The organism is Bacillus sp. FSL E2-8887 (assembly GCF_038007205.1).
GTDB classification, from domain to species: Bacteria; Bacillota; Bacilli; order Bacillales; family Bacillaceae_G; genus Bacillus_A; species Bacillus_A mycoides.
The window spans coordinates 1,384,115-1,499,457 of record NZ_JBBOWS010000001.1 but is presented as its reverse complement, the minus strand read 5'-3'; the positions used below and the strand labels follow the sequence as shown (position 1 = coordinate 1,499,457).

At 35.0% G+C, this 115,343-nt stretch carries 115 protein-coding genes, 6 pseudogenes, 1 riboswitch and 1 other annotated feature (1 of these 123 cut by a window edge); of the genes and pseudogenes, 30 read left to right on the top strand and 91 right to left on the bottom strand.

The window, feature by feature from the left end; genetic code table 11:
• Nucleotides 1–10 precede the first annotated feature (10 nt).
• The gene (locus NSQ08_RS07555) at nt 11–475 is read left to right on the top strand and encodes a hypothetical protein (RefSeq protein ID WP_002086342.1); all 465 of its coding nucleotides are present in this window, start codon (nt 11–13) and stop codon (nt 473–475) included.
• A 19-nt stretch (nt 476–494) separates the two neighbouring features.
• Here NSQ08_RS07555 and NSQ08_RS07550 read toward each other — a convergent pair whose 3' ends face one another.
• On the bottom strand, nt 495–773 hold the full coding sequence (locus NSQ08_RS07550; RefSeq protein WP_002135550.1) for a hypothetical protein: 279 nt from the start codon (nt 771–773) through the stop codon (nt 495–497).
• Between the two features lie 29 nt (nt 774–802).
• Complete coding sequence (locus tag NSQ08_RS07545; RefSeq protein ID WP_340773116.1) at nt 803–2,065, bottom strand: MFS transporter; 1,263 nt, start codon at nt 2,063–2,065, stop codon at nt 803–805.
• Nucleotides 2,066–2,202: 137 nt separating this feature from the next.
• Here NSQ08_RS07545 and NSQ08_RS07540 point away from each other — a divergent pair, with 137 nt between their 5' ends.
• Nucleotides 2,203–2,688 (top strand): 8-oxo-dGTP diphosphatase, encoded by a 486-nt coding sequence (locus tag NSQ08_RS07540; protein ID WP_340773114.1) that lies wholly within the window; start codon nt 2,203–2,205, stop codon nt 2,686–2,688.
• 27 nt (nt 2,689–2,715) lie between these two features.
• Here NSQ08_RS07540 and NSQ08_RS07535 read toward each other — a convergent pair whose 3' ends face one another.
• From NSQ08_RS07535 to NSQ08_RS07525, 3 genes are read right to left on the bottom strand one after another with little or no spacing between them, the layout of a single operon-like run.
• The gene (locus NSQ08_RS07535; protein ID WP_340773112.1) at nt 2,716–4,341 is read right to left on the bottom strand and encodes a YndJ family protein; all 1,626 of its coding nucleotides are present in this window, start codon (nt 4,339–4,341) and stop codon (nt 2,716–2,718) included.
• Nucleotides 4,342–4,346: 5 nt separating this feature from the next.
• A complete protein-coding gene (locus NSQ08_RS07530) occupies nt 4,347–4,958 on the bottom strand; it encodes a DUF4166 domain-containing protein (protein ID WP_113769384.1) in 612 nt (203 codons plus the stop codon).
• 4 nt (nt 4,959–4,962) lie between these two features.
• Entirely contained in the window at nt 4,963–5,871 is a 909-nt protein-coding gene (locus tag NSQ08_RS07525; protein ID WP_078184290.1) for a DoxX-like family protein, read from the bottom strand.
• A 182-nt stretch (nt 5,872–6,053) separates the two neighbouring features.
• Nucleotides 6,054–6,240, top strand: a riboswitch (Lysine riboswitch).
• Between the two features lie 201 nt (nt 6,241–6,441).
• On the opposite strand from NSQ08_RS07525, the gene NSQ08_RS07520 reads away from it, so the two are divergent.
• Nucleotides 6,442–7,671, top strand: coding sequence for an aspartate kinase (locus NSQ08_RS07520; RefSeq protein ID WP_002126737.1), 1,230 nt, complete (start codon nt 6,442–6,444; stop codon nt 7,669–7,671).
• 280 nt (nt 7,672–7,951) lie between these two features.
• Nucleotides 7,952–8,404 carry a VOC family protein gene (locus NSQ08_RS07515; RefSeq protein ID WP_016103110.1) on the top strand — a complete coding sequence of 151 codons (453 nt, stop codon included), beginning with the start codon at nt 7,952–7,954 and terminating at the stop codon, nt 8,402–8,404.
• Between the two features lie 289 nt (nt 8,405–8,693).
• On the opposite strand, the pseudogene NSQ08_RS07510 reads toward NSQ08_RS07515, so the two are convergent.
• The 3 genes and pseudogenes from NSQ08_RS07510 to asnA form a co-directional block, all read right to left on the bottom strand.
• A pseudogene (locus tag NSQ08_RS07510) lies at nt 8,694–9,035 on the bottom strand (helix-turn-helix domain-containing protein); the annotation flags it as partial.
• 128 nt (nt 9,036–9,163) lie between these two features.
• A complete protein-coding gene (locus NSQ08_RS07505) occupies nt 9,164–9,277 on the bottom strand; it encodes a helix-turn-helix transcriptional regulator (RefSeq protein ID WP_002031128.1) in 114 nt (37 codons plus the stop codon).
• Between the two features lie 144 nt (nt 9,278–9,421).
• Nucleotides 9,422–10,405 (bottom strand): aspartate--ammonia ligase, encoded by a 984-nt coding sequence (asnA, locus tag NSQ08_RS07500; protein ID WP_002126735.1) that lies wholly within the window; start codon nt 10,403–10,405, stop codon nt 9,422–9,424.
• Nucleotides 10,406–10,475: 70 nt separating this feature from the next.
• Nucleotides 10,476–10,735: a binding site (T-box leader), on the bottom strand.
• Nucleotides 10,736–11,143: 408 nt separating this feature from the next.
• Between asnA and NSQ08_RS07495 the strand changes: the two genes are divergently transcribed.
• The gene (locus tag NSQ08_RS07495) at nt 11,144–11,275 is read left to right on the top strand and encodes a DUF3934 family protein (RefSeq protein ID WP_000047589.1); all 132 of its coding nucleotides are present in this window, start codon (nt 11,144–11,146) and stop codon (nt 11,273–11,275) included.
• A gap of 135 nt (nt 11,276–11,410) precedes the next feature.
• On the opposite strand, the gene NSQ08_RS07490 is transcribed toward NSQ08_RS07495, so the two are convergent.
• From NSQ08_RS07490 to NSQ08_RS07465, 6 genes are all read right to left on the bottom strand, one after another.
• The gene (locus tag NSQ08_RS07490; RefSeq protein ID WP_340773098.1) at nt 11,411–14,617 is read right to left on the bottom strand and encodes a DEAD/DEAH box helicase; all 3,207 of its coding nucleotides are present in this window, start codon (nt 14,615–14,617) and stop codon (nt 11,411–11,413) included.
• 119 nt (nt 14,618–14,736) lie between these two features.
• The gene (locus NSQ08_RS07485; RefSeq protein WP_340780062.1) at nt 14,737–15,669 is read right to left on the bottom strand and encodes a response regulator; all 933 of its coding nucleotides are present in this window, start codon (nt 15,667–15,669) and stop codon (nt 14,737–14,739) included.
• A 2-nt stretch (nt 15,670–15,671) separates the two neighbouring features.
• A complete protein-coding gene (locus tag NSQ08_RS07480) occupies nt 15,672–16,970 on the bottom strand; it encodes an ATP-binding protein (protein WP_088031582.1) in 1,299 nt (432 codons plus the stop codon).
• Nucleotides 16,971–17,034: 64 nt separating this feature from the next.
• Nucleotides 17,035–18,747 (bottom strand): oxaloacetate-decarboxylating malate dehydrogenase, encoded by a 1,713-nt coding sequence (gene malS / locus NSQ08_RS07475; RefSeq protein WP_340773091.1) that lies wholly within the window; start codon nt 18,745–18,747, stop codon nt 17,035–17,037.
• 74 nt (nt 18,748–18,821) lie between these two features.
• On the bottom strand, nt 18,822–20,261 hold the full coding sequence (gene aspA, locus NSQ08_RS07470) for an aspartate ammonia-lyase (protein WP_002012229.1): 1,440 nt from the start codon (nt 20,259–20,261) through the stop codon (nt 18,822–18,824).
• A 24-nt stretch (nt 20,262–20,285) separates the two neighbouring features.
• The gene (locus NSQ08_RS07465; protein ID WP_002165995.1) at nt 20,286–21,557 is read right to left on the bottom strand and encodes a cation:dicarboxylate symporter family transporter; all 1,272 of its coding nucleotides are present in this window, start codon (nt 21,555–21,557) and stop codon (nt 20,286–20,288) included.
• 379 nt (nt 21,558–21,936) lie between these two features.
• Between NSQ08_RS07465 and pyrH the strand changes: the two genes are divergently transcribed.
• Complete coding sequence (gene pyrH / locus NSQ08_RS07460; protein WP_002012233.1) at nt 21,937–22,680, top strand: UMP kinase; 744 nt, start codon at nt 21,937–21,939, stop codon at nt 22,678–22,680.
• A gap of 53 nt (nt 22,681–22,733) precedes the next feature.
• Here the strand turns inward: pyrH and cls are convergent, their stop codons facing one another.
• From cls to NSQ08_RS07430, 6 genes are all read right to left on the bottom strand, one after another.
• A complete protein-coding gene (gene cls, locus NSQ08_RS07455) occupies nt 22,734–23,945 on the bottom strand; it encodes a cardiolipin synthase (protein WP_340773085.1) in 1,212 nt (403 codons plus the stop codon).
• 131 nt (nt 23,946–24,076) lie between these two features.
• Nucleotides 24,077–25,222: an ABC transporter permease gene (locus NSQ08_RS07450; RefSeq protein ID WP_002031112.1), complete on the bottom strand. Its 1,146-nt coding sequence runs from the start codon at nt 25,220–25,222 to the stop codon at nt 24,077–24,079.
• 1 nt (nt 25,223) lies between these two features.
• Nucleotides 25,224–26,333 carry an ABC transporter permease gene (locus NSQ08_RS07445; protein WP_002141223.1) on the bottom strand — a complete coding sequence of 370 codons (1,110 nt, stop codon included), beginning with the start codon at nt 26,331–26,333 and terminating at the stop codon, nt 25,224–25,226.
• Between the two features lie 36 nt (nt 26,334–26,369).
• Complete coding sequence (locus tag NSQ08_RS07440; RefSeq protein WP_002086377.1) at nt 26,370–27,308, bottom strand: ABC transporter ATP-binding protein; 939 nt, start codon at nt 27,306–27,308, stop codon at nt 26,370–26,372.
• 124 nt (nt 27,309–27,432) lie between these two features.
• Nucleotides 27,433–28,533 (bottom strand): sensor histidine kinase, encoded by a 1,101-nt coding sequence (locus NSQ08_RS07435; protein ID WP_340773074.1) that lies wholly within the window; start codon nt 28,531–28,533, stop codon nt 27,433–27,435.
• Between the two features lie 4 nt (nt 28,534–28,537).
• Nucleotides 28,538–29,176, bottom strand: coding sequence for a response regulator transcription factor (locus NSQ08_RS07430; protein WP_000694090.1), 639 nt, complete (start codon nt 29,174–29,176; stop codon nt 28,538–28,540).
• 219 nt (nt 29,177–29,395) lie between these two features.
• Between NSQ08_RS07430 and NSQ08_RS07425 the strand changes: the two genes are divergently transcribed.
• From NSQ08_RS07425 to exsE, 4 genes are read left to right on the top strand one after another with little or no spacing between them, the layout of a single operon-like run.
• Nucleotides 29,396–29,941, top strand: a complete 546-nt coding sequence (locus NSQ08_RS07425; RefSeq protein ID WP_307838321.1) for an RNA polymerase sigma factor — start codon at nt 29,396–29,398, stop codon at nt 29,939–29,941.
• Nucleotides 29,938–30,381, top strand: coding sequence for a hypothetical protein (locus tag NSQ08_RS07420; protein ID WP_002086380.1), 444 nt, complete (start codon nt 29,938–29,940; stop codon nt 30,379–30,381). Before NSQ08_RS07425 ends, NSQ08_RS07420 begins: the two co-directional genes overlap by 4 nt.
• Nucleotides 30,374–31,444: a hypothetical protein gene (locus tag NSQ08_RS07415; RefSeq protein WP_340773068.1), complete on the top strand. Its 1,071-nt coding sequence runs from the start codon at nt 30,374–30,376 to the stop codon at nt 31,442–31,444. Before NSQ08_RS07420 ends, NSQ08_RS07415 begins: the two co-directional genes overlap by 8 nt.
• Nucleotides 31,441–32,397, top strand: coding sequence for an exosporium protein ExsE (gene exsE, locus NSQ08_RS07410; RefSeq protein ID WP_340773066.1), 957 nt, complete (start codon nt 31,441–31,443; stop codon nt 32,395–32,397). The genes NSQ08_RS07415 and exsE overlap by 4 nt, the downstream gene beginning before the upstream one ends.
• Before the next feature lie 30 nt (nt 32,398–32,427).
• On the opposite strand, the gene NSQ08_RS07405 is transcribed toward exsE, so the two are convergent.
• Both NSQ08_RS07405 and NSQ08_RS07400 read right to left on the bottom strand, forming a co-directional pair.
• The gene (locus NSQ08_RS07405; RefSeq protein WP_340773062.1) at nt 32,428–33,675 is read right to left on the bottom strand and encodes a DUF445 domain-containing protein; all 1,248 of its coding nucleotides are present in this window, start codon (nt 33,673–33,675) and stop codon (nt 32,428–32,430) included.
• A 154-nt stretch (nt 33,676–33,829) separates the two neighbouring features.
• Nucleotides 33,830–35,167, bottom strand: a complete 1,338-nt coding sequence (locus NSQ08_RS07400; RefSeq protein WP_340773059.1) for a D-serine ammonia-lyase — start codon at nt 35,165–35,167, stop codon at nt 33,830–33,832.
• A gap of 149 nt (nt 35,168–35,316) precedes the next feature.
• Between NSQ08_RS07400 and NSQ08_RS07395 the strand changes: the two genes are divergently transcribed.
• Entirely contained in the window at nt 35,317–35,862 is a 546-nt protein-coding gene (locus NSQ08_RS07395) for a helix-turn-helix domain-containing protein (RefSeq protein ID WP_002141215.1), read from the top strand.
• A 48-nt stretch (nt 35,863–35,910) separates the two neighbouring features.
• Here the strand turns inward: NSQ08_RS07395 and NSQ08_RS07390 are convergent, their stop codons facing one another.
• From NSQ08_RS07390 to NSQ08_RS07365, 6 genes are all read right to left on the bottom strand, one after another.
• The gene (locus NSQ08_RS07390) at nt 35,911–36,591 is read right to left on the bottom strand and encodes a prolipoprotein diacylglyceryl transferase family protein (RefSeq protein ID WP_176280911.1); all 681 of its coding nucleotides are present in this window, start codon (nt 36,589–36,591) and stop codon (nt 35,911–35,913) included.
• Nucleotides 36,592–36,608: 17 nt separating this feature from the next.
• Nucleotides 36,609–37,163 (bottom strand): TlpA family protein disulfide reductase, encoded by a 555-nt coding sequence (locus NSQ08_RS07385; protein WP_002031090.1) that lies wholly within the window; start codon nt 37,161–37,163, stop codon nt 36,609–36,611.
• Nucleotides 37,164–37,181: 18 nt separating this feature from the next.
• Entirely contained in the window at nt 37,182–37,895 is a 714-nt protein-coding gene (ccdA, locus tag NSQ08_RS07380) for a cytochrome c-type biogenesis protein CcdA (RefSeq protein ID WP_002031088.1), read from the bottom strand.
• 54 nt (nt 37,896–37,949) lie between these two features.
• Entirely contained in the window at nt 37,950–38,762 is an 813-nt protein-coding gene (locus NSQ08_RS07375) for a M56 family metallopeptidase (protein WP_002012264.1), read from the bottom strand.
• Between the two features lies 1 nt (nt 38,763).
• Nucleotides 38,764–39,180: a BlaI/MecI/CopY family transcriptional regulator gene (locus NSQ08_RS07370; protein WP_002031086.1), complete on the bottom strand. Its 417-nt coding sequence runs from the start codon at nt 39,178–39,180 to the stop codon at nt 38,764–38,766.
• A gap of 125 nt (nt 39,181–39,305) precedes the next feature.
• Nucleotides 39,306–39,704 carry a DUF3942 family protein gene (locus NSQ08_RS07365; protein ID WP_002031084.1) on the bottom strand — a complete coding sequence of 133 codons (399 nt, stop codon included), beginning with the start codon at nt 39,702–39,704 and terminating at the stop codon, nt 39,306–39,308.
• 543 nt (nt 39,705–40,247) lie between these two features.
• Here NSQ08_RS07365 and NSQ08_RS07360 point away from each other — a divergent pair.
• A complete protein-coding gene (locus NSQ08_RS07360) occupies nt 40,248–40,946 on the top strand; it encodes a peptidase E (protein WP_002031081.1) in 699 nt (232 codons plus the stop codon).
• 53 nt (nt 40,947–40,999) lie between these two features.
• Here NSQ08_RS07360 and NSQ08_RS07355 read toward each other — a convergent pair whose 3' ends face one another.
• From NSQ08_RS07355 to NSQ08_RS07345, 3 genes are all read right to left on the bottom strand, one after another.
• Complete coding sequence (locus NSQ08_RS07355; RefSeq protein WP_061688931.1) at nt 41,000–42,409, bottom strand: MATE family efflux transporter; 1,410 nt, start codon at nt 42,407–42,409, stop codon at nt 41,000–41,002.
• Between the two features lie 228 nt (nt 42,410–42,637).
• Nucleotides 42,638–43,402, bottom strand: a complete 765-nt coding sequence (locus tag NSQ08_RS07350) for a DUF2087 domain-containing protein (RefSeq protein ID WP_002086396.1) — start codon at nt 43,400–43,402, stop codon at nt 42,638–42,640.
• Between the two features lie 343 nt (nt 43,403–43,745).
• The gene (locus NSQ08_RS07345) at nt 43,746–43,934 is read right to left on the bottom strand and encodes a hypothetical protein (RefSeq protein ID WP_012260704.1); all 189 of its coding nucleotides are present in this window, start codon (nt 43,932–43,934) and stop codon (nt 43,746–43,748) included.
• Nucleotides 43,935–44,066: 132 nt separating this feature from the next.
• Between NSQ08_RS07345 and NSQ08_RS07340 the strand changes: the two genes are divergently transcribed.
• A complete protein-coding gene (locus NSQ08_RS07340) occupies nt 44,067–44,489 on the top strand; it encodes a PH domain-containing protein (RefSeq protein ID WP_033708974.1) in 423 nt (140 codons plus the stop codon).
• A 230-nt stretch (nt 44,490–44,719) separates the two neighbouring features.
• Nucleotides 44,720–46,069, top strand: coding sequence for an FAD-dependent oxidoreductase (locus NSQ08_RS07335; RefSeq protein WP_340773038.1), 1,350 nt, complete (start codon nt 44,720–44,722; stop codon nt 46,067–46,069).
• 204 nt (nt 46,070–46,273) lie between these two features.
• Here the strand turns inward: NSQ08_RS07335 and fumC are convergent, their stop codons facing one another.
• From fumC to NSQ08_RS07320, 3 genes are all read right to left on the bottom strand, one after another.
• A complete protein-coding gene (gene fumC, locus NSQ08_RS07330) occupies nt 46,274–47,662 on the bottom strand; it encodes a class II fumarate hydratase (RefSeq protein WP_002035171.1) in 1,389 nt (462 codons plus the stop codon).
• 125 nt (nt 47,663–47,787) lie between these two features.
• The gene (nhaC, locus tag NSQ08_RS07325; RefSeq protein WP_002135474.1) at nt 47,788–49,191 is read right to left on the bottom strand and encodes a Na+/H+ antiporter NhaC; all 1,404 of its coding nucleotides are present in this window, start codon (nt 49,189–49,191) and stop codon (nt 47,788–47,790) included.
• A gap of 395 nt (nt 49,192–49,586) precedes the next feature.
• A complete protein-coding gene (locus NSQ08_RS07320) occupies nt 49,587–50,246 on the bottom strand; it encodes a class I SAM-dependent methyltransferase (protein WP_002030981.1) in 660 nt (219 codons plus the stop codon).
• A gap of 368 nt (nt 50,247–50,614) precedes the next feature.
• Here NSQ08_RS07320 and NSQ08_RS07315 point away from each other — a divergent pair, with 368 nt between their 5' ends.
• Both NSQ08_RS07315 and NSQ08_RS07310 read left to right on the top strand, forming a co-directional pair.
• Nucleotides 50,615–51,580, top strand: coding sequence for a DMT family transporter (locus tag NSQ08_RS07315; protein WP_016103098.1), 966 nt, complete (start codon nt 50,615–50,617; stop codon nt 51,578–51,580).
• Nucleotides 51,581–51,596: 16 nt separating this feature from the next.
• Nucleotides 51,597–52,268: a GntR family transcriptional regulator gene (locus NSQ08_RS07310; protein ID WP_002030983.1), complete on the top strand. Its 672-nt coding sequence runs from the start codon at nt 51,597–51,599 to the stop codon at nt 52,266–52,268.
• A 52-nt stretch (nt 52,269–52,320) separates the two neighbouring features.
• Here NSQ08_RS07310 and fbpA read toward each other — a convergent pair whose 3' ends face one another.
• Together fbpA and NSQ08_RS07300 are read right to left on the bottom strand one after the other, a co-directional pair.
• Nucleotides 52,321–52,491 (bottom strand): Fur-regulated basic protein FbpA, encoded by a 171-nt coding sequence (gene fbpA, locus NSQ08_RS07305; protein WP_002012091.1) that lies wholly within the window; start codon nt 52,489–52,491, stop codon nt 52,321–52,323.
• Nucleotides 52,492–52,684: 193 nt separating this feature from the next.
• A complete protein-coding gene (locus NSQ08_RS07300; RefSeq protein WP_340773023.1) occupies nt 52,685–53,584 on the bottom strand; it encodes a cation diffusion facilitator family transporter in 900 nt (299 codons plus the stop codon).
• A gap of 268 nt (nt 53,585–53,852) precedes the next feature.
• On the opposite strand from NSQ08_RS07300, the gene NSQ08_RS07295 reads away from it, so the two are divergent.
• Nucleotides 53,853–54,926, top strand: a complete 1,074-nt coding sequence (locus NSQ08_RS07295) for a WD40/YVTN/BNR-like repeat-containing protein (protein ID WP_340773019.1) — start codon at nt 53,853–53,855, stop codon at nt 54,924–54,926.
• A gap of 40 nt (nt 54,927–54,966) precedes the next feature.
• Here NSQ08_RS07295 and NSQ08_RS07290 read toward each other — a convergent pair whose 3' ends face one another.
• Both NSQ08_RS07290 and NSQ08_RS07285 read right to left on the bottom strand, forming a co-directional pair.
• Nucleotides 54,967–56,073, bottom strand: a complete 1,107-nt coding sequence (locus NSQ08_RS07290; RefSeq protein ID WP_340773016.1) for a DUF4179 domain-containing protein — start codon at nt 56,071–56,073, stop codon at nt 54,967–54,969.
• Nucleotides 56,070–56,636, bottom strand: coding sequence for a sigma-70 family RNA polymerase sigma factor (locus tag NSQ08_RS07285; protein ID WP_002193117.1), 567 nt, complete (start codon nt 56,634–56,636; stop codon nt 56,070–56,072). Before NSQ08_RS07285 ends, NSQ08_RS07290 begins: the two co-directional genes overlap by 4 nt.
• A 268-nt stretch (nt 56,637–56,904) precedes the next feature.
• On the opposite strand from NSQ08_RS07285, the gene asnB reads away from it, so the two are divergent.
• Nucleotides 56,905–58,728, top strand: a complete 1,824-nt coding sequence (asnB, locus tag NSQ08_RS07280) for an asparagine synthase (glutamine-hydrolyzing) (RefSeq protein ID WP_340773007.1) — start codon at nt 56,905–56,907, stop codon at nt 58,726–58,728.
• Between the two features lie 46 nt (nt 58,729–58,774).
• Here the strand turns inward: asnB and NSQ08_RS07275 are convergent, their stop codons facing one another.
• Nucleotides 58,775–59,602: a protein phosphatase 2C domain-containing protein gene (locus NSQ08_RS07275; RefSeq protein WP_002012083.1), complete on the bottom strand. Its 828-nt coding sequence runs from the start codon at nt 59,600–59,602 to the stop codon at nt 58,775–58,777.
• A gap of 124 nt (nt 59,603–59,726) precedes the next feature.
• Here NSQ08_RS07275 and NSQ08_RS07270 point away from each other — a divergent pair, with 124 nt between their 5' ends.
• From NSQ08_RS07270 to NSQ08_RS07260, 3 genes and pseudogenes are all read left to right on the top strand, one after another.
• Complete coding sequence (locus NSQ08_RS07270; protein WP_340773003.1) at nt 59,727–60,137, top strand: MarR family winged helix-turn-helix transcriptional regulator; 411 nt, start codon at nt 59,727–59,729, stop codon at nt 60,135–60,137.
• Entirely contained in the window at nt 60,121–60,450 is a 330-nt protein-coding gene (locus NSQ08_RS07265; protein ID WP_340773000.1) for a DUF3147 family protein, read from the top strand. The genes NSQ08_RS07270 and NSQ08_RS07265 overlap by 17 nt, the downstream gene beginning before the upstream one ends.
• A gap of 19 nt (nt 60,451–60,469) precedes the next feature.
• Nucleotides 60,470–60,682, top strand: a pseudogene (locus tag NSQ08_RS07260) (alpha/beta hydrolase); the annotation flags it as partial.
• 39 nt (nt 60,683–60,721) lie between these two features.
• On the opposite strand, the gene NSQ08_RS07255 reads toward NSQ08_RS07260, so the two are convergent.
• From NSQ08_RS07255 to NSQ08_RS07230, 6 genes are all read right to left on the bottom strand, one after another.
• Entirely contained in the window at nt 60,722–61,093 is a 372-nt protein-coding gene (locus tag NSQ08_RS07255) for a hypothetical protein (protein ID WP_000461762.1), read from the bottom strand.
• 89 nt (nt 61,094–61,182) lie between these two features.
• Nucleotides 61,183–61,758, bottom strand: a complete 576-nt coding sequence (locus NSQ08_RS07250; RefSeq protein WP_256491801.1) for a histidine phosphatase family protein — start codon at nt 61,756–61,758, stop codon at nt 61,183–61,185.
• Nucleotides 61,759–61,885: 127 nt separating this feature from the next.
• Nucleotides 61,886–62,977 carry a serine hydrolase gene (locus tag NSQ08_RS07245; protein ID WP_340772991.1) on the bottom strand — a complete coding sequence of 364 codons (1,092 nt, stop codon included), beginning with the start codon at nt 62,975–62,977 and terminating at the stop codon, nt 61,886–61,888.
• A gap of 100 nt (nt 62,978–63,077) precedes the next feature.
• Nucleotides 63,078–63,713 carry a cupin domain-containing protein gene (locus NSQ08_RS07240; protein WP_340772987.1) on the bottom strand — a complete coding sequence of 212 codons (636 nt, stop codon included), beginning with the start codon at nt 63,711–63,713 and terminating at the stop codon, nt 63,078–63,080.
• 162 nt (nt 63,714–63,875) lie between these two features.
• The gene (locus tag NSQ08_RS07235; protein ID WP_000109008.1) at nt 63,876–64,037 is read right to left on the bottom strand and encodes a hypothetical protein; all 162 of its coding nucleotides are present in this window, start codon (nt 64,035–64,037) and stop codon (nt 63,876–63,878) included.
• A gap of 65 nt (nt 64,038–64,102) precedes the next feature.
• A complete protein-coding gene (locus tag NSQ08_RS07230) occupies nt 64,103–64,219 on the bottom strand; it encodes a hypothetical protein (RefSeq protein WP_002031004.1) in 117 nt (38 codons plus the stop codon).
• A 131-nt stretch (nt 64,220–64,350) separates the two neighbouring features.
• On the opposite strand from NSQ08_RS07230, the gene NSQ08_RS07225 reads away from it, so the two are divergent.
• Nucleotides 64,351–64,773: a YfmQ family protein gene (locus NSQ08_RS07225; protein WP_002011948.1), complete on the top strand. Its 423-nt coding sequence runs from the start codon at nt 64,351–64,353 to the stop codon at nt 64,771–64,773.
• Between the two features lie 53 nt (nt 64,774–64,826).
• Here NSQ08_RS07225 and NSQ08_RS07220 read toward each other — a convergent pair whose 3' ends face one another.
• From NSQ08_RS07220 to NSQ08_RS07200, 5 genes are read right to left on the bottom strand one after another with little or no spacing between them, the layout of a single operon-like run.
• Nucleotides 64,827–65,660 (bottom strand): hypothetical protein, encoded by an 834-nt coding sequence (locus NSQ08_RS07220; protein WP_340772982.1) that lies wholly within the window; start codon nt 65,658–65,660, stop codon nt 64,827–64,829.
• Between the two features lie 20 nt (nt 65,661–65,680).
• Nucleotides 65,681–66,943, bottom strand: a complete 1,263-nt coding sequence (locus NSQ08_RS07215) for an MBL fold metallo-hydrolase (RefSeq protein ID WP_340772979.1) — start codon at nt 66,941–66,943, stop codon at nt 65,681–65,683.
• Nucleotides 66,940–68,610 carry an ABC transporter permease gene (locus NSQ08_RS07210; RefSeq protein WP_002031009.1) on the bottom strand — a complete coding sequence of 557 codons (1,671 nt, stop codon included), beginning with the start codon at nt 68,608–68,610 and terminating at the stop codon, nt 66,940–66,942. Before NSQ08_RS07210 ends, NSQ08_RS07215 begins: the two co-directional genes overlap by 4 nt.
• A gap of 12 nt (nt 68,611–68,622) precedes the next feature.
• Nucleotides 68,623–69,648, bottom strand: a complete 1,026-nt coding sequence (locus NSQ08_RS07205; protein WP_002086426.1) for an ABC transporter substrate-binding protein — start codon at nt 69,646–69,648, stop codon at nt 68,623–68,625.
• Nucleotides 69,626–70,618, bottom strand: a complete 993-nt coding sequence (locus NSQ08_RS07200; RefSeq protein WP_340772972.1) for an ABC transporter ATP-binding protein — start codon at nt 70,616–70,618, stop codon at nt 69,626–69,628. Before NSQ08_RS07200 ends, NSQ08_RS07205 begins: the two co-directional genes overlap by 23 nt.
• 161 nt (nt 70,619–70,779) lie before the next feature.
• Here NSQ08_RS07200 and NSQ08_RS07195 point away from each other — a divergent pair, with 161 nt between their 5' ends.
• Nucleotides 70,780–71,673, top strand: coding sequence for a LysR family transcriptional regulator (locus NSQ08_RS07195; RefSeq protein ID WP_002126660.1), 894 nt, complete (start codon nt 70,780–70,782; stop codon nt 71,671–71,673).
• Between the two features lie 40 nt (nt 71,674–71,713).
• Here the strand turns inward: NSQ08_RS07195 and NSQ08_RS07190 are convergent, their stop codons facing one another.
• Nucleotides 71,714–72,238 carry a hypothetical protein gene (locus NSQ08_RS07190; protein ID WP_340772968.1) on the bottom strand — a complete coding sequence of 175 codons (525 nt, stop codon included), beginning with the start codon at nt 72,236–72,238 and terminating at the stop codon, nt 71,714–71,716.
• 109 nt (nt 72,239–72,347) lie between these two features.
• Nucleotides 72,348–73,616 carry an MFS transporter gene (locus NSQ08_RS07185; protein WP_340772964.1) on the bottom strand — a complete coding sequence of 423 codons (1,269 nt, stop codon included), beginning with the start codon at nt 73,614–73,616 and terminating at the stop codon, nt 72,348–72,350.
• Nucleotides 73,617–73,733: 117 nt separating this feature from the next.
• Between NSQ08_RS07185 and NSQ08_RS07180 the strand changes: the two genes are divergently transcribed.
• The 5 genes and pseudogenes from NSQ08_RS07180 (at nt 73,734) to NSQ08_RS07160 (ending at nt 76,281) form a co-directional block, all read left to right on the top strand.
• A complete protein-coding gene (locus NSQ08_RS07180; protein WP_340772960.1) occupies nt 73,734–74,948 on the top strand; it encodes a helix-turn-helix transcriptional regulator in 1,215 nt (404 codons plus the stop codon).
• 66 nt (nt 74,949–75,014) lie between these two features.
• Nucleotides 75,015–75,194 (top strand): H-type small acid-soluble spore protein, encoded by a 180-nt coding sequence (locus NSQ08_RS07175; RefSeq protein WP_016119967.1) that lies wholly within the window; start codon nt 75,015–75,017, stop codon nt 75,192–75,194.
• A gap of 63 nt (nt 75,195–75,257) precedes the next feature.
• Nucleotides 75,258–75,527: pseudogene (locus tag NSQ08_RS07170) on the top strand (PilZ domain-containing protein); the annotation flags it as partial.
• An 83-nt stretch (nt 75,528–75,610) separates the two neighbouring features.
• Complete coding sequence (locus NSQ08_RS07165) at nt 75,611–75,946, top strand: antibiotic biosynthesis monooxygenase family protein (RefSeq protein ID WP_340772957.1); 336 nt, start codon at nt 75,611–75,613, stop codon at nt 75,944–75,946.
• Nucleotides 75,947–75,957: 11 nt separating this feature from the next.
• Nucleotides 75,958–76,281 carry a hypothetical protein gene (locus tag NSQ08_RS07160; protein ID WP_340772954.1) on the top strand — a complete coding sequence of 108 codons (324 nt, stop codon included), beginning with the start codon at nt 75,958–75,960 and terminating at the stop codon, nt 76,279–76,281.
• 209 nt (nt 76,282–76,490) lie between these two features.
• On the opposite strand, the gene NSQ08_RS07155 is transcribed toward NSQ08_RS07160, so the two are convergent.
• The 17 genes from NSQ08_RS07155 to NSQ08_RS07075 form a co-directional block, all read right to left on the bottom strand.
• Nucleotides 76,491–76,661, bottom strand: a complete 171-nt coding sequence (locus tag NSQ08_RS07155) for a DUF3951 domain-containing protein (RefSeq protein ID WP_002011981.1) — start codon at nt 76,659–76,661, stop codon at nt 76,491–76,493.
• Nucleotides 76,662–76,723: 62 nt separating this feature from the next.
• Nucleotides 76,724–77,035 carry an AzlD domain-containing protein gene (locus NSQ08_RS07150; protein WP_002086437.1) on the bottom strand — a complete coding sequence of 104 codons (312 nt, stop codon included), beginning with the start codon at nt 77,033–77,035 and terminating at the stop codon, nt 76,724–76,726.
• Nucleotides 77,026–77,754 (bottom strand): AzlC family ABC transporter permease, encoded by a 729-nt coding sequence (locus NSQ08_RS07145; protein WP_002126646.1) that lies wholly within the window; start codon nt 77,752–77,754, stop codon nt 77,026–77,028. The genes NSQ08_RS07150 and NSQ08_RS07145 overlap by 10 nt, the downstream gene beginning before the upstream one ends.
• Nucleotides 77,744–78,580, bottom strand: coding sequence for a TrmB family transcriptional regulator (locus NSQ08_RS07140; RefSeq protein WP_340772943.1), 837 nt, complete (start codon nt 78,578–78,580; stop codon nt 77,744–77,746). The genes NSQ08_RS07145 and NSQ08_RS07140 overlap by 11 nt, the downstream gene beginning before the upstream one ends.
• A 177-nt stretch (nt 78,581–78,757) precedes the next feature.
• On the bottom strand, nt 78,758–80,056 hold the full coding sequence (locus tag NSQ08_RS07135) for an NtaA/DmoA family FMN-dependent monooxygenase (protein ID WP_340772940.1): 1,299 nt from the start codon (nt 80,054–80,056) through the stop codon (nt 78,758–78,760).
• Nucleotides 80,057–80,225: 169 nt separating this feature from the next.
• The gene (locus NSQ08_RS07130) at nt 80,226–81,029 is read right to left on the bottom strand and encodes a flagellar basal-body rod protein FlgG (RefSeq protein WP_340772936.1); all 804 of its coding nucleotides are present in this window, start codon (nt 81,027–81,029) and stop codon (nt 80,226–80,228) included.
• Nucleotides 81,030–81,072: 43 nt separating this feature from the next.
• Nucleotides 81,073–82,338, bottom strand: coding sequence for a flagellar biosynthesis protein FlhF (gene flhF, locus NSQ08_RS07125; RefSeq protein ID WP_340772933.1), 1,266 nt, complete (start codon nt 82,336–82,338; stop codon nt 81,073–81,075).
• A 14-nt stretch (nt 82,339–82,352) separates the two neighbouring features.
• Entirely contained in the window at nt 82,353–84,419 is a 2,067-nt protein-coding gene (gene flhA, locus NSQ08_RS07120) for a flagellar biosynthesis protein FlhA (RefSeq protein ID WP_215591097.1), read from the bottom strand.
• A 23-nt stretch (nt 84,420–84,442) separates the two neighbouring features.
• Complete coding sequence (flhB, locus tag NSQ08_RS07115) at nt 84,443–85,489, bottom strand: flagellar type III secretion system protein FlhB (protein WP_002166036.1); 1,047 nt, start codon at nt 85,487–85,489, stop codon at nt 84,443–84,445.
• A gap of 10 nt (nt 85,490–85,499) precedes the next feature.
• Entirely contained in the window at nt 85,500–86,261 is a 762-nt protein-coding gene (locus NSQ08_RS07110) for a flagellar biosynthetic protein FliR (protein WP_001055697.1), read from the bottom strand.
• Nucleotides 86,262–86,276: 15 nt separating this feature from the next.
• Entirely contained in the window at nt 86,277–86,552 is a 276-nt protein-coding gene (locus tag NSQ08_RS07105; RefSeq protein WP_002011993.1) for a flagellar biosynthetic protein FliQ, read from the bottom strand.
• Nucleotides 86,553–86,585: 33 nt separating this feature from the next.
• Nucleotides 86,586–87,344 carry a flagellar type III secretion system pore protein FliP gene (locus tag NSQ08_RS07100; protein WP_002126633.1) on the bottom strand — a complete coding sequence of 253 codons (759 nt, stop codon included), beginning with the start codon at nt 87,342–87,344 and terminating at the stop codon, nt 86,586–86,588.
• Nucleotides 87,341–87,661 (bottom strand): hypothetical protein, encoded by a 321-nt coding sequence (locus NSQ08_RS07095; protein ID WP_000121176.1) that lies wholly within the window; start codon nt 87,659–87,661, stop codon nt 87,341–87,343. Before NSQ08_RS07095 ends, NSQ08_RS07100 begins: the two co-directional genes overlap by 4 nt.
• 12 nt (nt 87,662–87,673) lie before the next feature.
• Entirely contained in the window at nt 87,674–88,033 is a 360-nt protein-coding gene (gene fliN, locus NSQ08_RS07090; RefSeq protein WP_002064660.1) for a flagellar motor switch protein FliN, read from the bottom strand.
• Nucleotides 88,034–88,043: 10 nt separating this feature from the next.
• Nucleotides 88,044–89,030, bottom strand: coding sequence for a flagellar motor switch protein FliM (gene fliM / locus NSQ08_RS07085; RefSeq protein WP_002141147.1), 987 nt, complete (start codon nt 89,028–89,030; stop codon nt 88,044–88,046).
• A gap of 14 nt (nt 89,031–89,044) precedes the next feature.
• Nucleotides 89,045–89,269, bottom strand: coding sequence for a flagellar motor switch protein FliN (locus tag NSQ08_RS07080; protein WP_000775712.1), 225 nt, complete (start codon nt 89,267–89,269; stop codon nt 89,045–89,047).
• 62 nt (nt 89,270–89,331) lie between these two features.
• Nucleotides 89,332–90,117 (bottom strand): lytic transglycosylase domain-containing protein, encoded by a 786-nt coding sequence (locus tag NSQ08_RS07075; RefSeq protein WP_340772916.1) that lies wholly within the window; start codon nt 90,115–90,117, stop codon nt 89,332–89,334.
• A gap of 256 nt (nt 90,118–90,373) precedes the next feature.
• Here NSQ08_RS07075 and NSQ08_RS07070 point away from each other — a divergent pair, with 256 nt between their 5' ends.
• Nucleotides 90,374–91,501, top strand: a complete 1,128-nt coding sequence (locus tag NSQ08_RS07070) for a flagellin N-terminal helical domain-containing protein (RefSeq protein ID WP_340772913.1) — start codon at nt 90,374–90,376, stop codon at nt 91,499–91,501.
• 250 nt (nt 91,502–91,751) lie between these two features.
• The gene (locus NSQ08_RS07065; RefSeq protein WP_340772911.1) at nt 91,752–92,552 is read left to right on the top strand and encodes a flagellin N-terminal helical domain-containing protein; all 801 of its coding nucleotides are present in this window, start codon (nt 91,752–91,754) and stop codon (nt 92,550–92,552) included.
• An 86-nt stretch (nt 92,553–92,638) separates the two neighbouring features.
• Here the strand turns inward: NSQ08_RS07065 and NSQ08_RS07060 are convergent, their stop codons facing one another.
• The 22 genes and pseudogenes from NSQ08_RS07060 to NSQ08_RS06955 all read right to left on the bottom strand — a co-directional run.
• Nucleotides 92,639–93,691: a P-loop NTPase gene (locus NSQ08_RS07060; RefSeq protein ID WP_340772908.1), complete on the bottom strand. Its 1,053-nt coding sequence runs from the start codon at nt 93,689–93,691 to the stop codon at nt 92,639–92,641.
• 139 nt (nt 93,692–93,830) lie between these two features.
• Nucleotides 93,831–94,352, bottom strand: a complete 522-nt coding sequence (gene moaC / locus NSQ08_RS07055; RefSeq protein ID WP_340772905.1) for a cyclic pyranopterin monophosphate synthase MoaC — start codon at nt 94,350–94,352, stop codon at nt 93,831–93,833.
• A gap of 48 nt (nt 94,353–94,400) precedes the next feature.
• Complete coding sequence (gene moaD / locus NSQ08_RS07050; protein ID WP_340772902.1) at nt 94,401–94,637, bottom strand: molybdopterin converting factor subunit 1; 237 nt, start codon at nt 94,635–94,637, stop codon at nt 94,401–94,403.
• 4 nt (nt 94,638–94,641) lie between these two features.
• Nucleotides 94,642–95,106, bottom strand: coding sequence for a molybdenum cofactor biosynthesis protein MoaE (locus NSQ08_RS07045; protein ID WP_340772900.1), 465 nt, complete (start codon nt 95,104–95,106; stop codon nt 94,642–94,644).
• Entirely contained in the window at nt 95,087–96,400 is a 1,314-nt protein-coding gene (locus NSQ08_RS07040) for a molybdopterin molybdotransferase MoeA (protein WP_340780055.1), read from the bottom strand. The genes NSQ08_RS07045 and NSQ08_RS07040 overlap by 20 nt, the downstream gene beginning before the upstream one ends.
• Nucleotides 96,401–96,419: 19 nt before the next feature.
• Entirely contained in the window at nt 96,420–97,436 is a 1,017-nt protein-coding gene (locus tag NSQ08_RS07035; RefSeq protein WP_340772897.1) for a molybdopterin-synthase adenylyltransferase MoeB, read from the bottom strand.
• A 42-nt stretch (nt 97,437–97,478) separates the two neighbouring features.
• Nucleotides 97,479–98,273, bottom strand: a complete 795-nt coding sequence (locus NSQ08_RS07030) for a formate/nitrite transporter family protein (protein ID WP_340772894.1) — start codon at nt 98,271–98,273, stop codon at nt 97,479–97,481.
• 218 nt (nt 98,274–98,491) lie between these two features.
• The gene (gene moaA, locus NSQ08_RS07025) at nt 98,492–99,508 is read right to left on the bottom strand and encodes a GTP 3',8-cyclase MoaA (protein WP_340772890.1); all 1,017 of its coding nucleotides are present in this window, start codon (nt 99,506–99,508) and stop codon (nt 98,492–98,494) included.
• Between the two features lie 20 nt (nt 99,509–99,528).
• Nucleotides 99,529–100,326, bottom strand: coding sequence for a formate dehydrogenase accessory sulfurtransferase FdhD (gene fdhD, locus NSQ08_RS07020; protein WP_340772887.1), 798 nt, complete (start codon nt 100,324–100,326; stop codon nt 99,529–99,531).
• Between the two features lie 16 nt (nt 100,327–100,342).
• Nucleotides 100,343–100,687 (bottom strand): DUF2294 domain-containing protein, encoded by a 345-nt coding sequence (locus NSQ08_RS07015; protein ID WP_002064644.1) that lies wholly within the window; start codon nt 100,685–100,687, stop codon nt 100,343–100,345.
• A 175-nt stretch (nt 100,688–100,862) separates the two neighbouring features.
• Nucleotides 100,863–101,345, bottom strand: a complete 483-nt coding sequence (locus tag NSQ08_RS07010) for a DUF1641 domain-containing protein (RefSeq protein ID WP_098636164.1) — start codon at nt 101,343–101,345, stop codon at nt 100,863–100,865.
• 158 nt (nt 101,346–101,503) lie between these two features.
• On the bottom strand, nt 101,504–104,452 hold the full coding sequence (gene fdhF / locus NSQ08_RS07005; protein WP_340772881.1) for a formate dehydrogenase subunit alpha: 2,949 nt from the start codon (nt 104,450–104,452) through the stop codon (nt 101,504–101,506).
• Nucleotides 104,421–104,613 (bottom strand): annotated as a pseudogene (locus NSQ08_RS07000) (hypothetical protein). Before NSQ08_RS07000 ends, fdhF begins: the two are co-directional and overlap by 32 nt.
• Nucleotides 104,614–104,717: 104 nt before the next feature.
• Complete coding sequence (locus NSQ08_RS06995) at nt 104,718–105,494, bottom strand: TerC family protein (RefSeq protein ID WP_002086470.1); 777 nt, start codon at nt 105,492–105,494, stop codon at nt 104,718–104,720.
• 155 nt (nt 105,495–105,649) lie between these two features.
• Nucleotides 105,650–108,385 carry a sensor domain-containing protein gene (locus NSQ08_RS06990; RefSeq protein WP_340772877.1) on the bottom strand — a complete coding sequence of 912 codons (2,736 nt, stop codon included), beginning with the start codon at nt 108,383–108,385 and terminating at the stop codon, nt 105,650–105,652.
• A 547-nt stretch (nt 108,386–108,932) separates the two neighbouring features.
• Nucleotides 108,933–110,164: pseudogene (locus NSQ08_RS06985) on the bottom strand (N-acetylmuramoyl-L-alanine amidase).
• Between the two features lie 448 nt (nt 110,165–110,612).
• Nucleotides 110,613–110,854, bottom strand: a pseudogene (locus tag NSQ08_RS06980) (Ger(x)C family spore germination protein); the annotation flags it as partial.
• An 83-nt stretch (nt 110,855–110,937) separates the two neighbouring features.
• Nucleotides 110,938–111,885, bottom strand: a complete 948-nt coding sequence (locus tag NSQ08_RS06975; protein ID WP_340780053.1) for a DNA-binding domain-containing protein — start codon at nt 111,883–111,885, stop codon at nt 110,938–110,940.
• Between the two features lie 491 nt (nt 111,886–112,376).
• Nucleotides 112,377–113,285: a chemotaxis protein gene (locus NSQ08_RS06970; protein ID WP_002030950.1), complete on the bottom strand. Its 909-nt coding sequence runs from the start codon at nt 113,283–113,285 to the stop codon at nt 112,377–112,379.
• Between the two features lie 141 nt (nt 113,286–113,426).
• Nucleotides 113,427–113,912, bottom strand: coding sequence for a hypothetical protein (locus tag NSQ08_RS06965; RefSeq protein ID WP_012260675.1), 486 nt, complete (start codon nt 113,910–113,912; stop codon nt 113,427–113,429).
• A 399-nt stretch (nt 113,913–114,311) separates the two neighbouring features.
• Nucleotides 114,312–114,647 carry a DUF3964 family protein gene (locus NSQ08_RS06960; RefSeq protein WP_060748975.1) on the bottom strand — a complete coding sequence of 112 codons (336 nt, stop codon included), beginning with the start codon at nt 114,645–114,647 and terminating at the stop codon, nt 114,312–114,314.
• Nucleotides 114,648–114,696: 49 nt separating this feature from the next.
• A protein-coding gene (locus NSQ08_RS06955) for a flagellar hook protein FlgE (protein ID WP_002086478.1) crosses the window boundary here: on the bottom strand, nt 114,697–115,343 show its 3' portion. The gene runs 577 nt beyond the window's last position; 647 of the gene's 1,224 nt are visible here — the last part of the coding sequence; its start codon lies beyond the right edge, outside the window — the gene reads right to left on this strand; the stop codon is at nt 114,697–114,699.

Here is a 115,343-nt window from a genome sequence, read left to right as displayed (position 1 = left end):
CTCTCTAAAGATGAAACGAAAAATATTTTCTCTCTTTGCACTAATCTGCTTAGCACTACCAATACAAGCTAGTGCATACACATTTCAATCACTACCAATTGCGTCAAAGTCTAAACAGTGGTATATCGAAATTGACAAATCTCATAACTCAAACAAGCAAGCCGTGCAGCCAAAACAAGGTGTATATGATACGTATAGTTTACTCTTAAAAAATATTGGTAATGATGTTGCAAATGTATCGGTGGAAATACTTGATAACACACCTACATCTAAAGCTACCTTTAATCCTACTTCATCTAATAACAACGTTTCAAAAAGTCATACAAGCTTTGACTACATGGTATTCCCATTAGACTTTAATAGCCATAATTTTAAAGTTGTCATTACTTGGGAAGAAAAGAATTTCTCTTACAACGGTCATCCAGTACATGAGAGTAAAAAAATGAAGCAAACATTTGTGTTTAATGAAGAGTAAGTCCTAATTTGATTAGGGCTTACTCTTTATTTACAAAACCCGATTGAATTGCTTCTGTCACTTCTTTTGCAATATGTATTTTTGTAGCGTCTACACATATTTTTTTGTCCCAAACATGTACGGAAGGCTCTTCATTAGACAAATGCTTAATTAAGATGAATCGATTATATGTCATTTTATTTTCTATAGGAGTAGCAATATACACCGTGAAATTCCTTGCTTCAAATACCTTTTCTCCCAAAACGTATTTACATCCCAACTCATGTACTACTAAATCATGTAGATTTTCTATAGTCATATACCATCCCCCCCTTTTTGCCTACATAATCAATCGAACCGCCGAATACTTGGTACAGACAATGCCATTCCAATTGTTATGAGTACTAAAATAGCTAGCATTATAATTGTTATCTTTCCACCTATTACAGTAGCTAACCAGCCTACAACCACATATCCTAATGGCAATAAAGCAAATGAACCTAACATATCAAGGCTTGCCACTCTTCCAAATGCTTCTTCTGGTACAAGCTCTTGTAAACTTGTTTCCCAAATGAGCCCAAATATCATAATACCGAATCCTTCAATTGCCATTAATCCAATTAAGACAGGTGCCCAAGAAACGAAAGGCATAATTAATAGTGCCATTCCACTTATTAAAACACCGCCATACGCAAGTAATCCTCTCTTATGCCACTGCTGCCTCCCACCAAAAATTAGCGCTGCAATTACAGCTCCAGCACCAGAAGCAGCCATACCCAATCCATATACGTAAGCTTCAAAATGATGATGAACATTAAACAACCATGGAATTAATACAACGATAATGCCTGCATAACAAATATTAACGAAAGAAAAGACTAGAATAGTAATCCACAACCACGGATGGCTTTTTAGAACAAGAATCCCTTCCATAAAATCTTGTTTGTAATTGACTTTATTTCTTTCAAATTTCTGTATTTTATTAAACTTTATTTCTTTTAAAAATAATAAACATAAAAATGATAACAAATACGTTGCTGCATCTAGTCCGAAGCCTATCCCTGCAGATGTAACTGATACTATTAACCCACCAAGTGCTGGGCCAATTAATCGTATTCCTTGATTACTCATTTGCGTTAATGCATTAGCTGCATTTCGAATTTCCGGTACAAATACTTTCGCTCTTACAGCTGAATATGCCGGCTGAAATATCCCTTCCATAAGTCCATATAATGCAACAAGTACATATAAAAGTGGAATTGTTAAAATGTCCATAAATATAAGTGTTGCAACTAATAGCATTAATATACAGCGGATTATATCTGTAAATAACATCAATTTCACTCGGTCAATTCGATCCACGACTAATCCAGCAAACGGTAACGCAAGAATATTAGGAAGCATGTACATTGCCATAGTCATTCCCATTACAATTGTTGAACCGGTTAATGAATACACAACGACTGGCAAAATAACCATCGTTATCGAACTACCTAAAGTCGAAAGTAATTGCCCAATCCATAAAAACTTAAAGTGTGGTGACACTTTAACTGGCAATAACAATTTACCGACATAACCTAAAGCTTTCTCTGTTGGTATTTCTCCTTGCATATCTCTCTCCTCTTTTCAAATGATTATAGACTTTATAACACATAACTGAAAATTAATAATATTCCATTTTTAATTATATAAGAAACTATTATGTTATGGTAAAATTATCAAGAAAAGATAAAGGAGATTACATTATTATGCCTCAAAATTCTCATAACATCGAGCACCGCATCTATACAATGTGTATGATCCAGCGAAATAATGACGCTTTACTTATAAAACGCCCCGACCATCGAGGTTTTCCTGGCTACATAGCTCCTGGTGGAAAAGTAGATTTCCCAGAAAGCATATTGCAAGCTGCTATACGAGAATCGAAAGAGGAAACCGGACTCCACGTTTCTAATTTAATTTTCAAGGGGTTAGACGAATATGTAAATCCTAAGGAAAATGTTCGATATATGGTATTTAACTATTGGACAGATTCATTTGAAGGTGAACTCCTTTTGAATCCTCCTGAAGGCGAATTATTATGGGTATCAATTGATGAAGCACTAAATCTTCCCATGCAAGAGTGGTTTAAAGAAAGATTCCCATTATTTTTTGAAAAAAGCACTTTCGAAATTCAACGTGTTTGGGATCGTGACTTAGATAAACAAGTTGCTATGACAATTACCCATACATAAAAAGCTTGGAATCTCTCCAAGCTTCTCTTACTTCTCCTCTATTTTCTTAATCTCATAATCAATTTCTAAAAACTTGACTCCGAATATCCACATTCTATGGTGAGCTGTTAACATTTGGTTCGCGCTCTCTTTAATGATAAATGTCTCTGCTAATGGTAAACGTATTGTAAAGAAACGAGTATATAAATAAATCCCCTCATCTCCCCTGCCATTCTCTCTTAACTTACTTGTAATGATTAAAGCATTATCATCATTGCATAACTTCAAAATACCAGTCATATTCGAATATGGTAAAGGTAATGCGATATTCATATATGTATCTTTCTTGTATGTATGCTTTGAATAAAGAGCTACAAAAATTGTCTCCCCTGCTTCATTTTTTCTTAGCCAAGCCCTTACATTCTCTCTTCCATCCTTCTCATCTATTACCCCAATGATAGAGCCATGCATCGTTTCCCACTTACCGCCCATTCCTAAATGTATTTGTCCTACACGCTTACTCATTTTCTCATAGCAAAATGCAAGCGGGCGGAACCAACGATTCCATTTTATATGCGATTGTAACTCATACTCTTTTGTATTTTCATAGAAACGAGTAATACTTAAAGGAATCTTCGTCACGTCAAATGCCTCACTATGAAAATCATTCATTTTATCAACTAAACCTTTGTATTCCTTGCTATCTATTAAATTTCTATTATGTAAAAATGCTTCACCAACTGTCGCATTTCCTCTTAACCTGCTCATTGGTTTCCCGTAATATTTATAGTTCGGAGTACTCTTTTCAATCATCCAGCCGACAAATGCTGGTAACGCTACTCCAATTCCATTGACAACACCGTGAATCCAAACCATTTGAGCAATTGTAATCGTCATTACATGTTTCAAATTCCCATATGAATATATAAGTGAAAACATAATTGTTACCATGAGTGTGCTAGACGATATGATCAGGAGAACCTTTGCATGAATAGCATTAAATTTCGTGCGCCAAACATAAATCCCATAACCATAAATAGCACATAAATATATGAACACTGCAAAAAATTCAAATATCCTTGAGTATGTAATTCCTATCGCAACTGTCATAGGTGAAATGACTATGATAAACATAATAGCATCATACACTTTACTTCTCTTTTCTCTTTTCCTCCCTATTAAACCCGCTGATAATGGTAATAAAAACGCCGAATAATGAAAGTGTGCCGCTGTAAGTAAAACAATGTCAGAACTAAAGTGCATAATTGAAACCTTTGCTACTGAAGCAAAAAACCAAAAACCACCTAAAAACAAATAAATAAACGCACTATCTATAGCTACTTCTTCTAGAGGCTTCCATCCTCTTTCTAGCAATCTACTTACACCAAATAATGCAACGATTCCTGTATATACAAACCAAAGTAGTGCAAAGAAAAAGTGATTTGTTACGAAAGCTAGCATTGCACTAACTGCTGCAATTGGATATAAAAGCGATACAAATTTATAAGATAATAAATACGATCCATTTCTTGTTTTCTTATCAATAATGCAAAATGACATCGGTATAAATAACAAAATAGATAACAATATGATTGCTTCAACAGGATTTACATTCGACCACTCGTATATTAGAAATATAATATAACAAGCAAACCCAAATAGTATATTCTTCATCTCGTTTATTTCCTTTCCACAAATGTTCCCTTATATGAAAATAACGAACCAATTAACGGATTCCGTACTTGTACATGAATTCGAAAACATTGCAGTGCATCATCATAACTTTCAACAATTTTTGCCTCTCCATATAAAAATTTTGGTAACGGGAGTTTTCTACCAAACATATAAAACCATTGTTTCTTTGAGGAAATATGTATCCCGCCTTTTTCATCAATATAGAAATTCAATGTAGAAACGAGTATATGTGGCTCGCCAAAATAATCTACAATTTCATTATTCTCTTCATCCAACTTCATAACAGCGTTAAAATATCTTTTCTTATTATGAAAATAAAAAGTACGATTCCACCGTACAAATTCTTTCCCCTGTCCATCTCGCTCAGCGGTATTATGTATCACAAACGGAACTTTTTGCCCTCGCTCAGAGAAAAACATACGGAACTTCGATGTAATTTTTAATATTAATTTAACGAAAAAAGATCCTCCATAAATTTCATCCATTTCCCCTTCCCCAATAAAGCTATTTTCCTTTGTTATCGCATATCGTTCCTGCAATTTTGGATGAAGCCTTTTATAAGAATCCCCTAATAATCTTTCATAAATATTAACCATATACTTATCCCTTTCTCGTCCTCTTGCAATTTTTTGCGCTTGGCAAATTAGTGCTATTTATATAACCGACAATCGATAACCCTATTAGAAGAAAATTTAATGTAATCGGATTAAACGGTTGCGTAAAACTTGTGATATTCGTAATTCCTGCCGCAATTGTTAAGGCGATTAACATAATAATATGCCCTATAAATAATTTTCGTTTTGGAAGTGGCAATAGCCATATCACACCCAATATTATTTCTAGAAATCCAACTATTTTAAGCATAAAAATACTATTTTCATTCGATCCGATTAGTACAGAAAGCATCTTTACTTCTTCTGAATGAGTAAACATCAATTTCGGTACAATCCCTTGATATAACCATACGAAAGCAAATAAAAAGCAAACTAGCCAATACGTCATCGTTCTTCTAATTAGCAACTTAGGATGAAGTCCCTTTTCTAACCATAATTTTAAAGCATCAAAACTCCATGCTGTCGCCCAACCTAATAGTGGACGAAAAACATATAAATCTATCACATTTCCTATACGACCAAATCTCGTATCATAATCATATTGCGTTTCAAAATGAATATGTTCTTCATTCGGTGTATACTTCCAATAACCACGCCCTATTTGTATAAGTGATAATTGATTGTCTGTCCAAAATTTTAAAGAGGAAATGCGTTCTCCAGTTTCTTTTCTTATTTCACCTATCGATTCCCCTTCTCCGGCTATTTCAAGTCCAAATCCGATCTTTGTTTTATATAAAAACTTCTGTGGTTCTCCCTCTTTTTTTTCTAAATACGAAATCTCAGTAAAACGAGCATCCCACTCTGTATGTATATCAGGCTCTTGTGTATATGCCCATAGTTTCTCCATTGTTGTGTTCATTTCTGTGGCTACATAAATAGGCTTTTTCTTCCCCATCCCATGCGCTATATTTTCAATGTACATGCAATGAATCGATTTTGCTACATTTTTCACAAACTAATTTAATAAAAAGATAGAATTTCAAAAAAATACAAAAAACACTTGATTCCCTGAAAAATTTAAATTATTATAAAACAAATGTTACCAACAACTTCATAAATCATACACTCTCGCCTAAAACGTGAGATAGAGGTTGCAACGCTTATAAGTATTCTAAAGGAGACACAGAGATGTCTATGATTTTAGAGGAAAGGAAGTGTTGCCGAAATTGATAAATTTCTCTGCATTTATCAATTGGGGCTGTTTTCGAATAGAAACAGAACTGTCATATGTACAGACGTGTACGTATGAAGAGCTATCTACAAAAAAGAGATATCATTTTTATGATATTCCTTTTTTGGCGGTTTTTTTATTAGCTCCGTTTTCTGTTTCCCTTTTCCTGTAACAGCACCATCCTCACTTATTTGAGATGGTGTTTTTTGTTTTTCTCTCTGGTAACTACAGGAATATTGGGATTTGTATATGTCCTAACCTATTCTTAAAAATGGACGAAAGAAGGAATTCGTAATGGAAACGATTGTACAAAAATTTGGCGGTACTTCTGTCGGAAGCGTCGAACGCATTCAACATGTAGCAAATTTAATTATTGAAGAATATGAACGAGGACATAGTATTGTCTCTGTCGTTTCAGCAATGGGAAAAAGTACGGATAAACTTGTAGCACTTGCTAACGCTATTACTGAAAATCCAAGTAAACGTGAAATGGATATGCTCCTATCTACAGGAGAACAAGTAACCATTTCATTATTAACAATGGCACTACAAACAAAAGGTTATAACGCAATTTCATTAACAGGATGGCAAGCTGGTATTACGACAGAATCTGTACATAGTAGTGCACGGATTACTGACATTAACACTACTCGTATTCAGTCTCACCTTACTGAAGGCACGATTGTTATAGTAGCTGGTTTCCAAGGAATAAGTGAAGAAAATGAAATTACCACACTTGGTCGCGGTGGCTCCGATACGACTGCTGTCGCATTAGCTGCTGCACTAAAAGCAAAAAAATGTGATATTTATACGGATGTGACCGGCGTATATACGACTGATCCACGAGTTGTACAAGATGCTTATAAATTAGATGAAATTTCTTATGACGAAATGTTAGAGCTTGCCAACCTCGGTGCTGGCGTATTACACCCACGCGCTGTTGAATTTGCTAAAAATCATAATGTAATTTTAGAAGTTCGCTCAAGTATGGAACAAGAAAACGGAACAATTGTAAGGGGAGAATGTAACATGGAACAACAATCAATCGTTAAAGGTATTGCATTTGAGGATAATATTACACGCGTCACAATTAAAGGATTAGAACAAGGTGCACTTTCAACAGTTTTCTCTACATTAGCAGCAGCACATATTAATGTAGATATTATTATTCAAAGTATTACAAATGAAGGAACTGTTCACCTCTCCTTCTCAATCCATTCTAATGATTTAAGAGAAACATTAGAAGTATTGGAACAAAATCAAGAAGCACTTCACTACGAATCTGTAGAACATGAAAATCATTTAGCAAAAGTATCAATTGTAGGATCTGGTATGGTATCTAACCCAGGAGTTGCTGCGAATATGTTCACTACTTTAAAAGAAGAAGATATTCATATTAAAATGGTAAGTACATCAGAAATTAAAGTATCTGTCGTTATTGACCGTCTTCATTTAGTAACGGGTGTTGAAGCACTTCATCAATCATTTATGGCGAAAATTGAACCTTTAGTGCAAATGATTTAATTTCCACCAGTAAAACTTACAACAAATTATATGAATCTATTTCCTTCCTATATAAATAGAAAGCTGTTTGCATAGTGGAAAGTGAGAAAAAGGTTATTTAGTTTAAAATAAAGTCGTTTGAAGAACAATAAAATTGTTAAAAAACGGAAGCAAGTCATTCTATTCAACAATCGGGCAGTTATCTCCCACCTAACTTCCTCGCATTCGCCGAATTTTGAGGTGGGAGTCTTATTGCCCGCAAATAGCGGGATAAATTTTTACACATAAGGAGATAAAGACTATGGCAAACAACAGATTACTAAGAATGGACAATGTCAGCATCGTTGTAGAATCTCTTGATAACGCAATCTCTTTCTTCAAGGAGATTGGATTAAAACTCGAAGGGCGAGCTACTGTCGAAGGTGAATGGGCAGGTCGCGTAACTGGACTCGGTTCTCAGTGCGTAGAGATTGCTATGATGGTTACGCCAGATGGTCACAGCCGAATTGAACTTTCGCGATTTCTCACCCCACCTACTATAGCAGATCACCGGACAGCTCCTGTAAACGCCCTCGGTTATCTGCGCGTCATGTTCACCGTCGAGGACATTGACGAAATGGTATCCAGACTTACTAAGCATGGTGCTCAGCTCGTTGGAGAAGTAGTTCAGTATGAGAACTCGTATCGACTCTGCTACATTCGTGGAACCGAAGGAATTTTAATCGGTTTGGCGGAAGAACTCGATAACAAATAAGTAAGTGATGTTTTATAAAAAGCCTTTACTGAAATATTCATTACTGAATTAAAAATATTTGAAGCACATTCTTACTCCATAAAACTTAAATTTTCAGCCCCGTCCTAACTTTAGAACGGGGCTATACTCGTTTGAGCTTTTAAAATTAAATAACTTTATTATCATTTTACACATAGATTTCAAGAATCTATACAAACAGCTTTTTAACATATTACCTATATCTAAAAATCATTATAAAACAATTAGATTATTCGCAATACCTTTTCCTAGGAAATATAACGGACTCTTCTCACTTCTTATCATATATATCTTTCCCTTTAAATAACGAGCGAAATTCATTCAAAATAACTTTCTTCACGTCGGAATAAAAGACCATCATGAATAGCGCAGCCCCTAATAAAATCTCTTGAATTCCTTCGTAATCAATGAAAGCACTCATAATTAGCAAACCAAATCCAATATAAAAACCAAACTCATTCTCTTTCTCAAAATCCTCATCTTCTTCATCAATATGTATTTTCTCTTTAAAGTTTTGATTCCCTTTTATTAATTCATCGAGCGTAACGTTGTACATTTCGCTCAATAAAATTAAATTATCAATGTCAGGGTAACTTTTATCATTTTCCCACTTATCCCGCTTTAACAGGCACTAAATCCCATCGTAGCTTTTAAATACATCAAGGAAGCCAGATGGGATTAACTGCCTATAAAAGCCCGATTGGTTCAACTAATAATCAGTGGGATAAATCGCTCCACTGATTAAAGTTTCACTTTATACACCGCTTGCCTAGTTACCCCAATTTTCTTTGCAACATCCTCTTGTGAAAATCCTTTTGATTCTCGTAATTTTTTTAATTGTTCTCCCAAGTTCATAACGCCCCCTCCTTTAACAAATTATTACATAAAAGGAGATAAAAAAGAAAGAAACTATTAGTAACACTCACTGTAAACCAGCAGTTTACACAATAAAAAAGGGAGAGTAACTCTATTTTCGAGCCACTCTCCCTCTCACTTATATTAAAACAAATGAATGTTTTCTTTCTTACAAGCTTCACGTAAATCATCAGGCCATACAGAAGATTGAACTTCACCGATATGTGCTTTACGTAAGAAGTACATACACATTCTTGATTGGCCGATACCACCACCAATTGTTAATGGTAGTACGTCTTCTAAAATACCTTTATGGAAATCATACTCACGTTTGAAGTCTTCACCAGTTTTCGTTAATTGCTCATCAAGTGCTTTACTATCAACACGAATTCCCATTGATGATAATTCGAACGAAGCTTGTAGTACTGGGTGCCAGAATAAAATGTCACCGTTTAATTTCCAATCATCATAATCGGACGCGCGTCCATCGTGCTTTTCACCTGAACGGAGTGCATCACCAATTCCAATAATAAAGACTGCACCGTGTTCTTTCGCAATTGCATGTTCACGATCTTTCGGTGTTAATTCTGGATATTTATCTTCCAGTTCTTGAGAAGTAATGAAAACAATTTCTTCTGGTAAATACTTTCCAAGGAACGGATACTTTTCAAATAAGTGATCTTCCAATTCTTTGAATATTCCATAAATTGTTTGTACTGTTTTTTGTAAGTAATCGATAGTACGCCATTCTTTTTGAACGATTTTTTCCCAATCCCATTGGTCAACATAAATGGAATGCGTTGCATCAAGTTCTTCATCACGACGAATCGCGTTCATGTTTGTATATAAACCTTCACCAGCTTCATATCCGTATTCATGTAATGCGAATCTTTTCCACTTCGCTAGTGAATGTACAATTTCTAATTCTTCTCCTGAATGTAACATATCAAATTCAATTGGGCGTTCTACACCGTTTAGGTGATCGTTTAATCCTGATTTTTTCGTTACGAATAATGGTGCAGATACGCGGAATAGTTCAAGTCGTTTTGCTAATTGATCCTCGAAAAATGTTTTAACTTCCTTAATTGCGATTTGAGTCTCTCTTACTGTCATTAATGATTGATACATGGTGGTTTCCTCCTAAAATGTTTGGATGTTGTGAAAAGAAGCCAACAAAAAAAGCCCTTCTTTCCCAAAAAACTGGGACGAAAGACTTTGGTTCCGCGGTACCACCCAAATTAGCAACAGAGGTTGCTCACTTATACAGTACGGAGATTAAAAAATCTCGATACTGTTCTTCTTGTAACGGCGAAGTTCCCGGCTAAGTCTACTTTCCTATAAAGGATTTCGGTTAGCGACTCCAGGAGGTTCTTCATAATAGGCTTCGTATCAGGCTCACACCGTCCCTGACTCGCTTAAACTACATCCTACTACTACTCGTCCTTTCATAGTCGTTTTATTGTCACATCTCTGAAACATTTTATTAATGATTATTCTATACAAAAAATAGATAAAGTCAACAAAAAGTTTCAAAAAATTTTTCAATTCTTTATTTTATGCCTTTACCGATTGTTCTTAATATAACATTTTTATTTCCTTTGTCTCTTCAATCCAAAAAACATTTCACTAATTGAAACTAACATATATACAACAACTAGTGTGATTGTTCGAAATATAGAATCCGCAGTATTTCTTATTATTTTCATTTTCTTTATAATTCCTTTCAGTTTACTCGCAATTTCATGATATACTATAGCATTCAAGCAGTTTGTTTTTATTTAAAGCAAGCATAGTCATTTATCGATAGTATTTTTCTAAAACATTGGCTATTATCAAATCAGATTTTTTATATAACGGAGTGATCATATGAGTAAAACGAAAGCAAAACCGAAAAAAGGTGTAGGACAAGGTACAGGAAGTAAAGGATGGAACCGTTGGCAATCAAGTGCGAAAAAGAAAGCTGCAAAACCATACAAAAGTAAAGGTACAAAGAAATAAAATAAATAGTGGGAGACGAACAACTCCCACTATTTAAAGTTTCACTTTATCTCTTTACTTTGTACAAAACAAAATATAATTATTACAACAAAAAAGCTATGCTTTCATCTCTATGAAAGCATAGCTTTTTCCATATTAAATCATAAGAATATCGCGGATTTCTTCCTCCGTAATAGAAGATAACTTCTCTTCTCCCGGCTCGATAATTTCAGCGATTAAATTTTTCTTACTCTCTTGTAACTCGTGCATTTTTTCTTCAATTGTTCCATGTGCTACTAACTTAATCACTTGCACTGTATTTTTTTGTCCCATTCGATACGCTCTATCCGCAGCTTGTTGTTCAACAGCTGGATTCCACCACAAGTCGTACAATATAACTGTATCTGCACCTGTTAAATTTAGTCCTGTGCCACCAGCTTTTAACGAAATAAGAAATAGATCCCCTTCTCCTTCGTTAAACCGATTGCATAGCTCTACACGTTCTTGCGCTGGTGTACTCCCGTCTAAATAAAAGTATGGAACTGCTTGACGATTTAATTCACGTCCGATTATCGAAAGCATCTTCGTAAATTGGGAAAAGATAAGAATTCTCTTCCCTGTACTTCTGCATTCCTCCAAAATTTCTAGCAGCTGATCAAATTTAGCTGAACTACCTTTATAGTCATCAACAAACAAAGCAGGATGACAACAAATTTGCCGTAGTCTCGTTAAACCAGCTAAAACCCGAATTTTATTTTTACGTAACGTATCTTTATCCAAATGTTTTAACGTTTCTTCTCTTAACTTTGCTAAATAAGCTGCGTAAAGCCTCTTTTGATCTGGTAAAAGTTCTGATGATTGTAAGTGCTCTATTTTTTCTGGGAGTTCGTGTAATACATCTCCCTTTAACCTTCTTAACACGAAAGGTTTTACCCGCTTCGCAATATCTTCACGTCTTAAATCGCCGAACTCTTTTCTTCCCGGTAATAATTCTGGGAAGACGACGTGGAAGATAGACCATAGCTCTTCTAATGAATTTTCTACAGGTGTTCCTGTTAATCCAAAACGGTACTCCGCCTGCACTGTTTTTACCGCTCTTGCAGTTTGCGTCGTATGATTTTTAAATGCTTGTGCTTCATCAAGAAATAGCGTATGAAATGGCTGCGCATATAACCTTATATCTCTTCTCAGTAAAGGATATGACGTAATGACAACATCAAATTTCGTTATATCTTTTAAAATTTTTCGGCGCTCTGCTTGATTTCCATCGGCAATAACTGCTCTAATATGTGGAGCGAATTTTTTCAACTCGCTAAGCCAGTTGTAAACGAGGGACGACGGAGAAACAACTAATATAGGCAGTTTCTTCTCTCGAATTTCCGGCAAAACAGAGTCTATAAAAGCAATACTTTGCAACGTTTTCCCCAGTCCCATATCATCAGCTAAAATGCCGCCAAAACGATAATAGGCAAGTGTTTTCATCCACTGGAATCCGTATGTTTGATACTCTCTCATTATCGCATCTAAGCCACTTGGCACCGCAAACTTCAGCTTTTTAGGGTTTTGAATGTTCTCTACCAATTCTTGAACGGACTCATCTAAACTTAATACGTTTCCTTCTTGCAGTGAATTCATCCATTTCACACTACGAATAAGAGGGACATCTATTTCTTCGCCCTTTAAAAATTCTTTTCGAATACTAGATTCTTTTATAAACTGATTAATATCATTAAACTCTTTACTCTCAAGTGATAGTAGAGCACCACTTGCTAAACGATAATATTTTCGTTTCTCCTCAAGAGCGACTAATACCCCTTTAATTTCTGCCTCTGGAATACCTTTTATATCAAAGCGGAATGATAACCAATCAATTCTCTCTTTCCTTCTAACTCTTATAAGAGGAGCTGTGTCTCCCTTATGAATTCGTAATTTGATGGCTGACGTCGCATAAATATCAACTAAACCTTTTAACGTTGGAACAGCATGATATAAAAAGTTATACTCAGCTTCTTCATTATGCATAAAATAACCGCCTTCCGTTTTCGCGAAGGCACTTTCACTCATAATTTCTAAAATCTCTTTTTCCTTTTTCTCATCACGATTAAAAACAGATGGCTGCCCATCCTCTTCTAACGGATTAATCACGACGTTTCCATAATGAAATTCGAGACCTGCTAACAAACGATTTTTCACTCGATCTAAATACAATTTTGCTTTTAGCGAAGGCGTTTCCACACAATCTGATACTACCTCATCTATTCGCACAGTTCCTAGCTTCATTAACCCTGGTACAACTTTTGCTACAAAGTGCTCCATCTTATCTGCTGGAATATACAATTGGTTACTACTAGAACGATTCATCATTTTTTGTAATTCGATAAGCCGCTTACAATCCTCAGCGTTCAACTGATACAGTTTCCCTCCAAATAGAGCATAACTATACGTATCCATTACTTCTACTTGTTGTAAGCCGTCAATATAAAGTGTAAACCCACCGTTACTTCCTTTATTAAACTCAAAATGTAAAGGAAGTAGCCCTTTTGAAATTTGTAAACCGTGAAAAGATTTTCCATCTTGATTAAGTCCCACAAACTCAACTTTAGAAAGTAAAGAAAGCATATCCTTCCATAAAGCTGGCGGTATTAAAATCATACTATCATCTTGTTTTGCATGTACTTCCAGTGTATCCTCATACATTTTTTCATTATGATAAATTTTAATGAGCTGCTGAATAATCGCATCCGTTTCTTGCTTAAAGCTATGTACATCCGGTGTATATGTAAATTTATTCGAACAATTATAGGACTCTCTTTTCTCCACATTGGAAAGAAATTCTCTAATATGATTTACAAAATACATCTTGGCGAGTTTAAACTGAATACCTAGCAGTGCCCCACCATTTTTCGTAACTACTGGCGTACATATAAATTCAACATGAAGTATTTCACGTGTATCAAAACGGTGTTGTTTACTTTTTGGTCTTAATGGTTTTTCTGCAAATAAATGAAACATCCCGCTTGTTAATTGATCATTTCCACTCATATTTCCGCTACTAATAGGCACCATTCCACCGGTTTGCTGATTATAATTTATTTGTATCAATACTGCCGCAACATGTTGACAGTATGTTTGAAAAGACGCTAACGAAGGACAACTACATTTCGCAACAACATCACCTTTTTTAGCTTTTTCTACTGTAACATGAAAATCTTCGTTCCCTTTTACCGTCGCTTCGCAAATTTCTTTATTTTCATCATAATGATTTATTATTACTTTATTTGATTTATAATAAGCTTCGCCTCTTTTATATGAGGTTTCTCCGCATACTTCTTTAATAATCGATTTATTTAATGTAAAACCCATTGTTTTGACACTTCCTTACTTTAAAACCAGTTTCTCTTAACTAACATTTTACATGCTCCAAGAGAAAATATAAAATGTAGATTTAATAAAAAAAGATGCTTGTATATAAGCACCTTTTTTCACTCTATCTCCATCAACCTTTTCGCCTCAAAATACAACACTTGAATAAATTTCTTCGTATTAATTCGTATATGGCCAGAAGTTGCTACTTCATCCTTTGTCATTTCTGTCATTCGTTTTCTAACTACAGTGAAATCAAAAAATTTCGGAGCATAGCTTTCAAATTTCGGATTTGAAAAGTCTGTTAATCCAAGGGAAGCTAAGTGATTTAACGATTGATAAATCGCTCTACGTACCCTTTGTTCAGATGCTTTTCTCTCCTTATCTATATCTGCATCTGAAGCTATATTCTCTAATTTTCTTATAGTTATATGGTGAAAGATATCTTTTAGCGCAGGAAATCCAAATTCAAACGTTTGCTCTTTTTCTTGTCCATATAAATATTCCAACATACTAAGTAAATCTTTACTTCCATTCTCTCCCGCAATACCGAGTTCTGATAATAAATAGCGCCCTGAATCTGCTATTCTTTTTCCTTCCTGCATTGGCTCATTTCGAACTTGCGGCTGTTCCCACTTAAAAACGTTATTCAATGATTTTTGAATATCATGTATAGAGCGCTCTAAACGAATACGTTCCATTACTTTACGTACAACAGATATAACCTCAATTTTATTTAATGGTTTTGTAATATAATATTCAACACCAAGTGTATACGCCTCACCAATAAGCTGTTTCGATTCAACTTGAGAAATCATGATGATTTTCCCTGAAAAAGAGGATGCAATATGGCGAACTGTTTCAATCCCATCTCGCATTGGCATTAATAAATCAATAAATAAAATATCTACTTTTTTAAAATTTAGTTGATTTGCTTCAATAAAAGCTCCATCTTCCGACTCTCCAATTACTTCCCCAAGATCGCCATCTTCAATAATTTGTGAAAGCATGGAGCGGAAAACTTCATCATCATCTACGATATAATAAAACAACTTCATTCTCCTTCCCGCTTTAAACTGCACTCCGGTAAACAAACGACAAACTTACACCCTCCGCCAGTTTCTCGGTCTTCTAATCTCACTTCTCCTCCGAGCTCTGTTACCATTTCGTTTATGTAAGAAAGTCCAATTCCTGTTGATGGTGTTCCCGTTTGATCATACTTTGAAGTAAATCCAGGCTTAAATACTAATTTCTTATATTTTTGTGCAATACCAGGTCCATCATCAATTACTTCAAAGAATATATGGTTATCAAGTTTATATAACTTAATAATAATAACGCCATTATCCGCAATTGCTTCAACTGCATTTGCAACTAAATTATTAAAAATTGATAAGACCGTATACACATGATATTCTGCATGCTCACCTTCTATATGTTTAGAAAAACGTATATCTTTTCCCAACATTTCAGCGTACTTCTCATTTATTCTCACAATCATTTCCGCAAGCTCATGTCCTTCTACATACTCAGCCACATTTTTATCTAATAACAGTTTAGATAATCCTGCAAAAATTCTTTGATTATCCTTTTTTATTTCATGTACTTCTCCCGCTATTTTCAATGCTGTTTTACTACTCGAATCATCGTTCGCTTGTAAATTCCGATATAATTGATACGCTGTTTGTGTAATTAACTCCGCATTTTGTAACGTTTTTTTCAAATGAACAGATTCCACATATAAGTTAGAAAGATGCAGCAACATTTTTTCATTTTCTTTTCGCACTTGTGATTCTTTTAATTTTGTTTCATACAAGTTCATCATATTTAAAAAACCAAGCGCAAAGAAACTACGAAAAATAGCAATAATAATTAGTTTATTCACTTCAGAAACTGTTATCGTTGTCCCCAGCACTAACATATGATAAAACGCAAGTTCAGACATACTTGCGATAATTTCAATTGTAATTCCAAGACATCCTATCACAATTGGCTTCTGATGAAACTTATTCACCCTACAAAGCGAAAAAAGACTTCCATAAATAAAATAATAAAAGAACACAGGATAACGCAAATAAAATGATTCTGTCATATGGAATGAACCTTGCAATACCCAGTCAAGACATACACGAAATAAGACTACAGATATACCTACAAGAATACCTGCAGCTGCTGCTGGCACTCTTCTTAAAAATAGTAATAAAAAGAAGAAAAGCGGTGTCCCGAAACTAACACGAAACATATCATTAAAAGGATGAAAATTCAGCTCTCCAGCAATCGGAACAACAACCATTAATATAATTAAAAGATACATATCTTTCTTCCATAATTGATTCCAATTCAAAGGTGCCACTTCCTATGCTTTTTTTCAATTGTAAAAGTGAAAGCCCGCTTATAATTATAAACGGGCTTTATTTCTATATTCTAACCTTTTCTACCGCTTTTATTTGGCGATACTCCGGTTCCCATATTGCTTCTTTTACTGCAATCTTAATATCGTCATCACTTAAGTTCTCTCTAGCAACACCTTCTGCAACTGCGACTTTCGCTACTTCAATCGCAACCAGTTCAGAGATATTACGTAACTCTTCAACTTCTGGCAAAATAGGCGCTCCTGGCTGACTTGTATCTACCATACTTGCAACTGCTTCTGCTGCTGCTGCGAACATTCCATCCGTCATGACGCTTGCACGAACAACAATTGTACCAAGACCTAGTCCTGGGAAAATAAGTGCGTTATTTGACTGTCCAATCACATACGTTACACCGTTATATGTAACCGGTTCAAACGGACTTCCTGTTGCAACTAATGCTTTTCCTTCTGTCCACTCGATTAAATCTGCTGGTTTCGCTTCAGCAAGTGGCGTTGGATTCGACATTGGTAAAATGATTGGTCTTTCTACGTGAGAAGCCATTCCTTTAATAATTTCCTCTTTAAATGCGCCTGCAACAGTAGATGTACCAATTAAAATTGTCGGTTTTACATGTTTCACAACTTCAGCAAGTCCGATAGCATCATTTTGTTTCCAATCACTTACTTCAGCTTCTTTTCTTGCATATGGAATTTGGAAATCAAGAAGATCTTCCATATTATCTGTAACCAACCCATTACGGTCAATACACCAGAAACGATTATGTGATTCTTCGTCCGATAAGCCGACACGAACCATTGCATCTCTTACTTGATCTGCGATACCGATTCCAGCCGTACCAGCACCAAACACAACTACACGGTGTTCACTTAACGGTACACCAGAAGCTTTTACTGCCGATAATACAGCAGCAAGTGAAACTGCCCCTGTACCTTGAATATCATCATTAAACGTACAAACGTCATGACGATATTTATCTAAAATTTTTCGTGCATTACGAGAACTGAAGTCTTCCCAATGTAGAAGTGCTTTCGGGAATTGTTTATTTACCGCTTGAACAAACGTATCAATAAATTCATCGTAAGCTTCACCTGTTATACGAGGGTGACGATTTCCAATATAAAATGGATTGTTTAATAATTCCTCACGATTTGTACCTACATCTAAAATTACCGGTAATACACGGCTAGGATCGATTCCAACTGCGGCCGTATATACAGCCAATTTCCCGATTGCGATGTTAATTCCACCAACACCCCAATCACCAATTCCTAATATACCTTCTCCATCCGTTACAACGACTAAATCAATGTTTTCAGCTGTTGCACCGATATTTGCAAATGCATCTTCAATACCTGATGGATCGTTAATTGATAAATAAATGCCACGTGGTTTACGGTATTCATGACTATATCTTTGAATTGCTACACCTACAGTTGGTGTATATACAATCGGTAACATTTCACGTAAATGCTCTGTTAAAATACGATAAAATAACACTTCATTTCGATCATGTAACGCTGTTAAGTATACATTCTTTAATAAATCATCCGGCTGAGAACTAAATTGTTCATATGCTCGGCGTGCTTGTTCTTCTAACGTTAAAACCGCTGGCGGTAATAACCCTTTTAAACCTAACTCTTCTCTTTCCTCTTGTGTGAAAGCTACCCCTTTATTTAAAAGTGGTGTTGATAATACTTCTGCTCCCCTTAATGTTGTTTCTAATGCACCATTAGAAGCCACTGTAAACTTACTCATAACATCCCTACCTCTATTCATATATAGCATTTCTATATTGTAAACAAAAAAGAGGGGATTGTCCCCCTCTTCTTTTAATTTTTCTTTAAAAGAGTTGCTCCTGCAATCCCTGGGTGTGTCATTTCGAATGGATCTAGAATTAACTCTAATTCTTCTTGTGACAATACACCATTTTTCACACATAGTTCTCGAACGGATTGCCCTGTCGCAATTGCTTCTTTCGCAACGCGAGCTGCTGCTTCATAGCCGATATGAGGGTTCACGGCTGTAATAATTCCTACACTCTTCTCAACGTACTCTTTTAAGCGATCTTCATTCGCTTCAATTCCTTTTAAGCAATTATCTGTAAAGGCACGGAAACCGTTATTCATAATGCTAATAGATTGAAGTAAGTTGAAAACAAGTACTGGTTCCATAACATTTAATTCTAATTGTCCTGCTTCTGAAGCAAGGCAAATGGTATGGTCGTTACCAATTACTTGGAACGCAATTTGATTAATTACTTCTGGCATAACAGGGTTTACTTTCCCTGGCATAATAGATGAACCTGGTTGACGAGCTGGTAGCATAATTTCCGCTAATCCAACGCGTGGACCTGATGCCATTAGACGAAGGTCGTTCGCAATTTTAGACATGTTCATCATACATACTTTAAGTGCTGCAGATACTTCAGTGTACGCATCCGTATTTTGAGTTGCATCTACTAAATCTTCTGCACCAACAAGTGGTAGTTCACTAATTGTAGCTAAATGTTTTACAACTGCTTCAATATATTCTGGATCTGCATTTAAGCCTGTACCAACTGCAGTTGCTCCCATATTTACTTCATATAAATGTTGACGTGATTGCTTGATACGTTTCATGTCACGTTCAAGTACGCGGGAGTATGCTTTAAATTCTTGTCCAAGACGAATTGGCACAGCATCTTGTAAATGTGTACGACCCATTTTAATAACATGATCGAACTGTTCTGCTTTTAATTCAAATACATCATGCATATAACCCATTGTTTGTAATAAGCCTTCTAATGCATTTAATGTTGCAATATGAATCGCTGTTGGGAATGCATCGTTTGTTGATTGTGCCATATTTACATGACTGTTTGGACTAATATAATCATAGTCTCCCTTTTCCATTCCTAATAATTCAAGGGCACGATTGGCAATGACTTCATTTGCGTTCATATTCATTGAAGTACCTGCACCACCTTGAATTGGATCAACGATGAAATGATCATGCCATTTCCCCTCAAGGATTTCTTGTGATGCTTCTGCGATAGCACCACCCTTTTTCAATTCCAATCTTCCTACATCTGCATTAGCAAGTGCTGCCGCTTTTTTTACAATTGCTAACGCTTTAATTAAACCTTCATGGACTTTGTATCCTGTAATCGGGAAATTCTCCACTGCACGCATTGTTTGTACACCGTAGTACGCATAATTTGGTACTTCTTTTTCACCTAAAAAATCTTTTTCAATTCGTACTCCATTTTTAACTTCAGTTAATGTTGCCATGATTACTCACTCCTTAACAATCTCTTACGCTGCTTTTGTTTGTTTGACTGTTTCTACATATTGTTTTGCTTTCTCATCATCGAATTCGCCTTCCCACTTCGACATAACAATGGCAGCTAATGCATTTCCTAATACATTGACAGCTGAGCGAATCATATCTAAAATACGGTCAATTCCCGCAATTAATGCGATACCTTCTAGCGGTAAGCCCATTGATCCTAACGTTGCTAATACAACAACGAATGATGCCCCCGGAACTCCCGCCATACCTTTGGATGTTAACATGAGAACGAATAATAGCGTTATTTGCTCTGTCAGTGACATGTGTATACCGTACATTTGTGCAACAAACAATGCCGCTAACGCTTGATAAATAGCTGATCCAGTCAAGTTAAATGTATAACCTGTCGGAATTACGAAAGAGGCAACTGCCTTTGGACAACCGAACTCTTCCATTTTTCTCATTATATTAGGTAAAACAGCTTCTGAACTTGCTGTCGTAAATGAAAGAATAAGTTCTTCTTTTAAAATTTTCATTAATGTAAAAATATTTACTCCAACCATTCGCGCATTAATACCTAATACAATCACAACGAATAGTATAACAGTTACGTATACAGCTAGCACTAGTTTTCCTAAAGGAAGTAGTGTTGCTACACCAAATTTTGCAACCGTAACAGCAATTAATGCGAATACACCAAATGGTGCGAATTTCATCACTTGATTTGTAACCCAGAACATCGCTTCGAGCACACCTTCAAAAAAGTTAAAAACAGGCTTTCCTTTTTCTCCGATTGCTGCGACTCCTAAACCGAATAGTACTGAGAAGAATATAATCGGTAATAAGTCACCTTGTGTAATAGACTCAAATATATTTTTCGGTACAATATGAACAATCGTTTCTGCAAAGCCTTTCTTCTCTGTTGCATCTGCTGTTTGTTTATAAGAAGAAATATCACTTTGCTGTAAATTACTCATATCAACGCCAGTACCTGGTTGGAATATATTTGCTGCAAGTAATCCCATTAAAATAGCAATCGTCGTAATAATTTCGAAATAAAGAATTGTCTTACCGCCCAGTTTCCCAAGCTTTTTCATATCACCTACACCAGCTACCGCAACAATTAATGCTGAAATAACAATCGGTACTACAATCATTTTAATTAAATGAATAAATATATCCCCAACTGGTGTGATATAAGAAATCGCCGTTTTATTGCCATAAAAGATTGCCCCTACTACAATCCCTAAAACAAGTGCGACAAAAATTTGTGTTGCCAATCCGAATTTTTTCATTTATGTTCATCCCCTTTATGCGAACGCTTTCATTTCGTATTTATAAAAGCTTACTCACACATCATATAGGCGAACCTACAAAATCATACAAAAACCTACAAGTTCGTCACAAAAAATTCAATTTTTTTTCTTATAATATTCATTGACACTTTTTTATAAAAAAGAAATAAAATAACCTTGATAAAACATCAGATTATTTCGTATAATCTAAAAGATATACGTATTCTAAATAAATGGGGATGAAAAGGAGTGGATGTTATGAAAAATCACGCGAAGAAGTTCATCATATCTATTTCTTTTCTATTTCATTTTCTTACGAAGGAACAAAGGCATTCGCCTTTGTTCCTTTTTTATTGCAATCTATATAGGGGGAATTGTTATGAAACCATATAAACGCGTCTTAATTAAACTAAGTGGCGGCGCACTTGCTGATCAATCTGGAAATAGCTTTAACTCCAAACGATTAGAACATATCGCAAACGAAATAATATCCATTATTGACCTAGATATCGAAGTATCCATTGTCATCGGCGGCGGTAACATTTTCAGAGGTCATCTAGCTGAAGAATGGGGAATTGATCGTGTAGAAGCTGATAATATCGGTACGCTAGGTACGATTATTAACAGCTTAATGCTTCGCGGCGTTTTAACAAGTAAAACAGATAGAGAAGTACGCGTTATGACTTCCATCCCTTTTAATGCAGTAGCTGAACCATATATTCGCCTACGTGCAGTACATCATTTAGATAACGGTTATGTTGTCATATTCGGTGGTGGTAACGGGCAACCATTCGTTACAACAGATTACCCAAGTGTACAAAGAGCCATTGAAATGAATAGCGACGCCATTTTAGTCGCAAAACAAGGGGTAGACGGTGTCTTTACAAGTGATCCAAAACATAATAAATCAGCGAAAATGTACAGTAAACTGAACTATAACGATATTGTTAGGCAAAACATACAAGTAATGGATCAAGCAGCTTTATTGCTTGCTCGAGATTATAATTTACCGGCACACGTCTTTAACTTTGATGAGCCTGGTGTTATGAAAAGAATTTGTTTAGGTGAACATGTTGGGACGTTGATTAATGATGATGTTTCGATGCTTGTGCATGAAAAATAGTTATTCCCATCAAAAAAGGGTGTCCTTTATAGACACCCTTTCTTCCTTAATTATTATAAATAAAAATCAACTAATCCCGCCAACTTCTCCTTACAACGCTCCCAAAAAGATAAGTTATCAAAAAACTCTTTCGTCATTTCTTTCGAATCATGAAAATCTTGTGTTAACGCCGCATTCACTTCTGATACGATAGATCCACCATGAATATACAAATTCATCTCATCATTTATATAGAAGCTACGCGCAGTAAAGTTTGTTGTACCAATAACGGTTAATTCATTATCAATCAGCATTAACTTCCCATGAAACATCCCTTTTTTATAGCCATATACAGTAATCCCATTTTTAACAGCTTGACGTATGTAAGGATACGCCGCCTCTTTAATGAGAGGAATATCTGGTTTATATGACCATAGTATTTTCACTGTAACACCACGCTTTTGCGCCCCAATTAAAGCATTCATTAATTCTTTATTTTTCGCTATAAAATAAGGCGTTGTAATTACAATCGAATGCTTCGCTTGTTTTATTAACTCTATATATTTTTCAGCGACATAATGTCCATTGTAACTAGCCATAGTATGTAACGTGTTCCCTTTACTAGCCTTATTCTTACTCCTCTTTATATCTTCTTTCGCATCTCGTTTCCAATCTAAAGCAAACTGTTCTTCTAAATCTTTCGCTCCTTCCCCTCTTATCCGTACATGATAGTCACGCCAATATCCAAATCGCTTATCTTTCCCTAAGTACTCATCCCCCATATTAAAGCCACCCGTATAGCCAATCTCCCCATCAATCGTCGTAATACGACGATGATTACGATGATGAAGTGAATAAAATCCGAATGGCAATTCAGGTTTTCTACTATATGTAAAATGTACACCACTTTCCCGCAATTCATTTTTCATCTTTCTTTCAAATGATAAATCATTAATGCGATCAACCGATAAATATACGTTTACTCCTTCTTTCGCCTTCTCCTTTAATAAGTTTAAAAAAGTATGGCTACTTTTATCATCCGATAAAATATAAAAATAAGTGTAAATAGATCGCTTCGCTTCACTTATATCAGTAAATAACTGTTTATAAAACGACTTCCCTTCCACATATAATTGAAAGTCACTATAATGAGGTGCATACTCTGTCGGCATGTTTTTCCCGGCTTGCATTTTCCTTCCGAGCGTAACGTCAATATGCATCCAAATTAAAATAACAACGAAAATAGCAATAATAATAGAAGTAACTCGCAATATCTTTTTAATCATTTGGATTTCCTTCCGATCATATTACTTACTATTTCGTAGTGTTTCATTAAATTACTTTTTCATACGAAATGTATTCCTTACTTTTAATTACGAACAAAAAAGGCGTGGCATTTACGCCACACCTTTTTTCATTAAACAAAGTTCCTCGCATCATTATTTCTTCCAAACTTATAAATAGCAATTAAGAAGAATGCTATCGCGAAAGCGAATAAAATTAAAATATTTAAATACAACTCAGAAAATGGAATGCCTTGCTGTAGTTTTGAAATCGTATCTAGTAACCAACGCTGCGGAAGGAAATCAGCTACTTTTTGTACTGCTTTCGGCATAATGTCGTACGGGAAATAACATCCAGCAAGTAAACATGTTGGTACTATTACTATATTTTGCATTGCATTTGAAGCAGTTGAACTTTTTGAAAAAGACACAATGACTAATGATAAACCAATTGCAATTAAAGCGAATATCATAAGCACACCAATCATAACTATGAAAGGCATATTTATAGTTGTGTGAAAAACATTCGTCATAAAGAATACTGCAATTACAATTTGTACTGTTAATATCATCATATTTACTGCGACATTAGATAATATAAATTTCTTTCCGTCAATCGGCGTTGATAATAATCTAAAATACGTTCTGTTCTCTTTTTCTTTTAAAATAAATCCTGATAAGTTCACTGCTGAAAATAACATAAACATAATAAGATAACCCATCGTTTGATTTGTCATATCTTTATTTTTTGAAGTATCTTCAAGTGTCTCAGACTTTACTTTAAATGAACTTTTTTGATAACCCGCGTACATACTATTAAACGTACTTTGATCGGCCCCTGCCACTTTACTAATCGCAGCGATGTTATCAACATAGTTATATAAATACGATTTTATAAATCCTGTTACTTGATCGCCTTTAATCGATGAAATCTCAATATGACTCGGTTTCCCTTCTCGAACACTTTCAGAAAAACCAGACTGTAATGTAATAACACCATCAAGTTTTTTTGAAGTGAGTTTATCTTCCACTTCAGATTCCTTAATTTTACTAACATTTACATGATTGAGTCCTTCTAAAAATTTCACTGTATCATTTGCGATAGGTTGATTTTCTTTATTTATAACCCCAATATTTAACGTTCCTTGCCCTACATTCCCATATATCGAAAAGGAAATGAGCGTTCCTATTATCGGCAAGCTAATAATAATGAGTAACCCCTTTTTATTTTTCAGAAGCACAGATAACGTTTTTTGTATGAGCCATAAAATATCTTTCATACTATAGCCCCTCCCGTCTACGTAATGCAATAATCGCAATTAATAAGAAGATTGCTGAAATCCCAAGATTTAAAGATATTACCGGCAGTGCCGCTCCTACATCATTTGCATAAATAATTTTCATAATAGCTGTGTTTGCCCACGTTAATGGTGATAAATTCGTAACGAAATTTTCTTCCACTACGAAATACGCACCACCAAAAATAGACGCTAATTGCACAACAACCATAATAATCGCTCTAGATGCCTCACCTGTTTTTGTAATATATCCGATTCCTAAACCGAAGCTAATTGCTAAAAAGACTTCTGTTAGTAAAATAATAAATATGATTCCAATATGGTCGCCCCAATTCGCTTGAAAAACAAATTTACTAAATAAAACGACAAGTAATAGACAAAGTGCATTCGCTACAAGACTACCGAGCACTTTCCCAATGAAAATTTCAGCCTTACTTATAGGTGCTGCAATTAAACGATCTCCTGTTTTACGTATTCGTTCTCCTCGAATTAAAAAACTCGCACCCATTGCAGCGTACAGTGCAATCATCGTCGTCATTACAACCGCATAGTAATCCATAGAACCTGGTTTTTTAGCAGCTTGTAAAGATGTTTCTTTAATATAATCATTATGATTTCCGTTTGAAATAACTGCGCTAACCTTACTCGGGTCTACTTTTGCAACTTCGGCCACTACGTTGTACTTATCAACAAATGTTGTAAGCATGCCTTCCACAATACTTCCCTCAATACTACTTTTGTCACTTCCATAAAATTTTGCACCATCTTTATTTAACTCTACATAAGCAGCATATTTATTTTGCTTCACTTCTTCTTTCCCATCTATACCTTCGGAAGCTTTTTTAAAATGAATACCTGATTTATCGACTTCTTTCGTAAATGCTTCAAATGATTGAGAAAACGTGCTACTTGCTTCATCTTTATATAGCACTTGTATATCCTTAAACGATTGACTATCGCTATTAAATGCATTCGTTAACGCTGTTCCTAACACAAGCATAAGTACAATCGGAAATGCTAACATAAAAACTAAAGTTCTTACGTCCCTGAAATCTCTTTTAATGTGCATCACTGCAATGTTAAAGATGTTCAATTGATGAACCTCCCTTTACCTTTTCTTCATTTACCTTTATTTATCTCGTAAGTTTCTTCCAGTTAACGTAAGAAATACTGTTTCTAAGTTTGGAGCCTGCTCCTCTAACGAACGAATTTCAATGTCATGATTAATGAAATGCTGAATAATTTTATTTAAATTATTTAATCCTGCATCCGAGTTTACCTTGATTACGTTCTCTTCAATTTGAACAGCTTTCACACCATTTATCTCTTTTAAATTTTCTACATCTAAATTTTCTACTGACTTTACTTCAATCCAAATATCTTTCGTATCTGTAATAATCGCTTTTAACTGTTCTTTCGTTCCTTCTGCAATTACTTTACCGTGATCGACAATTGCTATTTTCGTACAAATCTCTTCTACTTCTTCCATGTAGTGACTCGTATAAATAATCGTACTTCCCATTTCATTTAATTTTCGGACAGACTGAAGAATGTAGTTCCTTGACTGCGGATCAATTCCAACTGTCGGTTCATCCATAATAATTAACTTCGGTCTATGAGCGATTGCACAAGCGATATTCAGTCTTCGTTTCATCCCGCCAGAAAAGTTTTTCGGATAACTTTTATGTTTATCACTAAGGCCTACAAATTGAAGTGCTTCCTCTACTCTCGCTTTTAGCTCGGCTCCTCGTAATCCATACAATCCAGCAAAGAATTTCACATTTTCATAGGCAGTTAACTCTTCATAAATCGCAATATCTTGCGGAACGATACCAATATTCATTTTCGCAAATCGATTATGTTTCTTTATATTTTTTCCTAGTATGCTAATTTCACCTTCATTACTTCTTAACAAACCAGCAATCATATTAATTGTTGTACTTTTACCAGCACCATTTGATCCTAAAAAGCCAAATATCTCTCCTTCTTTAATAGATAAAGACATATTATCTACTGCGATGAAGTCACCAAATTTTTTCGTTAAATTTTTAATTTCCAATGTATTCATCATTTCACCCCTATTTCGGTTTCTCTGCTTTTATTATAAACAAAAAGAATGAACCTGCTCAGTGCAGAAGTTCACCCTTTTCACATGAGATTATTCACTTTTTTCATATGAGATGATTCATCCCTCATATCGGCAACAACATCGTTACTGAAAAACCACTTGTTCCATCTACAATAATTTTTCCGTTTACTGATGCTGTTCGCTCCTCCATCCCCATAATACCGAGGCCTTTCTTAACAAGAGCTGCACCTTTACCATTATCCTTCACTTGTACTTTCACCATCTTGTTCAGTACATGAATATCTATTGAAATGACTGTCGCATCAGCATATTTCATCGCGTTTGTTAGTGCCTCCGTAACATTTTCACCGATAATCTTCCACTGAATCGGTGAAATCACATCTAAATTCCCTTTATATACGAAAGGAATATTTATATCATGCTTACCGGCAAATTCCTCTATGAATAATTTCATACGATGAATACCAATTTGCTCAGTTGGTGGCTTCATATTTTTCAATGTAATCCGAATGCTTTCAATTCCATCTTTTGAAATATGAATTGCATTTTGTAATAACTCAGCAGATTTCACTTTATCTATTTCCATTAATCTCTTCGCTGCTTCCATTTGAATAAGTGCACCTGTCATTGAGTGACCGATTTTATCATGAATTTCTTGAGATAGTCGATTTCTTTCCTCTAATTTAAATGTGTATTCAGATTGCCTTATGTAATCTTTATTTTCATTTAAACTTTTCGTAAGTCTTTGTATGTCTTTTCTCATTTTATCATTTTGCATTTCTAGTTTTAATAATCGTGCTATATAGCGGTGAGCTATCGTTAAGGAAAAAAAACAAAATGCACTAATAAGTCCATACGTCATTTGAATACCTTCACCTATAAAAATAATAGGAAGAATCATAATGAAAAAGATTAACCATTTCTTTTTTATGTAATAATTTGCAATTTCATATAGGTTCAAAGGTAAAAACAAAATAAAAAACGGATGAACCTTCCATGTAAATAACATAACTACGCCAATTGACACACAAGTTAATATGTTTTTGTACGTATCTTTTTTAAATATAGAGATCAACACATTGACAGAAAGATATAAAAGCAAAGTAAGTATAATCCACGGTAAGTTCGTAACATTTAAATGAATGTAGCTAAACACTATATATAAAAAGACAATAAGTTTACTTACAGTTAACCAAAATTCCATAACATTAATCTACTTTCCCTGTTAAGTAATAAATCGCAATTTGCGTGCGATGTTCTAGTCCAGTTTTCCCCAAAACTGATGTAATATAATTTGCAATTGTTCCTTCAGATATGAAAAGCTGCTTTGAAATTTCTTTATTCGAGAAACCTTTCGCAATTAATGCGATAATACTAAGCTCTCTTTCTGTAAAAAGACTCTTATCAATTTTAGATTCTTCCTCTTTACTTTCCATTAAATTAGACTTAATTTTATCAAGCACTACATCTTGCATAACAGTTTGACCGTTATAAACTCCTTTTATCGCATCACGAATACGCTCCGGATCATTATTTTTTAATAAATAACCTTTCGCTCCATTTTTTACTGCATCCAAAATATATTCATCATCATCAAATGTCGTTAAAATGAGAGGCTTCGTTTTTGTCTCTTCACAAATTATTTTCGTCGCCTCTACCCCGTTCATGTTTGGCATACGAACATCTAAAAGCGCGATATCAACTTCATACTTTTTACAATACGCTACAGCCTCTTTTCCATCATTTACAGTATCTAATACTTCAAACTCTTCGTATGTATTTAAAATAATTTTCATGCCTTCTCTAATAAAAGAATTATCGTCCGCTATTAATATTTTAATTTTCATGTTTGTTAGTATGGACCTTCTCCTACTAACATTCACATCCTTTCTCTGTGTAACATTTCCTTCTTGCTCATTATATACTTCTCTTTACCATTTTTTCACACCTTTTTCATATAGCCCTCCTGCTAAAAATATATTATTCTTTTTTTATAACATGTGTAGGGTGACTTATCATTTCTTACGTCTATATAATAGAATGCGTCAAAAAGGAGGGAGAGACCGATTGAGGAAAAACAATTAGTTGAAAAAGCACAACAAGGAAGCGAACATGCTTTTCGTATCCTTGTACAAACATATCGTCATTATATTTTTCAAGTTATCTTTTCTATTTTAAGACATGAAGAAGATGCTAAAGATGTTACACAAGAAGTATTCGTAAAAATTCACGCCTCTCTCCCAAATTATCAATTTCGCGGATTAAAAACGTGGATGGCACGTATTGCCACCAATCACGCTATTGATTATAAGAGAAAAAAAGCTAGAGAAAACGAAGAACTCTCCTTATGTAAAGAAACTGCGGAAAATATAAAATCCTCTCATAATATCGAGGCATTATTATTGACGAAAGAGCAAAAATTACTCATTGCTCAAAAACTGCGAGAACTTCCCGACAATTACCGTGACGTCGTTCTCGCACATTACTTAGAAGAAAAAAGTTATCAAGAAATTGCTTTGCAAGAAAATATTGAAGTGAAAACAGTCGAAATGAAACTGTATCGGGCAAGAAAATGGATTAAAAAACATTGGAAGGAGGAAGAGTTTCTATGATGCATTATTCAAAAGAAGATTGGCGCAATTATACATTAGATGTTATATCAAACAATGAACGTGAATCTATGGAAGAACATCTTTATGAATGTGATCATTGTTTAGCACTTTATATGGAAAGTATTGATGAACAACATGAAAACCTTCCAATGATAAATGATGATTCATTTACGAACGAAGTTATGACGCAAATTAATTTTGAAACACTACAATCTAATGAAAATATAAAAACAAACTCACTAAAGCGCACAATTATTCACTACATAATTGCGACTGCGGCTACAATTATTTTTATGGTAAGTGGTTTATTCCAGTATATTTTCACAGCGACATCAAATTTCGAGAAATCTTCAAAACATAACGAGTCTTCTATCTCACAACAAATTGTAAACAAATCGGTAGACACATCAAAAAAGGACGGAGGTTCAAAGCATGAATAAAAATCCCTTTTTAGCACTTGTGTTAGGGCTAATTCCTGGGCTTGGACATTTATATTTAAAGAAATTTGGACGATTTATTTTATATAGCGGCGGGGCTTTATTTCTATTTATCCTTGCAGCATTTTGTACAATAGCATTAGGAGCGCGTGATATTGCTTTTCTTTCTCTATTTTTACTAGTCGTGTTATGGGCGATCAATTTATTAGATTTAGTTATCACTATTATTAATCAATCGAAAAAACAAGCAGCCGGAGAATTTACAGAGTCCTCTAAAGAAAGCGAACGATTTTATATCATTCTTCTATCAATCATTCCTGGGCTTGGTCATTTTCAATTAGGACTTATGCAACGCGGACTTACATTTTTAGTCGCTTGCACAGGAATCGGAAGTATGATTATATTCGTTGCACTCTTAACATCTCAAGGAAGTTTCCTTATCTTTCTTATTACATTACCTGTTTTATGGATTTATAATTTCTTCGATGTTGTTCAACAACTACAGAAAAAAGAACGCGGCGAGCAATTAGTGGATCGTACTATTTTTGAAGAATTTGAAGAGCACCGAGAACAAGGAAAGAAAAATAAAACATTCGCTTCCATTTTAGCAATGTTTCCTGGAGCAGGACATATGTATTTAGGCTTACAGCGCCGTGGTCTTCAGCTTATGGCAGCCTTTTTACTATCTATTTATTTGCTCGACTTATTAAGACTTTCTGCGTTTTTATTTTTAGTACCAATCATTTGGTTCTATAGCTTTTTTGATGCGTTACAGCAAACTGCAAAATACGGAAAAGAACATGTAAATGACGAACCTATCATTGACTATTTTATCAATCATCAAAGATGGATCGGTATTGGGTTAATTACACTCGGTGGTTATTATTTATTAGATCAAACAGTCCTTCCTATTTTGAATGACTATTTTGCAACTATATTTAATATTCATCTTAGCGAACTATATTATCGCTATTTCCAAACATCTATCGTTGCTCTCCTTTTAATTGGTGGCGGCTTTAAATTGTTACTTGGAAATAAAGAAAACAAAGGTGGTACAAACGAATGAGAACATGGCGCGTTGGAACATTCTCAATGGGGCTCTCCATTATTACATTAGGTTGCTTTTTACTATTTTCAGTCGTAAAAGGAGTTCAAGCATTAGATACATTAACAGCCTGGTGGCCTGTTTTACTTATCATACTTGGCGCTGAAATTTTACTATACCTTCTATTTTCTAAGAAGGAACATTCATTTATTAAATATGATATTTTTAGTATTTTCTTTATCGGAGTTTTAGGAAGTGTTGGAATTGCTTTTTACTGCTTATTATCAACTGGATTGCTAGAAGAAGTTCGTCATTCTATTAACACAACTAGACAAACAAGTAATATTCCAGACGGACAACTTGATATACCTGAATCTATCAAAAAAATCGTAGTGGATGCGGGGCATTACCCTCTAACGATAGAGGGTAATAATACAAATCAAATTCATCTTTTTGGAACATATGAAATGACGACAAAGGCAAATGAAAAACCTAATTTAAAACAAGAGGATTTCCTTTCAGTTCAAACGGCTGGAGAAACGATGTATATAACGTTAAAATCATTACCGGTTCAGCATACGTTTTTTAACTTCGCACCACAGGTGAAACAAACACTCGTTCTTCCGCAAAATAAAAATGTAGAGATCCGCGCTTCGAATAACGAACTATCTCTTTATCCAGGTCAATTACAAAATAATTGGTTTGTACAAAACAGTTCAAACGTATCTGTTCATTTAACTAAAGAAAGTGATGTTTCTTTAACAGCCGTAACAAATCAAAAAGAAACTCACGGAAACACACCTTGGGAACAAGTAGAAGATTTAGCGAAAAAAGAAAATAATTCTTCAGAAGAAAATCCAGAATTAAATGGGCAAGAACATTGGTATAAAAACTCGATAAAAACAGGAAATGGAACGTACAAATTAAATATTGAGAAAGCTTATAATTTAAATATGAGCGTTATCGAAAAATAAGAAACCTTCCACAATTGTGGAAGGTTTTTCTCATATAATCGCTTTTATTCCTTCTAAAATTAATCCAATCATAAAACCACAAACAGCCCCGTTCACACGAATCCACTGCAAATCTTTACCGACATTATTTTCAATCATTTCGATTAATGTTTTATCATCTAACTTATCAAGGTTTTCTTGCACAAGCTTTCCAATTTTCGAATGATTCTTTTCAACAATAGTAACAACTTGTTTTTGTAACCAATCTTCTATTTTTTGAACAGTCAATTCGTCTTCTTTTATTTTATTCATTTGTGTTTGTAAGAATGGAACAACATATTTATCAGCAAATTCTTCATTCTTCACAACAGTAACTGCCCTACTCTGTACTTGCTCTAGCATCTCTTTTATTTTGTCAGTAGCATCCCAATTTGCAATCCATTTTTCTTTCCACTTCTCTAATTCCTGTAATAAAGATTCATTTTCTTTTACATTTATAATCTCTTGACGAATTTTCGCTAATATAAGTTGCCTTGTGCTATTATCTGCATCTTGTAAGCTGTTAATATTGCTAATGATAAACTTCTGCAAAATGCCGCCGATTTTATCCTCATCAACAATATTCATAAACGATTTCAAAGTAAACTGTAGGAATCCATCTACTTTTATGTTTTCCATCGCCTTCATGCCTAAGCTTCCGAGCTGATAACGTGCTTCATCTTGAGCTGTCCAATCTTTCACTTTTACTAATATGTAATCAAGTGTTTTTTCATCATATTCTTGCACTACTAATTGATCCACGAGAACTTGTAATATGTTACTTGTATTAATTGTATGCAAATACGTTTTTAATTCTTTTTCAATAATAACTGCTAATTTTTCCGTATCTATTTGAAGAATCGCTTTCTCAGCAATTGTTACAATCCCTTTTTTCACAGCATCAGACTGTAACTCTTTCTCAGCAATTTGCAGTACCATTTGCGCTAGCTGCATTTCTTTTACTTTACTTGTAATACTGTCTTTCGTCAGCCATTCATTTTCTAACGTAGAAACGAGTCCCTTTGTTACCCGCTTACGATTTTTCGGTAATAATGCTGTATGTGGAATTGGGATTCCCAACGGATGACGGAATAAAGCTGTAACCGCAAACCAATCCGCAAGTCCACCAACTAACCCAGCTTCAAATCCACCTTGTATAATTTCTCCAGCTACCGTTCCTTGAAAAGGGATTGAAGCCGCAAAACCTACGCCCATAACCCCAAGCGAAATACCCGCTATATATTTAGTCTGTAATGACATCGTATACACATCCTCTTATTATGTAAAATAAAGCTTTTTTGTTATATTTATTCGATATTAGCAATCCTTTATATCTATACTATAATGAACTAATGCGAAAATAACAAAGAATTTTATGCACATGAAAAAAATGAGGCTGTAAATAGCCTCATTTTTATTTTAACGTTAATTCCAAACCTTTCTTATAATACCCATTCATCACGTCTTCCGGAACCATACTCCCACCAGTTCCCCACACAATATGAGTACCTTTCTTCACCTTCTCTGTTAACTGTTGTTTTTGTAAATACTCATTTTCAGCTTTACATACATTCAACGGCCCTATCATACCCGCTAATGCAGAAGGCTCTAAATAAATATTTTCAGTATCAGCCAGTTCTTTTAATAATCTATATAACTCCTCATCACTTACTGTGTAATTTCCACTCAAAAATGGTTCCATCGTTTTACCGACAAATCCAGATGGTCTTCCTACCGCAAGTCCATCCGCATCAGTTACATTATCAATCCCGATATCTTGAACGGCGATTTTATCGTGAAGCCCTGTCATTAAACCGAGTAACATACATGGAGAGTGCGTTGGCTCCGCAAAGAAACAGTGTACGTTGTCTTTATACAATAACTTTAAACCAAATGCTACTCCGCCAGGTCCGCCCCCTACTCCGCACGGAAGATAAACGAATAAAGGGTGCTCTTCATCTACTACAATCTCTAACTCTTCTAATTGTTTTTGTAAACGTGACGCTGCTACTGCGTATCCTAAAAATAAATCATGCGAGTTTTCATCATCAACAAAATAACAGCTAGGATCTGCATCTGCTTGCAGTCTTCCTTCTTCTACTGCTTTACTATAATCAGCTTCATATTCAATAACGTTTACACCTTTACTTCTTAATAAATCTTTTTTCCATTCTTTTGCGTCTGCCGACATATGAACAGTCACATTAAAACCTAATTTCGCACTCATAATACCGATGCTAAGCCCTAAATTCCCAGTAGAACCTACTGCAATTGAATACTTCGCAAAAAAATCTCTAAATCTATCACTATCTAAAATTGAATAATCATCTTTCCCTGTTAACATTCCATGCTGAAGTGCCAGTTGCTCTGCATGTTTCAGCACTTCGTATATTCCGCCTCTAGCTTTTATTGATCCTGATATCGGAAGCCCGCTATCACATTTTAATAGTAATTCCCCTAAAATAGGTTTCCCATAACTTTTCTCTAAAGATTGTTTCATAGAAGAGATTTTCACTAAAGGTGATTCTATAATACCGCCTGTTTCTTTCGTTTCAGGAAATACTTTCGCAATATATGGTGCAAAACGCTTTAATCTCTCTTCCGCGTCTTTTACATGTTCTTCATTAAGTGGCGAATTTTTTATTGCTGTTTCATACTTTTCCATATTCGGGTTTACCCAAAATATTTCTTCTGTTGCGATTAAGTTATTTACTAGTGGATATTGCTCTTTTAATGCCTCTATCTCCTTCATTCCTCTTCCTCCTCATATCCTTGTAGATAGCCATATAATAAATTATAATTAAATTAATTTTAATATAGTTTAACATAAATAATTCATTTTAGTTAATTTCAATTTAATTTATTTAAATATAATTTAATAATTATTAAGGAGCATTTATTATGGAAAATATAGATATTGGTAAAAAGATTGAAAAACAAAGAAAAGAAAAAGGATTAACTAGTAAAGAATTAGCAAAGATGGCCGAAATCACACCATCAATGCTTAGTCAAATTGAACGTGGTTCTGCTAACCCTTCTATTCAAACATTAAAGGTACTTGCAAAAGCTCTTGATGTTCCAACATTTAGTTTTTTACTTGAAGAAAATAATACAGACGATTTAATTGTACGTTCTCATAAAAGAAAAAAAATGATTATCGATAATTTATCATATGAATTGTTATCACCTGATTTCACAGGAAATTTAGCAACAGCAATTATGACTATCCCACCAAATACTGCTTCATCAGAAAATGTTCTAGAACATAAAGGTGAAGAATTAGCATTAGTATTAGACGGAAAAATCACATTGCACTTAAATGAAGAAGAATACACATTAGAAACTGGTGATAGCGTAAAAATACCAGCTTATTTAAAACATAAATGGGTAAATCAATTCGAGAAAAATGCGATTGTTTTATTTTCTGTTACTCCGCCGATTTTTTAATTCATATGACGATACAAAAATAGCCATGCTCTCCGTGCATGGCTACTTTTATTTTTTTGGTACTAACAAAATCCCTAGACTAATAACACAAAAACTGAGTATTTGCTGTATTGAAAGACCAAATAGAACTGAATTTTGTTCACTAATAAGTGAAATAATGATATGAGCAATTCCCTCGCAAATTAGAAAAAAGCTTATATTCTTTCCATTTCCTAATCTTTCATTTTTAATCCATAACGAGCCAATTATACCGAGTGCGAGTATAATCTCATACATGAAAATAGGATGATACAAAAATTTTGATTCATATATTTTCATCCCCCACGGCAGTGTCGTTTGTGCACCTACTTCTTGATGGAATATAAAATAAAAGATTATACTCACGCAAAATCCAAAAGGTAATGTATCAAGTAAAATCCGAAGAGAAAATTGCTCTTTTTTACTTTTCCAAACAATATATATACTCGCAATTACGCACCCTACTATAATATGCTGAATACTTCCTACAGCTAATAATGCTGGCATTGGCGCCCCAATGGCCCATACTGGATTTAAAATTGCCGGTGCGAATTTCCATACTAATACAATGATAAGAAAGCCATTCGTTACTGCATCCATCATTTTTTCATATTGAATATTTTGCTTTTTCATCCTTAGTTTCATTAGAGTAAATCCAAATAAACTTCCTATTATAAGAGAAACGGGTTGTAACCTCACCATCCACTCCATCACTATGAAATCCCCTCTTAATTCTCAATTATTTTCTTAAACTTCTCTTCTAATTGATCTGGAGGTAATACACCTCGTGCATGATCTACAATAATTCCATCTTTATTAACAAAAAATGTCGTTGGTAAAGAAAATACTTTATAATCTATTCCAGCTACTCCGTCCATATCTAATAGAACAGGAAATTTAAATCCGTGACGATCTGCAAATGCGCTCGCTTCTTGTACTGGATCCCCGATTGTTGCATTTACCGCAAAGATTTCAACATCCTCCTTATATTTATCATACAAACGAACTAGATCAGGAGCCTCCATTTCACATGGACCACACCATGATGCCCAAAAATTAATAACATATGGTTTTCCCTTTGCATCATTTAACGAATAAAGCTTCCCGTCCAATCCTTTTAATGTTATGTTCGGCGCTTTAAATCCCACTTGTGGTAATACTTCCTTCTCTTGTAACTCCGCTTGTTTCGCTTTTCTTTCTTTTTCTTCTTTCTTAGTATTATAAAAGTTAACTCCTGCCCAAATTAGTGCCCCAGCTAGTATAATAGCAATTAGTTTCTTCACTTTTTTTCCTCCTCATTTCTAAAATCCCGTAAATCCGCCGAATAGACGAATAAAGAACGCTGTAATTTTCGTCATTTGATTTGTATATAATAAAACCCCTGTTAAAATCATCATTCCACCGCCGATTTTCATCATGACATTGGCATAAGTAACAATCCATTTTACCTTTCCAATAAAAAATGCCATCACGAAAAACGGAACTGCAAAGCCAAGAGTATATGCCGTAATATAAAGAAGCGCACTTTCCGGATTGGTCGCCCCGAGCATAAGCACTGCAGAAAATATCGGACCAACACACGGTGTCCATCCTGCTGCATATGTCATGCCGACCAAAACTGAGCGAATATATCCTGTCGATTTACTTCTATACTGCACTTTTTTCTCTGCCATAAGCCACTTAGGCTGAAACAATCCAGTCATAAATAACCCCATCAAAACAATAAAAACCCCACCAATTTGCTGAATCAATCTTTGATTAGATGAAAAAGTAATCCCAATCCAACTCACCGATAAACCTAACGCATAAAATATAACCGAGAAACCGATCATAAAAAATACTGTATGTATAATCGCTGACTTTTGCATAATCCCACGATTTTCTTTTAAATCTTGAATAGACACACCTGTAATATATGATAAATAAGATGGATATAGCGGTAAAGAACATGGTGATATAAATGAAAGTATCCCAGCCCCTACTACTAGCCAAATTGTTAAATCCGCCGCATTCATTTTATCCCTCCTAAACGCACTACAATGCGTAGTGTTAATTATTAAAAAAAGAGGCTATATGCACTCTCCGACAATAAGTACAATCGACATACAAAATAGCCCTAACGTTACATATACTGAATTTGTATGTAATGGCATATTCAGCTTAACAACTTTCTCATTCAACACTTGCTCAATTCGTAAATTAATTGCGGTTTTCGCAAACGACGCTGTAATACATTGATTTTCCATCGTCTTTATTTTAATTAACTTTAATAATGCACTACCTAGCTCAAATGAAGATTTCATTTTTTGCATCGCATATTTATCTGCTGATAGCTCTTGATATACATGATAACGCTGCAACATCCCTTTTAATATAGGAATATACATCATTCCCTCAGCTAACAATGTAAAGAAAAATAACTTTAATGGATCTCGATTTTTTTGATGATATTCCTCATGTAATACAATCGCATCAATTTCTTCCTCAGAAAATGCCTGAAACATTCCTTCTGAAATGACAATTTTCGGTCGAAATAATCCAATTGTAAATGCCGTAATCTGTAACGTTGATAATACGTACACTTGCTTTCCTTTTCTAGTAATAGACACGAGATTTCTTTTCAATCTTTTACTATAAAAAAATTGCTTCCAAATTCTTTTACTCATAATGATTACAGTAAATAACAGTAATCCGGCTATCATTATACGAAGTATTGATAGTTCCCTCATATGTTTTTGTAATTCAAATAAACAAAATTGAGAAAGGAAAAATGCTTTATTTTGAAAAAGAAATGGGTATGTAACGTAGTATACTAACATGCTTAAAAAAAGCACACTAATAGTCACTGCTAACAAAACGATTTTACGCATTTGCCACTTCATTTTATCGGTCCTCTTTTTTTAGCCGACTTAATTTCTCTTCTAATTTTTTTATTAAAGATGGATCAGCTTGTTCTAACTCATCTATCATATGGTTCACAACAAGATCTCCAAATTCACCCATTAATTCCTGTGTCATTTTCTTCGTTTGATTAGATAAAAATTCTTCCTTCGTTTGTGTAGTACGATACATACCACTTCTTTTCACAATATGCTTTTCTAAATGTGCTTTCTCTACTAATCTGTTCATAACTGTCATTACAGTATTAAAATTCACCGGGGATTCTTCACTTAATCTCTGTTGCACATCTTTAATGGTAATACCCTCAGTAGCCCAAACAATTTCCATTATTTTCGCTTCAAGCGGTCCGAAAAAGTGATTTAACCCTTGCTCATTTAACTTGTAGTTTTGAGTAAACATCGTATGGCCCCTTTCACACTACAGATTGTAGTATAAAATATATAGAAGGTCAAACATAAATGATATTAACTGATACTTAAATGAATCCTAATCTCCACTAATTAGTTATCTGTACCACGTTCGATTCATTGTAAACCTAACTTCTCTCCAAATGTATCATAGAGATAATATTCTAATATTTGCACACTAAATTTCTCATTACGCCCAAGTGCAAATAATTCCCGATCTTTAGCTACGATAGTATCTAATGGAATCACCACATTATCCACTATTTTTGTAATTTCAATTATATTACTTTCTACGTTTACTTCTGTTTTAAATTCAATATTTTCTAATACTATATGTGAACGTCTTCCTGATGCAAAAAAAGTAAAGTTAGGGTTTTTAAAAATTCCAATTTCACTCTCTAACGGATATAAATATTTATAAATTATATCTCTGTGTCCATCTTTTATTATTTTTTCATCTTTTTCATCATCTAAATATTCTTTCACCTTCGCTGCGAACTCAAATCGAAAATCCACTCTTTCACGCTCCCTCTTTTTAGTCTACGCTAATAAATATATTAATATAATTTAACTATATTATAAAATAAGTTCCTATAAAAAGTAAAAAACACTTTTGTAAAACTTTTGGTATTCCCTGTACTTTTTAAATATAAATACTCTTTCAACATTCATTAGTACGTCGTTATATTCATTTAAACATATTGTCCCCATATTTTGAAACAATATTTTCCAGTATTATATATCAATAAAGTGAAACTTTAATCAATGGGGATTTTGTTCATCCCCCATTGATTATTAGCCCACACCAATCGGGCGTTTACGGGCAGCAGGGCTCCCACCTAACTGCTTTGCTCCAATCGAATTTTGAGGCGGGAGTTTACTGCCCGCAAATAGCGGGATAAACTGCTTCTAATTCCTTTCTATCCACAGCTATCGACTCCTTATGCTATTTCAATATATTGTTCACTTTATTTCCCCTTATTCATTAAATCACAGAAGGAATGTAACTCCCCACTATCGAATTTTTACATAACAAATATTATTAGGTGGTGCTTTACTATGAAATTAGCTGTCATTGGTGGCGGTGATTTACAAGATCCAAATCACTTGCATATTAATGAACGACTTATAGAATTAACGAATAAACAATACCCAAAAGTATTATTCATTCCTACAGCTAGTCGTGATGATGAAGGATATATAAAGTTATTTTTAGCAACATTTGAAAAGCAATTACATTGTGAGGTTCAAATTTTACGCATTTCAACCGAAACACCTACTAAATATGAAATAGATGAGATGATTCATTCTGCCGATTTAATTTACCTTGGCGGTGGAAATTACGTTCACATGCTTGAACAATGGAAAGAACATAAACTAGATGAAAAGTTACTATTTGCTTTAAAACGTGGAACACTTATTGCAGGATATAGTGCCGGTGCTATGTGCTGGTTCACATCTAGCATTCGTTCAGATTATGAAGGTTCCGGTTATATAGAAAGTAGTGGCTGGGGTATTGTTAACAAAAGATTTTGCCCCCATTACAATCAATTAAATAGAATGAATGCCTTCCATACGTTTTTACAAACACACCAAGGTAATATAGAAGGTATTGCATTAGAAGATAATTGCGCTTTATATATTACAGAAGGTTCATTTGAAATTATCGGTGAGCCAGATACAGCTTGGGAGTTTTATATGAATAATGGAGAACTCATTAGACAACATTTTGACATAACTTTAAAAAGTTATTTATAAGCATTCATAAAAAAATGTCCCTAAGTATAATGACTTAGGGACATTTTCATCTTTTAACTCACTAATCGTGTAATTCGTTTCTTCTGCCATGAAAGCTTATAATATGCATACTGTAATATTAAGCTGACGATGAATGCAGCTGGATACCCAATCCATATCCCTTCTATTCCAAGGCTCGTATGGTAAGAAAGATAATACGCCACAGGTACTTCAACAAGCCAAATTGATACAACACTGATTACAGTTGGCCATAATACAGTACCACTTGCTCGCATTGTCGCACTAATAATTTGTGCATGACCGAAAATTAAGTAGCTCCATAATGTAATCATGATTAGACTATGAGCAATGTCAATTGTATTTTGACTTGTTAAAAATAGTGCTAAAATATCTCTTGAGAACAAGTAAATAAGAGATATTAATACACCACCAATGATATAATTCATAATAATTCCGGCCTTAACAACTTTCTGTAATCGATCAAATTGGTTCGCACCAATTGATTGCGCTGCAAAAATTGATACCGTAATGCCGAGGCTAACCGCTGGCATTTGTACATAACTTGCAACTTGGTTCACAACGCCATACGCCGCTGTTGCATCTGAACCGTACCGATTTACAAATGCGATTACCGCGATCTCTGATAATGAAACTAATATCATATTAATACTCGCTGGAATACCGAGGCGTAACAATAATTTTAATAACTCCCAGTCCATACGAAGATATTTTCTTACTGTCCCGTCTAATTGTAGTGGATGATTTTTCTTCTTTAAATACACTAGCATGACAATAAACGTAATAACTGTAGATATAACTGAAGCATAGGCTGCTCCGTAAACATCTAATTTCGGAGCTCCTAACCAGCCAAAAATAAGAATTGGTAATAAAATCATATTTAGCGCTGTACTTACGATTAAAAAGTAAAATGGCGTTTTTGAATCTCCTGTACCTCTCATAAATGTTGTATATGCAAAATATAAGAATAACACTGGCATAGATATAAATAAAATTCTTGCGTAATGCACACTTATTTCAATAATATTTTCTGGCGTTCCCATAAGACGCATAATATCCATCGCAAAAATACTACCTATTATCGCCAACACGACTCCGATAATAAAAGTAAACGTAAGCGTCGTACCAACGATAGCTTTTAAGCGCTCCTCATTTTTAGCACCAAATGCCTGACCAATTAAAATTGAACTACCAGAACCAATTCCAATTACAAATGAAACTAGTAAGAAAAATAACGGGAAAAATGCCGATATAGCTGCTAGATCATTTACGCCAAGCCATCTTCCTACTACTACCATTCCAAATAACTGTCCAACTGACTGTAATACATTACTTAAAAGTAACGGCACTAAAAACATGGACATCGATTTCCATATCGGCTTATGTTCCGTTTCTGACTTCTGTGACTCTACACCTTCTTTATCGTTATCTGTAGGTGGTTTCAAATTTCATTTCTCCTTTTATTTAAAATCTGCACGGTTAAATCCGTGCTCAAATAATTGTAATTACTCCAACCATTTCTATACTGTTTGCTCGTCAAAGTAATTGCTTCTTCTACTCACTATTTTCAAATTCATCATAGAACTTTAACATATTTTTCGTATCTGTAATCCTCAATCTCTTTGTATAGTTGTTTTTATTATGTGCATCTATTCATTTTCTTCTCTTCATTCTTATAACTTCACCCAATATTGGCTTCCATCAGCTGTTCTATCTAAAAAACCATATTCGATTAAATATCTTCTCAAAGTTACAAAATCCGGATATATATTTTCTAAAACTGTATTTACTTCTTTTTCAGTATACTTTTTATTACTATCGAATTTCTTCACTAAATGACGTAATATAATTAATTTCCGCTTTTGCTTTTTCGGAAATTTAGAAAGCGGTCCATCCAAACCTTCTGTAAAATGCGCTGTTAAAACTTCAGCATTTTCTTCCTCTGTAATATTGTATCGATCATCCACCATCGTAGCTGTTCTATGAATCGGTACAAATTTAGTTTGAACTTTTGATTTTTCTTCTGACAATTCCATTAACGCTAAAAATACTTTCGCTTGCTTCATTTTCTCGCGCAATGTAAATCGATGATTGCGAATCGTCGATGTGCTCCCGCCATCCATTTCTTTTACAATCTCTTTATCGTTAAGTCCCATATGGAAAAACTGAACCATTTTCTTTTGCAAATCAGTTAAGCCTGTAAACTTTTTATCAAGATTTAATAAATATTCAAACATAGATGTATGCTCATTTTGAATATGCAACTGTACAAACTTCTCTGCTTCATACAAAACTTGATTTTCTTGATAAATAACCCCTTTAATAAACGTTTCTCCACAAGCTAAACAAACATACTCCTCTGCTTCCTCGTCAAATACATACCCTTTCTTCAATTCCTCTATCGACGCATCCCAAAACTTCTCTGAAATATCACTCATACTAAACATTCCTCCAAAAGGTTTATTAAAACCATAAACAAATTACGATAACGTTTATTACCACTCCATCATCTTACCATACAAAAAGCAAACAATTCAATATTTCGTTTACCCATTTTACAAACTTTTATAAAAATATCTATTTATACGTTATAAAAAGGACTTATCCCAACAAACAGCGAATATGTTTTTAGAAACCACTTATTATTAAGATGTGAAATATGCTGTTCAATATTTAAGTGCTACAAACCTAATTCAACATGGAACCGGCATTCACACATTCCAAAACTTCAGCATTCAATTTTAACTACAAAAAAGGTGTTTCCATATACGAAAACACCTTTTACCTTTTATATATTTTATAAACAACCTCTACTAAAACTTTACTTGCTTTTACAAATACATGTTTTCGATTTCCATCCTCAACGAATCTATTTGAACAACCACTAATCATCATACAACTAATTATGACTATTACTTTAATACTTTTTCTGCAAATCATTTTATGCAACTCCACTTTTGAAAACTCCATTCAAATTTACCTCATCAAAAAAAGTTTACACGAATAATGAAACGTAAGAATATGTAATGTTGCATATTTTTACGTTTCATTACAATATTGTGATTTAATTATTTTAATGACTGGTATACCGAGGTGATTTACTTGAAATTTAAAGCGAAAAAAAATCCATTTCATATCATTTTAATCTCATTGTTTTTAGTCGTTTTTTTCATTTCTCTATTCTTTCAAAATGAGAATTCTATTTTTTTCACTCTCATGATGCTCTTAAATATCGTGAATCTCTCTTCTTTCTATTTTTCTCATTACAAAATAACGGAATCCGCCCTTATTGTTAAACATGGTTTCATACTCCGTACTGAAATTCCATTTGAAAATATACGCCACATTAAATACTCTGGTAAAAAGCTTCGTTCAGAAAATTGGACAAGACAACAAATAGAAATTCATTATAATTTATTCGACTCAGTAACATCTTTCGTACCACAAGAAGAGGAGAAATTCATTTCACTCTTAAAAGAAAACTGGCCAAATGTGAAAATAATCAATAGTACCTCAAATGAATAATTTTGTTTGAGACAGTTCAATGCTATTAGGATAACTATATAAGAATTGAATATCCTCCCCAAGTAAAACCGCTGTGTACATATTTATTCTCCCCTCAGGCTAACTCCCCAATAGTTAGTCTGTTTTTTATTACATAAAGATACTACGCCTTCATCACAAACAAACGATACGAACATACACTATTTCTAGAAAAACAAACTACTACACAAAATGAATGAAAGGTGCTTATTATGTATGAGTTAAGTTATGAAGGATTAACAGGTGAAATTATTACAAGATATGATTGTGAGTACGAAGAAGCTAGACAAGAATGGAATCGGGCTATTCAAAAGTTTCCTTTAGCTATCATTTATTGTTTTACGAAATGGGATGTTAGTAATGCGATTATTTGGGCGAGAAAAAATGAAATCGCTATTCGCATTCGTTCTGGTGGACACCATTACGAAGGATATTCTGTCGGAAACAATGTCCTCGTAATTGATATAAGTAAAATGAACTGTATGCAGCTTAATGAACATAAAAATACATTAGTCATTCAAGGTGGTGCTCAAAATAAACAAGTCTATGACTTTATCTCTTCAAAAGGTTATCCATTTCCAGGAGGAACTTGTCCAACTGTTGGAGTAAGTGGATACACTTTAGGTGGAGGTTGGGACTATTCTAGTAGGTATTTCGGCCTTGGTTGTGACAATTTAATAGAGTTAGAATTAATTGACTATAAAGGTAAAGTAATTACAGCTAATGAAACTTGCCATAAAGACTTATTTTGGGCTTGTCGCGGGGCAGGTGGCGGAAATTTTGGCATCGTTGTTTCGCTAACTTTTAAGCTTCCTCCAATAGTTGATAAATTTACTTTCGTTGAACTATATTGGCCTAACGCTTCAGTAGACATCCAAAAGGAATTTCTTCACACATGGCAAAGCTGGCTAGTAAATTTAAATAGTAAGATGACAATCGGTGCGAGCATATACAACTCTGCTGTGGAAGGACTTGCAATATATGGACGAGGTTTATATTACGGTACCCCAGAAGATGCAGCGTTCATTCTACAAGATTTACTCAATATAAACGGGGTGAAGATGAATTTACAATATATCAGTTTTCTTGAAGCAATGGCCATTGTAGAATCTTCATATCCCTCGTCTGAACAATTTAAATCTACAGGCCGGTTCGTTCATAAACAATATAACGAGGAAGAAATCGAAACAATTATTAGTCTTATTAAAGATAGAGCTTCCGGCAGTATTTTTGCAGCTATAAGTCTCTATCCCCTTGGAGGAAAAATTCAAGATGTAGGTAAAGATGCGAGCGCTTTTTATTACCGCGATGCACATTATATTCTAGGAATCCAAACTATATGGGAAGATCCGATTGTTAAAAAGGATAATTCCCAATGGTTAGAAAGCCGATTTGACTATATAGAATCTATAACAGAAGGCTCATTCATCAATTTCCCATACAGCGATTTGAAAGATTATATGAACGCTTATTACGGGACACATGCGAACAAATTAAGAAAAATCAGTAAAAAATATGACCCTTTATGTGTATTTACTTTTCCGCAAGGAATTAAAAATTAATATGCGATAAAGTGAAACTTTAATCAGTGGGGTTTTGTTCATCCCCCACTGATTATTAGCCTTCACCAATCGGGCGTTTATGGGCAGCAGGGCTCCCACCTAACTTCTTTGCTGCAGCCGAATTTTGAGGTAGGAGCCCTGCTGCCCGGCAAATAGCGGGATAAAAAAGCCAAGATTCTAAATTAAGAATCTTGGCCTCTTCTATTATTCTTTCGGAGCAATCATTTTTTTCGGATCTACAATCTCATCAAATTGCTCTTCTGTTAGTAGTCCAGATTGCAATGCTGCTTCTTTTAAAGTTAACCCTTCTTTATGGGCATGCTTCGCAATTTTCGCGGCATTTTCATACCCGATATGTGGGTTTAGCGCTGTTACAAGCATTAATGAACGATTTACATTTTCATTAATTACTTCTTCATCTGCTTCAATACCAACTGCACATTTATCATTAAACGAAACAGTTGCATCAGCTAATAAGTGAGCAGATTGCAGGAAGTTGTAAGCAATAACTGGTTTGAATACGTTTAGCTCAAAATTACCTTGGCTCGCAGCAAATCCGATTGTTGTGTCATTCCCCATAACTTGTGCTACAACCATTGTTAATGCTTCACTTTGCGTTGGATTTACTTTACCTGGCATAATAGAGCTTCCTGGTTCATTTGCAGGGATAATAATTTCCCCAAGACCACTTCGTGGACCACTTGCAAGCCAGCGCACATCGTTAGCTATCTTCATTAAATCAGCAGCTAATGCTTTTAATGCTCCATGTGCAAATACAACTTCATCATGGCTCGTTAACGCATGGAATTTATTTGGTGCAGAAACAAATTGTTTACCTGTAAACAGACTAATTTCTTCCGCTACCATCTCACCAAATTTAGGGTGCGCATTAATTCCAGTTCCAACCGCAGTACCACCAATTGCTAATTCTTTCATATATGTATTGCTATCTGCAATCATACGCTCTGTTTTTTCAAGCATACGGTGCCATCCGCTAATTTCTTGTCCTAACGTTAAAGGTGTTGCATCTTGTAAATGCGTACGACCGATTTTAATAATATGTTCAAATGCAGTTACTTTTTCTGCTAATGTTTCTTTTAATTTCGTAATAGCTGGCAATACATGATTTTCTACCGCAATTACACACGCTACATGAAGTGCTGTTGGGAACGTATCATTGGAACTTTGAGACATGTTCACGTCATCATTCGGATGAATATGTACGTCAGATCCCTTTTCTTTCAAAATTTGATTACCGCGGTTTGCAATTACTTCATTTACATTCATATTCGATTGTGTACCACTACCCGTTTGCCATACGACAAGTGGAAAATGTTCATTCCATTTTTCTGCGATAACTTCATCAGCAGCTTCCACAATTGCTTGCGTCTTCTCTTCTGATAGCTTTCCTAATTTTTGATTACTAAGCGCTGCACTCTTCTTTAAAATCGCAAATGCTTTTACAATTTCAAGCGGCATATGCTCTGTTCCAATCGGGAAATTTTCCTTACTACGCTGCGTTTGTGCTGCCCATAATTTATCAGCTGGAACTTTCATTTCTCCTAATGTATCTCTTTCAATTCTGTACTCCATTTTTTCATCCCCTTGAAAATAAAATACCTACATCTTTTATTTTAACAGACTTTCCATCAAATGATAAGAATTCTCATTGATACATATAAAAAAAATTACCTTCCGCCACCGCAGAAGGTAATTTTTTATGATGCTTGCTTTCCTTTATCCGCATCATCTACATACCAAATGAACTTGCCTGTATATCCATAAATAACTGCTAAAATGAGTGATACGAAGCTTAGCCACATAAATGGAACGTATGATAATGTTGATACACCTAAAATACCAGCCATAAAAATACCATTATCAGACCATGGAACCATACCAGAAGTCAAAGTTCCACCTACTTCTGAGTTACGTGCTAATACGCGGCGATCTATTTTTAATTTATCATAGCTTTCTTCCATAATTTTTGGTGTTAAAATAAGTGATACGTACATCGCACAACCAAATATGTTAGCTAAAAACGCAACGATTAATGTAGACAATGTTACATTACCTGCAGAATTTAATTTCTTCTCAAATTTCGATACGATTACCTTTAGAACACCTAACTTTTCAAGTAATCCACCAAAACCTAATCCGAAAATAATAACAGCTACTGAACCAAGCATACCATTAATTCCACCACGGTTTAATAACTTATCGACAAACTCGACACCAGATTGAATTGAGAATCCGTTATATGCTGTTCCAATTGCCTCTCCAAAGTTCATTCCTTGGAAAAGTGTTGCCCAAATTGCACCAATTAAAGCTCCCATAGCAATTGTTGGCATAGATGGTTTCTTCATCGCCAATAGCACAATAACAATTACCGCTGGAACAAGCATCCATATTTTAATATCAAAGTGCTTTAATAAAGATTCTTTTAAAAACTCAACTCTATTTAAATCTACATTATCCCCGCCATACATCCATCCAGCAACAGTAAACATAATGCTGGTAATAATATAAGCTGGAACGTCTAATACGAGCATAGCTCGAACGTGAGCAATAACATCTACTTTCGCCATAGAAGCTGCAAGAACTGTGCTATCAGAAAGTGGTGATAATTTGTCTCCGAAATAAGCTCCTGAAAGGACTGCACCCGCAACAAGCGGAAGTGGTAATCCAAGCCCTTCACCTATCGCCATCATAGCAATACCTGCAGTTCCAACTGTTCCCCATGATGTTCCTGTCGCGATAGAAGTGATTGAACAAATAATTAAAGTTGCCAATAAGAATATGCTAGGGTGAATGAATTCTAATCCATAATAAATTAATGTAGGTACAACCCCACCAGCAATCCACGTTCCAATTAAAGCCCCAACTGCAACTAAAATAAGAATTGCTTCTAATCCATTAGAAATCCCTTTCGTAATTGCATCTTGCAATTCTTGATAACGAAATCCTAATCTTAATCCAAGCGCAATAACTAAAAACCATGAAATAAATAGCGCTAATTGAATTGGGAGATCAAAAATCGTTTGGAAGGAAAAGACGACAGCAAGAAATAGGCATAAAAGAATAATAATTTCTAGCATCGATGGTAATCTTACACTTTTCATTTTTTTCTCTCCTTACAAGTCGATAACATGATGTATGTAGTCTTACGTGTATGTAGTATACAATTAGCGAAGACAAAACAAAATTTTCATATTATTTCGATTTATTTTTCCAGTATAATATATTCACAACCCTTTCTATTGTAAAAGTAGATTGCGCTTTTCGCAATGAAAAATATAAAAAATGTTGTATTTTTATTTATTTAGATAAAAACACCTAATGAAATAAAACTTTAATCAATGAGGGTTTTATCCATCCCCACTAATTATTAACCCATAATAACCTTTTTAATATTTGCCTCAACAAAACTTTTTACTACCGTTTTCATCTCATATGTAATAATATATTTCCACATAAAAAAAGAGCATACATCATTTAATCGATGCATGCCCCTCTTTTATTTATACATATTTTGTATCTCTTCTTTATTTTTAAGTATTTCCGAAAACTTATCGCTACAACCTTTCGGAAATAAAACTCCGAGTCCATATGAATGCCCAAACTGAAAATGAGGGTATTTCACCTTGACCTCATCCCAAAACTTATACACACCGAAATCACCGTTTTTAACTTCAATATCATGAAATAATACAATACCGTTTTTCGCAACTTTAGGTAACCATGTTTTATAATCATGAGAAACAGCTTCATACGTATGATAGCCATCAATATGCAAAAGATTTATCGTTTCATCTTGAAACTCATCCAGAGCATCATCAAAAGTAGACCGAATTAAATTCCCTATATTCAGGTAGTTATCCCTCACCACTTTTTCTACGATTTGAAAAACCCCTTCTCCATATGGACCTGTATGCCCATCTCCAGCCCAAGTATCTACAGCAAAACATTTTGTGGCTAACCCACCATCTTTTACCCCCTGGCAAAAACTAAAAAATGAAGCACCTAAATGCGTACCTAACTCAACTAAAGTTGCTGGTTCTTCAAATCTTACTAAATCATATGCGAAATCTAAATGCCCACTCCACGCAGATTGTGACCGAATAATAGGACTAAAATTTTCAAATTCAAACGATGGTTTATGAGTAACCCAGTTCATCACGTATCTCCTTATACACATATTTTTAACAAACCAAATTACTCTTATCTTTATTTTTTTGGCGTCGCGATTATGATTATATTTCATAAAAAGATGATCGTTCTTAATAAAATGAAAATTTAATCAGTGGGGGTTTTTCCATCCTCCACTGATTATTAGCCTCACCAATTGGACTTTTACGAGCAGCACGACTCCCACCTAACTTCCTCGCATTCGCCGAATTTCAAGGTGGGAGTCTTACTGCCCGTTAATGCGGGATAAACAATTTTATTTTAAATTAGAAATTTCAGTTTATTGATATTCCATTCTGTGATATATTGCATATTGTATTCAATATATTTTTTTAAAAAGGAGGACTTATATATTTTATGGATTCAAATCGTTTAAAAGGAATTATTATGGTTGTAATCGGTGCTTGTTTATGGGGCTTATCCGGAACAGCTGCGCAACAACTTTTTCAGTATGAAAACGTTTCTACTGAATGGTTAGTTACAATCCGTTTGCTTATATCCGGTGCTATTTTGCTCATTATGTCATCATTCGGAGCGAATAAAAAAGAAATATTTGGAATTTGGAAACAAAAGTCTGATGCAAATAAGATAATTTTGTTCGGTCTTTTAGGCATGCTTGCTGTACAGTACACGTACTTCGCTTCTATTAAAGAAGGAAACGCTGCTGTTGCAACTTTGTTACAATATTTAGCCCCTATATTTATCACTGTATACTTACTTTTCAAATGGAGCGTTCGTCCATCAAAAATTGATTATATTTCAATTACCCTCTCATTAGTAGGGACTTTTCTCCTATTAACAAACGGTTCTGTTCATAACTTAGCTGTATCTACACCTGCTATCATTTGGGGCGTTTTATCTGGACTATCTCTTGCATTTTATAGTTTGTATTCAAAAGAATTGTTAGAAAAGTGGTCTTCATCCGTTATCGTTGGATGGGGGATGATCATTGGGGGGATTGGCGTAACGATTTTACACTTTATTTCCACAAACGAATTCATTTTATTATCAACTATGAAATATGTAAAACTAAGTACCCTCCCGCTCATTACATTTGTCGTCATTTTCGGGACACTCATCGCATTTTATTTATACTTAGATAGCATAAGATACCTTACGCCTAAAGAAACAACATTATTTGGCTGTACAGAACCACTCGCAGCTATTATTTCTTCTGTGCTTATTTTGCACGTACCGTTTCAATCTTTTCAGTTATTAGGTGCTTTTTGTGTAATTGTAATGGTGCTCATATTAAGCCAAAAACCGGATAAAGGAAAACCAAAATTAAAGCTTGTTAATACGAAAAAGAAATATATACAATGAAAGGATTGAATTCACTATGCCTGTCCCTCAAAATTATAAAAAACCAGGAAGAGTTTCAGCAAAGTCACTCGTTTTAAATCAACTGCAAGATTGGATTATAGAAGGTGTTTTACGACCTGATGAAAAAATAAATGATGGGGAATTGGCAGAAGCACTAGGAGTAAGCAGAACACCTGTTAGAGAAGCTTTACAAATTTTAGAGCTTTCTGGATTAGTTGAAATGGTACCTGGGCAAAAAACGAAAATCGCGCCTATTAAGTTAGACGACGTATCTATCATTTATGAGACGATAGCTGGTCTTCACTCAATTATAGGAAAGCAAGCACTTCAAAAAGTTACAGACGCTGATATTAAACTACTTTCCGAGATAAATGATGCTTTTCAACAATCTATACATGAAAAAGATTCAAAAAAAGCTTTAGAACTAGATATACGATTTCACAATACAATTACTTCTATTGCTAAAAACCGATATATTGAACCTTTTCTAGAAAATATGCAACTTCACATTTTACGCCTTGAATATTTATTTTTCCAAAACTTCGTGCCTGCAAGTCAATCTATTAAAGAACATCACTCTATAATTCAAGCACTACAAAAACAGGATGAAAAACGAATGGAACAAATGATGTCTCAAAACTGGCTCCGTCCAATGAAAGAAATACAAAAAATAATTTCTATGAAATAATAAAGCTGGTTACACAAAAGTGTAACCAGCTCCTTCTTTAATAATCTATATGCTATGCCTGAATATTTGCGTAATCTTCAATATGCTCGTACTCTTTTTCCAATTCCTCTAAAGACAGCTCGTATAACTGTCGGTCGCGAATCTTAAACACCCCTGCTCCAATTAACTCATCAATTAAATGTCTCTTACGATTTTCAACAGCAAAACGGAGTTGACTACTCATCTTTTAAAAAACTCCTTTCTACGATCATTGAAAATGATAATCTTTATCAATTACCACTTTTGATTATAAAAGATGATTCTTAATAAGTAAAGTAATCTTATGAAATATTTACCTTACAAAGTATTTGTGGCCACATTATATATATGTATGCCACGCGAAAAATGTTATGACACTTTTTCATACCCTTTTTCTTTCATACTTTGCAAGTTGTCTCATTATGGTTAAATTCACCTTCTATTTCAACTTGAATGGTGACATGTTCTACATGAAATTTCCCCTTTAATACATCCGTTGCTTCTTTCAATACGCTTTGCGTTTCATTACCTTCGATAATAAGATGGCAAGTTAATACTTGAAAATCTGATGTTACAGACCATATATGTAAATCATGAACTTCTTTTATAATAGTAATATTTAATAATGTATTTTTCACCTCTTCAGCATCTATGTGCTGCGGTGCACCTTCCATTAATATATGAACTGTATCACGTGTTACACGCCATCCACTTATAATGACTAAAATAGACACAAGAATACTAGCAACCGCATCTGCAGCAGTCCATCCAAAAAATTTAATAAGTAACGCAGCAATAATCGCTCCAACTGAACCTAATAAATCGCCTAGTACATGTAAGAACGCACTTCTTAAATTTAAATTACCTTTCACATCTCCGCCTCTCATTAATATCCAAGCTGATACAATATTAATAAGCAGACCAAGTACAGCAATAATGAGCATTCCATTACTAGCGATTTCAACTGGTTCCTTAAAACGACGAATTGCTTCAATAAAAATATATACTGAAATGACAATAAGAACGACACCATTACATAATGCCGCTAACATTTCGACTCGCTTATACCCATATGTTTTCGCGGCCGTTGCCGTTTTTTCCCCAAGCTTGAACGCAAGTAAACTTAAAGCTAAGGATACTGCATCACTTAACATATGCCCTGCGTCAGACAATAGTGCTAAGCTATTTGTCACAAATCCGCCAATAACTTCAGCAATCATAAAGCTTGTTGTTAATAAGAAGGCAATTAATAACACTTTTTTATTTTTTGAATGACCGTGATCATGTGAGTGTCCCATACAAATACTCCTTTAAGTGCAATATCTGTATGTTAGTATGAAACACATTCCCTATCTTTATCCCCCATTAACGCCCGATAGTGAATGCTACTAATCCGTAGAAGATGAACAATACCCCACTGATTAAAGTTTCACTTTATCCCGCTTCCTCTGTATACAAACTTCGCTACTTTTCAAACAAGTCCTTTTTCTCAACTAAAAACAAGACTACTTCTTTTTTATTTTCATATTGTTTACTAATGAAAGAATTTTTAAGGGGGTTACAAACTTGAAACGACTATTTCTCTGCATGGAGCGTGAACTTGTTGTAGTAAAAGAACAATATGGTAACTATGAAACCACATATCATTTACAAAATATGCAACCTACCTGTATTGTGGTTGATCCATTCCAAACAAATCGTGTATATTGCGGCACATTTGGACGAGGTTTATGGCTAAGTGACGATGGCGGGGATTCATGGAGACCAATTGGAGATTCATATCGTTACTTTGATTTCCCTAAAGAGGATGGTATTTTACACTCTTCTATTACTTCTATAACGATAAGCTCAAATGAACAAGTTAACGGCTACGGCGTCGTTTATGTCGGCACAGAACCGAGTGCTTTATTCCGTTCAGAAAATAGTGGTGAAACGTGGACTGAACTTAAAAATATGAAATCATTATTATCTTCCTATACGTGGGCTTTTCCACCTAGACCTTTTACCCATCACGTACGCTGGATTACAGTTGATCCAAACAATCCAAATACACTCCATGTTTCAATCGAAGCTGGTGCTGTTATTCAAAGTAATGATAAAGGGCATACATGGATTGATAAAAAATTCGGTGCTCCTATCGATGCTCATCAATTACTCATGCACCCTGAAGCCCCAAATCGCCTTTATGCATCATGTGGTGACGGATTTATGGGCGGACCTGATCGCGCATATCTTGAAAGTTATAACAGTGGAAACAGCTGGATCTCATGTAGTGACGGACTTGAGCATCATTATTTATACAGTATGGCTATCGATCCAGCTGATTGCGATACAATTCTCGTTTCTGCCGCACCGAGTGCTGATTTAGCTCATCACCGTATTCCTTATGAATCTTATATTTATCGTAAAACGAAAGAGACTCCGTTCCAGCAAGTACAGCAAGGTCTACCATCTGCAATTGGTACAGTCATTTCGATGTTTGCTACAAATCCAGCCGAACCACATACGTTTTACACTTTAAATAACAATGGCATCTTTCAATCCACTGATAGCGGCGAAACGTGGGAACAACTAAACATTACATGGAAAGATGAGTATAAAACGCAGCATCCGCATGCATTGCTCGTTACTAGTTCTTAACGAAAGAGAGACTGCCTAATGTTTTTAGGCAGTCTCTCTTTTATTTCTTTAAATCAATTACAATATCATCTAGAACAATATCTTTACTCTTCTCTTCTTTTTTCGGCACTTCAATTTTCTTCTCTTTTCCATTCACATATTCCACTCCACCATGATTTTCAGGTGTATGAACTCGCAAGTGCACACGAGGTGTAACGATAAGCTTTGTTGCATTTTCGTTTAACTTTTGGAATGTAGCACTCCAACTACTTTTATGTGGCTCTGCTACTGTACTAGTTCCGCCATTTCCTTCACCTGCATATTTATTTCCTAAATCATCTTTTATTTCTAATTCCACATCAGCGCTATCCCATATACTTCGTAATGCCTTAGATTCTTCCTGATTGTAAAAAACGATAAAGGACATCGGGGTTACTTCCATTTTATCTATGTTTACTTTTATTCCTTCTTTTTCAGTAATTCCTTGAAGCTTAATTTCTTTACTATCCATTCCCTTAACAGTAAGGGCAAAATTCCAATTCCCTTTTATAGATTTCTTTTCCTCATACATATTTATTGCCTCTATATCCCACCAAACATTTGCAACATCTAACCTTTCACTACCATGACCACTCATCGTAGTCATACCTACATATTTTCCCTCTCCAACTTTTGTCACGTCCGAACTACCTCCTCCACCATTAAAGCCCATCACTTGCGGACTTCCAAACGGGAACGGTTTCTCTCCTAAATCTTTTTCGCTTTCAATAGAATATGTGATTGTAATTGTTCTACCATCGAACACAGCATCATTAATTGTAACTTTAACCCCATTACTCTCTTTCGTCATATTCAATTCAGTCGAAAACTCTTTATAATTTTCATGTACCCCTGTTCTACCATTATCTAAAAATCGGAATATGTCACCTACAATTGGCAATCCCCCGGCATATGTAGGGAACCCAATACCAAGCGTTGCAACTGATAACCCTACTAAAATAGATGCAGCAGCGACACCCTTTTTCCAACTTTTCATCCTTTTCTTCATACGTATCGATTGTTTTACATTACGTTTTACTTTTTCTTTTTCAATTTCAGAGGCCTCAATTTCCTCAAGTTCTTTTTCATCTATATCAATGTCATTTAATAGTTCATAAATGTCTTTCATATTGCACTACCTCCAAAACTAATATTCGTAGCATTTTGTTGTAGTTTCTTTTTCCCACGGTACACACGATTATCTATTGCTGCCCGAGTTAATCCTAATTTGTCACCTATTTCCTCTGTCTTCATACCGATAAGATATTTCATAATGAATACTTTTTGATCTAACGGTTCTAATTGATTAATAAGCTTCAATAACTCTTCCCTATCTTCCATAACGATTAATTCATCTTCTGCTGACTTTTCCATACTAATATGAAACTCATCTGAAATAATTTCTACTTTTCTAGTCGCTTTCCGGTAATAATCAATCGCCTTAAATTTTGCAATCGCCGCTATCCATTTTTTAAAGTCACTCGGCTCTCCATGAAATTTATTTGCGTTATTCCAAATGGAAAGAAATATATCGTTTACACATTCCTCTATGAGTCCATCATTTTGAACTGGAAGAAGAACTTTGTGCGTGATTCCTTTTATGAGCGGTAAGTATGTATCGACAACAAATTCTAGCGCATCTTCCTTCTGCCGCTGTAATCTTTTTATAAAATTTTTCTCATTTGATTTCATGTAGCGATTCCCCTTATTTTTTTGTAAAAGCTTTTACACCCTATATAACGTCTAAAAAAATATTTTCTCTCATCTTTTTTATTTTTTGTGTGTAATGGAATACTTTTCCTTAGCCATTGTCTCATATAAATATAAGCTTGAAGAAAATTTTCTCAAGTCTGTAATTCAATTAGTGTAGTACACTATTTATGCAGACACTCTTTAACCTGGTGTACATTTCATTTAATTAATCTATTTTTATAATTTTAAATTAGGAGATGAGATTTGTATGTGTGGAATTACAGGTTGGGTAGATTGGAAGAAAGATCTTTCAAATGAACATGTTATTTTAGAAAAGATGGCGAATAGTATTCAGCATCGCGGTCCTGATGCTGAAGGATTTTGGTTTTCTCCTCGTGCGGCCTTTGCACACCGACGTTTAATTGTTATTGACCCAGAAGGCGGGACGCAGCCGAAGACATTTCGTGCTGGTGATTATACGTATGCTCTTACTTATAATGGAGAAATTTATAATTTTCGTGAACTGAGAGAACAGCTTCGAAAATGTGGTCATGCATTTGAAACGCATTCAGATACAGAAGTATTACTACATGCTTATTTAGAATGGAAAGAAGACTGCGTACAACATTTAAACGGAATTTTCGCTTTCGCCTTATGGGATGATCAGAAGCAACAACTGTTTTTAGCACGTGATCATTTAGGCGTAAAGCCACTCTTTTATACAGAAAGAAATGACAGTATTATTTTCGGATCTGAAATAAAAGCATTATTAGCTCATCCATCTGTTCCTGCTGAAATTGATGCGGACGGCATAAATGAAATATTTGGATTAGGCTTATTTCGAACTCCAGGATGTGGCGTCTTTAAACATATTCAAGAAGTTCGTGCTGGACATTCTATAACATTCACACGTGATAAAAAAGTAGTTCAAAAGTATTGGAATTTAGAAAGTAAGATCCATACAGACTCTACCCAAGACACATCTTCTCATATTTTATCTATTTTACAAGATACAGTAAAAAGACAATTAATTGCTGATGTTCCTCTCGTTTGTATGTTATCAGGCGGATTAGATTCTAGTGGTATTACTGCACTGGCAGGTAAAGAATTTAGAGAGGAACACAAAACACTTCACACATATTCAATCGATTTTTTAAATAGCGCGAAAGATTTCGAACTGACATTTGCTCGAACTGGTCTAGATGCTCCTTGGGTAAAACGTGTTTCTGAACATGTAGGGACATCGCATCATGACATTATTGTGAATGCTGAAGAGTTAGCAAATCACTTATTCGTTCCCCTTCACGCGAAAGATTTACCCAGTGCTGGCGAAATGGAAACTTCACTTTATTTACTATTTTGCGAAATGAAAAAAGATGCAACCGTAGCTTTATCTGGAGAATCTGCTGATGAAGTATTCGGGGGATATCCTTGGTTTCATCAAGAAGAACTATTATATGTAGATAAGTTTCCGTGGTTAACAAACTGGAAAAACACATCTTCTCTATTATTAAACGACGTAACAACTCAATGTAATCCTGAGCAGTATATTAATAAACGATTCGATGAAGCTGCTCTTGAAGTACCTACTCTTGAAGGTGAAAGTAAAAAAGAAGCGAAACAACGTCAAATGTTTTATTTATTTTTAACACGATTCCTTCCGTTCTTACTCGACCGTAAAGACCGTATGAGTATGGCTGTAGGATTTGAAGTTCGTGTACCGTTTTGCGATTATAGATTAGTTGAATATTTATGGAACGTTCCTTTCAACATAAAAAGTATTGATAATATTGAAAAAGGAATTTTACGTAGGGCACTGAAACCAGCTTTACCTGATGACGTACGAAATAGAAGAAAAAGTGCTTATCCAACTTCACAAGATCCACACTACTTACAAACAATCCGTAATTTAACACTTGATATGTGTAGTAATAAAAACAATCCTGTTTTCTCACTCATTAACCATTCCATATTACTTGCAATTGCTGATCAAAGTAACAAAGAGATTACCAATTTTGAAGCAAGAAGTGCTATGGAGTATATGCTACAAGTAAATGAATGGTTAAAAACGTATCATATTCATATTGCTTAACAAAAAAGAGTTCAAGGACAAAAACCCTTGAACTCTCTTTCATTTATTAATTGGCACATTGTCTATTTTCAGTATCGATGGACCATCCAATAATAGTGGCACAATCTCTACCTTTCCACTGAAGTACATTTGTTAATACAGGCTCAATCTGTAAACAAGATCCGTCGTGTAATATTTCTACTAAAGATTGATCATCATCAAACTTTAGTTTATCACACTCTAAAATACCATCCGTTGCCATTACAATGTGATTCTGACCTTTTTCTAATCCCCTTACCCCTGATGTAAAACAAGGTGTATTCGCTGCAAAAACATTTTTTCTTCCTATATACTCATAGTTCTTACGCTTATTTAGCCTACCTTTTCCATTTTTCGTTTGCTCTGAATGGAATAAATACGCGAAGCAATCACCAACTGATAGCCAATATAAGAACTCACCTTTTCGTAAACAAATTAAACATGCAAGTTCCTCATCATCTTGGTCACATTTCTCGATAAAGAGCTCATCTGTAAATAACGCTAATAAATACATATGTGTATGATGAAATGCTAAATGGATTGGGTATGAAAATAACTCTTTTAGTTTTTCTTCTCTTTCTGAAATCGCTTCTATTATATAATGTATATTTTTCGTTTTATGATGTGTATCAAAAATCATAACAAATTCAAATTCTAATTTCGGATCCCACCAAGCTAGCACTGCATCTCCTCTTTCATATGCATCACTCTCTTGATTTCCTCCATATACGCCGACTGAAAGAGGACCACATTTTTCAACATGTATTTGATCTACATACATCTTTTCATGACTAATCCATTTAAATGTATTCACAGCTATCATCCTCTCTCTTGCTAAATGTATACCTTTACACATAGATTACCTTATATTTCAATAAAAATAAACTTTTTCAACATTTATTATGAAAATAACAGGATTTTAATTCTTATCAAGCGAATATATCTTATAATACGATATAAAAATTAGGGGGAATTATAATATGAAAGACATTAATCCACATTGGGAGACAATATACTATCACTTACGCTATGAATATGAAGACAATCTTTCTCATCAAGCAATTCGTATTTTACAAATCATTTCTCGAGAGAAAGATATAACAATTGGAAAAATTGCTTCTGAACTTGGTTTATCTCATAACACAGCGTCCGAACATGTAAAACGCCTTATTCAAAAAGGGTTTATTATTAAAGAAAGAAATAAACAAGATGAACGAGTTGTGAATCTTACATTAACGGCAGAAGGAATTGAAGCATTAGAAAAGCATACTTTGCTAGACAAAGAAAAGATACAAATATTAGAATCACAATTATCAAAAGAAGAGCAACAACTAATAGAAAAAGCCTTTTCGTTATTAGCTAAGGAGGCAAAATATGCATTTCCTCGTTAAGGTCATCGTCTCCGCCCTCATTATTGGGGGTGTAACCGAATTTGCCAAATATTTTAGTACGCTTGGTGGCTTTATCGCAGCCCTTCCTCTTATTAGTTTACTTAGTTTATTTTGGATTTCTTTCGAAGGTGGGAGTAAACAAGAATTAAGTCAATTCGCTTTAGGCGTATTATATGGATTTCCTGCATCTGCACTACTATTATTTATTGTTTATATCGGTTTAAAAAACTCCTTTTCACTTAGTACATCTATACTCTTCGGCATATGCGCCTGGTGTATCGTCTTTACTTGCCAAAAAGCATTTCAAGCTTAGGGGGAATTACTATTAATAGATCAGTAGAGATCCTCAATATTCTATTGCTCAATTGATTGAGGGCGGTATGCCAAAAGAAGAAGCTACACAACTTGAAGATATGTGGCAAGAACTTATTCGTGAACAATTAAATCTCTCAATAAACAGCCAATACATTTTGGCTGAACATGCTAGTCACGGGATAGAAAACGATCGTCCAGATGCTATCATTGAAGCCATTCACTTATTGTAAATAAAAAAAGGAAGCAACTAAAGCTGCTTCCTTACTTATCTATTCATAGTCTTCTTCATCATCGACTTCTTCATAATACGAACTCCCATTGCTTACATATATAGGACCGTTCGCAACATCAATACGTAGTACCCATGCCCATGGCACAGCTAAACGTTTATGTATTGCTCTCCAAAAGTTCATTGATTTTCTTTCGTACTCCTGGAACTCCTGAAGTAACTCTTTATAGGAGGAACCGTCTAACTGAATATTTGCTTCTAATAAACGAGAATGGGCATAGTACTGTAACTCTAGTTCAGCAGCAATCTCCATTTCTTCTTCCGTTGCCATACCTATAATTGCTCCATCTGCTGGTGCGATTTCATATACGTTGTGAACTTCAATAAGCCCTTCTTTCTCTTTCTCAAACATGTAAACAGCCTCCTTTAACCAATATTTTTTATGTTACAAAGTCATACTTCTACAATACCTTCTCCCTTTCCTCTTTTTTTGATAAACTTTTACAAATTATTTATCTGATAATCTGTAGACTGTATTCTTTCAGCAGAACTGAAACAATTATTATCAAAAGTTAATTTATACACATCAGGCATATGAAGGGTTTTCCAAAACTGAAAACCATATTTCGAATCAAAATAATTCATTAGTAATACCATAATATTCCCATGAGTACCTATTACAATATTCTTACCTTTATATTTTTTTAATATACTTTGCATACATATTACAGCGCGTCTTTGCGCTACATCATTTGATTCTCCGCCTTCGTATGCAAAAGTCCAGTCTTCCCATACCTTCTGAATAGCATCGTTAAAATCTGTTACTGGCTCTTTACTTAATAACCTTTCCCGTAAATCTTCTTCCAGTTGTATTGATAAATTATATGTATTCGCAATTCCTTGCACGGTTTGAATCGCCCTTTTATACGGACTAGAGATCACAACATCAATATGTTCCTCTTTTAATAAATGTATTACATTATCTGCATCAATGTGTCCCTTGTCAGATAAGGGGCGTTCCCTTTCTTCCTTTGTATATGTAGAGTGAGCGTGGCGAACGAAATATATTGTAGTCATTTGTTCCTCTTCCTTTCTTTCTTAGTTTCAATCTATATTCAATGGAGTAAATAGGAGATCCTGTATCAGTAAAAGAAAAGGACGCTTTCAAATAAGCGCCCGTTGTTTACATAATAAAATTATTTCATTATAACTTTCTTCTGAATTCTTCATCTGTTATAGCATCTTGAATAAAATAATCTATATTATTTCTCAGCTTTTGATATGCAACTTGATCTTCTATATCGTTAAACATAATTACAACTTCTACCTTATTCCCTTTCTTATCTGTAGTATACAAACTTTTTGTCAATACGAATGCGGTAGAACCACCTTTTTGACCAGCATATTCCAACTTACTATTTTCAACTGTTCCTTTAAAAACATTATCAATTTCATCTTGCATTGATTTTGGAAAATAATTTCTACTATTTATCTTTTCCATTAAACTCAGATAATCTTTAGCATTTGCACTCACTAATCGATCTGACCAAATACGCTGGAATTCCATATCTATTTTTAATGGTATATCACGTTTCTTCCATTCACTTTCATCTTTCATCCATTCATGTATTTGTAACACGTGTTTATTATATTCATCATTAGACATGTTACGTATCATTTCTAACGATTGATTTTCTGGCTCATTAAGCTCTTTTTCTACATACCCTCTCATATATAGTGAAGCAGTATACGAAGAGAACTTGTCATGACTAGTAAGTTCTAACTCTTTTAAACTATCATTTACTCTTTCTATTCCAAGCTTATTTAACAAATATGTTGTATTCGCATTAGAACTATAATGAATCATCCCTTTAGCCACTTCTTCTAAAGCAATCTGTCCATTTTGCACTAACTCTCTCACTTTTGAATCTTCTAACCAGTCAGGATGCGCTCCACCATCAGTGTTTTTAACATAATATTTTTCTAAATCCTGCAATGAAATTTGTTCATCTCGACTTATTTTTCCTTCTGACACTTGCTTAGCAAATTCAACTGCTATGACGATTTTTGCCGTACTTGCTAATGGTAATTTTTTATTTTCATTTACAGATGTTACTACTTCACCATTTTTTCTAATAAGTAATGAACATGTTTCATCACCTTTATGTTCTTTTATGTAGTTTAATACGTAATCAGGATCTTCTTTTGACAAATAGTACTTCATAATAACAAAGAAAGCTATAACAGCTACTACAATCACTCCTGCAACAATTCCTATAATCTTTAATATGTTCACAATATGCCCCCTCTATAAATTCCCTTCTATATAATAATTATAACGAATAAAAATACAAAATTATACAAAATAGAGTAACTCTTCCTAAAAAAAGAAAGAGTTACTCTATTTCACATGATGTTATTTGTCCATTTAACGTAACAACTATATTTGAGTCGTCACTTTCTTTAACTCTATTTAGTCGATTTGAGTTAGGAGGACCAATTACAACTGACTCCTTAATTGGCGAAAGGTCCTTTCCTAATTTTTCTGCACTTACACCGTATGCAGCTTGAAATACTTCTGGCGGTGTTAATCTAAGTATGTCTGATCCCTCTGCTGTTTCAAACTGATCGTTATTAAAGAACAAATGTAATTGTACTTCTTCTGTTACCGCTGTAATCCAATGCCACCATCCCATTGGAATAAAGACAGTTTGCCCCGCTTTCACATGATAATTTTGCAATTGATTCGTTTCGGGATTTAAAATGGATGTAACTGCTTCTCCTGATACAACAACATCTAATTCCCACGCATTCGGATGCCAATGTGGTTCCCGCATATGCCCTTTCGTCATAAATAAATCAACAAACGCCCCTCCTATCATCGCAGGTAACTGCGTTGAGGTAACTTCATATGCAACGTTTTTCTCATCTCTTTTAAAAAAGACATTTTTTCTCGAATCAAAGAAAAGATTTGGCGTTCCTGAGCTTTTCTTTAAATTTTTATTATCTGGAACATAACCTGAACTACTCATTTTATCCCTCTTTTCCACTCCGAACATTTCTACTTTCACACTGTATCGTATGGAAAAAATGTATGAATGTGCCTATCATTCACATAACAAAAAAAACATGCCTTCATGATGAGAGCATGTTTTGTGATTTTTTTCACATTATTTAGTTAAAAAATAAACTTTTTACTTACCATGATGTAACATTAAATCACTAAGTTCTTCTTCAATGTGATTTAATTTCGCAACTCCTTCTTTCCACTTATGAATATAACGCGATACCCCGACAATAAATAAAACAATAATTGTAGAAAGAATAATACCATATACGATTGTTACAGTACTCATAGTTACACTTCCTTATAATTAGTAATGTTGTTATTAGTTATATTTTTATTATAAACCTTTTTCTTTTAAAATACTTCGATTTCAACTTTTTGTAACAAAATTGATTTTTCTAATATTTCGTTCATAAAAATGGAATATTTTTCACAAATTATACAAAACTTCACCATATGTACTATTGCCACATGAGTTATATTGTTAAATAGGATAAAGTGAAATTTTAGTCAGTACGGGGTATCTATCCCACACTGATTATTAGCCCGCACCAACCAGGATTTTACGGACCGTTACTGTGGGATAAAGGGGATGAAATACTATGACGACTTGGTTTATTGTAATGTTAGTTGTATTTGGAGCATTTAAAATTATTGTTTCTAGCCTTCCTAACTCTGCTATTGAATCCATTATTAGCAAGTACGAAACACATCCACAACTTGAAGAAGAGAATGTGACTGTTACAATCAATGGAAATAACTTAGAAGGCGAAAAGAAATCCAAAATTATTCATGATTTTAACGAAGGATTATTTTTAGATCGCTATTATGCACCACCACACAATGAAGGCACTCCTTTAATTATCAATGCAAAACGTGGCAAAAAAGATTTTACATTTTATATTTATAGTCATGAAGAGCATGTTGATGTAGTAAAACAACATAAAAAGAAGGTAGTTGCTTATAGTTTACGCTCTAAAAACCTTCAAAATAATGATATGTTCGTGTCAGCTGATTTAGCTTAATGCTCATATATTAGAAGAAGGAATCCATGGCACATAGATTCCTTCTTTCCTATTTACTGAAAAATAAGCTCTGTCTTCAAACTATCTTTCGGTAACAACCATCCTTTTTGTTCTAAACTCTTCATTAATAATTCTCTTTGTTTTGTTGCAATACTTTCCTCATTTGTTTTAAACGACACTTCTATTACGAAATCATCTTCTATTTTCCCTGTATTACTTAGTGGCCAAACTTCAATATTCGTTTTTATATTTTCAAATTCACCTGTATACCGTTTCATTAATACAGGACCATAAATGTGAGAATCCTTCAGCATCTCTTCTCCCCAATTCGTATACAACCATTTGTTCATTTTCCCTGGTAACTTTTCTATTAACATATTTTGAGCAGCTTGTTCATTTGGTAAATCAAGTATCCCATATCCTTTAGCACTATAACTTTTCTTATTTGAAATACTTAACGTTTTCTTCTCAAATCCCCAATCTATTTCCGCCTCATAACTATCAGTTTTACTATCAAATCCATCTTTTTCAGCTACTTCTAGTGCATCTTGAATTACACCTTTTGGAATAGGATATCTTTTTTTATATGTTAGTTCAAAATCTTTACTAAATTCTTTCTTTCGAATTCTCGCAAACCAACCTTCATTACTTAAATTTTTATTCGCCGTATCTAAAAATTGCACTTGTATTCTTTCATAATTTGTACCAGCCTGGAAATGTTCTAGTACCTCTTGCTTCATCTCTTTGTTATAACCTAATACTTGTTCTGGCTTTAATAATAACTTCACTTCAAAACTAGGTTTCATTGGACTAGCAGCAAACCCTTCCTTAACATGATAAAGGAAACAACAAAAGAAAATACTTACGAATACAAATACCTTTTTCATATACCGATCTCCTTTACATTTTAAATTACTTCTATACGTTCCAGAGTAAGCGAATACACATTTTCATATCCTGCTGTGCTTAGCTTTTGTTGTAATCGATCCGTATCCTCTTTCAAAGCATGTACTAACACCGTATGTTCTGGTAATAGTGTATTTAACATTTCCTTAACGTCACTTATACTTTGATGAACTTTATATGGAACTCGCTTCACCCTACATTCTTTACCTACACGTTCCTTCAAAACTTTTTCTGCAAAACTTCCTTTAGCAATATGTCCAGTAAAGATAATGGAATTTCGTTCTTTATGCCGAAGTTGTTCATAATACAACTGTGCTCGTTTTGTTTGCATATTCGCATCACTCATTACAACTATTCCGTAACTATTTTGCATACAAATGTCCTTATCCATAACTATTATGTTTCTTTTTAAACCCTCCACAACCCGTTCAAGTTTTTCATTATTTTTTAACCAATCTTTATATACGAACATCTCTTCAAATCCAGCAAAAATTTCTTTATCTACTATAATTGGAAGTTCTTTATATCGTTCATATAAATACAATACTATATCTTGCGCCCTACCAAGTGAGGGCAGTGGTAGTAATACTGTTCCTTTATTTTGAGCAACTCGTTCAATTTCTGCACATAATTCGTCTATTCGTTCCTTTTGTGAAACATCATCAGTGTGATAAGCGGCATCTACAATTGCAATTTTTATATCGCTTCGCAAATCTTCAGGTAAATTAGCTCGTAGTATATTAGATTCTGCTGAATAATCACCAGAATAAAATACGTATGTATTACACATATCCACTAAAAACCAAACAGCTCCTAATACATGCCCACTATACCCCCATTGAAACCGCAACGTTGGTGTAATCTGTATCCATTCATTTGGATTACTAATCTCATCAATACATACATAATTTAGATCTTTAATATTTTGATCGTTATAAGGTAAATTCCACCCTTTTGAAAGATTGTAGTTTCCCCATTTTTCAAAATAAGCTGGAAGTTGCTCCTTCGTATAACGAGTCGTCCAAATTTTTTTCTTATATCCATACTTCGTCAATAAAGGTAAACCCATCGTATGGTCTTCATGAATATGTGATAAAAATACTGCATCCAAAAACGGAACAACTTCTCTTTCTATTTTAGGATAACTATCCTCATATGATCGATTAATACCACAATCAAATACTATTTTTGTCTCTTTATTTTTTACAAAATAGCAGGAACGACCGTATTCTCCCGCTCCTCCCCATACTTCCATCCTCATCATGCTACCCCTTTTCGTTTTTGCTCCATATGTTGCAGAAGTAATAAGCACATTGTTGTAAGCCCAACAGAAACAACAGCCATTGCCATTCCTATAGATACTTCTCCTTGTTCAAATTGAGCAAAAATAAACGTTGCTGACGTTTCTACTGATGGAGGTAGTACGAGAAGCGATGCTACTAACTCTCTTATCGAAATCGTAAATGTCATCGCCCATCCAGCAAGAATTCCTGGAATAATAAGCGGCAATATTATTTTTCTAAAAATATAAATATAATTCCCGGAAAAAATACTTCCTGCCTGTACAAGAGAATCATCAATTTGTCCGAGTGATGCTTTTACATACTGCACCGTATAAGGTAAAAAGAGAACAACATACGTTACGATAACCATGACTGGTGTATTGTAAATTGACATAGGCATATAGGGTGAATTCCAAAATAAAATAAGCCCTACAACCATCACTATTCCTGGTACCATATTCGGTAACATGCCGCACATATCAAGCCATTTTTCAGAGGACTTTTTCCCCTTTCGAATCATAAGCGCCAAAAATACGCCAATAATTACAGCAACAATCGCCGTTACGAGTGAAAAAAGAAAACTGTTCCATAAAGCTTCTAATCCCGGAGAACCAATTGTAAATAATGCTTCATAATGGCTTGTTGTAAAGTTATTAAAATGTAAGCCACCGCCTCTTAACTTCGACAAAGAAGCAATAAGTATAGAAAAGTATGGGATTCCAATTGCTACTATTAGTAAGCCAATTACATAAACCCATGCTATAACGCGCGCAAATATAGACAAAGTATACCTTTTAGATTTCACACCTTTTCCACTAACCATTGCATATGTATACTTTCGATTCAATACATTTTGCATATACCAAATGAGCATACACGCACTAAGTAATAAAGAAGATAGTGCTGTGGCACTGCCAAAATCAATCGGCCAACTAGAGATAAATTTATGAATCTCAGATGTTAACACATGGAATCCTATTCTACGTCCGAATGTAGCTGGTGTTCCAAATTCAGCAATCGTCTTTACGAAAATGAGTAAAGCACCCATTACATAACTTGATAACAATAACGGTAGTATTATTTTTCTTAAACGATAGAAAAAACTTCCACCATGAACTGCTGCAGCTTCTTCTTTACTACTCCCAATCTGAAGTAACGTGTTTTTCAACATGAAGTAAAGGAATGGGAATAAATGCAGACTCATAATTAAAACCATACCGCCTAAACTAAAAAACGATGATGAAATCGGCTTTAAAGCCGGAAAAAATTGTTCAAAATAACCGTTAGGTTGCATGAACAAAATCCAGCCCATCGATCCGATATAGGGCGGGGTCATAAATGGGATCATAAAAACAATATCTAACTTACTATACTTTCCTACATCTGTTTTGCTCATAATGAACGCCAATGGAAACGCAAATATTGTAGCTCCTATTACAACGAGTACACCTAGAAGCATCGAATTTAGAAAAATTCCAGCTAATCCACCACTCTGCATGACTTCAAAAGGCTTTAAAAAATTCCAACTGCTATTTTCATATACACTAGAAAATAAAATGAGAAAAAGCGGAATGACGATTAACATCGCCACAAGTAACAACGCTACTGTCATTCCAACTTGTCTTACTGATACGAATCGATTTACCATGTAATCACCATCTTATTGAAATACTTTCTTAAATTGTTTTGCTATTTCATCTTGTTCTTTCTCAACTGTTTTCCAATCAATATTTAATACTGGAATCTCTTCTACATTCGGTCTATTTTCAGCTTTTATATCTTTTCTACCTGGCAACAAATACGCTTTAGAAACTTGTTTTTGCACATCATCTGATAATAAATAATCAATAAACTCTTTTGCACCTTCTACATTTTTACTATCCTTCATAATGCCTGCTGCACGTGGACTAATGACTGTTCCGCTTTTTGGATATACGATATCAACCGGTTCACCCTTTGCTTTTGCACTGTACGTCATGTAGTCAACACCCGCGATTACCATATCTTTCGCACCTGTTACAACTGGGTCTAACGCTTCTTGGTTTGCCCCAGCTACTGTAACTTCATTTTTCTTAAGCTGTTCAAATAAATTCCATCCATCTTGTCCATTCTTTTTCACATATCCTGTTACAAAGTCTAAAGCTGAACCTGAAAGTGCTGGATCTGGAAGATTCACTTTCCCTTTCCATTCTCCTTTCGTTATATCGCTCCAATCTTCAGGTGCTGTCTTCACATTTTTTGTGTTATACACAATTCCTAATGCTGAAGCACTATATCCAAAATAATGTCCTTTATCATCCGACCATTCAGAACGAAGCTTATCAGCTTGTTTTGCTTCTTTATAAGCTAACGTTTGCCCATCTTTTTTTAATCCTTCCATCGCTGGTAAAGAAGCAAGTACGACAACGTCAACGACTGGATTTTTCTTTTCAGCCTCCATTCTTGCTAAAATCTTACCTGTTGTTCCTTGAAACATTTCTACTTTTATCCCTGTTTTCTTTTCAAAGTCCTTTTGAATTTTTTCTGCTAATCCTTTTGGTCCTGCACTATATACAACGATTTTCTTTTCATTAGCGTTTTTATTTTTTGCATCTACACTGCCTGTCTTTGAGCTACAACCTGTTACTACAGCAGAAAATAGTAAAGTACATACAAATAAAGACTTAAGCGAACTGAATTTCTTCATACGATTCTCCCCCTATATGATGAATACATTTTTTTGGTACATATAACGATACCGGTTTACCAACGCTTAGCTTACTATTGTGATAAGCTGTCCATACACCGAGTGTCCCCATGTTTACTTTCACTTCATAACGTTCTCCTACATATGTAACGTACTGAACTTCACCTGTATACATTTCGCACAAGTCATTTTTTGTCCAGCTCACATGCTCTGGACGAATCATTTTTTTCCCCTCTACAAGCCAATTTGCCTTACCAACAAATTTTGCAACAAATTCATGAGACGGTTTCACATAAATGTCTTCTGGTGTTCCTTTTTGTAATACTTCACCCTGCTTCATGACAATAATTTGGTCTGACATTGACATAGCTTCTGTTTGATCATGTGTTACATACAATGCCGTTAAACCAATTGAATGAACGATGTCCATAAGTTCTAATCGCATTTCTTCTCGCAAAATTGCATCGAGTGCACTTAACGGTTCATCGAACAAAATAAAATGAGGTTTCGTTACAATTGCTCTAGCAAATGCGACACGTTGCTGCTGTCCACCTGAGAGTTCATGCGGATATCTTTTCTCCATACCTTGCAAACGAACCCGCTTTATCGCATCTTCTACCTTTTCTCTTAATTGATTCGTTTGCTTTGTAGCCCTTAAACCAAATGCAACATTTTCAAATACAGTCATATGCGGCCATAAAGCAAAATCTTGAAATACCATGCCGATATTCCGCTCATGAGGAGATGTTTTTATCTTTTTAGCAGAAGAATACATGCACTTATCTCCAAAATATATTTCACCTTTATCCGGTTCCTCAAGCCCTGCAATCATTCTAAGTAAAGTCGTTTTCCCGCATCCTGAAGGTCCTAAAAGTGTGGTGAATTCCCCTTTTTTCATTACAATCTGTAACGGCTTTAACGCCTGTGTTTTCCCAAATGCCTTTTCTAATCCATGAATTTTAATATCCATCGTTTCACCTCTCTCCCCTCATTCTTAACCTGCTTTCATTCTATCTGGAAGTTTTATACTGAATGTTAATGTACTGTAAAGATTAAATTAAAAAATCTCTAATAAACTATTTATTTCTATAGATTTTTTCTATAGTTAGAAGAAAAAGGGGCCAACTTATCATGAATCTCTTAAAATTAGAAATTGTAGTGCTTATTAAGAAATACAAAAAGCTTACTATCGTTGCAGAAAAACTTGGCGTTAAACAACCTACTATTACGTTTCATATAAAAAGCTTAGAAGAGGAACTTGGTGTGCCTTTATTTGAATTACGTTCCGGAAGGTATTTCTTAACAGAAGCTGGCGAGGCATTGCATCATTATGCTTGTAAAATAGATGCACTTATGAAAGAAGCTAGGCGGGTCACACAAGAGTTTAAAGATTTTAATAAAGGCGCTATAACAATTGGTGCTAGTTATGTACCCGCGACTTATCTTTTACCAGAAGTTGTTCACCAATTTCAATGCGAATTTCCAAATATAAAAATAACACTCATAGTAAAAACAGCTCCTGAAATTCGAACGATGCTACAAAATCATGAAATTGATCTCGGGGTAATTTCTGCGGCACCGTTTGACGAACCACTTCTAAAACAAATGAATGTAATGCCTGATACACTTGTTCTTGCCTTTTCCAAAGAACATCATCTTTCTAAAAGAACAAATGTATCATTACAAGATATCGAAAAAGAACGTATATTATTGCATCGTAACCCATCTACAACGAGAGATTTACTTACACAATGGACATTAGCACATAACATTACATTCCAATCAGAAATTGAACTAGATTCATTAGAAACGATGAAACAAATTTTAAAATATGGTAATGGGGTTGCCTTTATTTCAAAACTTGCTATTGAGCAAGAAGTACAACGAAATGAGCTATGCTATATACCGATCCCTGATTTTGAATTTCAGCGTAATATTTATACCATTCATCATGAGGACAGATGGAATTCTAAAATAATTTCTTTTTTACTACACAGCATTACTTCTTTTGCAGAAAAAAATTAAAAGGCTTTCGTTATACACGACAGCCTTTTAAACTATAACTCTATTTGTTTTTCTTATCCTCAATTTTTGCTTGTGCCTCTTCAGCCTTATCTAATGCTTCTGAAACTTTTTTCTCTTTTTCTTTTACATCATCTATACTATCAACAGCTTTAATTAATTTATCGATTCCTTCTTCATTTACCTTTTTTCGTTTCGCTACTCTTTCATTTACTTTCTCTTCCACATCTTTTGCTTTTTGAAGCATATTCTCTGCATTTGATGTCACAGCTTTTTCAAGTGCATCATCTTTTTTCTTTTGTAACACTTCATTTGCAATATCTTTCGTTTCTAAATACTTACCGTCTTTTAATGCTGTCGCACCACGATCTAGTAACTGAGCGACTTCTTTATATGCCTTCGCTTCATTTCCTGATTTCTCTTTTTCCGCTTTTTCAAACCACATAATCGCATCACTATATTTTTCATTTTTCAATGATTGCATCCCTGTTTCAATATACTTGTCATAATTACTACATCCAGTCATTACGACTAACAGAAAAAGCATTACAAAACTTAATTTTCTCATGATGTTTTCTCCTTTTCTTTGCCTGCTCACTTTACTGTAACATACATGAAAAGGAGTTTCAAAAACTAAAATACTAATATGGTCATTTTTATATTGTTAAAATTTTCTTTTAAACCGATACATCCACTTGTTTTTTCGCCATATGCTGCTTTACTCCAACTAATACAACTAACAATAATCCTCCACCTAATGTCATCATAACAATGCTAGTCGGTAACATATCTAATAATAATCCATATACAATCATTCCAAGCGGTGCGATTGCAGTAGAAATTGTTTCAAGTAGACCGAATACACGTCCTAAATAGTTTGGATCTGTCGTCTTTTGCATATGTACTTGCATCGGGATATTTACAACCATCATTGATATACCAGTTAAAATCATAAAAGTGATATAGTAAATAAAACTTGCTACTTTCGGAATGATAACTAACAACGGAAAGACTGTGCATAAACTCAAGCCCGCAAATAAAAACAGTCCAATATAAACAGAGCGAAACGGATTATTCACTTCTTTACGTACTGATAAAACAATTGCACCAATTAGCATCCCGACTGCTAACATTCCCTCTACAACACCGAGTTGCTGCGAGGATAAATGCAAATTTTTAATAATAATATATGGAAGCGAAACGAAAAGTGCACTCGCAAAAAAGTTTACCCCTACTGCAATTTTCATTAAACCATATATTTCATGCTGTCGTTTCACATATGAAAAACCTTCTTTTATACTCGTCAAGAAATGCTCTTTACTTTCGGCCAATTCTTTTTTATATAAATCAAATACGATGAATAATTGTACAATAACTGCTAAAAAGAATGTAATACTATTTAACAGGAAAAATGTTTTGATTGAAAAGAAACCAAATACAACTCCTCCAATAATCGGCGCTAAAATATTCGATAAAGATGATGCCGTCTGATTTAAAGCACTCGCTTTTTGAATACGCTCCTCATCTACTAAATTAGGAATAGACGAAGTTAATGAAACAGAATAAAAACTTGCACAAATTGATAATAATGCCGCTGATACATAAATAAACAGAAGTGATGGTCCAAATATAGTAGCAAGAATAAACATGATAAGCATTGTTAAGCTACTTAATAAATCAGTGCCAATTACAAGCCATCTTCGGTTCACACGGTCAGCTACAGCACCTGCAATTGGGCCACAGATCATTCTTGGTATTGATCCGCAAATAAGAGTAGTTGCAAACCCCATTCCTGAACCAGTTGTCTTTAATACGTATAATCCCATTGCAAACGTATAAATACCCGCCCCTAACAAGGACGTCATTTTTCCAATCATCATTAAAATAATATTTCTCGTTGCAATCTTCATTTTCGAATCATTTTGACCTATACTTACATCCCCCATTATGACACTCTCCCTTTAAAAGTTAAATTGTGTTAAACTTATTATATATACAACTTTCCAATTTTTACAACAAAAAGTTTAATTACATTTAACTTTTTGATTATAAAGGAGCATATGATGGCTACTCTCGGCGAGAAAATTAAAACGTTACGAAAAGAAAAAAAGCTTACTCAAACTGAATTAGCAGGTTCAGAACTGACAAAAAGTATGTTAAGTCAAATTGAAAATGGAAAAGCTACACCTTCCATGAAAACATTACAATACATCGCTAATAAACTTGGATGTGAAATGAGTTTTTTACTAGAAGAAGATGATGGAGAAATTGTAGAACTCATTCAAAAAATGGAGGAACTAATAAAGACAAATAAATGCGATGAAGTATATGATACTTTACTACCTATCGTTCAAAAAGAGCTACCTTCTACTTTAAATACGGCTCGTATATATAAACAGTTCATAACTGGGGCAGCTATTATGAACGATTATAATATTGAATATTACGTCGAAACCGCTATTTCTATATTTGAAAAATATACTTTATATCGAGAAAGCACTGAAACGAAACTACTGTTTTACTATATGCTCTTCAAACGTAAAAAATATAAAGAATGTTTACAGATGATTACCATTATTCGTGATGAATATAAAACGAAGAATTTAGAAATGGATCTTATTACACATATACAGTTATACTTAAAAGAAGCAATTATTTTACTCGCATATGGCAATTATGAAAAATGTGAAAGAGTCATCTTAGATGCACTTGCCTTTTCCAAAAAACATCAAGTGTATTATAAAACAGATGATTTTTATCGTATTTTATCTTATCAAAAAATCATTACGGCGGATAAAGAAAGATATTTATATTACATAAAAAAATCTGAGCAATTTGCTATTTTTACAGAAGATACTTTATCCGCTGCAAATATAGATATATTAAAAGCTTATTACTACAATACAATTACGAATGAATATACAATCGCATTAAAACATTTAGAACAATTTCGAGAAAAACTAAAAGATGAACCAATTTTTCAAGACGATGGATTGTATTATCTTGAAAAAGGAAAATATTTGTATGGTTTAAAACGTTACGAGGAAGCTTTAGAAGTATTAGAGCATGCTATCATACCGGATTATATGAGTCATCCACTTGATCAATCGTGGTTATTAACAGCTGGATCATATCGTGCTCTTTGCTATATAGAACTTCAAGATAAAAAATCTGCTCTGAAAGAAGCAAAAGAAGCAGTTCAAGCGATAGATGACTATCCTGATTCCATCTTCTCTTCATTTATTAAAGAAACATTACAAATAATACAAAAACTTTAAAAATGTCTCGAAATGGTATATTATTCCTCCTTTTTTGCAAAGATAATAATGATGGGAGGAATATAAATGAATATACAACGCGCAAAAGAGCTTTCCGAGTCATCTGAAGAAGCCAATGTCAGTTTTCAAGGCATGCCTGTTACGATTCAACACGTCGACGAAAGCAACGAAACCGCCCGCATATATGAAGTAACAAATCCAAAACGCGAATTAACTGTTCCAGTTAATAGCTTAGAGGAAATATAAGCAATGCCACTTCAATTTTCTAAAGTGGCATTTTTTTATTTCGAATTACTTATTAGCCCTCACAAGCAAAAGATACGTCAATTTCGAAGACAGCACATACGTGAACACCTTATGTCTCCGGGAACATTGCATATGAACGGAATACCAATTGAAGAAACAATTATCGATTATAGTGCAGGTAGGTGCCAAGTACAAACAAACGCCCCACTCACATTTGATCAAATGATACAAATCACAGTTAAAGAACGTGATATTCAAAATAAGAAAGCGCAAGTGCGCTGGATTCAAAAAAAAGGTCGTAAAATATATGCCGGATTAAAATTCACCTCCTAAAAAGAAAAGAAGCCTCGTGCTTCTTTTCTCTTTATTACGTGCTAAAATACAAACTATGAACTGATTTTAAAGGGGGAAAATGTATGGAGAATACTCCACAAAAAACTAGTCCTTATTATGCAGTTATATTCACTTCTAACCTATCAAATGATACAACAGATTATATTACCGTTGCCGGAAAAATGGAGGAGCTTGCGAAACAACAACCTGGATTTTTAGGTGTCGAAAGCGCACGTGATCATTCCGGACTCGGAATTACAATTTCTTATTGGGAGTCACTTGAAGCAATTGAAAATTGGAAAAGGAACGCCTTACATAAAGAAGCGAAAAAAAGAGGCCGTGAGCAATGGTATGAAAATTTCCACCTGCGTATCTGCCTTGTTGAGAAAGAATATAAGTTTCAGAGAGAAATCTTGTAAAGGAGTTTCATATGCCACTAACATTACTATTACTCATATTCATAATAATTCCCTTCATTTCAGCATTAGCTCTCATTTTTATGACGGTTAAAAAAGGAACTTTTCTAAACCGACCACACTTACAATCATTTATCGTATGCACTCTATTCTTTGCGAATTGGATATTATATTTAACAAGTTTTTATTCATTACTACCTGAGAAAGTTAGTCAATTTATATTCCTACCCATTTGGTTTTTCCTTTGCGTTTTAGGTTTAATCGTTTTCACACGCGAATGGAAAAACAATCGTGTTTTTCCCATATCTATCGGTTTTCTTTCTTTTATCCCGCATTAACGGGCAGTAAAACTCCCACCTCAAAATTCGGCTGAAGCAAAGAAGTTAGGTGAGAGATTAACTGCCCGTAAACGCCCGATTGGTGAAGGCTAATAATCAGTGGGGGATACCCCCCCACTGATTAAAGTTTCACTTTATTAGTTTTCTATTTGGATTATTGTTGTTAGTTCTTTCAGGAATGTAAAAATAAAAGGAAGAAAAGCCCAACATCAACTTTTCTTCCTTCTATTTTTACCTTTAGATTTTATTGTCATAGTTTCACAAGGTGTGTAATAAATTTGAGGTGTCGCCTTATCAACAAACATCATAAACGTAATAAAACCGATAATAAAAAAAATAAACAACGTTAACAATATTGCTCCTATCGTTAAAAGTATCATAACACCACCCCTATATATTTCATGTTATTACACCTTTCGCTATTATATGAGCTGAATCCTTTTTAGAAAAATAAACGTAACAAAATAATTACAATGACTCCTGTTAATACTGTTCCTAATAAACTACGAGTATATATCGCTACGAAAAATGTAGGAATTGCCGCAATGATATAATCCCACTGCACTGTCTCATGCATAAATAATACTTGTGCTAAAAGTGCTGCTAATATCGCAATTGGTATGTAATTTAACCATTTTAAACCCCAGTCTGGAATTTGTAGTTTACTAAATACGAGAAGAGGTAAAATACGTGGTACGAGTGTGACAGCTCCGGCTGCTAGTAAAAGGAATAATACGTCCAATCTTACTTCCATTTTTCAATCACCACCCCGATTGTCGCAGCTAAAAGTGTTGCGATAATAACTGCTATACTATCTGGCATAAATAAGTGTGAAACGTATGCGATAATAATCGCTACAATTGCAACACTTAGATGAATGGCTAGTTTCGGTTTACTACTTATTAGCTGAAGTACAAATAATCCGATAAACATCGCTGGTAACGCATAATCCATTCCGTACGTATGAGGATCTGGTATCCACTCTCCAAAAAGCCCTCCGAGAACTGTAGCTAAAATCCAATTTAAATATGCTGTTACATTAAGTCCCATCATCCATTTCTCGCCTAAATGGCCTTTTTGTGCCGCTTGTTGCACTGCAACGCCGAAAGTTTCATCTGTAATTTGCGAACCAATTATTAAATTTTTAAAAAGAGGTATCTTGGTGAAGTAAGGTGCGAGTGCAGCACTCATTAATAAGTGACGTAAATTAACAAAGAACACAGTAAAAATAATTGCCGAGGCTGGGGCACCCGCTGCATACATACCCGCTAATATAAACTGAGCAGAACCTGCGTAAATTAATGTGGACATAAAAGCAATTTCTATGATCGAGAAACCTGCTGTTTTCGCAATAACACCAGCCGCTATACCGATGCTCAAATACCCAAATACAGTTGGTAAACAATCCTTTACACCTTGCTGAAATGAATCATCGCTCTGCAGTGTCATATGTGCTTGAGCTTTATTCACCATTATCTCCCTCCATTTCTTCTATAGTACGTTTTCCTGTTACGACATGAACTAAATCTATGTTTTCACGCCATAATGTATCTAATTTATCAGCTCCAAACTCCTTCGTAATCTCCTCCACCATAATGTCGTGCCGAACATATTCTGTAGCGACGAGAACTAAAGCTGGATCGTACGTTGTAACGGCCCATGAAGTGCTATCATTTGAAAAATTAGCAATTAATACTTCTTCCCCATCACGCGCGATAACAGTTAAATGACCACCCATTCTCTTTTCAACGACGTGAGGTGTCATATAATTATGGTGAAATGTCGCTCCTATTTTTGTTTCTGGAGCACCAAATAAAATTGAAAAAATATGTACGCCTTCCGCTTCCTTTTGATGAATGAATGGCTCAATCTCGTGCACTTGATTTTCCCATACAGAAATCCATAACTCTTCTTTTGCTCTATTAATTATATTGCATATTTCTTTCAAAACACGATCATTTGAGCGAATATGCGAAATTACATCAATTTGTCGCTCTTGTTCTAAACAATTTAATTTTCGGTCTAAAAATTCAAAGGACTTTTCAAAATCTTTTCGCATTCGATCCATTAATTCCGTAGCTGGCACTGGTACATATTTCACTGGTTCAGAAGGAACGATATGCACCGCTCCTTTATCCATCAACTTGCCAAGTACTTCATAAATCATCGAACGAGGTACGCCTGTTTGTTTACTCACTTCATAACCTGTTACTGGATAATGTTTTAATAGTCCAATATACGCTTTACATTCGTACTGGGAAAAACCTAACTTTTGTAACTCCTTTATTATTTCATCCATCGGTAACCCCTCACAATTTATATAGCTCTAATTTCAAAACTACGATTTCGCTTTCCATTAGTAGTTATTGCTATACCTACTAATATAAAAAAGAAGCCTCTACAAGTCAACTGACAATTCCGAATTTTTATTCAAAACAAAAAGCCTTCTTTTGAAAGGCTTTTTGTGCATAATGAATTATTTCAACTGTAGAGCATTTGATATATTACCCTCCAAATGCTCACGTAAGGTTGAACCTGTATACTCTTCTCTAAATACACCTGCTCTCACGAATAAAGGAATGACTTCACTAAAGAATAAATCCAATGATTTTGGAGGTCCCCCTGGAATTGCAATAAATCCATCTAATGCCCCGGCTTCAAATCTTTCCATAATTTGCTTACAAACATCTTGTGGTGTGCCAATAGCGACCCAATGAGCAGAACCAACAACTTCTGGTCGTTCTAGTATTTGCTCAACAGTTGGTTCATTTTTTATGATGAAATTCCGTAATAATTCGGCATGTGTTTTACTACGTACAGCTTGATTTCTACTTGGTAGCATATGTTCAGTAACCTTACTTTCTAATGGTATCCCTCTAACATCTAATCCGAGAACCATTTCGAGTAAAGCGTACCTCTTCTCTTTTGTAAGTTGTTGATGAGCTTGCCTGTGCATTTCTAGCGCTTCTTCATATGAATCGCCAATAAAGAAATATAAACCAGGCAATACACGTATATCATCTTGCTTTCGGCCATGCTTTTCTGCTCTTCTTCTTAAATCTTGACGAAGTTCGATTCCTGACTCTACATCTGGCATCGCGGCGAAAATTGCATCCGCAACAGAAGCAGCGAAATTCCGGCCAGACTCTGAAGCACCCGCTTGAAATAAAGGCATTTCCCCAGAAATATGCTGAGGGACATTAAGTGGACCTTTCACCTCAAAGTGTTCACCACTATGCTCAATTGGCTGTACCATTTCCCTAATTACATCTGCTTTGTCTTCTTTTAAAACTTCATAAGGATGGCTCCTCCAAAGTTTTCTTACTAGCTCTGTACATTCTGCCGCTTTCGCGTATCGCTCTTCAGATGGTGGCATCCCTGTCTCACCAAAGTTTTCAGCACCGTCAATGGATGTGACAATGTTCCAACCTACTCGGCCGTTACTAATCCAATTTAAAGATTGTAGTTGCCTCGCTAGTATATATGGTGGATAAAATGATGTTGAAGCGGTCGTAACCACTCCAATCTTTTCTGTCGCATAAGCAATTGCAGTAAAAAGTAATGTTGGATCTAAAATTACATTCCCCTTATTACGAGCAATTAAATCTGGATGTGCCACTAAATAATCCGCTTTAAAAACAAAATCTAACTTAGCTTTCTCTGCCAGTTGTGCTAACTCTACTTGTTCATCGATTCCTGAATCAAACTTATTCTCTTGTTCTTTCTTTCTAGAAATCAAACATAGTCCAATGCAAAGCTGTTTTTTTGTAGACATATGTACACACCTTCCCCTTAGTTTTTAATTCACCTAGTTAAACAAGTGATGCGACCATCACATCTTGTATTTTTTATAACACATAAAATGATAATGATTATCAATATCATTTTATGATGTTACTGAAATAAATGCAATAACAAAAAAGACTCCCGCTAATGGGAGTCTTTTATCTCAATATTTCATTCGCTTCTTTTTCATAAATTTTATCAAACGAAGTCATGATGCGCTGCGATGCTTGAATCATTTTTTGACTCGACATAAGATCTGCCATCTCTTTCGTCATATCCACATTTGAATTTTCTAGCATATGATTTTTTACTATTCCTGTTCCGTTCGGTAAATCAGCGATGTTACCTTCTGCTAGTGTAAAACTTTTATTTTCTCGTTGCACAAGGCGAGCATTCGTTTCTGCATCTACTGTTTTCGTTTGCAATTGTGCAATTACTATTCTCTTAATATCTGGTTTTTGCAGCGTTCCTTCGTTAATTTCTCTATAAATTTCTCCATTATTAGATACGAAGAAATCTACATTTTCTGGAATACGAATACGTTCATTATTTACATCCATAACATAAGCACCTGAAGATGTTTGTAAATAACGATCACTATTTAATGTAAAACTACCGTCTCTCGTTAAAAATGTTTCATCATTTTTAGATGTAACGAAAAATGATGATGTGCCAGCCGCACCGTCGTCTAAAAAGAAATCTGTAGCACTATTTGTCATTTGTATATTTCCTTGCACTAAGTTCACATGCGTCGCAGCTGGCACTACAGCGTAATCAACCGAACCGATATTTGTCATCGCACCGTCACCGCGGCGATATGTGTCTTGTACATCAAATACTTTAGAAGTCATGTTTTCTGCTTTAAATCCTGTCGTTTGGGCATTTGCGACGTTATTCGAATGAACATTAATATGCTGCATGTAATTCATCATACCCATAGAACCTATATAAAGACCGTTCATACTCGTTTGAATAAGGCAAGCGCCTTATTCTTCACCTCTTTTCTTACGATGTTTGTAACATTTGTTTTGCTAAATGTTCAGCTGTAGCGATATGTATATGTTGCTTCACGTCTTGTCCGTCTGTCATTAATACAATTGGAGCCGATGAAACTGCTGGAATTTTCAACAATTCACCACTACTCACTGTTTCATCAAATTTCGTAAACACGATACCATCAATATGAATATCTTTAAAGTTCGTAATGATTTCAATCATGTCTTTACTTTTCATAGAAGCTGATAACGTTAAACAAATATAATCTGGCTCTACTTGCCCCATCGTCTCAATCATTTCTTCAACCGTTTCTGACGTACGATAATTTTTTCCGGCTGTATCTATTAAAATATAATCGACGCGCGCTTCTTCTTTAAAATAAGTAAGCGCCCGTGCCATTGCGGCTTCATCCCGCACAGCGATAACTTCTGATCCAATTGTTTTCACGTAATCTTGCAGTTGCTGTACTGTCCCGATGCGAGAGTGATCTGTCGTAATAAAACCAACCGTTTTTTTCTTACCGTGAAACTGCCATGCCATTTTCGCAAGTGTCGTCGTTTTTCCAACGCCAGTTGGACCGATTAATGCAATTGTTTGTACCTCTTTCTCAAATACGTTTTCAGTATTAAAATGAGATCTCATATCTTCCAATATGTATCCGATGACTTCTTCTTCTGTAATCATCGTTGCATTCTCAAACTTCACTTTTAATTTTTCAGCATATGCATGAATGAAATATTGTTCCACATCGTTTTGTTCTAACATCCGAATTACTTTTTGAATAATAAATGGTACAGATTCCTGGTTTTCTTTTTTTATAACTACTTCTTCTTTCTTTACAGAAATAGCTTGTTTCACAACGACAATACCCTTTTCAAACAGTTGTAATAGTTTCTCTTTTTTTCTTGCCCATTCTTCACTATTCCCTGTTTGCATCGCTGCGTATGACATAGAAGTCGTTACGTTTTCTAAATTGTGCAAGACAGATTGAATTCCATTCACCTTCACGATTTCTTCTGAAGGTTCACCTACAACATCCATTAATTGCTCATGAAATTGAGTTGTTCCTTCGCTATTTTCATCCTGCTTATCTTCAGGAAAAGCGACTAACATTTCATAATTCTTTTTCCAAAAAAAAGGGATGTTTCGTTTTACACTTTCATCGACAACGTAGTAATAATCTGTACCATATTGGTCAAATAATTTTCGATACAATTCATTTTTCGAAGCTGCTTTTATTCGCATTAACGCTTCTTTTTTTTCTGTACTTTCCATTACTTCACCTCCTACTATTCAATATAAGCAATTTGATCTACAACAATTTCTGGTGCCAATTCACTAATACATAATACTTTAGCTTCTATTTGATAACGTTCAAGAAGTCTCACAATAGCAAACCTGAAATCTTTTCTACGCGTTAATAATACTGGCTCTCGTCCCATTAAACGAGCTTGTTTGAAAACGCGCTGTACTTGTTCTACTACACGCGTTTCTAAATCTAAATCCCAGTTTAATAAATAACCTTGGTATGAATTATTAACAACATCTGCATCTAACTCAAGCGAATCAGCGAAGAGTGCTGCATAAATTTTCCCATCAGGATTTTTCGCACTCTCACAAATAACTTTTGAAATACATTCACGAACAAACGCCGTTACACCATCAACATGGTTTTGATAAATTTCTTTCCCGTCAATAATACCTTCAATAATTGTTGGTAAATCACGAATTGAAATTCCTTCTTTCAGAAGTTGTTTAATAACATTTTGTACGAGTGATAAATCGATTTCTTTCTTCTTAATTTCTTCTAATAAAACGCCATTATCAGTTTCAAGCGAGTTAATCAAGTCTTTCACATGTTGACGCTGAATTAACTCATGAAGATTACGTCTAACGACAACATCTAAATGCGTAATTAATATGCTGAGCGGCTCTAACACTTGATAGCCTTTCATTTGTGCATCTTGTACCATATGCTCCAAAATCCAATATCCATCTTCACCAAAAATTGGATCTTTCGCCGGCTCTGCATCTAAATCAGCCATTACATTCGGTGTTTTCAGTGCTAATAAATAACCTGATTTTAAAACACCTTCAGCCGCCTTCGCACCTTTAATACGAATAATGTAACGTCCGCGTGGTCTAAAGCTCGTATTATCTTTAAAGTTAATTCCCGGAACGTTAATTCCAAGGTCGGTAATAATTGACTTCCTCATAAGAACAACTTTATCTCGAGCTGTTTCCCCGTTAATCTTCTGCTTTACAAGTGCCGCTAAATCTAAACCGAGCTCTACAATAATTGGATATTTATCCGTAAAGACGCCGAATGAATCTTCCACTTGTTGCAATTGCTCTTCATCGCCTTGAATCATTTCTAATTCTTTTTGAAGCTCGTCTTCTTTTTCTTTCTTTATTCGCTTTTTATTACGAACTCCTAAGAAAATAATCGTGCCTCCAACGAGAGCAAATGGTAAAAATGGTAGCGGTGTAAAAACACCCATTGCGATAAATAAACCACCGAGTGCATATACAACAACTTCATGCGCTAATAACTCTTTAAAGATTCCTTCAGTTACTGTGTCTGCTGAACCGTCAAATACACGCGTTACGATAATACCTGTTGAAATCGCAAGCATTAACGAACCGATTTGGTTTACAATTCCGTCACCGACAGTTAACTGTGTATAGTGAATAGCCGCATCTGCAAAGCTCATTCCTTGCTGCATCATACCAACAATTAAACCGAAAATAATGTTTACGAATAAAATGACAATCCCGAAAATAACGTCCCCTTTAATGAACTTTCCGGCACCATCCATCGCTCCATAAAACTCTGTTTCCATATTTAATTTTTTTCGTTTCGCCTGTGCATCTTTTTCTGTAATAAGACGCTGATTCAAGTCAGCATCGATAGACATTTGTTTCCCTGGTAAAGAATCAAGTGTAAAACGAGCTGCTACTTCAGCTGTACGAGACGCACCGTTTGCAACGATAAACTGGAATATGATTAATACTATAAAAATAACGATACCAATTAATAAGTTCCCGCCAATTACGAACTGGCCGAACTCTTCAATAACATGACCCGCATTTCCGTCTGTTAAAATCGCTCGCGTCGTCGAAACGTTAATCGATACGCGGAAAATCCCGATTAATAACAACATCGTCGGAAATGACTTTAATTCATCCCACTCGTTAATACTTGTAGCTCGCATATAAATAAGCACTGACATACTTAGTAGAAAAACGATAACGATATCAAGTATAAATGGTGGAAGTGGAATTAAGAGCGCCACAACGAATGACGCTGCTAAAAAGATAGAAAAATAGGTTCTTGCAGAATCCATCTTAAACAAAGAGATCCCCTCCAAACGCGCTATTATACTTCAAGTTCTTTCGTTTGAATTAAATAGCGCATAACTTCAATTACAGCTACATATAAATCTTCTGGAATCGTCTCATCTTCCTCGACTTGATAATATAAAGAACGAGCGAGCGGACGGTTTTCCACCATTGGTATTTCTTGTTCACGGGCAAGCGTTCGTATATATAATGCGAGCTCATCTTCCCCTTTTGCAACGACAATAGGCGCCGCATCAACTTGTTTATTGTAACGAAGCACCACTGAAATATGCGTCGGGTTGTTCACAATAAACGTTGCACCATCCATCTTCTTCGCGATTGTCCCTTGCAAGATGGCATGCATAAAGTTTTTTCGTTTCCCCTTTACTTGCGGGTCCCCTTCATTATCTTTATGCTCTTGTTTCACTTCTTCTTTTTTCATCTTAATATCTTGTTCGTACTCCCATTTTTGATAAATGAAATCAATAATAGAAAGAATGATTAAGATAATTAAAATGGCTAAAAAGATAAATTTAATTTGGCTAATAATTTCAGTAAGTGACGCTGTCCAGTTAAATCCAATCATACTAACAATCTTCTCTAAATTCTTTTTAAAGAGAACGTACGAAACGTAACCGATTAATCCCATATAAAACAGTGATTTCAAAATATCTACTAAACTTTTACGACTAAACAATCTCGTAAAATAGTTTTTCGGATTAATACGTGATGCTTTCGGCTTAAGTACTTTAGAAGAAAATAAGAAACCGACTTGAATCATATAATTGAATAAATGAAAAGCGTATACGAGTATTAATATAGGAGCTGATACTTTCAGAAGTAATATGCCCATTAAATAAAAATACTCGGTCGAATCTGTATTTTTTCCAATTTGATCAAACAGCACCGCTACGGAATTCGCAATCTCAAAACCGAGCCAATCTCCGAAGAAGTAAACGACAACTGCTAATACAAGAATGGAAAATAAATTATTTAAATCTTTACTCCGGGCGATATTCCCTTCTTCACGCGATTTTTTACGCTTCTGCGGGGTGGCCTTTTCTGTTTTATTATCCTTTGCCATGCGCGTCCCCCTACTTCGTTAAGAAAAAGTTAAATAGTTTCGTATACTCTTCCAGTAATACGTCTGTCATATTTTTAAACACATAACCGAGCATCGGTACACTCATCGCAATAAACAAAATACCACACGTTATTTTAATTACGTATGCATTCATAAAAACGTTTAATTGCGGTGCATTTTTTGCGATTAAAATAAGGACGAAATTAATAATGAATAGACTGCCCATAAGTGGCAAAGCAATTTCAACCGCTGATGTAATTGCAAATAATAACGTTGCGAGTAGACTATCTAAAAAACTAGTCGTCAACAATTTTGAAATCGCCTCTGTATATTGAAACGACTTTAAAATCGTGGCAACGAAATAGTTAATGCCGCCCAGTGAAATAAAAATAATAAGAAAAAATATATCAAAAATTGTTGATAGCAAAGTGGACTGTGACCCTGCATTTACATCAAATAAACTCGCCTGTGATAAACCGATATCAAAGTCTAAAATATGCCCTGCCATTTTCGGAATGTTCCACAGCATCTCTACAATTTTTGAAAGTGATAATCCAATTACAATTTGCGTTCCTGCATAAGCTGCTACATCCCAAACTGTCTTTATGTGAGAGACATCCACTTGATCTGCCACTGTAATCGAAAGAGCGAGTCCAAATGTAACCTTTGCCATCGCCGGAATTGATCGGCCTGAGAAAAACGGTAGAAAATATAAAAATGAAGTAATGCGACAAAACGCAAAAAACGTCGCCGCCCATAATTCCATATTCATTTCAGTTCACCTATCTTAGTACGAACGCAATAGCGATGGGATTTTATCAAATAAATCTAAAATAAGCATCGTTAACTCTTGAAACATCCACGGACCTAAAATGATAATAACGAGCACAATACTCGCCATTTTCGGTAAAAACGTCAGCGTTTGCTCTTGAATTTGCATCATCGCCATAATAACGGCGATAATAATAACGACAATCATACTTACAACGGCAATCGGCATTAAAATCATAACCCCTTTATAAAAAAAGGTTTGGAAAATATCTATAATTGGTGACGTATTCATTTATATGACTCCTATCACATAGCATCAAACGCTTCAGGCGACCGTTTTAAACATAATATCGACGATTTTTGTATATCCACCTAAATATACGAAAACAAGTATTTTAAATGGTAAACTTAAAATCATCGGCGGTACCATCATCATCCCAAGGTACATTAAAAGTGTACTAATAATTAAATCAATAAAGACAAACGCTAAATAAATGAACATCCCTGTAAGTAAACCTTTTTGAATTTGCGTTAACGTAAAGGATGGCACAAGCGTAAACAATGAAAGATCCTTTAAATCTTTCGGCAACTCTTCTCCACGCACTTTCAGCATCATTTTCAAATCATGCTTATACGTATGCTTCGACATATAATCTTTCATAATCGGAGCTGTCGTTTCCGCAGCTTGACTTACTGTTATTTTTTCTTTCGTCATCGGGTCCCACACATCACTCTTTAATTGACCAAGCACTGGCTGCATTGTAAACAGCGATAAAAATAATGCGAGTCCAACAAGCACTTGGTTCGGTGGTAAATTCATAACCCCAAGCCCTTGACGAGTAATCCCAAGAACAATCATAAAATAAGTAAAATGCGTAAATAAAAGAACGATAGAAGAAGATAATGATAGAAGGGTAACGAGCGCGAATAGTTGTACACTTGAATTACTCGTAAACTCTTTTCCATTTTCGAAATTAATAAAGCCGTTCGGGGCTGCATACGCTGGATTTACAAAAACAAATGAAAAAATAATAGAAAATGCGAAAATAACGGCAAATAACGATAACTGTTTCTTTATTCTCATGATGGATCCTCTACTTTTTTCGTTTCACTCTTCACCGCGTCTTCTAGCGCTTGTTGAAACTGATTTCCTGTTCCTGTTAATTGTACTGATTGTACACCGTTATTACTTATAACAGTAAATACTTGCTTCCCGTCCACTTCAAATAAAAAGGCGCTCGTTTGATGATTTAAATAAACACCATCTTTCACTTGAATATGGCCGTTTTCACCTTGCTTAAAAAACTGCTGTTTGCGCGTCTTTTTCGTCATATAATATGCACCATAGCCGAGCGCACCAAACAGTAAAACGACTTGAAATAAGGTCGTCATATACGACATATGACTCCTCCTCTACTCTTTATCCTGCATTTGATTTTGCGCCTTCATAAGCGCCGCGTGTTTCTTGTCAGCTTCAATTTCAGAAATAATAATGCCAAACTTCTCGTCCATTACTATTGCCTCACCAATACCGACTTTCATATCACTTAAATATACATCTACTTTATGTCCTAAATTTTTCTCTACTTCAAGAACATCGCCAACTTTTAATTGTTTCACATCGCCAAGCTGAATCGATGACTTCCCAAGCTTTACACCAAGTTCAATCGAAATATCCGAAACGGTATCAATATGCGCTTTACCCGCTTCATTTCGCTTCCCTGCAAATTCTTCTAATCCCATTAATGACACAGGAGATACTTCATGCTTCATATGGATCCTCCTACTCTATAAAACTTTTAAATAGGAGCGCCTTACGCGTTCCATCTTTCCCAATAAAACAATTAAATTTATGTTTCCCATCTACATAACCACGTAGTTGATCTGAAACTTTCGTATGAAGCGGAATAATATCGCCTTCTTCAATTTTCTCAATCTCACCAATCGTCATCTTTTGCTCACCAATCGCAACGTGAACAGGTTTGTACACTTGATTTACTTTCACTTCTACTTCAGACGTATACTTTTTACGCTTATCCGAAGAATGTTCGACAATATTTTCAGACGTTAACTTATCCATAATCTCTTCAACAGATAAGAACGGAATACCAATACGAACCGTCGTATTCCAAAACTCTGTTTTCATATTTACGTTCAGTAATGAAATAATATCGCTTGCCGTCGTAATCTTAAGCGCATTCGGATCTGTCTCCGTCGTTACAAACTTCGGTTCAATCGCAACAACGCTTTCAAATGATTGCTCTAAATTTTTACAAAGAAGCAAGAATATATTATCAAGCGTTAAAAACTCAAACGCTGTTAGCGGTCTACGCATCGTAAAGTTACGCTTACTATCTCCGCCAAGCCAGCATTCATGAATATAAATAACGAACGCTAAATCAATCTCAATAACAATTTCTCCAAGCTCTGGTAAACCGAGATCAATAACGCAATATAAATAATAATCTTTCGGCATTTTCTCTACATACTCACTCGTAAATGGAACTTGCTCAACAGTTGAAGGCTCAAGTTCAATCGGAATACGCATACGCGCTGACAACGTCTGCGACGTCTGCTTTCCAAACGTAGACGCAATTGCCTGCAAACTACGTAAATGCTCAACACCGAACTTCTCCGGTCTATTAAAATCATACTCTTGAAATTTATCTTGCTTCCCTGCTTCTTGTGCGAAAGCTGGCATTTCCTCGCCTTCATTTACCGCCTTCAGCAGGGCATCAATTTGCTCTTGGCTTAATTTTTCGCCACTCATGACAATCCCCTTCCCTACCTTTTCAATTCAACGATTTCGACATACATTTTCCCATTCTTCGTCAAAATCTTTCCGGTTCCAATCTCTTCATTCTCAAGCATAAGACGCACCGTATTTTTCGTTGAATTTTCAAGACGATACAATGTACCTTTCGTAATATGAAGCAGATCTTCAATTTTCTTTTTCGTATTTCCGATTTCAAAATAAATTGTTAACGGAATATCATCTTGTAATTTCAAATCTAGCCAACTCCCATATCATGTTCACGAAAATTTCATGTTCTCTCTATATATGAAATTTCTTATTTTGAAACGTCGATATTTAATATTTTTTTAATATATCCTTGCGTTTCTTTAAATGGCGGTACGCCTCCGTACTTTCTCACATTACCAGGACCAGCATTATAAGAAGCAAGCGCCAATACGAGATCACCGTTATTTTTCTTTAAATAACCACTTAACTCTTTCACGCCGCCTTCAATACTTTCAGCTGGTGAAAATGGATTTTTTATACCCATCTCTTTCACATTCGCTGGCATAAGTTGCATAAGCCCCATCGCCCCTGCATGTGACACCGTTTTCGGATTAAAATTAGACTCCACTTCAATCATTTTTTGAATTAACGTTTTCGGAATTCCATATGTATTACTTACACGATCAATAATATCCTCATACTTACCTTCATTGGAAGAACGTATTTTTTGAATATTATACTTCTTCGTTAATTCCCACGTATCAGCAGCCTCATTTTTCGTTTCTGGGAAACGTCGTTCAAACTCTTTTTGTGCAACTTGTACTTCATCTACTTTCTTCGTTTCAGCTTTCTCCTCAGGCTTACTCGTTTCCTCTACTTTATTAATAGATTCTTCCGGTTTATTAACAACAGTTTCTATTTTCGTAGATTGTACCGGCTGACTCATATCTTCTACTTTTTCCGGCTGCGGAGTAACCTTCGCCTCTTTCACAGGTTCACTCTGCAATTGATCTTGAAAACGACTACTAACGAACGCTTGCGGACTACTTAACTTTTGCTGCATTTGTCCTTTTTTATATGCAAGAACTTCTTTTACTATATTTCCAACTACCATAATATCACCTTTTCGGTAAACAAAGATAATCTAATATTAGAGTTTTTTTAAAAAGTTTGCAATAATCCTTTTAATAATATTGTAATAAAAAAATGAATAGATTGTTAAACTGTTATTTTTTTATATTCATTAATTCGAATTTTTAGTTGACACCCGTTGTAGCAAGGATTACAATAAATCTCGAAATCGATTTTTTCGCATATTACCGTTTTTCAATTTGCAGAAAAATCAATATAAAAAAATGGGGGTTCTTAACATGAGAATTAATACAAACATTAATAGCATGCGTACTCAAGAGTACATGCGCCAAAACCAAGCAAAAATGAGTAACGCTATGGACCGTTTATCAAGCGGTAAACGTATCAACAACGCTTCTGACGATGCAGCAGGTCTTGCAATCGCAACTCGTATGCGTGCTCGTGAAAGCGGATTAGGAGTAGCTGCTAACAACACACAAGACGGTATGTCATTAATCCGTACAGCTGACTCAGCTTTAAACTCTGTATCTAACATCTTACTTCGTATGCGTGACATCGCTAACCAATCTGCGAACGGTACGAACACTGGCGATAACCAAAAAGCATTAGATAAAGAATTTTCTGCATTAAAAGAACAAATTGATTATATTTCTAAAAACACAGAGTTTAACGATAAGAAATTATTAAATGGCGATAACAAATCTATTGCTATTCAAACTCTAGATAACGCAGATACAGCTAAACAAATCAATATTAATCTAGCTGATTCATCTACTAAATCTTTAAATATTGATACATTATCTATTGAAGGAACTGGTACTAAAACAATCGCAATTACAGCAGGAGACATTGCTACAGATAAAACAAATACAGATGCTGTAGGTGTTGCTAAAACAGCATTAGGTGCACTAACTGGTACTTCTACTCCAGCACAAATTAAAACAGCCGTTGATAACTTTAAATCAGCATTTGACAAAGTTGATAAGAATTTAATGAACGACGCTGCAATTAAAGATATTAAAGAGAAAATTGAAGCATATGAAGCTGCTCCAGACCTTGCAAAAGCTCAAGCAATCGGAACTGCTTATACTGCACCTGCAGCAGGTAATATTACAAAATCTTCATCAAACGCTTCTGATGCAATTAAATCAATCGATGCTGCATTAGATACAATTGCATCTAACCGTGCAACTCTAGGTGCTACATTAAACCGTCTAGACTTTAACGTAAACAACCTGAAGAGCCAATCTTCAAGCATGGCTTCAGCTGCTTCTCAAATCGAAGATGCTGACATGGCGAAAGAAATGTCTGAAATGACTAAGTTCAAGATCTTGAACGAAGCTGGTATCAGCATGCTTTCTCAAGCAAACCAAACTCCACAAATGGTTTCTAAATTATTACAATAAGCCATTTGAGTTAGTTTCATGAATGAACCTCTCTGCTTGCGGAGAGGTTCATTTTTTCTATATAGATGAATTTTTTGTAAAACCTTTCTTTTTTTAGGTGGAAGAGAGCATCCGCGATGCGTGGAAACGGTCAGTGCCTATTTCTATCCCCTCTCATGTTAAAACACAAACAGGAAATGAGCATAGGTCCCTTTTCTTTTCATAACCGTTTTTGGGCATTAAGACCATATATAAATAAGGAGTATCCATTATGCGTATTGGTACGAATGTTTTAAGTATGAATGCTAGGCAGTCGTTGTATGAGAATGAGAAGCGTATGAATGTTGCGATGGAGCGTTTGGCGACTGGTAAGAAGTTAAATACTCCTTCTAATAATCCGGCGAATGTGGCTATTGTGACTCGTATGCATGCGAGAGCGAGTGGTATGCGTGTTGCGATTCGTAATAATGAGGATGCGATATCGATGCTTCGTACAGCGGAAGCTGCTTTTCAAACTGTTACGAATATTTTGCAGCGTATGCGTGATTTAGCTGTTCAATCTGCGAACGGTACAAATTCAAATAAAAACCGTGATTCACTGAATAAAGAGTTTCAATCTTTAACAGAGCAAATTGGCTATATTGGTGAGACGACTGAGTTTAATGATTTATCCGTATTCAATGAACAAAACCGTCCTGTTACGTTAGATGATATCGGTCATACAGTAGATATCATGAAACATATTCCCCCTTCCCCTACACAACATGACATCAAGATTTCAACTGAGCAAGAAGCAAGAGTGGCGATTCGTAAAATTGAAGAAGCTTTACAAAATGTATCACTTCATCGTGCTGATCTCGGTGCGATGATAAATCGTTTGCAATTTAATATGGAGAATTTAAATAGTCAGAGCACAGCGTTAACAGATGCTGCTTCTCGAATTGAAGATGCGGATATGGCGCAAGAGATGAGTGATTTTTTAAAGTTTAAATTATTAACTGAAGTTGCGCTTAGTATGGTTTCGCAGGCTAATCAAATTCCACAAATGGTTTCTAAGTTATTGCAGTCTTAAATATAACCTTTAAAACTATTGAAATAACTCCATTAAAAACAAAAAGTGGGATACATACGTGCTATGTATCCCACTTTTATATTAACCTATCCTTTATAAATAATATCCTCCGCTAAAGAAGTAAATATCTCTCCAACAAGTGAATCTTCATCATATACACATGAGCCTTTATTTTCTTCACGCTTCGCAAAAGGTATTTGGGCGATTACTTCTGTTTGCAGTTGTTCTGCTAACATTTCGCCGCCACCTTTTCCGAAGAGGTAGTTTCTTGAGCCATCTTGTTCTTCGTAATATGCCATATTTTCAACGATACCTAAAATATCGTGTTTCGTATGTTTTGCCATTACTCCTACTCTAGACGCGACAAATGAAGCTACGTTATGAGGAGTTGTAACGATAATTTCCTTCGCTTGTGGGATCATCGCAGCGACATCTATCGCAACGTCTCCTGTTCCAGGTGGTAAATCAAGAAGAAGATAGTCTAGTTCTCCCCAGTGCGTGTTCGCAAGGAAGCTTTGAATCCATTTGTTTAACATCGGCCCTCTCCACATGACTGGGTTATTACCATCTGTAAAGAATCCCATCGACATAATTTTAACACCGTGACTAACAACTGGAATTGCGGTTTGATCGATCATTGTTGGCTTTTCATTCGTTTCCATCATAGCTGGAATACTGAATCCGTATATATCTGCATCTAAAATCCCAACCTTTTTGCCCATACGTGCTAAAGCAGTAGCAAGGTTAATCGTTACAGTTGATTTTCCGACTCCACCTTTTCCGCTCGTTATAGTAATAAAGCGTACACCTGAATCGGGTCGGAGCATACTAGGCATACCTGTTTCTGTTCTAGCTTCTTTTTTTAAAGACGCTGTTAATACCGCACGTTCTTCTCGTGTCATTGAGCCAAATGTTAAGGAAACTTTCGATGCTCCAATGTTTCGAAGTGAGTCTTCAATATCTTGTTGTATTTTTGCTTTCAACGGACAACCTTGAATTGTTAAAACTACTTCTAACCCAACTTCTGCACCATCAATTTGTATATTCCTTACCATGTTTAATTCCACAATACTTTTGTGTAATTCTGGATCTTCTACATGGCTCAGAGCGTTCATAATTTGTTCGTGAGTAATCATCATACACATTCCTTCCATTGTAATTATTTCACGTTATAAAGTGAAACTTTAATCAGTGGGGTTTTTGTCCATCCCCCACTGATTATTAGTTGAACCAATCGGGCTTTTACGGGCAGTTGATCTCCCACCTAACTTCTTTGCTTCAGCCGAATTTTGAGGTGGGAGTCTTACTGCCCGTTAATGCGGGATGAAAAAAGTCTCCGCTTTTCCCACCCGTTTTTCGCACTAAATATGTTTCTTTCATAACCATCGTTTTATCAACAGCTTTACACATATCGTAAAAAGTAAGAGCGGCGATTGATACGGCCGTTAATGCTTCCATTTCTACACCTGTTTTCCCACTGCATTTTACAGTTGCTCGTATCGTTAACTCATACCCATCACTTGTCTTTTCATAATGAAACGTAAAGTCTGTTCCTTGGATTAATATCGGGTGACACATCGGAATAATATCCGCCGTTTTTTTAGCACCGATTATGCCAGCCACTTGTGCTATTTGGAGCGGGTCTCCTTTTTTCAATCCTCCGTTTTGAATTGCTTTAAATAGTTCATTTGATAAAGAAATTGTACTTTGTGCTACAGCTGTACGTGTTGAAATATCCTTTTGAGAAATATCAACCATTTTGGCTCTTCCTTCTTCGTTCCAGTGCGAAAATTCACTCATAATGATCCTCCTTAACGTATGAAAATTTTGATACTCGAATAGAAAAAATTAACCTCCACTTACAGGTGGGATAAACGCTACTGTGTCTCCGGCTTTTACACTATCTTCGTCCGTTACAAATTCTTCGTTAATCGCTACCATAACTTTATCTAACGATTGTAATTGATACTTATCTTTCAGCCATTTTTTTAATTGTTGAACATTTATCTCTCGTTTTTCGATTATTGCTAATCTCTCTGAGCCAACTTCTTCTCGTAAATTTGCGAACAGTAAAATTGTAATCATCTTCTCATTCTTCTTTCTTTGGTTTTCCTTCTGGATATGGAGTATTTTCAAGTTGATCTCCAATCCACTTCGTTCCATCTTCCCAAAATTCTTTTTTCCAAATTGGGACGATTCTCTTTATACGTTCAATTGCGTATTCATTCGCTTCATATGCCACTTTACGATGCGGTGACGATACTGCAATGACAACTGCGATATCCATTATTTCTAGTCGGCCTACTCGGTGCGTGATTGCTATTTTTACATCTGGCCACTGTTCCTCAATTTCTTCTCCAATTTCAGCAAGCTTTTTTACTGCCATCGGTTTATATGCTTCGTACTCAAGATGTAATGTTCGTTTTCCTTTCGTCAATTCTCTTACTGTTCCAATAAAAGTTGTAATTGCTCCCGCTTCTCTTCTTGCTACTTTATTCGTTACTTCTTCCACTACAATCGGAGTATCTACAATTTCAAATCGAGCTTGTCCCATCAAAACCTCTCCCTACTTTGCGGAATGTCCATGGCCATTCACCACCTTCGTTATCTTCTAATAAAAGAATGTCTACAAACATCCCTTTCTTATATCCTCTCGTACCGCCTAGTAGTACGATAAAAATATTTGATTCCGCTAATGAAGAAACGGAACTAGATTTATCGAACCCTGATGGATAAGCGACTAGTTGTCCTTCGTTATATTTCAGCTTCGCTCGTACAAATCTTGTAAATGGATTCGGTTTTAGAAAATCTTCTCCGAGCATTGCTTTTTCTCGTTGTACATGTGGTGTTTCGCTAAACATATACGCACGAATGCTAGGTTTTAGAAATAGCTCAAAACCTACGTAACAAGCAGACGGATTACCTGATAATCCGAATAATAATTTTCCATTTAATTGTGCTACAGTCGTGACACTTCCTGGCCGCATTGCAACTTTATTGAAGAGAACTGATGCACCTAATTTTTCGTATATCGCTGGCAAATAGTCATAATCCCCTACTGAAACACCGCCAGTTGTAATTAACATATCAACTTCGCTTAACGCTTTTTTCACTGCTTCGTAGCACGTATTAGAATCGTCGCTAAACTTCCCGAAGTATTTTACTCTTCCACCAGCTCTTCGAATTTGAGACGATATCATATACGTATTACTATTTCGAATTTTCCCAGGTTGTAGTTCTTCATTTACATCGAGAAGTTCACTCCCAGTCGCTAATAGTCCAATGATAGGCTTTTTCGCTACTGGCACTTCGCTATAACCGAATGTAGCAAGCAGAGCTGAAATACCTGGATTAATGTAACTACCTCTTTTTGCGAGAACGGTTCCTTTACGAGCATCTTCACCTTGAAAGGATATATTGTCCCCTTCTTTAAATGAGCGTTTCAATTCCATATAGCTTTTTGCGATATTGTCATATTGACGATGACGAGTCAGTTCTAGCATGACGACCGCGTTACATCCTTTCGGAATTTGTGCCCCTGTCATAATTCGAACTGCTTGAAACGCTCCTACTTCTTTAGGAAATACGGAACCTGCTCCAATTTCACCGATGACTTCAAATACGATTGGATTCTCACGACTTGCTTGCGAAGTATCTTCTGCCCTAATAGCAAATCCATCATATGGCGAGCGATCGAAGTAAGGAACATCGTGATCCGCTACTATATCGTCTGCTAACGTACGTCCGTATGCTAATTCCAGTGGTACTAGTTCTTTTACACCACAATTAGCAAATGCCATCACTTTACGAACAGCCTCTTCAACTGTAATTGGCACTCTTCTTTCCATCATTACCAATCCCTCTCTATTATCCTAATAACCGATAGTATAGTTGTTTCGCTTTTTGAATTTCATTCGTGCCATGAATAAATACACGACCATCATGAAAAATGACGATGCGATACTCTTCTAATTGGCAAGAGAGCAAATACGGATTCCGATCAACTTTCCCGTGGTTCTTTAATACTTTTTCTAACTCATCAAAGTTGTAATGTCTATTATGCGCCGGTCTAATTTGAACTGTATTTCTTCCACATAAAACAGCTGTCTTCGTTTGATTTTCGTATGATAAATAAGGATAAGTTCTATTTGTTCCGCACGAAGGACAGTCTTCCGTTTTGATTTTCCCTAGTTTGATAGAATGATATTGATTACTCCATATATCAAACATTAAAAAAGTTTTTCTAATTGCTGCGTAATCTTCTACTAAAATTTTGAATGCTTCTGCCACTTGATAGGCAGCGACAATTTGAACAGCTGGACTAATAATTCCAACTGTGTCACACGTCGCTCCTGTAACAGGAACACTTTTCAACACACAGTGTAAGCACGGTGTTTTCTTCGGAATAATTGTATAGCTCATACCGTACGATCCGACACAAGAACCGTAAATCCAAGGGATATTATATTTTTGTGATGTATCATTAATCACGAACCGAATATCGAAATTATCTGTTGCATCAATAATGACATCGACACCACCTAGTAAAGCTTCCATATTATCTACTCTTGCATCCATTACAAGAGCTTGAATTTGCACGTCTGAATTAATTTGTTTGAGACGATTCTGCGCTGCAATTGCTTTTGGCAATTTTTCTATCGCATCTTGTTCAGCGTAAAGTTGTTGCCGCTGTAAATTGCTCCATTCTACGTAATCGCGATCAATAATCGTTAATTTCCCGATACCTGCACGTACAAACGCCTCTGCACTTGCACTTCCTAACGCACCTGCCCCTATTATTAATACATGCTTATTTCTAATTTTCTCTTGCCCTTCTTTTCCAATAGGAGTAAACAACTGTTGTCGTGAATACCGCTCTATCATGAGGTAACCTTCCTTTCATGTAAAAATCAGCTTCATATACTGTTATTTTTTCAATACATCTTTTTCGATAGCACTTTGTTTCTGATAACAAGAAAAATAAGCGAATCCAACAAATCCCGCTCCGCCAATTAAATTTCCGATAAAGACAGGCACAAAGTTTTTCGCAAGATCCATCCACGTAAGGTGACCCGCAAAAATCACGGCTGAAATGACAAACATATTTGCTACTACTTGCTGAAACCCAATTACGACAAACGCCATAATCGGAATCCAAATCCCAACAATCTTCCCAATTAAATCATTCGTTCCATATGCTAACCAAATTGCTAGGCAAACGAGCCAGTTACAACCAATTGCTAAAATTAACGTTCTCCCGAAAGATTCATGTAACTTATCTTGAGCTATCGCTATCGTTTTATTTAAATACGCACCCTCTGTAAGCCCGCCAAGATGGCCGAAACAATACGCTACGAAAAGCGCACCTACAAAGTTAGTTAAAGTGATCCAAGCCCAATTGTTTAACACATGTTTCAATGAAATTTTCCGTGCATAAAGTGCCATAGACATTGACATCATATTTCCCGTAATTAATTCTCCCCCTGCTAAAACAACTAGCATCAGTCCAATAGGAAAAACCGCTCCTCCTATAAAATTGACTAAACTTCCCCATTGCTCCGGTACATTACCGAGAACACGAATATTAAGTAAAAATCCTAACGAAATGAATGCTCCTCCTAAAAAGCCGAGGATAAGCATTGCGGATAGCGGTTGCCTTACCTTTTGAACACCGGATTCAATCACAAGCGCCGCGATTTGTTCCGGTTTATGAAATGCCATAACCAATTCCTCCATTTTTCTCATCTAAAAAAAGCAGCACCAAAAACCCTTAACATCGTAAGGATTTTTGAATGCTGCTTAATCTCTCTGCATATCTCTTACAGAAATATCAATCATCATTTTTACTATAATCATAGAAAACCTGCAAAACTTGCAAGCTTTCCATTATTTCCTGTAACAAAAAGAGGCTACGAACAACCTTCTTTCATAGTGATTTCTCAACCACCAATATGGGACATTTCAATTTTCGGCATTGCTTTGTTACTTGTATTCGTTAACCGTTCTTCTGAATAGCGATCGGAACGGTTATTCCAAATGTCACGAATAACATTAGTAATCTCCTCATCCGTATATCCAAAGCGAAGTAATTCTTTAAGATCGTTTCCTTTAGAAGCAAACAAACAAGTATATAATTTTCCTTCTGCAGAAATACGAGCTCTTGTACATGATGAACAGAACGAATCTGTTACAGATGAAATAATTCCTATTTCTTCATCACTGTCGATATAACGATAACGTGTCGCAACTTCACCAGGATAATTCGCTTCAATACGTTCAAGCGGCATCACTTTATGAATCATTTCTAATATTTCTTGCTTAGAAACTACCTCACCTAATTCCCAGCCGTTATAATTTCCGACATCCATATATTCAATAAATCGTAAAATATGCTTATTTTCTTTAAAGTATTGTGCCATCTGAACGATATCTTGTTCATTTTTTCCTTTTTGAACAACCATGTTCATTTTTATTTTCATTCCGGCTTCCGCGGCAGCCTGTATTCCTGCCAGAACCATTTTTACTTTACTTCTATTCCCATTTAAATAAGAGAATCGTTCTTCATTTAACGAGTCTAAACTAACTGTCACACGAGATAAACCCGCCTTATATAAATCAGGAGCAAACTTTTTAAGTAATGATCCATTTGTCGTTAAACCAATATCCTCTACTCCATCAATTTCGTTTAACCGCTGTATGAGTTCAGGTAAGTCTTTTCGAAGTAAAGGCTCTCCTCCGGTAATACGTAACTTTCTTACACCTAAAGAAACGAAAATACGTGTAATCCTTTCAATTTCATCAAAAGATAAAATTTTATCATTAGACAAAAAAGAATAATCACGACCAAATATTTCTTCTGGCATACAATATCGACAGCGAAAATTACAGCAATCAGTAACAGAAATACGTAAATCCTTTAAAGGACGATCTAATTTGTCTAATGTAACAGATTTCATGATTATTGCCTCGTTTCTACTTATTTTATATTTATAATCCGCTCTGGATGCGTATATACATTTAAAGATTTATTACGAATGAAGCCTATTGTAGTAATCCCTAACTGCTCCGCTAGTTCTAATGCTAACTCAGTTGGAGCTGATTTTGACAATATTACTTCACAGCCAATTTTCGCAACTTTTAATAGAATTTCAGAAGAGATACGTCCACTAAAAACAATAATTTTATTACCAATCGAAATGTTATTTTTTAAACAATAGCCGTAAATTTTGTCTAAAGCGTTATGTCTTCCTATATCCATGCGGCTTAAAACCATTCCACTCACATTACATAAAGCTGCATTATGAACGCCGCCTGTATGTTGAAACGTAGACGCAGACTGCTGCATATCATTCATTAACCGAAAACAATCCTCGGCAGAGATCTGTACGCGAATATCATTCATTTCTTTCGCAGTCAGCGCATCGTTTGCGAAAACAAACCCTTGCCTACTCATTCCACAGCACGAAGTAATATAACGTTTGTTTTGCATGTCACGATAATAAGGATTGATTTTCGTCGTTTTTACATGGACATAGCCTTCTTTTTCTTGCACCCATATTTCATCAATATCTTCATACTTTCGGATAATGCCTTCAGAGGCTAAAAAGCCAATTACCATGTCTTCAATATACTCTGGAGTACTAACCATTGTAACAAATTCCTGGCCGTTAATTTTAACCGTAACAGGAAACTCTGTTACAATGCTGTCCTCTATATGTTTAAATTCCCCTTGCTCATATTTAAAAATTTTCCGTTCCACCTGAATCGATTTCACGATGAGCATCCTTCTCTCACGTTATATTTTTATCAAAAACAAACACGGAAACTGCAATGTCTTCATCTACTTTCATATCAGAAAATAGATGAACTAACTTCGCACCAACAAGTTCTTCTAAATGTTCACGAGAATTAGCAGCATACACTTCTTGAATCATTTTCGTTCGAGCCATATGAACCATTTCCGCGCCCTCCATAGTTCCTGAAATGAATTTCTCTGTAGGTGTCAAATTCCCATAAAGTGTAGCAATCGCCATATTTTCAGCAAATACAGTATGAATTCGTTCCGGCCCTTTTCCGAATAAATCCTTTCGAAGCTTTCGTATCATATCATTAAATTCATGCACCATTTTTGACATACTCTCATTCCTTCCCAGATAATCAATATTTACTTTTCAAATATTATTCCATCATAACCATTTTATCAAAATGACCATTTCGTCCAAATAATTTAATAATGAGACGAAATGGATCATCTTTTACAATTATCTCAAGTACGCAAACAACATATGAAATACTATTATCGTTGCTTATTTATTCTTCTTTTAACCCTTTACCCATACCTTTTAAGAAATGAAGACCAAATCCGATAGCACGATTAATATCTGGATCCTTCAGTACTTTCATAAGGTCTAATATTCCTACTTTTTTATTACTTTGCAAATGCTGATTTCCTTCATCCATACCTGTCAATACGCTACCTATAAGCTTTTTCGTAAGTTCCGGATCAAGTTCTGTTAAAGCTCCTGCAGCGCCCATCATATTATTAATTAAATTTGTAACTGGTTCACGAGTGACTTGGCCTAGAACGATTTTTGCGATTGGTTCTTTCGCTTTCAGCATAGAATTTGCTGCTTCCAGCATCCCAATGTCATTTAATTCACCTACTATATTAAACATTTGATTTAAAGCATCTTCATTATTAGCTAGCAGTTCTTTTAAAGCTTCGAGTTTTTGTTGTTTAAGTTCTTCCTCAGTTAGCTCCTGCTTCTGGACCGCCTGAATAGGTGCTGCCATATTCTTTTCTCCCCCTTAGTTATCCCGCATTAACGGGCAGTAAGAACCCTACCTCAAAATTCAGCGAAAGCAAAGAATTTAGGTGGGGGATCAACTGCCCGTAAACGCCCGATTGGTTCAACTAATAATCAGTGGGTAATAAAGAAAACCCCCACTGATTAAAGTTTCACTTTATCCGTTAAATGTACGTATCCTGGACGATCCCACTTACGATTTACCTCAATTCCGTTTTGAGGATGACGCTTTTTATTACGTGGGTTCGTTTTTGGCATCGGATTTTCGCCATCAACTTCTAACACTTCCATACGTACTTTCGTTTGCTTATATGCCGGCGTGTTTGTACGCAAGTCAACGGCAGGACCTGTTAAGAAATTAATCGCCGTTTCATTATCTGTCGAGTTCATCGGTAAATACAGCTCATTCGCTTTTACACGATCCGTTACAAGTGCACGTAATTTAAGTGCTCCGAATGGAGAAACAAGGCGTACTAACGAACCAGTTTTCACTCCACGTTCCCTTGCTAACTCCGGAGAAACTTCAACGAAAACACCTGGTACTTTCGATTGAATACCAGTTGATTTATTTGTCATGTTCCCTTCATGGAAATGTTCAAGCATACGACCGTTATTAATGTGAAGATCGTATTCTGCTGGAAATTCAGCAGGACGTACCCAATCAGCTATCGCAAACCGAGCTTTTTTGTCCGGGAAGTTAAATCCATCTTTAAATAGCAGCGGCGTATTCGTTCCATCAAAACTTCCCCAGTGGAAACTGTTCCATCCTTCCAGCACCTCATAGTTTGCATGTGCAAATAATGGTGATAAGCTTGCCATTTCAGCAAAGATTTCACTTGGATGATTATAATTCCAGTTCGCGCCTAATTTATTAGCAATTGCCTGCACGATCCACCAGTCTGGTTTCGCCTCATCTAGCGCCGGCAGCACTTGATATAATCTTTGTACACGACGTTCTGTATTTGTAAACGTACCTTCTTTTTCAAGAGATGGTGCTGCTGGTAATACGACATCAGCGTATTGAGCTGTTTTAGAAAGGAACACATCTTGAACGACAAAGAATTCAAGACTTGATAACACTTCATGTACGTGATTTGCGTTAGAGTCTACAAGAGCCATATCCTCTCCAACAAGATACATAGCTTTCATTTTCCCTTCATCAATTGCGTGAAGCATTTCAATGTTATTAAGACCTGGTTTATTATCAATTTTTACTCCGTAAGCTATTTCAAATTTCGCACGTTCTACGTCGTTAGTAACGTGCTGATATCCTGGTAGCCAGCCTGGAAGAGTTCCCATATCACAAGCACCTTGTACGTTGTTATGACCACGAAGTGGATATGCACCAGCACCTGGACGGCGATAATTTCCTGTTGCAAGAAGTAAGTTTGAAATCGCAGCGGAAGTATCTGAACCACCCGTATTTTGCGTTACACCCATACCCCAAAGAATACACGTACCATCTGCATCACGTATCATCTCGGCCATTTGAACGAGAGTTTCTTTTGAAATACCTGTAATCTCTTCTGCATATTCAAGCGTATATTCTTTAAGACTATCTTTGAAATCTTCAAAGAAGTTTACATTCTCGTCGATGAACTGCTCATCATGCCAACCTTGATCGATCATATATTTTGTAACAGCCATTAACCATACTTGATCTGTTCCTTGCTTTGGACTAATAAAGATATCTGAACGCTCTGCCATTTCAGTTTTACGAAGATCTGCAACAATTAGTTTTTGACCGTGAAGTTTATGTGCACGTTTCACACGAGTCGCTAGCACAGGATGACCTTCTGTCGGATTACAACCGACAATAATAACAAGGCCTGATTGTGCAATATCTTTAATCGTCCCTGCATCTCCGCCCATACCAATTGTACGGAACAATCCATCCGTCGCTGGTGATTGACAATAACGTGAGCAGTTATCAATATTGTTCGTTTCAAACACTTGTCGTGCTAATTTTTGAATAACATAGTTGTCTTCATTCGTAATTTTAGAAGAAGAAATAAAGCCGATAGAACCTTTACCGTACTCTTCTTTAATAGAGCCTAATTTATTCGCTACTACATGAAGCGCTTCTTCCCAACTTGATTCAACGAATACTCCATTTTTACGAATTAAAGGTTTCGTAAGTCGTTTTTCAGAATTAACGAAATCCCAACCGAATTTTCCTTTTACACAAGTCGAAATCGCATTAACAGGTGCCTCAGAAGTTGGTTGTACTTTAAGAATTTCACGGCCCTTCGTCCATACTTCAAATGAACAACCTACACCACAAAACGTACATACTGTTTTCGTCTTTTTCGTACGAGTGTCGCGCATTGCAGCTTCTACTTCTGACACAGCAAAAATACCACTATACCCAGGTTCAACCTCTTTAATAAGATCAACCATAGGCTCAAGAATATCAGGTTTTAACCCTGTCATAAATCCAGCTTCACCAAGCATCGATTTCTCCATTAATGCATTACAAGGACAAATTGTTACACATTGACCGCAGCTTACACATGAAGAATCGTTAATATCTACTCCTTCATCCCAAATAACACGAGGACGCTCTGCCTCCCAATCAATAGATAACGTTTCATTTACTTGTAAGTTTTGACACACTTCTACACATTGACCACACGCGATACATTGATTCGGGTCATAGCGATAAAATGGATGAGACATATCAACTTCGCTTGCATCAACTTTTGGCTCGTAAGGATATTTTTGATGCTCAATTTCCATTAATTCTGCCGTATTATGCAGTTTACAATTCCCGTTATTGTTGTCACAAACCGTACAGTACAGTAAATGATTTTCTAATAAGCGGTCCATCGCCTCATGTTGTGCTGCCTTCGCACTAATAGAGGCTAACTCAATATTCATGCCGCTCGTCACTACAGTTGAACAGGATCGCACAAGCTTTCCATTCACTTCTACAATGCAAGTATCACACGTTTGAATTGGATCCACTTCCGGCACGTAACAAATTTGTGGATGTTCAATTCCGTTCTCATTAATAATGCCCAGTATAGTTGAACCAGGCTCAGCATTATACTCTTTGCCGTTAATTGTAATATGAACCAAGCTGTCGTTCATGGTTACTCCCCCTTTTTGAGAATAAAAAAAACTCCACCACGAAAATATACGCACCACATTTTTGGCACGTTATCATCATGGTGGAGTAGTTTATTAGCACATCTTGCTAAAATACCAGTCCATTTATTCATAAATAAAATGATAGATTCATAACAGGTCATATCACGATTCCATCTTTAACACTGTAATTATAGCGTTAAATCGAAAAATACACAATATAAATATCATTACAAAGGACAAAGCACATAATGCTCTGACCTTTGTATTACATTTTAGGATTATTCTGAGATGACTTACTTCCCGGTGCAAACCAACCAATTAGTGCGATGGCAACTAATACTCCGTAGAAGATTAAAGTCCAAGTTGTACTGTGTGGAAAATCATGATCTAAAATACCTATATCCTCATGGGCAAGTGTAATTACAGCAAGTTTGACGCCGACCCAGGCAACAATTGCATATGCTGTTGTTTCTAGTGCTGGACGTTTCTCCAGTAATTGTACAAACCAAGTTGCCGCAAATTTAATTAAAATAAGTCCAGCTATCCCTCCAAGAAGTACAACAATGAACTGTCCTCCATCCATACCTCCGAAATCATCAAGCGGAGAATCCGGAAGCCCCAGAGCAAGAGCAACTGCGGCTAATATTGAATCAATCGCAAAGGCAAGGTCAGCTAATGCAATCTTTCCTACTGTGAACCAGTAGCTTTTTCCTGCTGCTTCCTTTTCATCTTCCTTGTGAATATTTTGATTGTTTTTTCCGAATTGCGCCTGAATGACATGCTTTAATCCTAAGTAAAGAAGATAAGCTGCTCCTATCGCCTGTATTTGCCAAACATTTGCAATAAATGATATAGCAAAAAGGGCTGCGAATCGAAAAACAAAGGCCATAATAATCCCGTAATTTATAGCTCTTTTTTTCTCTTCTTCGGGTAAATGCTTGGCTATAACTGCTAGTACAAGGGCATTGTCAGCCGATAACAATCCTTCTAATCCGATTAAAATTAACAATGCCCAAGCATACTCTAGCCATATTGAATCCATCCGCTTCTCTCCTTTCTAAAACTAAAATCAGATAAGGTCTTTGCTCATTAGAATTTCCTATTAAGCCAAATTAAATGCTAAAACATTTTGACAGTTACTTTGCTGTCCTCTATTTGTTATAATTTCAAAAAAAACAAATCTAGATTGTGGTTTCCTTAGAAAAGGTGACGCGACATTGTGCTTAAAAACTTGATGAATTCATCTTCACTTACAGGTTTACTGTAGTAATAGCCCTGAATTAGATAACATGCATTACGTTGTAACACTGTTAATTGTTCCTTCGTTTCCACCCCTTCTGCGATCACTTTCATGTTTAAAGTATGCGCTAGTGAAATAATGGTATGAATAATTTCATTTCCATCAGTAGAATTTCCGATCCTATTAACAAATTCTCTTGGAATTTTCAAGGTATCAATTGGATACAAAGGGAGATATGCTAATGAAGAATACCCTGTACCAAAATCGTCAATTGATAAATGTACACCATATGATTTTAATACTTTTAACTTCGATAAGGTTTCTTTTTCATCTACCATTGCTATCCGCTCAGTTAATTCTAAATCGATCGAACTAGCAGGTACCCCTACTTCTTCTATAGTAGATATGATTGTTTGAACAAAGTCCTTCTGTTCAAACTCTATAGCTGATAAATTTATCCCCATTTTTAGATTTGCATAGCCTGCAGAATGCCACTTTTTCAGTTGTCGACACGCTTCCTGTAACGTCCATTTCCCAATTGGAATAATTTGCGACGTTTCTTCCGCGATAGGTATAAATTCAAAAGGAGAAATAAGTCCCAGTTCTGGATGTTGCCAACGAATTAAAGCCTCTGCACCAATAACCATACCAGTCTTACTGTCAACTTGTGGTTGATATAATAAAAACAACTCATTATTTTCTAATGCCTTCGGTAAATCCTGTTCTAATCGTAATCGTCTTGTTATTTTTTTTGATAATGTCTCGTCATACATGCAAACAGCATTATTACCTTTTTCCTTTGCACTATACATAGCAATATCAGCATGTTTTAAAAGTGTAGTAGTATTTATTCCTCCAAACGGATACACCGCTATTCCTATACTAAGAGATAAATAAAAACTATGTTGATTAACTACAAATGGTTCTTCAGTTATACGAAATAGAGTTTCACACAAATCCAATAGCTGTTGCTCTGTGTGGTTATGGACTATGATCGCAAACTCATCTCCCCCTATTCTCGCTAGAGGAATAGCCGGTGACAGACATGTCCTAAAACGTTTAGCAACTTCTTTTAAAACACTGTCACCAATTGAATGTCCCAGTGTATCGTTAATGGTTTTAAAACGATTTAAATCTATATACAAGAGTCCAAATTCACCCTGCGTTTTTCGTGCACGCTCAATGGATTTTTCTAATTCTTTTTGGAAGAATATTCGATTTCCAATCTCCGTCACTGTATCATGGAATGCTAGATAGTTTATCTCATCTTGTTGTTTCTTCATTCTCGTAATGTCTTTTACCATTACATAACTCCCAAAAGTTTGTCCTTCTATCATAATAGGAACAATGGTGACGTACCAAAAATGAATGTCCTTCTCATTATTATTTTTCACACGTAATTGTAACGAAGCCGAACTGCATCGTTTCCCTTCCTGTAGAGCTGCTTCCAATTCAGATCTATCTTCGTCTAAAAAAATCGAGAAGCACTCTTTACCTATTAATTCATCACTGTTTTTTCCTAATAACATACTTCCAGCCTGGTTTATATTTAACACAGTACCATTTGAATTAATCGTTAAAATAGGATCTGGATGATACTCATATAATGACTTAAATCTCTCTTGATTTTTGACCAAGTCATTGGATTTGTTTATTAAATCTTCTGTTCTTTGAGATACTTTTTGTTCTAATTGATTATTAAACACTTTTAACATTTCGGTTAAATCTCTGTTTTGCATTCGTACGATAGTATGACGAATCAGCACAAATACAAATGCAATACAATTCCCAGTAATAAGTGTAGCCGAGGCAGTTTGCTCTTTTAAAGTAAAGCCAATTAATACCGCAACTGCAAGATAAGGAAATATAACAAGAAGTTTCTTCCCAAATGTGGGATCGATAATGAAATAATTCCTTCTAGAAGATGCATTCTTTGAGATCGAAGCAGCAATAGCAATTAATAATAGGAAAACTCTATACAAACACCTTAATAATATAAGTGAACGATCTGACAAATCATCTTGTAAGTAAAAATACAAGTAGTCCGTAATAGCCAATCCAGTTAATACGAGAATAAAAATAAATAATTTACTTTTCGCATTAAAAATAGCTGGTCGAAAGATTAGACTAACTCCTAATAAAAGAAGTAATAAATCTATAATCGGAAAAATAAATGAGAGAAAAACATCTCCAATTGATAAGAATAAGATATTTGCAGAAGGTTTATTAAACAGGTACCACTCTAATGTAAAAATAGCAGTAACAACAATACATAAATCACAAATTAAATACGCTTTTTCCCACTTGTTACATTCCATAATGATTTTATAAAAGAATGCAAAGAGAAAGAAGAATAAGAAAAACAACAAAAACACATCAGAGATATTAAAATTTTGTATCGGTAATTCTACATTAAGTACTTGAAAAGCGGATATAAAATTCCCGATCAAGAAACACCCTATTGCAATAGTAATGCAAACCCAGAATACTCCTAACTTAATTTTTCCGGATAATATAGAATAAAGTAATGAGATAAATACAGTAGTTTCAACAACTAAGGATGATAGTCGGATATTAAAATCTGATACAAAATAATGATTCGGAAAAACAAATAAAAATATAAAACAAAAGCTTATATAGAATATTAGAGCTATTGTTAATAAGATAAATTGCAAATGTGAATGTTTAAGCAATATATTCACCTTCTTAAGTCTTTCATCATTTTTTAAAAATTTGTTTCTAATTATTATTCATATTATGACCATTTCAAAAGATTTCTTTCAAAATAAAGCAGCCTTACATTACACCTGCAAATATTTAACAATTCCATAACAGGAATTACAAAAAAATATGAACAGCTATGTCCTTAACACTATCAATTATTGTTATACGAACTATTTATGTAACAAGTTTATTTAATAGCTAATTAGTTCAAAGAATGTTTTCTTTGAACTAATTGTATACTGCCCATCTGAATCATATAACTTAACTATTTTTAAATTAAAATTTCACGTAAAAATAATGAATGTAGGTGTATGCCCCTATCTATTTATCTTTTTTTCTTCATAACTTCTATAGTATTCATTAAGTACGCTAACTTAAACACCGACTTATTTATAATCCTTAATAAGTCGGTGCTAGTATACACTATAAAACTAAAACACATTTCAAATAACAAAACTATACTTTAGCAATTTATAAATTTCATATTCCTAGAATTACTAAACTTTCTTTTACCTATTACAATCTATATTCAGATACATTATTTCCTTTCCATTCATAATAATCTAAAACCCCTTCATAAATGGCTTCTGCTGCAATCTGTCTGCCGTTTGCCGTAGATAGTTTACTGTAATCGATACCATTATCTATAAAAGCCAGTTCCGTTAACACAGCTGGCATGTCGTTTTCTCTTATAACATGAAGATCTCCATGTTTAACGCCTCTATCACGTGTTTGAAGAGCCTCTACTAAACGTGTTTGAATTTTTTCCGCTAACACACGACTTTCTTCCACATGAGGATTTGTTTTTTCGGATTCAGAAGATTTATAGTAGTATGTTTCTGTCCCTTTTGCATTACCATTAAAAGCATTTGCATGAATGCTTATAAAGATATCCCCTCATTTTGCTTAGCAAATTTAACACGTTCCTGTAAAGAGCTTTTTTGGTCATGTCCAGGTCTAGTATCAGATTCACGAGTTAGTAAAACTGTAAATGGTGTATGTTTTTCGAGCAATTGTTGTAGGCGTAAGGAAGTGTCTAATACGATTTTACTTTCAGGCAATCCTTTTGTGGACTTTCCGGGATCTGCACCACCATGTCCAGGATCAATAATGATTGTTTTACTTTCTAAAGGGTTTTTCGGACTGTATTGAAGGGTATCTGTTTTGGCAGTAAGTTGTGCGGCTTCTGCACGTGTTATGAATTTATTTGGTTGCCAACCATTATCAGTACCAACAGAAATCTTTAAATCAATTAAAATATTGGCAAATTTTTCACCCCAATGTCCTTTTAAATCATCAAATTTACTTTGCCCATTACTATTTGTTCTATCTTGTAGCTTATATGCATTTACTAACATTGTTGCCATTGCAGCACGAGTAACTTTTCCAGAAGGATTAAATATTCCATTTCCTTCACCTTTAATTATTCCTGCTTTTTCAGCAGCAGCAATATACGGCGTTCCCCAGTGGTTTTGTGAATCTGTAAAAGATGGTTTTGCATTTAAGTCAATATGTATACCAAGGGCCTTTGTCATAATTGTTGCCGCAGAAGCCCTATCTAATGTATCACTTGAACCAAAAGTTCCATCTGGATAACCACTCAATACTTTTTTATCAACTAAATAATTAACGGATTTGTCAGCCCATGCAGGAACATCTGAGAATTTATGAGTATTTGCAAATGCACTAGATGAGTAGGATAGTAGACTTCCAGCAAGAATTCCTGTAGCAATTAATTTTTTCTTCAAAATTTAGCACCTCTAAAAAATTATTACAAGTTGGTAAATATATCATTTATAGTTAATCTTTAAATAATACGACCTAGAATAAAGAATAGATTAAATCCGCATTATCCCTATATTAAAGATATCAAATACAAAACGAACTATTATTCCGAAAAGAATCCTGAGACATACACTTATAGATAGAAACTATTAAATATATTCACCAACGTCGTGTAACCAGTATGGTTACTCATATGTACGAGTGCCAATTAAAAAAACCTTACATTTTTGTAAGATAACCATGTTAATTATGTAGCAAGTAATTATTATATAATTTGAATAATTACTCGGTATAATAAAATAGTAATCTTATATTTTAAACAAATATTAATTATCTTGGTAGGCAAATAACTTATAACAGCCACCTTTTTGGCTATGCTTTGGAATCCTACTTTACTCTTCAATTCTCCGTATTAAAAGTTTGTTGATGAAATGTAATAACAACTGTACGATTATACAACCTATTCACCTCAATTAAATCAGTTAAATATTGAGGAAGAGTCGGTTTATCTTTAAAATCATTATGTATTAAGTCCTTTCACAGTGACAATACGCATATTCCCAGTATTTTTCTGATGACAATACTACAAAGTAAGACCTAGCTCCTTCCTTTTGTAAAAATTTTTGATTTACTAAAATTAATTGTAACTTTTCCTCTGTCCGAAACAATTCCATACAAAACAAAAGGGAAATACATATACACTATGTATCTCCCTTTTATTTTGTACCCAATTTTTTTATTGTGTTACGGTCATAACTTGTCCACTACGGTCAACCATAATTTTCATTTTTCCGTCTTGAGCGTTATATAACCCTAGCTTATGTAGATCTTGTTTGCATTCTTTTACGAAGTAAGGCAATGTACGAATTTGATCGATATCAGAGCTCGTAATAAAATGAATTAAATGATGCGTCATCTCTTTAATATCATGAACGAGTTCTTCCTTCTCTCGTTTTAATCTTTCATTTTCAGCTCGTAATGAATGTAATTCGCCTTCAAGACCACGTGCATTCTTTTCATCTTTTGAACGCTCTGCCGCCATACTAGAAAGCTTATAGATTCCCTCCATGAACTGATGCAATTCGTGTTCTCTCTTTTCACTACATTGACTAATTGTTTCAAAGTTATCCACGATGCCAGACATAACTGTTACGAGGCTTTTTTCATCTTCTTCATTTCGAACGTCTTCATTTACTTCCTGCTTGCTTTCTTGTTTTGTCTCAACAATTGTCTCTTTTACAAGTGTATACTTACGTTTTCGCCCCGGCTTTTGTTTTTCAATATTTTCAAACGGGATTTCTTGTTTTTTTAATTTATAATACGTGTTTTGCAATTGACTTTCCGTTTTTCGGAAAAGATTCAGTTCATTTTTACTAACATATTTTGAAATATTTGCGATGTTTAAGCCGTGACGTTGACAAAATTGATACACTTCATACAATAGTTCTAGTTCAGACTTCAACCAAGTAATCGCTGATTTTTCATATACTCGCATACCGCCATTTTTTTCTATATCTATTTGAAATAATACCATTCTATTATATAAATCGATTAGCTCTTCATACCTGACTTGGAATTGTTTCTCTATTTTTTTAAATTCCGCCTCTAATTTCATATCGTTCGTTTTATTATTTGACATGTTTTGTAAAAGACTTAATACATTGATTGCTGTGTGGTGATACATAATATGTGTCACTCCCCCTCATCCTTTCACAATTCTCATATGACTCCCATGCCCTTTAAGAAAATAGAAATTTTTACATATCCATATTATAACATTTCGAAATTATCTGTCAAATAATTAACATATAAAAAGGTATAAAAAGTATCGAAATAAAAAATGATTTTTAACAAATATTAAAAAATAAAAAATAGCTAAGCAAAATATTATATCAGAAAAATTCTACTTAATTATATTATATGGTATTCCTAATATATTTTCACCGAAAAAGTTTGCGCCACCACGAAATCTTATAGATGAAATAATTGAACATCATATAAGAAAACCCTCACCTTTACTATAAAGGTGAGGGTTTTACACAACGCTAACTAATTAACCGAAAGAATGACCATTATTACCACGGTGGCTACAGAAAAACAAAAATATCTCAGAAACACTCTACCTTTCTGTCTTTACACACATGGCTGGCTCCTCTCTTCCAACTAAAAGAAGCTTTATAGTACTAACTTATCAACTAGCCCGATTAATTCTTGGATATCTGGCTTACTTACTTGAGCATTCGCTCCTACCGCTTCACCTTTATGGAATAATTCATTTGTAATTAATGAAGAGAAAATAATGACTGGTAATTGATTCATTACTTCACTATCTTTAATTACTTTCGTTAAATGGTGTCCATCCATTTTCGGCATTTCAATATCTGTAATAAGCAGGTGAATATGTTCATACATTTTTTCACCTTGCTCTTTTGCTAATTTTTCAATTTGAGCTAATGCTTCTGCACCATTGCTGAAGAAGTTCATTTTCGTATATCCAGCTGATGATAATGTTTCTTCTAGTATTTGACGAAGCATCGCTGAATCTTCTGCAATATAAATAACTTTTTCAGCTCGATCTGTTTTTTGCTCTAATCCTGCAAGTGATTTATTGTCATAACCAGTACCGCTAATTTCACATACAATTTTTTCATAATCTAATAGTAAAATGATTTTCCCATCTAGTTTTACAATACCAGATGTCGTTTCTTCTAGTCCCATAGATAATGAAGCTGGTTCATCAATTTGTTCCCATGAAATACGTTGAATACGATGCACTTCATCAACACGGAAAATAACTTTCATTTGGTTTAATTCTGAAATGATAAATTTCGTTTGATCAAGTGGTTTTATAGATTTTAAATTAAGAGCCGTTGCTAAGTTAATAACAGGTAAAATTTCACCACGTACTTGAACAACACCTTCAACTGCATGATGAGATTCTGGCACAGTTGTAACTGGGAATGGATTAATAATTTCACGCACTTTCATTACATTAATACTAAATAAATTTTCACCAACAGTGTATGTTACGATTTCTAATTCGTTTGTTCCGCTTTCTAATAAAATACTTTGTGCTTGTGACATAAAGGTGTCGCTCCCCTTCCATTAATTCCGTATATCTAATTATTAAGCTTTATTAAAACCGAAAAGTCAACTACCTATATGAAAAATATAGATAGTTGAGTGATTCTCACAGTTTTAAAGTAGAAATACTACCGGTAAAACTTAATCTTGTATAAACGAAGCAAGTGCCTCTAGTAACACTTCTTGTGCTCCTACAATTTCTGTCGGCATCGCTTCCCATTTTTTTGAAAGCTCTGTTTCCACTCTCATTCTTAGCTCTGGACCCATTTCTCCTAGCACATATTCTTTCGTCGCTATATCAACATCGATAAGCGAAAGAGCGTATAGTTCAGGATCATTTATTTTCTCAAATAATTTCTTCAGTACACTAGGCGCCATATGCTTTAATTTTTCAATGTGAATTTCCTTATCAGAAAATAGTAACTCATATTGAATATACGTAACATTTTCTTTAATAACTTTAAAATAGCAATTATTTTTTTTATCATTTACAAAATAACCGTTCGGATCTGCAATAATACTCTCTACTTGACGTATTAAATTAGGTAAACTACTCGCCGCCATTACAGTACGTTGCTCAACCTCACTTGGCGAAATGAATGTAACGCGATACTTATTCTGCGCCATCCTCCTCACCTCTCCTTTTATATAAACTTAGTCTAATTGTACAATATAGCACAACTATCTTAAATTAATCTAACTCTATTTCAAATCATTGCTCCTAGAATCGGAGAAATCCTCTCTCCAAAAAGTGAAGAGACATCACCTAAACACTTGGATTACAGCCTCTCCAACTACCTTAGAACTACTCCATATCTCTACAACATGCGAGCCACTCATAAGCACTGTCGCTACTACAATCCGGTGAGCCTACCAATCTCATTCATGGCTCCTAGCCTCTTCAACTAACCTAGAACCACTCCATATCTCTGGTATTACAACATGCGAGACACTCCATATGCACTGACCGCTACTAAACATCGCTGGGCCCTCTCTCAAAACCTAAAAGAAAGCTTTTAAGAACTTTTACGCCCCTTTCAACAGCTCAATGTTATTGAACCAAAAAGCAAGCTGCTGATCCGTAATATCCGGCAACATAACGAAAAACTCACGGCACTTCATCTCATCTTTAAACAGTTGATACTTCCAAACACTATCGCTACCAATACTTACGAAATAAAACTCGTGTATACGGCCAATGATTGCTTGTTTTTCACCAAACGAATATGGAGGCACTTGTTTGATTTCAAATTGATCTGGTAAATATATATGCTCTTCTCGTTCTATTTTTAACACTTGCTCAGCAAGCTCACGTTTATTTTCGAAAAAAGGCAATTGTAAAATTCGCTCTTGTCTTGTCATACGAATATAAAACCCTTTCTACTACGTTACAATTTTTCTTTACGATTTATTATCGAATTAAGTTCACAACTTCATTTAATACTTCATCTGAAATTTTGATTACTTTCGCATTTCCTTGGAATCCGCGTTGGTATAACATTAAATCAACGAATTCTACAGATAAATCTACGTTTGCACCTTCTTGTGCACCACCACGTATTTTTCCTGCACCGTTTTGGCCAGATGCACCTAACGCTAAAATACCAGTTGTATTCGTCGCTGTATAGTTACCATTTCCAGTTTTCATCAAACCGCCTTCATTCGGGAACATCGCAACAGCTAATTGACCAGCAGATTTCATACTTCCATCAGAATATTTTACCATCACATATCCACCGTCAGCAATAAAGCAATCTTTAACAGTCGCCGCTGCTCTACCATCTACATCTGTTACTGACAATGTTTTATCTGTTGGATGATTCGTTAAATGACTTAAGTCTAACTTTATAGAGCCACCATCAAATGGAATATTGGCCCCTTGCTCTTTCGGAGTTGGATTTCCAACAGCATCAAATGTCATATTACCACCTGCACCTGGAACATCCTCAAACTTTGTATCCTTTTTCGAGTCATTACGCATCTGTACTTTATATGTATAATTGTGTTCGCTTGTTTGTGTAAATTCTACACGCATTGTCCATGTATTACCGGCATTAT

Bases quoted from the DNA above. Each gene is read 5' to 3' on its own strand.
- NSQ08_RS07150 (WP_002086437.1), bottom strand. From the start codon at position 77,035: ATGGAAGTAAGATTGGACGTATTATTCCTTTTACTAGCAGCCGGAGCT.
- NSQ08_RS06965 (WP_012260675.1), bottom strand. From the start codon at position 113,912: ATGGCGCAGAATAAGTATCGCGTTACATTCATTTCGCCAAGTGAGGTT.
- NSQ08_RS07430 (WP_000694090.1), bottom strand. From the start codon at position 29,176: ATGAAAATTAAAATATTAATAGCGGACGATAATTCTTTTATTAGAGAA.
- NSQ08_RS07220 (WP_340772982.1), bottom strand. From the start codon at position 65,660: ATGAAAAAGGTATTTGTATTCGTAAGTATTTTCTTTTGTTGTTTCCTT.
- NSQ08_RS07530 (WP_113769384.1), bottom strand. From the start codon at position 4,958: ATGGTTAATATTTATGAAAGATTATTAGGGGATTCTTATAAAAGGCTT.
- NSQ08_RS07215 (WP_340772979.1), bottom strand. From the start codon at position 66,943: ATGATGAGGATGGAAGTATGGGGAGGAGCGGGAGAATACGGTCGTTCC.
- NSQ08_RS07520 (WP_002126737.1), top strand. From the start codon at position 6,442: ATGGAAACGATTGTACAAAAATTTGGCGGTACTTCTGTCGGAAGCGTC.
- NSQ08_RS07285 (WP_002193117.1), bottom strand. From the start codon at position 56,636: ATGAAATCAAATGAGAAAAATTTTATAAAAAGATTACAGCGGCAGAAG.
- NSQ08_RS07370 (WP_002031086.1), bottom strand. From the start codon at position 39,180: ATGTTTACTCAAAACTACAAGTTAAATGAGCAAGGGTTAAATCACTTT.
- NSQ08_RS07030 (WP_340772894.1), bottom strand. From the start codon at position 98,273: ATGGCATTTCATAAACCGGAACAAATCGCGGCGCTTGTGATTGAATCC.
- aspA (WP_002012229.1), bottom strand. From the start codon at position 20,261: ATGGCAACATTAACTGAAGTTAAAAATGGAGTACGAATTGAAAAAGAT.
- NSQ08_RS07400 (WP_340773059.1), bottom strand. From the start codon at position 35,167: ATGAAGGAGATAGAGGCATTAAAAGAGCAATATCCACTAGTAAATAAC.
- NSQ08_RS07550 (WP_002135550.1), bottom strand. From the start codon at position 773: ATGACTATAGAAAATCTACATGATTTAGTAGTACATGAGTTGGGATGT.
- NSQ08_RS07360 (WP_002031081.1), top strand. From the start codon at position 40,248: ATGAAATTAGCTGTCATTGGTGGCGGTGATTTACAAGATCCAAATCAC.
- asnB (WP_340773007.1), top strand. From the start codon at position 56,905: ATGTGTGGAATTACAGGTTGGGTAGATTGGAAGAAAGATCTTTCAAAT.
- NSQ08_RS06995 (WP_002086470.1), bottom strand. From the start codon at position 105,494: ATGGATTCAATATGGCTAGAGTATGCTTGGGCATTGTTAATTTTAATC.
- moaA (WP_340772890.1), bottom strand. From the start codon at position 99,508: ATGAAATCTGTTACATTAGACAAATTAGATCGTCCTTTAAAGGATTTA.
- NSQ08_RS07505 (WP_002031128.1), bottom strand. From the start codon at position 9,277: ATGAACTTGGGAGAACAATTAAAAAAATTACGAGAATCAAAAGGATTT.
- NSQ08_RS07350 (WP_002086396.1), bottom strand. From the start codon at position 43,402: ATGAGTGATATTTCAGAGAAGTTTTGGGATGCGTCGATAGAGGAATTG.
- moaD (WP_340772902.1), bottom strand. From the start codon at position 94,637: ATGATTACAATTTTACTGTTCGCAAATTTACGAGAAGAAGTTGGCTCA.
- NSQ08_RS07015 (WP_002064644.1), bottom strand. From the start codon at position 100,687: ATGTCAAAAATGGTGCATGAATTTAATGATATGATACGAAAGCTTCGA.
- fumC (WP_002035171.1), bottom strand. From the start codon at position 47,662: ATGGAGTACAGAATTGAAAGAGATACATTAGGAGAAATGAAAGTTCCA.
- NSQ08_RS07300 (WP_340773023.1), bottom strand. From the start codon at position 53,584: ATGGGACACTCACATGATCACGGTCATTCAAAAAATAAAAAAGTGTTA.
- NSQ08_RS07235 (WP_000109008.1), bottom strand. From the start codon at position 64,037: ATGAGTACTGTAACAATCGTATATGGTATTATTCTTTCTACAATTATT.
- NSQ08_RS07190 (WP_340772968.1), bottom strand. From the start codon at position 72,238: ATGAGAAAATTAAGTTTTGTAATGCTTTTTCTGTTAGTCGTAATGACT.
- NSQ08_RS07175 (WP_016119967.1), top strand. From the start codon at position 75,015: ATGAATATACAACGCGCAAAAGAGCTTTCCGAGTCATCTGAAGAAGCC.
- NSQ08_RS07555 (WP_002086342.1), top strand. From the start codon at position 11: ATGAAACGAAAAATATTTTCTCTCTTTGCACTAATCTGCTTAGCACTA.
- NSQ08_RS07110 (WP_001055697.1), bottom strand. From the start codon at position 86,261: ATGAATATGGAATTATGGGCGGCGACGTTTTTTGCGTTTTGTCGCATT.
- NSQ08_RS07265 (WP_340773000.1), top strand. From the start codon at position 60,121: ATGCATTTCCTCGTTAAGGTCATCGTCTCCGCCCTCATTATTGGGGGT.
- NSQ08_RS07465 (WP_002165995.1), bottom strand. From the start codon at position 21,557: ATGAAAAAATTCGGATTGGCAACACAAATTTTTGTCGCACTTGTTTTA.
- NSQ08_RS07395 (WP_002141215.1), top strand. From the start codon at position 35,317: ATGGAAAATATAGATATTGGTAAAAAGATTGAAAAACAAAGAAAAGAA.
- NSQ08_RS07335 (WP_340773038.1), top strand. From the start codon at position 44,720: ATGTATGAGTTAAGTTATGAAGGATTAACAGGTGAAATTATTACAAGA.
- NSQ08_RS07290 (WP_340773016.1), bottom strand. From the start codon at position 56,073: ATGAAAGACATTTATGAACTATTAAATGACATTGATATAGATGAAAAA.
- NSQ08_RS07205 (WP_002086426.1), bottom strand. From the start codon at position 69,648: ATGAAGAAATTCAGTTCGCTTAAGTCTTTATTTGTATGTACTTTACTA.
- NSQ08_RS07495 (WP_000047589.1), top strand. From the start codon at position 11,144: ATGAGTAAAACGAAAGCAAAACCGAAAAAAGGTGTAGGACAAGGTACA.
- NSQ08_RS07095 (WP_000121176.1), bottom strand. From the start codon at position 87,661: ATGTCGTATATGACGACCTTATTTCAAGTCGTTTTACTGTTTGGTGCG.
- NSQ08_RS07045 (WP_340772900.1), bottom strand. From the start codon at position 95,106: ATGGGACAAGCTCGATTTGAAATTGTAGATACTCCGATTGTAGTGGAA.
- NSQ08_RS07070 (WP_340772913.1), top strand. From the start codon at position 90,374: ATGAGAATTAATACAAACATTAATAGCATGCGTACTCAAGAGTACATG.
- NSQ08_RS07210 (WP_002031009.1), bottom strand. From the start codon at position 68,610: ATGGTAAATCGATTCGTATCAGTAAGACAAGTTGGAATGACAGTAGCG.
- cls (WP_340773085.1), bottom strand. From the start codon at position 23,945: ATGATTAAAAAGATATTGCGAGTTACTTCTATTATTATTGCTATTTTC.
- NSQ08_RS07250 (WP_256491801.1), bottom strand. From the start codon at position 61,758: ATGACTACAATATATTTCGTTCGCCACGCTCACTCTACATATACAAAG.
- NSQ08_RS07195 (WP_002126660.1), top strand. From the start codon at position 70,780: ATGAATCTCTTAAAATTAGAAATTGTAGTGCTTATTAAGAAATACAAA.
- NSQ08_RS07040 (WP_340780055.1), bottom strand. From the start codon at position 96,400: ATGGAAAGAAGAGTGCCAATTACAGTTGAAGAGGCTGTTCGTAAAGTG.
- NSQ08_RS07435 (WP_340773074.1), bottom strand. From the start codon at position 28,533: ATGGAATTTTGGTTAACTGTAAGTAAACTTATTGTCTTTTTATATATA.
- NSQ08_RS07420 (WP_002086380.1), top strand. From the start codon at position 29,938: ATGATGCATTATTCAAAAGAAGATTGGCGCAATTATACATTAGATGTT.
- NSQ08_RS07320 (WP_002030981.1), bottom strand. From the start codon at position 50,246: ATGAACTGGGTTACTCATAAACCATCGTTTGAATTTGAAAATTTTAGT.
- NSQ08_RS07155 (WP_002011981.1), bottom strand. From the start codon at position 76,661: ATGATACTTTTAACGATAGGAGCAATATTGTTAACGTTGTTTATTTTT.
- NSQ08_RS07035 (WP_340772897.1), bottom strand. From the start codon at position 97,436: ATGATAGAGCGGTATTCACGACAACAGTTGTTTACTCCTATTGGAAAA.
- NSQ08_RS07415 (WP_340773068.1), top strand. From the start codon at position 30,374: ATGAATAAAAATCCCTTTTTAGCACTTGTGTTAGGGCTAATTCCTGGG.
- NSQ08_RS07165 (WP_340772957.1), top strand. From the start codon at position 75,611: ATGGAGAATACTCCACAAAAAACTAGTCCTTATTATGCAGTTATATTC.
- flhB (WP_002166036.1), bottom strand. From the start codon at position 85,489: ATGGCAAAGGATAATAAAACAGAAAAGGCCACCCCGCAGAAGCGTAAA.
- flhF (WP_340772933.1), bottom strand. From the start codon at position 82,338: ATGGAAAGTACAGAAAAAAAAGAAGCGTTAATGCGAATAAAAGCAGCT.
- NSQ08_RS07545 (WP_340773116.1), bottom strand. From the start codon at position 2,065: ATGCAAGGAGAAATACCAACAGAGAAAGCTTTAGGTTATGTCGGTAAA.
- NSQ08_RS07345 (WP_012260704.1), bottom strand. From the start codon at position 43,934: ATGGAGTTTTCAAAAGTGGAGTTGCATAAAATGATTTGCAGAAAAAGT.
- NSQ08_RS07450 (WP_002031112.1), bottom strand. From the start codon at position 25,222: ATGAAAGATATTTTATGGCTCATACAAAAAACGTTATCTGTGCTTCTG.
- NSQ08_RS07075 (WP_340772916.1), bottom strand. From the start codon at position 90,117: ATGGTAGTTGGAAATATAGTAAAAGAAGTTCTTGCATATAAAAAAGGA.
- NSQ08_RS07440 (WP_002086377.1), bottom strand. From the start codon at position 27,308: ATGAATACATTGGAAATTAAAAATTTAACGAAAAAATTTGGTGACTTC.
- NSQ08_RS06970 (WP_002030950.1), bottom strand. From the start codon at position 113,285: ATGTCACAAGCACAAAGTATTTTATTAGAAAGCGGAACAAACGAATTA.
- NSQ08_RS06960 (WP_060748975.1), bottom strand. From the start codon at position 114,647: ATGACAAGACAAGAGCGAATTTTACAATTGCCTTTTTTCGAAAATAAA.
- exsE (WP_340773066.1), top strand. From the start codon at position 31,441: ATGAGAACATGGCGCGTTGGAACATTCTCAATGGGGCTCTCCATTATT.
- fliN (WP_002064660.1), bottom strand. From the start codon at position 88,033: ATGAAGCATGAAGTATCTCCTGTGTCATTAATGGGATTAGAAGAATTT.
- NSQ08_RS07145 (WP_002126646.1), bottom strand. From the start codon at position 77,754: ATGGTGAATAAAGCTCAAGCACATATGACACTGCAGAGCGATGATTCA.
- NSQ08_RS07405 (WP_340773062.1), bottom strand. From the start codon at position 33,675: ATGTCATTACAGACTAAATATATAGCGGGTATTTCGCTTGGGGTTATG.
- NSQ08_RS07535 (WP_340773112.1), bottom strand. From the start codon at position 4,341: ATGAAGAATATACTATTTGGGTTTGCTTGTTATATTATATTTCTAATA.
- asnA (WP_002126735.1), bottom strand. From the start codon at position 10,405: ATGTATCAATCATTAATGACAGTAAGAGAGACTCAAATCGCAATTAAG.
- NSQ08_RS07315 (WP_016103098.1), top strand. From the start codon at position 50,615: ATGGATTCAAATCGTTTAAAAGGAATTATTATGGTTGTAATCGGTGCT.
- NSQ08_RS07540 (WP_340773114.1), top strand. From the start codon at position 2,203: ATGCCTCAAAATTCTCATAACATCGAGCACCGCATCTATACAATGTGT.
- NSQ08_RS07060 (WP_340772908.1), bottom strand. From the start codon at position 93,691: ATGATGATTACTCACGAACAAATTATGAACGCTCTGAGCCATGTAGAA.
- NSQ08_RS07255 (WP_000461762.1), bottom strand. From the start codon at position 61,093: ATGTTTGAGAAAGAGAAAGAAGGGCTTATTGAAGTTCACAACGTATAT.
- NSQ08_RS07010 (WP_098636164.1), bottom strand. From the start codon at position 101,345: ATGGCAGCACCTATTCAGGCGGTCCAGAAGCAGGAGCTAACTGAGGAA.
- NSQ08_RS07130 (WP_340772936.1), bottom strand. From the start codon at position 81,029: ATGAACGGTCTTTATATAGGTTCTATGGGTATGATGAATTACATGCAG.
- NSQ08_RS07275 (WP_002012083.1), bottom strand. From the start codon at position 59,602: ATGTGTAAAGGTATACATTTAGCAAGAGAGAGGATGATAGCTGTGAAT.
- fbpA (WP_002012091.1), bottom strand. From the start codon at position 52,491: ATGAGTAGTCAACTCCGTTTTGCTGTTGAAAATCGTAAGAGACATTTA.
- malS (WP_340773091.1), bottom strand. From the start codon at position 18,747: ATGAGTAAGTTTACAGTGGCTTCTAATGGTGCATTAGAAACAACATTA.
- NSQ08_RS07065 (WP_340772911.1), top strand. From the start codon at position 91,752: ATGCGTATTGGTACGAATGTTTTAAGTATGAATGCTAGGCAGTCGTTG.
- NSQ08_RS07240 (WP_340772987.1), bottom strand. From the start codon at position 63,713: ATGAGTAGTTCAGGTTATGTTCCAGATAATAAAAATTTAAAGAAAAGC.
- NSQ08_RS07525 (WP_078184290.1), bottom strand. From the start codon at position 5,871: ATGGGGAAGAAAAAGCCTATTTATGTAGCCACAGAAATGAACACAACA.
- NSQ08_RS07390 (WP_176280911.1), bottom strand. From the start codon at position 36,591: ATGGAGTGGATGGTGAGGTTACAACCCGTTTCTCTTATAATAGGAAGT.
- NSQ08_RS07135 (WP_340772940.1), bottom strand. From the start codon at position 80,056: ATGTCTACAAAAAAACAGCTTTGCATTGGACTATGTTTGATTTCTAGA.
- NSQ08_RS07185 (WP_340772964.1), bottom strand. From the start codon at position 73,616: ATGGGGGATGTAAGTATAGGTCAAAATGATTCGAAAATGAAGATTGCA.
- NSQ08_RS07270 (WP_340773003.1), top strand. From the start codon at position 59,727: ATGAAAGACATTAATCCACATTGGGAGACAATATACTATCACTTACGC.
- ccdA (WP_002031088.1), bottom strand. From the start codon at position 37,895: ATGAATGCGGCGGATTTAACAATTTGGCTAGTAGTAGGGGCTGGGATA.
- NSQ08_RS07310 (WP_002030983.1), top strand. From the start codon at position 51,597: ATGCCTGTCCCTCAAAATTATAAAAAACCAGGAAGAGTTTCAGCAAAG.
- NSQ08_RS06975 (WP_340780053.1), bottom strand. From the start codon at position 111,885: ATGTATCACCACACAGCAATCAATGTATTAAGTCTTTTACAAAACATG.
- NSQ08_RS07160 (WP_340772954.1), top strand. From the start codon at position 75,958: ATGCCACTAACATTACTATTACTCATATTCATAATAATTCCCTTCATT.
- fliM (WP_002141147.1), bottom strand. From the start codon at position 89,030: ATGAGTGGCGAAAAATTAAGCCAAGAGCAAATTGATGCCCTGCTGAAG.
- NSQ08_RS07490 (WP_340773098.1), bottom strand. From the start codon at position 14,617: ATGGGTTTTACATTAAATAAATCGATTATTAAAGAAGTATGCGGAGAA.
- NSQ08_RS07515 (WP_016103110.1), top strand. From the start codon at position 7,952: ATGGCAAACAACAGATTACTAAGAATGGACAATGTCAGCATCGTTGTA.
- NSQ08_RS07140 (WP_340772943.1), bottom strand. From the start codon at position 78,580: ATGGATGAAATAATAAAGGAGTTACAAAAGTTAGGTTTTTCCCAGTAC.
- NSQ08_RS07180 (WP_340772960.1), top strand. From the start codon at position 73,734: ATGGCTACTCTCGGCGAGAAAATTAAAACGTTACGAAAAGAAAAAAAG.
- NSQ08_RS07100 (WP_002126633.1), bottom strand. From the start codon at position 87,344: ATGAGAATAAAGAAACAGTTATCGTTATTTGCCGTTATTTTCGCATTT.
- NSQ08_RS07200 (WP_340772972.1), bottom strand. From the start codon at position 70,618: ATGGATATTAAAATTCATGGATTAGAAAAGGCATTTGGGAAAACACAG.
- NSQ08_RS07375 (WP_002012264.1), bottom strand. From the start codon at position 38,762: ATGAAGTGGCAAATGCGTAAAATCGTTTTGTTAGCAGTGACTATTAGT.
- fdhF (WP_340772881.1), bottom strand. From the start codon at position 104,452: ATGAACGACAGCTTGGTTCATATTACAATTAACGGCAAAGAGTATAAT.
- NSQ08_RS07225 (WP_002011948.1), top strand. From the start codon at position 64,351: ATGACGACTTGGTTTATTGTAATGTTAGTTGTATTTGGAGCATTTAAA.
- nhaC (WP_002135474.1), bottom strand. From the start codon at position 49,191: ATGAAAAGTGTAAGATTACCATCGATGCTAGAAATTATTATTCTTTTA.
- NSQ08_RS07105 (WP_002011993.1), bottom strand. From the start codon at position 86,552: ATGAATACGTCACCAATTATAGATATTTTCCAAACCTTTTTTTATAAA.
- moaC (WP_340772905.1), bottom strand. From the start codon at position 94,352: ATGAGTGAATTTTCGCACTGGAACGAAGAAGGAAGAGCCAAAATGGTT.
- pyrH (WP_002012233.1), top strand. From the start codon at position 21,937: ATGAAACCATATAAACGCGTCTTAATTAAACTAAGTGGCGGCGCACTT.